Raw genomic sequence first — 93802 nt, forward strand, 5'->3', positions numbered from 1 at the left:
TTTTATCCTTTATGACTCAGTCCTTGGCGAAGTATAAGATTCCTAAATATGTAAAAATTTTACCTGCATTACCTCGTAATGGCACAGGTAAAATTGTGCGCAATGAACTACGTTTAGAAGATTGAGGCGCCTATGAATGATATTTTAAACTTTAAAAGTATAACTACATATCGCCTTAAATTGCCACTACAGTTTAACTTTAAAACTGCCAAAGGTGAAGTAAAAGAACGAGAAACGATCATCATTCGCATCGAGGATCAACAAGGGTATGTAGGTTATGGGGAATGCGTGGCTTTTACAGAGCCCTTTTATACAGCCGAGACGGTGGATACGTGTTGGCAAAAACTAGTAGATGATTATATCTTTAATTTGCGCATGATGCGGCCTAAGCCGCTTATGACCTATGTACGGCAGCTGCAATTCTGGCTAAATCGAGATCATATGCCTATGACCATTGCTGCTGTAGAAAATGCCCTTGTCAATCTTCATTGTGAAAGACTTGGTGTGAACTCTGTTTCCTATATTATGGGGCAGCCCTTACAAGATACCATTGAAAGTGGCGTTGTTATCGGTGATGTACCGATGAATCAATTGTTAGAACGGGTAGAAGGACATGTTGCAAACGGTTGTAAGCGCATTAAAATAAAGATAAACCCTACAGACGGCTATGAACGAATAAGTTTAATTCGTAAACACTATCCCCATTTAGTATTGGCGGCCGATGCAAACCAAAGCTATTCTTATGATGATATTGATAAGGTCTGTCAATTTAACGATTTGAAGTTAGCTTGTATAGAAGAGCCCTTTGCTATGACTACGCTTCAATCCTATAAGGAATGGAAGTGGGAACGCCTTAATAACGATGATTGGCATATTGAAACGCCTATCTGTTTAGATGAATCCATATTGGGCTATGACGACTTATCCTATGCTATTGAATATGGTTTGATTGACGTACTCAACATAAAAGTAGGCCGCATGGGTGGTCTCGTACCTACTAAAGCAGCTATTAATCTTTGTAGAGAATGCCGTATTCCGTATTGGGTGGGTAGCATGGTAGAGTCGGGCATTTCTAAAATGTTGCACGCTCAACTAGCGGCTCTAGGTGATTCCTATATGGCAGGAGACCTATCGGATTCTAATAGATACTTTGAACGAGACCTCATCTATCCTGACCTCACTTTTAAAAATGGTGTAATGCACGTACCTGATGGTGATGGGCTAGGTGTAACTGTTTTTGACGATAGATTAGAAGCGTATTGTATGGAGAAACGAACACTATGAATTTGATTGAAGCTTTACAAATTGAAAAGCCTCATATGACAAGTGATACTACATGTGTGGCAAAAATGAACTTAGGCGACTTTCACAAGCAACCGCAAGGTTACTTGAATGGAGGAGCGACCCTAGCCTTTGCAGAAATTGTAGCGGGAATGATGAGTAACGAACTCATTGGTGCTGATAAATTTGGTGTAGGTCAATCTATTACAGCTAACCACGTGCGCCCCGCACGATGTGAAGGCGCTTTAACAGCCCATGGTACACTATTAGTAAAAGGGAAAACCTCACATGTGTGGCGATTTGATATGAAGGATGATGCAGAACGACTCATCTCACAGGTGACCGTAACATTAGCCATTGTGGACTTTGATCGGTAATAGATAATAAGTAATAGGTAGTAGATAATAGATAACGATAAAAGGACAGTAAATACTATGTTAGTATCTACTGTCCTTTTTTAGGTTCTGTATAAGTTAATAATTGCTTATGGTTTATTACTTTTTACTAGCTATTTACGAGTTACTGTATATAGGTCTTCTATATCTGGAATATCATAAATAACCCAGGTGCCATCACCTAAATGACGCATCAAAACTCGTATATCTTTTGTCATATTCTTTTTGTTATTTTGTATTGTTACTGTTACGGTGGCTGTATCTCCATCGTCTTCAGATTTGATGTTTTTAACCTCTACATCATGCTCTTTGAAGAGGCGGCCATCTACAAGACGGTCGACCATGGACATGTTGTCATCACTTTGAGCCGTATTGTTAGTATCTGTAGTTGTTGGCTGAGATTTAAAGCTGTCAGGATCTTCAATATATTTTCGCATCACATCTTCGATTAAAGAAGGCCCAAATGTCTTAGCTGCTGCAATAGTAGCTTTACCAAATGGATTAGATGTATCTATATATTTGTTGCCTTCCCGTTCTAAGATATTTTTTACAATAGATTTTGTATCTATGTGGCGTAAAGCCTCATCGGCATCTTTATCTTGCACGGCTTGATGAATAATTTTTAGCGTATAGGCTGGTGTGTGGGGAATGTACCACATGAAATACCATGCTGCTGCTAAAGCACCTACAATAGCAATAATTAAGATAGTTATAAGTGATTTTGATTTCATTGTATTGCTCCAAAGTATTTTATATTACATTCTTATTATTTATATAATATATACTTATTTTATCATAGTCAAAGACGATTCACTATAACTATTAATTAGTAATACTTAAAACAGTAGAACTTTCAAATATATGTACTAATAAACTATAGAGAATATATATGCTATAAAGTGGATAAGATATATTATTGCTTTACCTAACTAAAGAATATATAATAAAAGTATCTTTCATGAAAATTTCATATAAAGAAGGGGAGACTATGGTTAGTAAAAAGGTGATTATCAAATCTTTAGTATGTACAGCATTGACATGTAGTTTTGCTACATGCGCATTAGCAGCAGATAAAGATAATGGAGAAAAAGTTCAATCAAGCTGGATGGATCGTACTGATATAGGGGTGGCAGTACAAGGTGCTCAAAAAGATACATATCATGAATACAAAATAAATCCAACGCCTTATCGAAATACAAGTAGTGCAATTACTCGTAGTGAACATAGCTCTACACAGGAGATGAAAAATTCTCAATATTTTATAGAAACAATACAACCAATTAAGTATTATGGTGAACATGCTAAATCAGTTCTGTTTATTCAAGGCCGTATAGAGGGTAATGGTGGGGAAAAAATCTCATCAGATGCATATTGGAACGGGGGAGAAAGTAGCTATATTGGTGATGATCCTAAGTATAAAGCTGCAGCTAGGCTTGCACAACAACCGTCCTATCTTGATAAGGGAGAGACTGTTCAACATGATTCACTAGGTGTAGTAGGAAGTATAGGAGCAGGATATAGGCGGCTTAGTAAGAATGAACACGCTTATGTGGGTATAAATACATTTTATGATTATGCTTTTAGGGATAAATTATCTCGAGTTGGTATCGGCTTAGAGTATGTTGCTGGTTTGAATAAAATTAGTGCTAATGTTTATCACGGGTTATCTGAGAAGAAAACAAAGCCTTATTATTTTGAAAACTCTCTTGTAATTGTACCAAGAGCTGATGAATTTCATTATCCTGAGGACGGATATCCAAATGGTTTTACTAAGATAAGATATGCCTATGAGAATGTATTAGATGGATATAATGTACGTTATACTAGAGATTATAAAAATGCTCGATGGATTTCTACATATGTAGAGGGTTACCATTGGAAGACAAAGAGTCCAAGCGAACATCCCGTTGATATGTTTTATCTTAACCAACATAAATGGAAGTCGATAAGTGGATTGAAATTAGGGGCTACGTTAAATATTACACCACATATTTCTATAGACCTTGGTTTTAATAAAAATAATATTAGCTCAGGTGAACCATATGTGTCTGTAATGTATACATTAGGTAAGTCTAGATATGCTTACTTAGGCGGTAAACATAGTGAAGATACTGTAAGTACAGCACGTTCAAAGATGCTAGATAAAGTTAAACGCCACGACATGGTTGTTGAATCATATAGTGAATATAATTATCGAGATACACCATGGGATCATTTATAATTAATATCGTATTAATTATGATGCTTTAAAATACTTAATAAGTTTAGATAAATTGGTATCTATCTATTATTTAGAATAGGTGGATACCAATTTTCTTTTATAGGCCTATGAAATATTGCGTATAGCTGAGTATTTTACATATAAACGACAAATCTATATGATTTTTAATAGATAGTTCCTAATTTCATATATTTTGGAAAAATTCATCAAAAAATTAGAAAAAAGTACTTGCATTAGTAGGTTACCTCATGTTAATATATACGAGTAGTCAACGAGAGTTGATACGCGGCCCCGTGGTGTAGCGGTTAACATGTCGCCCTGTCACGGCGAAGATCGTCAGTTCAAATCTGATCGGGGTCGCCATTTTTTTTTACAAAAAAACGTGCCTCGGTAGCTCAGTTGGTAGAGCAACGGACTGAAAATCCGTGTGTCGACAGTTCGATTCTGTCCTGAGGCACCATTTGTATTCCATGCGGTTGTGGTGGAATGGCAGACACGCCATCTTGAGGGGGTGGTGAGCGTACGCTCGTGAGGGTTCAAGTCCCTCCAACCGCACCAAGAAAAAAGGACCTACAGTTTACTGTAGGTCCTTTTTGCTATAACATTAAAAGTTGTAGATGTATATAGGAGAGAGAAATGAATAAGAAATATTTTGTGCTGATGATGCTTTCACTAGCATTATATAGTCAGTCTAGTTTTGCAGCAGAAGTAGTAGATAGTCAGAATCAAAATATAAGTATTGAACAAAAAAATAATACAAAGTTAAAACAGTTTGTACAAACAAAAGGCCCAGTAAAAGTAGATTTTGTTGAGGTTATTCCTGGTGCTTTTAAAGCTGTTATAAAAGATAAATCGATAGATACGAAGGCACTTTCAATGGGCGATGAAATTATATTAGAGCGGATGGAGAAGGAGCACGGTTCTCAACGATTAAAAACATCAGAAAAACCTGATTTTGGAAGTGAATATAAAACGTTTGATCCACTTTATAATGATAAGGATGAAACAGCACTAAAAGAAATTAAACACTATAATACTGAATCAACACGTAATGAAGGCTATTTTATTGGTGGTCGAGAAAAACCCTTACGCATTGTGAGCCCATATATGAAAAAGAATGGTAAAGGGGAAATTAAGCTAACGAATCACGTTAATACTAAAGATTATCGAACTCGTGCCGATCGGGATGCAGCAAATGAAAGGGAAATTCGAGAATATTTAGATAAAAATAAGGGAAAAGGACATGATCTATTTACGGCTAGATCTAAAGCTGAAATTAAAGAATCTTTGGAAAGTTTTTTTAAACCTATAGAATTGATTCAGTATCCTATCAATAATCCAAAGGATTATAAAAGGATGCCTATGATTCCAGGCTTCCCCAAAAATATGCCAAGTTTTGCAAAAAATATTCATATGCATAGTAATCCAGGCTTTTTACAAGGTAGGGCTTATGTACAATTTGCATTTGGAGGCACACCGGAACAATTAAAGCCATATATTGATGAAGCACTTTCAAATTCTAAATTAGTTGTTTTAAAAGCTGATATATCCAATGTGTATGTTAAACGATATATCGATTCGAATATGGCTTATGCAGATTCTCTATATGCATTAATTCCAAGGTCGATATTGACTGTAAAAAATACAACTGTGCCGATGGGTAAATTTATACAAGAGCGACAAGACCATCCAATTGATAAATCTGTAGATGAAATATATGAGTTGGAAAATCAAGTATTAGCAGAATTCAATAAGGTACAGATTGCAGATGAAGACAATAGTGCAAAGTATAAGAGATATTTTGAAACTCGTAAACGAATAGAAGATGCGCGAGACGCATTAAAGCCTAAACCGGATTATGAAAATAAGCGTTCTAAAGATAAAGTGTATCCAATTTATACTGAAAAGGAAAATCAAAAGCTTCAAAAACAATATTTGCATAGATTGTCATATAATGAAGATTCCATAGAAATACCAGACAATTATGTATTGTATGTATTTGATTTTGGCGGAAGTCGGAATCATCCATATTCTCTAGGTGCTGCAGTTAGTCCTGATAAAAACTACATAATATATTTCTGCCAACAAGGTTGATTATAAAACAATAAAAGGTAGCAACATATATGTTGCTACCTTTTTTGCTATATCCATCTAGGCAGAATTTCATATTATATGTACAATCATAGTAATTAATAATATATTGATTTTAGTATGAGAGAATTTTATGAAATTTAACTATGGCGAGACGCTGCGAATCCGAAATGAGTTATATACAATCCTAGGCAAAATTCGTTACATTGATACTCGTAGGAGAATTTGGCATAAGTATAAGCTGGTTAAGCATAAGAATAATGCTGAATTTTGGATCCGGTGGAATAAAAAACGTGGCGCATATCAGTTTACAAAGTTGTGCAGTAAAGCGATGCCATCTGATATGAACGTAGTACATCGTGGCTATCAGATGGTTATAGGTACAAGAGGGGATATAGATATAGATTTTGCGGATGTAGCTCGTTATGAAGAGTATGAAGATGCTAATGGCACTCATACATTTATTGTTGAAAAAGGGAGCCATACGACTGAGTATTCAAAAGGCGTTTATGTTGATAAGGAATATGTATCTATTGAAAGTGATGCAGAGATAACTAAGCCTATTCTAGATAAAATGGATACCATTAAGAAAATGAGGTTTATAGGCCCCATAATTTGGTTTCTGGCGAATTTACTAAACAATAAAAGGTAGTAACAATTTTTTGTTACTACCTTTTTGTTTGCTCTAGAATTTAGTTGTTAGCTTCAGCTGGTTGAAGTTGTTCGAGTTCTGCTTCTTTAGCATCCAATTCTTTTGCACCAAAGTGGGCAAGTACACAGAATGTAATACAAAGAATACATGCTACCATTAGGAGATAGAAACCTGCATTCCAACCGAATTTATCTGCTAAAACACCAAATAGTGTTGTACCAAGGTTGGCACCTACGATGTAACTCATAAAGCCACGAAGACCAACAGCAGAGCCTACAGCGAATGGAGGTACAATATCCATAGTTTGTACAGATGCTAAGAATTGAGGAATGTAGATTAAGCAACCTACGACAGCAGCAAAGAATGTAACCCATAAGAGGGATTCACTTTGCCAATAGCCAAAGATACAGAAGAAGATAATACTTACTGCAATGATTGCTGGAGGCATGCGATAACCTTTGAAGAATTTATCGGAAATGTAACCCGCAAAAATTGTAGAAGGAATTGCCGCCCACTCAAAGAATAAGAAAGCGATGGACATTTCAGCTTTAGAGAAGCCTTTTACTTGTAATAAGTAGATAGGCAACCATGTAAGCATACCAAAACGAATCATATAAACGAATGTATCAACTAGAGACACATACCAAGCATTTTTGTTTTTTAATACGTATTTTACAAAAATTTGTCGTGTACTTAGATGTGGTGCCTCAGAACTTCTATGTGTTTTATGAGATGTATCAGCAATGATTTCGCTAGTTGGTGGTAACCCTTCTCGTTCAGGACTTTCTTTGATCAAGAAGCAAATAATAACGGCTACAATAATTGCGATAATTGCAGGGATACCATAGCTACCTAATTGCCAGTGATCAGTTGTGGTGAAGTATAAGGCTGCAGCTACGATTGGTGCTACGATACCACCACCAAGGTTATGGGAGATATTCCAAATTGCCCCAAAGCGACCACGTTCTTGCTTTGGATACCATTTAGCAAGTGTGATGAAGGATGGGCCTACACCAAAGCCTTGGAAGAAACCGTTAAGAACTACTAATACTAAGAAGAAGGCTAGGCTGTCGGCAAAACTCATGAAGATATTGATAATTGCACAACAAATAAGGCCGAAAGCCATGAATTTTGCAGGGCTTGCTTTGTCAGCAAGACTACTCATGAAGCCTTTACTTAGACCGTAGGCGATAAGCATACCACTAGATAACAAACCGATTTCGGTTTTGCTCATGTGTAAGATATCTGATAAAAAATGAGTTGATAAGGCAAAGTTGTTACGAACAATATAGTATGCAGCGTAACCAATGAAAATACCAATTAAAGATTGGAATCTGTATTTATAGTATAGATTCATAATCATATTTTGTGGTACAGATGATTTTGCCTCTTTTGGTTGTAGAAATGAAAACATTATTATTACCTTTCTTTCTTAATAACCAAATTCCAGTGCACTGATAATACTACCACTTCTAGATGATTTATGTAAATGATTTATGGTACGAAAATAAGCGTTTATGTCATGAAATTTATTAATAATACAATTTATATAAATCTTTTGCAAGTATTTATTAGTAAAATGAAAAAGATAAAATTTTTCTAAAATATTGACAAAGTTATTTTATAATTGTATATTAAAGGCGACATACTGGCGTGTCGTTAAAGGGACTTAGAGAGAGTTAGCCAGACTGACATACGATATAGTTCGAGAGTAACTATATACATAAAAAGGCATGCCGCTGAGAGACGAGAGAAGGGTGGTGTGCCTTTTTTGTATGCCTAATTTCTGAAATATAAAATTTTATTAAAATAGTACTGTTGGTAAGTTTAAGGAATAGACTAAAATCTCCCTATGTAATACAATGTATTACATAGGGAGGTGCTTTATATGGCAAATATTTCAGTCCGTTTAAATGAACAAGAAGAAGAGTTATTTAAAACATATGCTGAGTTTATGGATGAAACACTTTCTACTCTCTTTAAGAAGGCTTTACTAGAAAAGATTGAAGATGAATTTGATCTTAAGGTAGGTCAAAAAGCATTAGCAGAATATAAGCAAGATCCTGTTACTTATTCTGTAGCGGAAATGCGTGCAAAATATGGCTTATAAACTGGAGTTTTCTAAACGGTTTGACAAGCAATTTTCTAAACTCGATAAATCAACGCAACGTTATCTCTTTAATTGGCTTATCAAGAATGTAGATAATGTAGAAAATCCTAGATATTCAGGAAAATCATTGACAGGCAATAAGACGGGGCTGTGGCGTTATCGCATTGGTAATTATAGAGTCATTGCTGATATTAATGATGATAGATGTATTATTTTAGCGTTAGAAGTTGGCCATCGAAAAGATATTTACAAATAGAGGATATACTATGAAATACTTACGTCGTGAACTTAATCAAGTAGAAAAAGAATATTTAAAACAATTTGGACAAGACTCTTTAAACCGTGTCGTTCTACACGATCCAAATACAAAGGATAAACAAGAGGTACAAGATACGATTGATATTCTAAAAGACGCTATGGCAAAGAACAAACCTCTAGAACAAGTTCCAGAGGATATGTGGCGCCTTATTGAGTTTTAAATTACTTAAGTAGCTATATAACATGTAGAGCAACTCTTTTATATAGTTTATTTAATGGAGATATGAATGAAGGTAAAAGGATTTATACTTGTTGTGACCGCATTGGTTACTAATATAGGAATAACAAATGCTCAGCAGTTATCCACTCCATCTGTAGGAACACCTTTGGGCACAAAGACTACTCAAGTTGATAGAACACAACCTCTAGAGGTTATGCCTTATATGGAAAGTAAAGTAATGGGTGAAACAGAATTATCTTATTCTGTTATGTCTCTTGCTAAAAAAACATATAACGAACAAATATTACAGCAGCGAGATGTAGAATCGCGTATGCACGCTCATATAGAGGAACATAATAGAAAAATAAGAAGTACGCCACAACGAGACTTAATTAAAAATCCTTATACACGAAAAGAAATTGAAAAACAAATTGTAGATGCTATTAATTTTAAGGAAAGCATTAAATATCCTGTTAATGATAAGGAATATTACAATCATATAGATGTAGATAAAGTGAATGATTTGTCTGGTTTTCCAAAGAAAATACCTTCTTTTGCTAAGCAAGTTGATATTCATTTAAAGCCACCTAAGGCGATTGAAGATGGTCGGTATGTCCAAGTTTCTTTCACAGGTAAACCATCAGAGCTAAAGCCTTATATTCAAGATGCTGAAAATCATGCTAAGGTTATTATTACTAAGGGTGAGGCTGAACGTGTTTCGATTAAACCGTACGAGGATGTTAAGACGAAATATAGAAAATACATGTCTACTATATTGCCAGAAGAATGGATTGAAGTAACGAATACATTCAATAATATGTATCAATATAAAGTGGCCTTAAACAATGAGAATATTAAGCGAAAGGTTGATCGTGAGCTCTCTAACCAAATGAACAATCAAATGGGGTTGGACTTAGAGCAAGATACTAGTCAATTAAGTTCTGATAAAGTGTTGTCTAATGATGAAAATAAGGCTTTACAGAAAAAATATTTAGGCTACTATTCGTTTAAGGAAGTAAAGCGACCATTTAACGCAGATTATACATTCTATATCTTTAAATTTGATTATTCATATAACATGTTTACTGTTGCAGGTATGGCCGTTAATCCAGAACAAACTAGAGTAATCTATTTTTTACATACAGCTAAATAAAAATAAAAGGCACATTGTTAAATGAATGACCTTCCTGATTTAAGGAGGTAGTTCAAAACAATGTGCCTTTTTGTTATAGGTTATAGAGTTCAGGTTTGCGATCTCTAAAGATATTAATTTTGTTACGGATATCTTCGACTACAGCGAGGTCGATGTCTACGGAAGCAATGCCTTCATTAGTGTCCATTTCGAGTAGGTTGGTACCCCATGGGTCATATACAGCAGAGTGACCTGTACTTTGAACGCGGCCCACTGTGCCACAGCCGTTTACGGCACATACGTATAATTGGTTTTCAATAGCTCGCACTTCATTGAGTACCTGCCAGTGACGTAAACGCATCGTAGGCCATTGAGCAGGCACAAATAATAATTCCGTGCCTGGCAATGCAGCCATTCTTATGAGCTCAGGGAAGCGGATGTCGTAACAGATGACGGTACTACAAGGAATTCCATCTAATTCAAAATGAGTTGTATGAGTACCACCAGCAAAGTATTTGTCTTCTTTGGCAGGGCTAAAGCCGTGCATCTTTGAATATTCTCCTACAAGTTTACCGCTTCGGTTGTAAACATAGGATGTATTAAATACGAGATTGTCTTTTGCAACTGCTACAGAACCGCCCACAATATTTACATTATGTTTTTTAGCGAATGCACTTAATAAGGCTTTTGTGCGGTCACCATTTGCATCAGCGATATTGATTAAATCTGTAGATGGATAAAAACCAGTGTTCCAGGTTTCCGGTAATACGATAATATCTGGATTTTCAGATAGGGATTGAGACAATAATTCTTGAACTCGATTGTAGTTATATTCTACGTCGTTTACGTGGACATCCATTTGTATGAGAGTAAGACGTTTTTTCATGGTAAATCCTCTGAGTATTAAAATAGTATAGTTTACGATATATAGTATATAATTAAAATATTAAAGCATTATTGAGCGTATTACAATATAACAATGGTAATAGTTTAAATGCTATTCTTTTGTGGGAATGGATAAAATGGAATTAGATAACACTAGATGTACAGGCAATCATTACCATAGGTATTCCAGATGAGCCTATGTATCCTAGACCTAGAAAATCACTTGATGAGGTACTAGTAAAGCGTTAGTTTTTTACTAATCTTCATAGAAATGTTATAATATTCTGTATATAATTGTGTTCTAATAGAGGAGGACCTATGAAACGGATTCCATTGGTAACACTATTAGTTGTCGCATTGACAATGGTTTTAGCAGGATGTGGACTGCTTTCACAAAAAACAGAGCCCACTAGTTCAGCGCCACCAGTAAAAGAAGTCAAAATGGTACATCCATCAGGTATTCCTGTTCTTATGTATCATAAAATTGGCGACGATAAAGATAATGATGCGGTTATTCGTGAGGATTTATTCAGAGAACAAATGAAGTTCCTCAAAGATAATGGCTATAATCCACTAACGATGGATCAACTATATGACTATGTCGTAAATGGTGCAGCAGTGCCTGAAAAACCTGTTGTATTAACCTTCGATGATGGCTATGCTGATACGTATTCTATCGTATATCCAATCATGAAAGAGTATGGTTTTGCAGCCACTGTGTTTATCAATCCTGGCGATGTAGGCACTCGGTTAACTTGGGATCAAATTCGTGAAATGCATAAGAATGGTATCACCATTTCTAATCACGGGTTCCAACATATCGAAATGGGCCAATTGTCTGAAGCTAAACAAATAGAAAATATTACAAAGGCTCAAGAAGCCCTCGCGAAAGAAGTAGGTATCAAGGATAATCCTTGGTTCTGCTATCCTTATGGAGATAAAAATGAATTCACCGATGCTGCCACTAAAAAAGCGGGCATTAAAATGAGTATGGCCATGAAATCTGGCTGGGTTCATACAGGTGATAATCCATATAACATTTTGCGTGTCTGGGTTGGTAATGCTGTTGATATCAAACATTTTGAAGAACGCATTAGCACTGAACATTTCACTGATTTATAAGGAGAAATACATTGTTCAAAAAGAATTGGGTAAAGTTCATCATCATGGTGTTCCTATTTACCGTTGTAACCTCACCATTCGTGGTGCTCTTTGGACCATTTAATAATGTAAAGCGCGCCGTTATTGGTGCCATATTGCAATCTCGCCATCCTCATTACATTACATGGCTATTCAGTGAAGATGAATTGCAATCTATTTTGGGCACGGTTGGTGTTGTTAAAAGCCAAGATTTGTTCAAGTTTAATGCTCGTGAAGATAAGAGTTTAAACCTTGAAAAAATTCAGTCTGCTCGTTATGTAGGCTATATTCTTGAAATTCCAGATCCTCGTCGTATTGAAGTCGGTACAGCTGCTAATATTCAAGAAAAAGGCGATACTACAAGTAATATTGCGAAGATGAATAATGCGGTAGCTGCTATCAATGGCGGTGGTTTCCACGATCCTAATGGTACTGGTACAGGCCGTTTGCCATATGGCTTTATCTTGCATGATGGTGAATATGTCATCGGTAAAGATGTAGGACCTGAGGAAGCGGTAGACTTTGTAGGCTTCTCTAAATCTGGTAACCTTATTGCAGGTAACTATGACAAAACACAACTTGGTGATATGAAAGCAATGGAAGGTATTACCTTTGGCCCACCTCTTATCGTAGATGGTAAGAAGATGATTACTGAAGGCGATGGCGGCTGGGGCGTAGGTCCACGTACTGCTATCGGTCAAAAGAAAGATGGTACAGTACTATTCCTCGTAATTGATGGTCGTCAACCAGGTTATTCTCTTGGCGCTACATTACGTGACGTACAAGATATTCTCTATGAAAAAGGTTGCTATATTGCAGCGAATTTAGATGGTGGTTCTAGTTCTACACTATACCTCAATGGTAAAGTAGTAAACAAACCAGCCGATTTGTTAGGGGAACGCATGATCCCAACGGCGTTTATCGTGAAATAGGAGGACACATGAAACCTTTTACGCGTGTACTGAGCGCCTTTGCGGTAGGTATTCTTCTGCAAGGTGGGGTGTACCTATACCTTGATCAATATATGTTTGCACCGACTACGGATTTTAATGTGGCTGGTGCTTCAAAGGATGATACTAAGAACTTTCCTGATGTAAAGGAAGGAACTAAATATGTATCTTATGACCGTCAGTTCATGGCGGTTGTTACTGAAAGCTCTTTAAAAATTTATAAGGCTAATGAAAGCAAGCCTACAACGATTGATTTGAAGGGCCGTTCTATTAGTTACTTCAGCTGGATGCCTGACCGTAACTATGCTATCATGGGGCTATATGATTCTAGAGAGGTTGTTATGGCTCGTCTCAATGCGGATGATCCTGAACATGAAGTAGATACTAAACTTGAAGATTTGCCTCGTAACAGTAAAATCGTAGATGCTGCGTATTCTGAAGCGACAAACGTTGTTTACATGAAGGTAAAGGTTCAAGAACACGCATATCGCATTTATCGTACTGATGCTAACTATGATACGCGTCGCGTTTATATGCAAGCTACAGATATTGGTCATATTGGCGTATTCTATGATGAAGATAGATTCTTCTATGATAATGCCAAGACTGGGGATATCTTCATGTTTAATGGTATTGAAGGTGGTTGGCGTGTTATCAACCCACCAGGACGATTCCGCTTAATCGGTGTTGATATGGATAAAACTATCTATATTGCTCGTGTTGATGAGGATAACAATGCCTTAACTGTTTACACTGGTAAACTCGGTGTAGGCTTCAAACCAGTTTATAAATACAATCATCCAACAACATTCAATGAATTAACATTGTCTGATGTAAAAACTATCATTAAGGATGGTAGTGACGAAACTACGAAGGTAACAGAAGATGATACATCTTCTAAATCTTCTAGTGATAGTAAAAAGAAATCTTAAGACAAAGCCTTTATAATGATTCATTATAAAGGCTTTATTCCTATACTAGTTTGTACTAAAAGGATATATATGAATATATTATTTGTACGACTCAGCTACATAGGCGATATACTACATGCTACACCTGCAGCACGCTGGATTAAAGAACACTATTCAGAGGCAAAGCTCCATTGGATTGTAACACCTAGTATGGTAGAACTTTTAAAGAACAATCCCTATGTAGATGAAATCATTCCATGGGAACGGGATGAATACGAAGCACATTCTAAAAAACTACATATTCCAACGATGTGGCGCATGTGGTGGGAACTTAGAGATAAGTTGGAACCATATAAATTTGATGTGGCTGTCGATGTACAAGGGCGACTCATAACAGGGCTCGTTTTATTAGCATCAGGTGCACCTATTCGCCTTGGCCTTGGTGGTACAAAAGAACTAAATTGGCTGTTTACAAACTACAAAGCAAAGCCAAGTACGGATCATGTTATCAAGCGATATATAGAGGTAGCAGAATTACTGAATACTGCCGTTACAGAGCATAGTGACCTAAATGTATCCAGTGCTGTTTCTGAGGATAATGTAAAACCTTGTATAACAAATGGGGTAACTGGTAAAAAGCTATACCACATGGACTTTTTTGTGCCACCTAATTTGCATGTTTGGGCAGAAGAACAGTGGAAATCAATTAGTTATGACACATTTTTGGAGCGTAGCGAAGTAGAAAAGCCACTACGCGTAGGTCTTGTGTTAGGCACGTCCTGGGCGACGAAAGAGTGGCCTCAAGAGAAATGGTATTCTCTTATTAAATCCCTTCAGTATCGAGCTAATTTTGTTTGTTTAGGTGGTCCAAAGGAGGCTACTCAATACAAACCATTGATGGATTCCTTAACAGTTGATGGCCTTGATAAAATTATGCTAAATATGCTGGGGAAAACTACACTTCAAGAGGTAGGGGCTTTAATTGAAAGTTGCGATGTAGTAGTGACTGCTGATACAGGATCATTACATATTGCATTGGCTTTAAATAAACCAGTAGTAGCATTATTTGGCCCTACGGATCCTAAACTGTGGGGTCCATTAACGGGAAACTTTAAGGTTCTTGTTAATGATGAGTTAGATTGCTTAGGTTGTCGTAAACGACGTTGTCCTAAGCCTGATCAATATTGTATGTCTGGTATTGACTCAGTACGCGTGAAAAAGGCGATTTTCGAATTGATAGGAGATAAACATGGCAAAGTTTAAAATTCAAAAAGGTTTATCCGATGCGGATATGATGAAAAACTTTAAAGATACTGAAAATTTTGAAGATACTATGCTAGATATGGAACGTTCTGCAAAGAAACCTGTAGTACATCAAAGTCCAAAACAAAAGGAAGATGCATTTTATCGTGAATTCCTTACAGATAAGGTAGAAACATTAATTGGTAAAATGTTGCTCGACATTAAGATGGAATACTTTAAAGAAGGGGAAGGGGACTTCTCTATCCAAGTAAAAAGAGATGGTAAAAATATTGTTCTTGAAACAGCACCTAAAAAGGTAAAACCTGAAAAATAATATGATAAAGAGCATTTAGTAAAAGAATCTACCTATAAAAGGTAGGTTCTTTTGTATATTTATAAAATGTAGAAATACGGGGGTTATTATCAATAAAATTGATAATGTTATAAATGTACCGATGATTGTCGAATTACTAGATTTATAAATACCGATATACTTTGAAAGCTGATAAATAATAACTAAAAATTATTACGAAATAATTTTTTGTTTCTCATTAAAAAGAGCAATTAATAAGAAGAGGATTTGATTAAAAATACACGTTAAACTCTAGCTTTTTAGCACTTTATTGTGAGTTCCATCACGAAAAAATCATAAAAGAATACATGAAATCATGAGTAAATTGCATAATGTGGTTGTTGACAAAGAATTCTATAAGTAGTCTAATATAAGTATGTCTTAACGATTTGTAGAGTATTTGCCTGTGTGAGCAAGTTCTACAAAAATCGTAAAAAAATAGGTATGAGATAGTTGTGTGGTGGATGTATAAAATTACATACACAAAACTATTTCGATTTGGAGGATTAACATGGCTAAAAAATTAAGAATCTGCGAAACCGTTCTTCGTGACGGTCATCAATCTATTTTGGCAACACGCATGCGTTATGAACAAATGGAACCAGTGCTTGGCCTTTTAGATGAAATTGGTTATGAAGCTCTTGAATGTTGGGGCGGCGCTACTTATGATAGCTGTCTTCGTTTCTTGAATGAAGATCCATGGGAACGCCTTCGCAAATTAAAAGCTAATGTAAAAAATACACCACTACAAATGTTACTTCGTGGCCAAAACTTGTTGGGCTACAAACATTACTCTGATGATGTAGTGGAAGCATTCTGTAAAGCTGCTGTAAAAAATGGTATTGACCGTATCCGTATTTTCGACGCATTGAACGACCCTCGTAACATGGAAGCTGCTATTAAATATTCCAAAAAAGCAGGCGCACACGTTCAATCCGCAATGGTATACACTATTTCTCCAGTTCATACAACTGAAAGCTTCTTGAAAGTAGCTGAAACATTGGTAGAAATGGGTACTGATTCCTTTTGTATCAAAGATATGTCCGGTTTGTTAGGACCTGCTGATGCATATGATTTGGTTTCCACATTCAAAAAACGTTTTGGTGAATTGCCAATCGACTTGCACAGCCATTTCACTTGCGGTCTTGCAAGCACTACATACTGGGAAGCTGCTAAAGCTGGCGTAGATATCATCGATACTGCTATCTCTCCATTCGCTCATGCAACTAGCCAACCAGCTACTGAAACTATGATCGAAATGTTCAAAGGTACTGAATGGGATCTTGGTCTTGACCTTGATAAATACATTCCATTAGTTGACCACTTCCGTAAAGTAAAACAACAAATCGCTGAAGAATTCAACTTGAAACCAGCTAGCGATGTAATCCCAGCTGTTCGTCGTTACCAAATTCCTGGCGGTATGTTGTCCAATACTCAAAACCAATTGAACGAAATGGGTATGGGCGATCGCTTCTTCGACGTTATGGATGAAAAGCCACGCGTTCGTGAAGACTTGGGTTACCCTCCATTGGTAACTCCAACATCCCAAATCGTTGGTACAATGGCTATGATGAACGTTATGATGGGCGACCGTTACAAAATGGTTCCTAACGAAGTTAAAGACCTTGTACGCGGTAAATATGGTGCGTTGCCTGGTAAAATTTCTGACGAAATTCGTCACACTATCATTGGTGATGAAGAACCAATCACTTGCCGTCCAGCAGATCTTATCGAACCTGAATTGGAAGGTTACCGTCAAGATTTAGCTTCCAAAGGCTACAATGGTATCACTGACGAAGACGTATTGACTTACGCTATGTTCCCAGAAGTTGCTATTAACTTCTTCGATGCAAATCGTCGTTAATCCAAATATTAAAAGAGGATTCCTTAGGAATCCTCTTTTTTTGTGTTAATAGTAATCATTTAATAGTCATCATAAGATTAGCGTAAGTAAATGATAGAAAGAAATTTATTTTTTCAGATATGACATTTTTATATTTAGAGATTTTATAAAAAATATAGAGATTATTATCCGGAGAGATATAAATACTTGTATTTTATGTCCAAAAAAATACTTGTAATACATTTGTGCGATCCACACGGATACGTGTAAATTATATTGAATGTTGGAGGATATTAGGTAAAATAAGGCTTTCCGTGGTTGTATACCAACTATTAATTATAAACTAATAATGAATAATAAATGAAAGCTATATTATTTTTTTGATTAATATACTTGCTTTAAGTATTAAAAATAGCGTAAACTATAAGAAGTATCTAATATTTATGATATTGAGGTAACCCTGTGAATTTACAAATACGGATTTGGATATCCAATGTTGTGCTCTTTGTAGTGCCTATTTTGATAGCAATTATCTTATTTTTGTTATACTTTACAGGTCTGCGCATATTGGCTAATGCCGGTTACTATTTGCGTATTGAGCAGGAACAACAGTTTAAAAGTGTCAGTCGAATCACTGAAACAATTACCTTTTATGGTTTAGAAAACAACTTAATAGATAGCTTAGTAAAGCCTAGCTATAGTCTACTTGATCCGAAGGAAGTATATGTAGAGGTACTAGATCAAGGTAATATGGTGTACAGCTATGGTAATCCTCAAATCTATAGTGCTTCTGCTATTGTTGGTCTTATTGATGTAAACCCTGAATTACAAGGTATTGTATATCAGTCCAATAATACGTTCGTATATGAAATGCGGAAATACGATGGGCGACATGCTTACGTATATCATATTGCTATAAAGCGCGCTACTCATGGTAGTGATAGCTTAATGGAAACAGTTTCCTTCTATATTATTGTAGTGGCTATATTACTCTTTATTGTTACGTTCTTTGCTATTAACCGATTTGTTACACGCTTTATCATGATTCATGTTAAGAATATGACAAAGTCCTTAGAAATGGCCAATCGCCAGATTGAAATGGAACAGGAGCAACAAAAAGAGTTACTAGCAGGGATATCCCATGATATTCGAACGCCGTTAACAGCTATTAAAGCGTACGCAGAAGGTGTTCGCGATGGTATAGCACCAACAGAAGAACAACAAAAACGCTACATGGGAATTATTTTAAAACGAGCTAATGATTTAGATTCGATGTTAGAGGAGTTATTCCTCATTACAACTTTAAATTATAAAAAAGAGTCCCGTCCATCTGAACGAATTGAACTCGGTCAATATGTACGTGATTTTGTAGAAGATCATTTGGCTCCTTATCAAACAAGAGGTCTAGAAATTAAATTCCGTATAGCAGCGGAAAATGCTTTCATTAATGCAAACCCACAATTGTTACAGCGGGTTTTACAAAATGTGTTGAACAATAGTGCTAAGTATAAAATATCCGATGTCGGTCATTGTGTTATTGATGTAACTAGTGATGATGATTTTGTATACTGTGTTATCAGTGATGATGGTCCAGGGGTACCACCAGAATCTTTAGAACGTCTAATGCGTCCATTCTACCGTGTAGATTCATCTCGTACGAACCCACAAGAAGGTAGTGGTCTGGGATTATCGATTATTCGTCGAATTATGGAAATCTTTGAAGGCCGAGTTGTGATTGAAAATGTAAGACCACATGGTCTACGTATTATATTAGAATTTCCTAAACAAGGAGAAGAATCATGAGTGAACATATCTTAATTATTGAAGACGATTTGGATATCGCCAATATTGAGCGTGATTATTTGATGGTGGCAGGTTATGATGTAACTATTATGACTAATGGTACTGAAGGTATTGAGGCTGCCTTAAATACTCCTGTAGACCTTATTATCCTTGATGTTATGTTGCCAGAAATGGATGGTTTTGAAGTTTGCCGCCAAATTCGAGACAAGGTTCGTGTACCAATTGTTATGGTAACAGCTCGACTTGATGATATTGATAAAATCCGTGGTCTAGGTGTAGGCGCTGATGACTACATTGAAAAACCATTCTCGCCATCTGTATTGATTGCAAAAATCAAAGCTATGTTAGCACAATATAAGCGTTTAACAGAGCGTGATGCTATGGAAACCAATGCGATTCAATCTGGAGAAATCCGTCTTGATCCTAAGATGATGAAAGTTTGGGTAAACGAAAAAGAAGTTCACCTTAAAAAGAAAGAATTCCAGTTATTAGAATTCTTAATGCGTAATCGTGATATCGTATTCAGTAAAGAAGAATTATACTCTCGCGTTTGGGGGTTAGATTCCTATGGTGATTATGCAACAGTAGCTGTACATATCAACCGTTTACGTGAAGAAATTGAAGATAATCCATCTGATAGTAAACACATTATTACAGTATGGGGCGTGGGTTATAAATTTGTTTGATAACTGAAAAGGATATTCATACTATATTCACGTTATTCGTGGCTGTTGATTAATTATGAATTTATAGAGGGTTATTATATAGATATAATCAAAGTTTTAACAATATTTTATAATGTTACTTTGATAATTTAGATATACAATGTATACTAATTCTAGTAAGGCTGAAGTTTGATTCCAGAAAAGTACAACTAAACTTCTCTCTCTTAATAAGTTCTCTCTCAAACTTTTCTGGGTCATATATACTCTCTCTCAACAGTCCTTACACTCTCAAACTATATGCATAAAGGGCATTCCTAGCGACGGCTAGCGAATGCCCTTTATGTTTTATATGGTACATTTTTATATAGATATGTCTTTATGTAATTTCTCTATAGTTGAATCGCCTTGAAATTAGATTTGCTCTTAACATATTACAAGATACATATTATTTATAGAAATTATATTTTTATAATAGATGTAATAAATTGTTATCTTGCAATGTGCTGTCTTGCGTACTATAATAGGTTCATCAAAAATTGATTTTATAAAATTGATTTTGGTGAAAGTAGATATATACTGCTATATTACATTGTTGTTACAGTGTGTATTCGATTGCGATTGGCAGTTTATATGATAAGAAATATAACACTAAGAAATCATTAAGAGATGATATAAGGAGATATGCATGAATTTTTCAAAATATAAGAAATCAATTATTGCCTGTGTGCTAGCTCTTAGTATTGGTGTAGGTGGTGGATACTATTTCTTTGGTAATCCTGTTACACATCAAACAACTGTGAAGGAGCAAACTAAACAAACGAAACCTATTACAGATACACGTAATACATACGTAGTTCAAGCGGCAAAAGAATCTGGCCCAGCTGTAGTGGGAATTACCACTCAAGTTTTCCAAAAGGATATTTTTAACCGTACCATCTATGCTGGAGAGGGTGTAGGCTCTGGTGTATTGATTGACAATGAAGGTCATATTGTAACAAATAACCACGTTGTAGCTGGAGCAAAGAATGGAGAAGTTACAGTATCTTTATCTGATGGTTCAACAGTAACAGGTACCGTAATCGGTACAGATGCTCAAACAGACTTAGCTGTTGTTAAAATCAATCCACCGAAGAATATTCAACCCATAAAAATTGGTGATTCTGATTCTTTACAAGTAGGAGAACCTGCTATTGCTATTGGTAATCCATTAGGTCTAGAGTTTAAAGGCTCTGTTACATCTGGTGTAATTAGTGCGTTAGCTCGTACTATTGATGATCAAGGACAACGCTTCCCCTTGATCCAAACCGATGCAGCTATCAATCCAGGTAACTCCGGTGGTGCTCTCATCAATGCGGATGGAGAGTTAATTGGCATTAATAGTTCTAAGATTTCTAAAGAAGGTGTGGAAGGTATGGGATTTGCCATTCCTATTAATTCCGCTATGACCGTTGTAGACTATATTATTAAAAATGGTAAGGTTGTACGCCCTTATATTGGTGTATGGGCTGTGGATCGTCAAACCGCAGCGCGTAACAATGTAAGTTATGAAGGGGAAGGTCTTCTTATTGTTCAACTTGATGCGAATGGTCCTGCTGCACAGGCTGGCTTAGTGGAAGGCGATACAATTGCTCAAGTTGATGGTAAAGATATTAGCACATTGTTAGAATTAAAAGAGCAAATTGACGCTAAGAGCCCTGGTGATACTGTTTTGGTATCTTATACTCATAATGGCAAAATGAAGAGCACACAGCTTAAATTAGGTCAAGCAACTTCAAAATAAATAGCTGATGTTAGAGTAAATAGATTATTTTAAAATCAATGAAAAATCCTCATCCGTTGGATGGGGATTTTTATGTTGTAGCCGAAGTATGTGCGATACATATAGGGTAACATTAGTAAAATTAGAAAAAAATTAAGATAGTTTTTGCCTTATAAAAGCAGATATTATCAGTGTTTATAGGTTGTTAAGATCGTGGGTTTATATTTTGTAAAATATATTTTTAACAAGGTACCTTGTAATACGAGGTACCTTGTGTTATTATGTATTTGTCAGTACATGATAGTGACCGTAAGAGAGCTTTCACATTGGCAGGTAGGCATAACCTAAAGGGAGGAACTATGCAAGTTCAATTAAAAAAAGGTGTTATGGATATGCTTGTGCTAGCATTATTAACACAAAGTGATCGCTATGGATATGAAATCGTAAGCACCATTTCCGAATATATTGAAATTTCGGAAGGAACGATATATCCATTATTTAATAGATTAAAGAAAGAAAAGTATGTTGAGACCTATTTGAAGGAGTCCTCTACAGGACCATCTCGAAAATATTATCACATCACGGCAGATGGCCGTACAGCATACAATCAGATGCGCCAAGAATGGGATGAATTTTCTGGTGTCATCAATATCCTGTTGAAAGGAGTCGACTATAATGGACAAAAATAGCTTTTTAGAAGCACTGCGCAATATATTCAAAAAGGCGCGCGTTGCTGATGTAGAGAGTATTATAGAGGTTTATGAAGAGCACTTTGCTGTAGGCTATGAAAAAGGTCTTACAGATAGTGAAATTATTAAATCTTTGGGAACTCCAGAGGAAATCTATACATCTTATGTAGATGCAGGCATTATTACAGATACATTAGGCCAAGATGGTGGTGACAGTAAATCTGTAAATATGCAAGAAATTTATGCTAGATTTGATGACTACAAAGAGCGTTTATTGCCGCAGTTACCAGGAATGGCTAAAAAAGCATCTAAAACCTTACTATCCATAGGTAGTGGTTTATCATATATTGTGGGGGTTCTTATATTTATTATTACGCCGGCATTCCTGTATTTATTAGGTAGCTCTTGGCAACCATTCGAGAATGTAACGGCATTTCCTGCATTATCATTGGTAACTTTAGTTGCACTTGGTGGTGTAGGTCTCTTTGGGGGCCTTACATGTATCTTTATTGGTATTGAACTTCGTGGTGTACGCGAACGTTATTTCAGCAATGTAGATTAAGGAGGACCTATGAGACGAATTATAATTGCTGCCATTCTAACTGTAATCAGTGCTGTAGGGGTAGGTACATCCTTTGCTGTAAATGATTTACCAAATTTTGGTGAATGGATGAAAACCAATGAACAACAGTTTAGAAAACCACATAGACATGATGGTTCTAATATGCATATGGACCAACATATGATGGATGGAAATAATCAAATGATGCCTCAAGATGGTATGGGGCCAAATAATGGTCAACATATGTACCAAAATTGTCAAAACCAAATGATACCTCAAGATGGTATGGGGCCAAATAATGGTCAACATATGTATCAAAATAGTCAAATGTCTCCGCAAGGTCAAATAGGGCAACAAGGTCAACCTGACCAAATGCCTCAAGGGGGACAACCAAATGGTAATGCGCCTCAACCACCTGTGGAACAAGGTGCACCACAGACTACTCAAAATCAATAGTATTTTATTGACTTTTTTCTCTCACAACACTTTTAGAGTGCGTGGTCATGAAAGTGCATTCATGGCCACCGTAGAGCCATACACTCTACGTGATACATTCGTATCAGAATCTCTCTCTTACACACAATAACTACACACAAACAAAAAGAGCTCCTCAGTGAAGGAGCTCTTTTTGTATCTGTTTATAATTTTATTTAATGTGTTTAGAACCACGTTCTGTCATAGCTACGCCATCTTTACAAAGAGGGCATTCTTCCTGTTTATATGTAGGAACTTCGAGGTTAAGCAATGCTTGTACTTTTTCGTGAGGTACGCCGAATTCTGCTTTACCACCAGAGCGGTTAACAAGCAAACCTACACCTACGATTTCACCACCGGCTTGGTTTACAACATTTACTACTTCTTGTACAGAACCACCAGTAGTTACGATGTCTTCAACGATAAGTACGCGTGTGCCTGGCTCAATTTTAAAGCCACGGCGCAATGTCATAACACCTTTTTCGCGTTCTGTGAAAATCGCACGTGTGCCAAGTGCTTTACCCACTTCGTGAGCTAGTAAGATGCCACCAGTCATAGGGCCAATAACAAGCTCAACGTTTTGATCACGGAAGCGTTCAGCTAATTCTTTACAAAGTGCTTCTGTATATTTTGGATGTTGTAATACATTGAATTTTTCAACGTACATTGGGCTGTGGAGTCCAGATGTCAAAAGGAAGTGACCTTCTAAAATAGCTTGAGTGTCGATCAATAATTGTTTTACTTCTTGTTCTGTCATCATTTGGATACATTCTCCATTTCTTCAATAATTAAACGAACTGCTTCACGAGGATTTTCAGCTTGTGTAATAGGACGGCCAATAACGAGGCGAGATGCGCCATCTTGTAATGCGCTAGCAGGAGTAGCAACGCGTTTTTGGTCGTCTGTTGTTGCAAAGGAAGGACGAATACCAGGTGTTACGATGAGGAAATCATCACCACATGCTTCACGGATCATCTTAGCTTCTAAGGCGGAGCATACAACGCCATCCATACCACATTCTTTAGCGAGCTTAGCAAGGCGAATTACTTGGTCGGAAATAGGTAGTTGGCCACCGATAGCAGTCCAAGATTCATCGTCGAAACTAGTTAGAGCAGTGATAGCCAATAATTTTGGTCGCTCAACGCCTAGTGTTTCACCGCTTTCACGAGCTGCCTCTACAGCGGCTTTCATCATGACAGGGCCACCTTGACCATGCAAAGTGATTAAACTAGCGCCGAGACGTGTTAAGGAAGAAACTCCATGGGCTACGGTGTTTGGAATGTCGTGCAATTTCAAATCAAGAAATATTTGTTTGTTTTGCTCTTGTAAAAAGCGAATTGTTTTTGCTCCTTCGGCGTAGAATAGCTCCATTCCGACCTTGTAAAAGCTAACCGAATCACCGAGGGATAATACGATTTCTTTTACAGCATCCATCGTGGATACGTCAAGGGCAACGATTAATCTGTCATCTGCCATGTTGCAACCTCCATACTACATATATATCTAAATAATTTTCACATACAGAGGGCCCATCTGTCAATTAAAATTGATGTGAAAGCGGTGACTATTAGTCACCCTTGAATAGTAGATTATAGACTGTTTCATGCTATAATAAATGGAGAAAATGAATATAATTCTTATATATAAATTTTGAAACATATAGATTTGAAAGGAGTCCTATGTTAGATTTTGTTGCATTAGACTTTGAAACAGCTAATAAATTTAAAAATAGTGCGTGCTCCTTGGCGGTTATTACCGTAAAGGATGGACAGATTATAAAAAAGGCATACAGCCTTATTAAACCACCATTTATGAGCTTCGATGATGAATGTATTGAAATTCATGGCATTCAACCAAAGGATGTTATCCACGAGAAAACATTTGATCAATTGTGGAATGCTATCTACGAAAATCACTTAAAAGGGAATATCATGGTAGCTCACAATGCAAAATTCGATATGAATGTATTGCGTGCTACACTGGATTACTATAAAATCCCTTGGCCTGATCTTGATTATGCATGTACGGTGAAACTTTCACGTGCAGTATGGCCAGATTTAGTAAACCATAAGCTAAATACGATGGCCGCATATATCGGGGTTGAGTTTAAACATCACTACGCATTAGATGATGCGGAAACATGTGCTAAGGTTGTATTAGAGGCGGCTAAAGCTAAGGGCGTTAATAGCTTGCCAGATTTATTGAAGGCTACAGGTGTACCACTAGAACCATTTATTGATGACAAAAATCGCGCTGCTCAAGAGGCTTTACATAAAGAACCTGAGCCAGAGCAAATGTCGTTCTTTTAGTAAGGAGAGACACTATGTTAGGTAAAGAATTATTATCTTATGTGGATCATACACTATTGCGTCCTACAGCTACATGGGATGATATTAAAGAAATTTGTGATGCTGGCGTAGCCTATAAAACAGCATCTGTATGTATTCCACCGGACTTTGTAGCTTCCGCCCATGAAGCGTACCCAGACCTTAATGTATGTACTGTTATTGGTTTTCCTTTAGGCTATGAAACGACAGAGGTTAAGGTGGCTGAAACAAAACAAGCCCTTGCAGAAGGGGCCTCTGAAATCGATATGGTCATAAACCTCGGCGATGTAAAGCAAGGCGATTTTGAGGCTGTAACGAATGAAATCGGGGCCCTTAAAGAGGCTTGTGGCGATAAAATCTTAAAGGTTATTATCGAAACTTGTTATCTTACCGACTCTGAAAAGGTGGCCCTCTGTAAATGTATCACCAATGGTGGGGCAGACTACATTAAAACTTCTACTGGTTTTGGTAGCGGTGGCGCTAGCCTTGAAGACATTCGTTTATTCAAGAAGCATATCGGTCCTAATGTAAAAATTAAGGCTGCCGGTGGTATTCGTTCTATCTCTGACATGAAAGCCTATATTGCAGAAGGTTGCAGCCGTATCGGCGCCAGTGCAGCAGTAGAACTACTTAAAGATCATTTAGACGAAGAAGTATAATAGAAAACCACCTAGGCCGTGCTTAGGTGGTTTCTTAGAATGGCGGTATAACCATGCGGATGTATGATATTATTCTAAAAAAACGGTCTAATTTACCCTTAACAGATGAGGAACTTCGTTTTCTTATCTCAGGCTATGTAAATGGGGACATCCCTGACTATCAAGTGAGTGCCTTATTGATGACCATTGTATTTAATGGGATGAATGCTCGTGAACTAGGCACATTGACTATGGCAATGGCACAATCGGGGCGCATGGTAGATTTGTCCAATATTGATGGGATAACAGTAGATAAGCATAGTACTGGTGGTGTAGGGGATAAGACAACTCTTATCATAGGACCCTTGGTAGCTGCTTGTGGAGGCAAGGTGGCGAAAATGTCTGGTCGTGGTTTAGGGCATACGGGCGGCACTATCGATAAGATGGAATCTATACCAAATTTACAGGTGTCACTAGACCAAGAAGCATTTATGAATCAAGTAAATCGAATCGGCCTTGCCGTTATCGGACAATCTGAAGGGCTGGCACCCGCAGATAAGAAACTATATGCTTTGCGTGATGTAACAGGCACCGTAGATAGTATCCCTCTAATTGCATCCTCTGTAATGAGTAAAAAATTAGCCTCTGGGGCACAAGCTATTTTATTGGATGTAAAGGTTGGTAGTGGCGCCTTTATGAAAACCATAGACGATGCTCGCGCATTGGCGAAAGCTATGGTAGATATTGGAACGGAAAATGGCCGCTCTGTTAAGGCTGTTTTAACCGATATGGACCGACCACTAGGTCACGCCATTGGTAATGCTTTGGAAATTCGTGAGGTTATTAACACCTTGAAAGGTCATGGCCCAGAGGATTTAACTCATGAATGTCTTATCATGGCAGCTCATATGCTCGTGTTGAGCCAAATTTGTGATTATGAAACTGCTCTCAGTCGCGTACAACAGGCCCTTAATTCGGGAGCCGCTCTTGAACGATTGCGCATGATGATCGATGCCCAAGGTGGAGATAGCCGTGTTCTTGATGATGAAAGTTTACTAGCCATCGGGAAATTCACTTATGATGTTACAGCGCCTCAAGACGGTTATATTACACACATGAATACAGAACAATGTGGTATTGCATCTGTTATGCTCGGGGCTGGTCGCACCGTTAAGGATGATCCTATCGATTATAGTGCAGGCATAGTAATGCACAAGAAAACCGATGATGCTGTTAGGGCTGGTGAAAGCATAGCTACCTTATATGCTTCTCATGAAAGTTTGCTCGTAAATGCGGCTAAAACATACTTAGAGGCAATTACTTTTGGTAAAATAGCACCAGTGGTGGTAGATACGATTCTTGATATGGTGGAATGAGGATATCCATATGATAGAAAAGGAAACTGATATGACGGAACAGGAAATTCAAAAGCTTATTGATCGTGCCATAGTAGCTCGTGAGAAAACCTATAGTCCCTATTCCCATTTTGGAGTGGGTGCAGCCCTTCTGTGTGAGGATGGGGCAATCTATGAAGGTTGCAATATAGAAAATGCATCTTATGGTTTAACTAACTGTGCAGAACGAACTGCTATATTTAAAGCCGTATCAGAAGGTCGTACAAAATTTAAGGCCCTCGCCGTAGTTGCTGATACGGAAGGCCCTTGTGCACCATGCGGTGCCTGTCGCCAAGTAATTTCTGAATTTGAAATACCACAGATTATCTTGGCTAATCTAAAAGGAAATTATAAAGTTGTTAGTCTTGATGAGTTATTACCATTTAGATTTGGTACGGACAGCTTATAGTAAAAAAGAGACCACCGATGTGGTCTCTTTTTTACTATAACTTAGAATGCAGGAACAATTGCACCTTGATATTTATCTTCAATGAATTTTTTGATTTCAGGGGTATGAAGAGCTTCCATCAATTTTTTGATGCGAGGATCGCTTTCATTGCCTTTAAGTACAGTTACGATGTTTACGTAAGGGGAATCTTTAGATTCGATTGCCAATGCATCTTTACTAGGGTTAAGACCCGCATTTAATGCATAGTTTGTGTTAATAGCTGCTAAAGCTACATCGTCAAGAGAACGAGGTATTTGAGCTGCTTCTAATTCAACAAATTGGTAACCATTAGGATTGGAAGTGATATCTTGAATTGTAGATAAGATATTGCTGGAGTCTTTCAATGTGATAAGACCTTCTTTTTGCAATAACAATAATGCACGACCACCGTTTGTAGGGTCATTAGGGATAGCGATTTTAGCGCCTTTAGGAAGATCTTTTAAATCTTTGATTTGACGGGAATATAAGCCCATTGGCTCAAGGTGAACACCACCAACAGATACTAATGGAAGGTTATGAGCTTTTGCGAACTCATCCATGTAAGGTACATGTTGGAAGAAGTTTGCATCGATTTCTTTATCACCCAAAGCAAGGTTTGGTGTGTTGTAATCAGTAAATTCTGTGATTTGTAAATCAATACCATCTTTTGCCAAGATAGGTTTAACTTGTTCCAAAATTTCTGCGTGAGGTACTGCTGTAGCACCAATTTTTAATACTTGTTTGCCGTTGTTAGCAGCTTGTTTGTTATTGTCATTACCGCAACCAGCGATCAATAAAGCACCGCCAAGGATTACAGTAGCTGCTAATGCTAAAAATTTTCTCATTAGACACACTCCTTTTACAATCATTTAATATAAAATATTACACTTATAGTACTAAATTATTTCCTATCTATCAAGAAGGAATTATTACGAGTTCTCCATAGCTTAAAGTTATACCAAAAAGAGATTTCCAAACTAGTATCTATAAATAGTTGATAGTGTTTGGAAATCTCTCTTTATTTTATGTAACTGTATTTAATGTATGTACGTATTGGTAAACACTTATTTGCTAATAATTGTATCTATGGTTCAACCTTATTTACCTATGATAAGTCCAATGGACCACATGATTTGGTAAATCATTGCGGCCCCTGCAGTGGTCCCCATTGCCTTGTCTAGTAGGAATTCATCTGTTTTAGTACTTAAGGTATGTACTGTTTTGAAAGCTAGTGGTGCTGCGAGAAAGGCGAAGAGGGAGAACCATGTCATGTGACCTACGATGATCCATGCAAGGATCCAAATGAAATTGAATAGGTAGGTGACGCTCATTAAACTGAGGGCACGTTCACGACCCAATACGATTGGTAATGTACGACGACCATGGCTTTCATCATTTCGAATATCACGAATGTTATTCGTGAGCATAATGGAACCAACGAGCAATGTAGATGGAATAGCAGGGATTAATAATGCTAAAGATAAGTCTCGCGTCCATGTGTAGCCTGTAATGAGGACGATGGCAAAACCCATAGCGATACCAGAGGAAATTTCACCAAATGGTGTGCGAGAAATTGGTTTTGGGCCACCAGAGTAGAGAAAACTGATGAGAATGCAAAGAAAACCAGCTGGAATATAGTACCAAGTGATAGTTGCCGATAGATAAAGACCGATGATAATAGGTACAACCATGAGTACCTTAATCATGGTAACGATGAGCTCTGGGGTAATGGCACCACGGGTGATAGAACCCGCATTGCCGACCTTCTGCCCCGCATCGAGACCAGATTTGAAATCTTTATATTCATTCCATAAGTTAGCAACAATTTGAGCTGTTACAACAGCTAAAAATATTAAAATCGTATGGAAAATGGCGAGACCTGTACCTTGTGCAGCCCCAAATGCGTAATAGCTAAAGGCAGCACCTAAAATAGTAGGCCCTAAAGCAGCCGCTAATGTACGAGGCCTAGTGAGTGGAATTATTTCTTGTATCATAATAAAAGCACACCAAGTGTGCACTCCTTTCTATTTCTCATACCATATGTTTACATATCTATTTAAGTATTGTATAGCAGAACTGATAGGTTGTAAATTACACTATACAGTTATACATCTCAATATAGTATAATAATTAGTATATGCAGTATAGATTATCTTTTTGATATCTTTATAGATGCAGTACAGGTTATGAATATAATCTGTATACATAGTGTATTGTTAAATCGTGAGGTGTCTTATGAGAGCTCTCAATAAAAAAATGATGACATTGGCTTGTGCGACGTGCTTAACTGTTGGCATGGGTGCAGTGGCATGTGCTGATACAGTAGATTTAGGATATGGCTTGTATGGCAATACGTCTCCTACGGTGAAAGCTGTAGAAGTTATGCGCGTTCCTACAGATGCAAAGCTACGTAATAATGAGCAAAGCCAAATAATTTCAGTGGCAAATAAAGCGGCTGTTGATGCTGTTAATACTAGTTTAAAATTACAAGCACCGGTACAGGTTGATCCTATGAAGGGCGATGTGTTAGATGGATTTTCCTACTATCAATTACAAGGGACGGACAAACAAGGTCACCATGTAGGGCAGTTAGTTGTTGTAGACTATTCTAAAAATGCTATAGATCAAGTGATTAATATGAATAAAACTATTTTAGAAAAGGTTCCAGACGCAGAAAAAGCTAAAATAAAAAGCTCTATCTCTAAATATGTAGATTCCTACTCTAAAGAGAAGGCTCAACAACAATTACAAGGTTTGAAGGGCAATACGATTGAAGGTGCTAAATTAGCGAAAGATTTGAAGATGCTAAATGACAAGTTACCTGCTCACATTATGGGGGTAGTTGATAAAATGCTTGCTACAGAAAAGAATTTATCTCCTAAAAGTAAAGAAGAGCTCCGTTCTTATGTAGACTTTATGGCAAAACAAGTGAGCCTAGATGCAACGCATGTGGCCTATAAACCTGTGCAAACACGCTATGGTACAGCTGTGACTGGTGATTTACGTGGTAGTCTTATATATGATGGCTTTAGAAACACCGACTCCTTAATTGGTTATGCTGTTCCTACCAATAAAGGTGTATCCTTACAGATTTTAATGTCTGATGATTCTAGCCATGATTATTGGGCTAATGAGTTGAATCATATGTATCAAACGCAATCTCTCAAGGGAGGTAAATAATATGAAATCGTTGAAAGTATTGGCTTGTGCAGCTTGCTTATTGGGAACTGTATCTAGTGTAGGTTTCGCTAAGGATGTACAAACCATTGCAGGTTCTATGGTAGTGCCTAACAATGTCAATGTTTTTTCTGCATCCAAAACAAATACACGTGATTTTGTAGAGAAGCAAATGAAACAAAATTCTTCAAAAAATATGGCCATGAATATGATGGCTGAAGATATTTTCAAAAACTTTGGCACTACTTTTGATGTATACCAATTGCAAGGGGCAGATAAAACAGGTCAAAAGGATGCATTCCTAGTAGCGCTAGATGTTAAAGAAATTGCGCAAAAAGTAGCTAAAGATAAGACAAATGATCCTATGTTTGTAGCTGCAATGGCAGCTCTAGATAAAGGTCAAATTGATCCTGTTACAGAGCAACTCATGCTAGGTGCCATTAACAAGCAAATTCCAACTACTACAACTGTAGTCCCTTTAAATGATCCGAAACGTTATGCTAATCTTAAGACTCGGTCAGGTGAACTGCTTATAAAACCTAGAACGCTTACCGTAGAAAATGCGGAACAAGTACATCCTGTGGCTGGTACAAAATATCAAACTTATGCAGCAAGTTCTCGCTTGTTATATGCGGATGGAAATGTACAAACTCCGCTTTATGCAAATACTGCATTTGTGTTAAAGCCAGGCAAACCGGTACTATACGTAGGTGTAACAACTGATGTACAACGGGATTATTTCAAAACGATATTTGACAACGCCTTCAAATCTATTAAATAATTTATGATAGATATGCTTTCACGAAGTATGTCATTTACAAGGTAATTACTAATGTGAGTATGGCGGCATTAGAATGATCTATATTATTTTCAATTATATTTTAAAGGAGAATTATTATGAACACAATTCACACAGACAAAGCTCCAGCAGCAGTAGGTCCTTACTCTCAAGCTAAAGTAGTACGCGGTTTATTATTCGCTTCTGGTCAAATTCCACTCGATCCTGCAACTGGTTCCATTGTTGCAAGTGGTATCGTAGAGCAAACTGAACAAGTATGTAAAAACATTGATGCTGTATTGGCTGCAGCAGGTTCTGACTTCTCTGAAGTTATTAAAACTACTTGTTTCTTGGCTGATATTGCTGACTTCAAAGCATTTAACGAAGTGTATGCTAAATATTTCACTTCTAAACCAGCTCGTTCTTGCGTAGCAGTAAAAGACCTTCCATTAGGTGCTTTGGTAGAAGTGGAAATTATTGCGGAAGTATAAGATGGATTATATTTCCTTATTACAATCAGAGATGCGTCCTGCCTTCGGGTGCACTGAGCCAATTGCATTGGCTTATGCGGCTGCGAAGGCAGTCTCTGTTTTAGATGAGTTTCCTAACCATATTCACGCACGATGCAGCGCGAATATTATAAAAAATGTAAAGTCCGTAGTCATTCCTAACTCTGGTGGTCGAAAAGGTCTTCAAGCTGCTACTACGCTTGGCGCCATCGTAGGTCACCCTGAGCGTGAGCTAGAGGTATTAGAATCTGCTACAGATGAAGATCGTAAATGGCTCGGCACATTATTAGATGCCAACTTCTGTACGGTCTCACTCGCTGAAGGTGTAGATAATCTTTATATCGAAATCACTGCTGAAACAGATGAACATACAGCAGTGGTTCGCATTGAAAACGACCATACAAATGTAACCTATGTTGCTGTAGATGGTGAGATTGTGTCTGAAACAATCAATGAAATTAAGAAGGTTGCAAAAACAGAATATGCTATGACCTTTGATAGCATTTACGAATTTTCTAAAACGGCAGATATTTCTGGCATCATTCCTCAAATCAAACAGCAAGTAGAATACAATACAGCTATTTCTCGAGAAGGTTTGTCTAACGATTATGGCTCCAATATTGGCCAGCTCTTGTTGTTGGATGAAGAAAATCCGTCTCTAGAAACGAAATGTAAGGCTCGTGCGGCAGCTGGATCCGATGCGCGTATGAGTGGGTGTCCATTGCCTGTTGTAATTTGCTCTGGCTCTGGTAACCAAGGCTTAACAGTATCGGTACCTATCATTACGACTGCCGAGGAACTTGGTAAAAGTGATGATGAACTTTATCGAGCGCTAGTCTTTGCTAACTTGTTAACACTATACGTTAAATCTGGCATTGGTAAATTGTCCGCATACTGCGGCGTTGTATCTGCTGGTGTTGTAAGTGTAGCAGGTATTGCCTTCTTGAAAGGTGATAGCAAGGATATCATTGAGAATACCTTAGTAAATGGTCTTGCCAGCTTATCCGGTATCGTTTGTGACGGAGCAAAACCATCCTGTGCAGGTAAAATTGCTATCTCCCTTGATGGCGCGTTCATGGGATATAAACAAGCACGCCTTAACAAGAACTACCAAAAAGGCGATGGCCTTGTAGCATACTCCGTTGACGAAACCATCCGCAGTATCGGTACTGTGGCTCAAGGTATGAAAGAAACGGACGTAGTTATCTTGAATGAAATGCTAAAACACTAATTTAGCTAAAAATATAAGCCCCCGTAAGGGGGCTTTTTTGTATATTAACTTGTATACTATGATATTATAATGTTGATTATATTTTTTATTATTCATAGGATATATAAATTAAATAAACATATAGATTACAATGTATGAAATATTGAGTGGATTATAGGTGCAACATTAATGGGATTAGGTATATTTACAATAATTTTTATTATTATGGCAATAACTACAGTGTTAGGCCCAGTCAAAATAAGTAGTAAATTTTTATTTTATATTGCACCAGTAATATTAATTGCTACATCATTGATTGAAATTTTATTGATAAACAATATTCAATATAGAAATGATTATAGAATTATAAATCTTTCTATAATGTTTGTAAGCTTTATGACTGTAGCATATATTAGGAGTAAACAACCTTTAAAGAAATAAAGTAGGTGTTTTGGTGTTTTTTATAAATTATATTTGGTACTTTATTCTTGTTATATCACTTATATTTGTAATAGTTGGTAGTGTCTATCAAATCAATGGTTGGAACTATAGGATACCGATGGGGCGTGGTGATTTTTTTAAGATCTATATTATTACCTATATAGGCATTATATTCAGTTTATTTTTAACTTATCGCTTGAAGATTAGTGTATATGACAGTAGCAACCTTTTATATGCTATTATAGTTTGCATTATAGGTGCTATAAGTATATCTCAATTCTTTTTGTGTGGAATGCGAAGAATTGTTGATTTGAAATGGTGCTCCCCTTTATTTTATCCTGTTGTATTTATATCGGGTCTTATATTATCTAAGTATATTCCTGATTTAATATCACTTATGATGCTAGTCCAGCTTTTGCTTTACTTCACACCAGGTAAAAGTGAGTAAGCTACTCGGTTTTATAATCTTGTATGAGGTAAATGATGACGGTTTTAATGTTTTTTGTGATATATTTTGGTTCAGTAGTTCTTTTATGTTCTTATAATTTTATTACATGTGGGAACTTCTGGAGAACGGATTATTCTGCATTAAATAGGAAGTGGTTTTTCTTCTATAGTCTCATTATAGAGAGTATTATCCTTATAGTGTTACCGCAGGTTAGGTATTTATTTAATGAACCTTATATAAACTCTATGTTAGGTACCATATTATTTGTACTTGTATTAATAGTTTGTAATATGGGTACGCAATATATTGGTATTAAGCGTTTGGTTGATATTGGAATTACGAATCCGAAATGGTATTTAGGGATTAATTTTCTTCTCTTAGGTTCTATATTACTTCCTGGAGAAATAAAAAGTATTATTGTACATTCAATTAATATGGTTGTATTAGTTATGCCACGTCAAACTATTAAAAATAATAAATCACATTGATTTAATGTAGATAGTATATGTATAAAACAAAAAGGGCTGTTTTACAGCCCTTTTTGTAGTTCTTGTCTATTGTAATTTTTTAGGATCTTTAAGTATCAATGATGCCCCAAGGCCCATTACGAGGAATGGCACGAGTGTCATCATAGCTACCGGTAAGGAGTAGGTATCTGCTAGGTTACCTACGACAGGAGCAATGACACCGCCGATGGTTTGGCTCACGCCAAGAGTGATACCCGATGCAAAGCCGATACTTTTGGCTAGATATGTTTGGCCTAGTACGATAACTGGGCTGTAGCTAATTGCTTTGGCAGCACCAATCATGAGTAGTAGCAAGTAGGCTATAGGCATCATGATGAGTGGTGAGAAGGTTGGAACCTCTGTTAATAGGAACATAGCGGGTAACCAAACTAATAGGGATAGTCTGATAATCTTGATAGGACCATATTTATCGCCCAATAGACCGCCAATATAGGTCATGAAGATGCCAATACTAAAGAATACAGTCAAGGCAAAGCTACCTTGTTCTGGGCTTGTACCGAGCTCACGAGTCCAGAAAATCGGAATAAACGCATTGATAACGCGGAAGTTTACTGATTGGCTCAAGATAATAATGAACAAGATGCCAAAGTATTTCCAGTAGTTCTTCAGCGGTTTCGACGCCACTGTTGGATTTTCAGTAGCTACTGCTTGGTCGATAGTACGTGCATGAGCTACGATATGAGGCATTAGTATGAACAATATAGTAAATATAATAATACCTACTACGGTGAAAGCTGCCAATCCATGAGGCCCAACTGTATAAGCAATGGCACCTGCAAAGAGTGGACCAAAGGCGAAGCCTGAGCTGCCGCCGATAGCAAAGGTGCCCATGGCCTTACCTTTCTTGCCACCACCGAGACGGTTCATAATCTTCGCACCTTCAGGATGGAAGATGGAAGATCCAACGCCAGCTAATGTGGCACAAACGAGGAGGCTTTCATAAGAGGTAACAAAGCCCATCATACCTGTACTACATGCAGATAATAAAACGCCGAAGGCAATGAGCCGCGGTTGATTGATCTTGTCCGAAATATAACCTAGTAAAGGCTGTAATAATGATGATAATGCTGTATTAGCTAAGATGAGAAAACCTGCTTGCTCTAAGCTCAGTCCATAGGTATAAATGAACAGAGGTAAGAGGGCAGGCAACACACTTTGACAGGAGTCGTTGATCATGTGACTCACTGTAATGAGATAAGGGTAATATTTTTTCATAGTAGTGTCCCCTTGAGTCTATTTAATAGCAGTAATTATATCTTGTGTATATTATAACTCATAAAGTTACTAAAGTATTGATAAATATAGATACAAAAAAGCGCTAACCATTAGTGATCTGTGCTTTTTGTTTACGCCAAATACTTTATAAATAGTGTTTATTTTGTACTAAAAAAAGGCCTAGTCATGACTAGGCCTTATATTGTATCTTATTTTAACACTATGTATAATGAACTTAAATGATATGGAAAGAGTGGTAAAATGTTATCTCTTATATTAATAAAACTAAATGAAGAAAAAGCTATATATGAGTTCCACCCTAACGCTAGTGCTGAGTATGGCATAATAGAATTAGATCGTAAAAGCAATGTGGCTATTGTTAAAGAACCATTGCAAGGTAGTGAGTGGCATACAGTACACGCTTTAAATAAATTGGAGGAATACGGAAGTTTAAACTCATTTCCTAAAGAAGAAAGATTATATTGGTATTAAGAGTTATGCAACATGTATAACTCTTTTTTATAAGCATTTTACGCCCTTTCATGTGTGATGATTGGGCACATTTTTATTGGTGTAAAATAAAACACCCTACTAATATAGCAAGGTGTAAGAGATGATTATATGATTTTGTAAAATGTCATGGGGCAATAAATGGGGCAAATACCACCATATAATAGAGAATGATTGATACACAAAATTCACTCAATAATATAAGAAAACCTAGATAACATCTGTATTATGTGTATCTAGGTGTATCTAGGTTTATCTATTGTATCTCTATCATTATCATTTAAAAGAATGGCAGAGGAGGAGGGATTTGAACCCCCGCGCCGGTTGCCCGACCTACCGCATTTCGAGTGCGGACCCTTCAGCCTCTTGGGTACTCCTCCGTGCTTTACGGCGCTCTTTAAAGAAGTCTTTCATAATTTGGCTACATTCATCACCAAGCACACCAGATGCTAGTTCTGGTTCATGATTTAAACCAGGATGAGAGAGCACATTGAATAGCGATTCCACGGCGCCTCCTTTGTAATCACTTGCACCATATACAACACGGTCTATACGACTGTTAATAATGGCTCCAGCGCACATCGGACACGGCTCTATCGTAACATACAGGGTACAACCAGTCAACCGCCAGCGCTTGAGAACATCGCATGCTTCGCGGATTACGAGGACCTCTGCATGGGCCGTTGCATCATGATCGAGTTCACGACGATTGTGATGGCGTGAAACAATGGTATTATCTTTTACGAGAATGGCACCGATAGGGATTTCTCCAAGTTCATAAGCCTTTCGTGCTTCTTCCATGGCAATGGCCATAAAATATTCGTCCCGTGTGCGTTCATCCATATTTTCAATGTCTGTAGGTGTAATGTCTTTTGTCATTGGCATGCCTCTTCATGTATAATATCTTACATAAAGTCTATCATAGTGTACGCAGTTATGCGAATAGATTATTTGGGGGAATTATGGACATTATTTGGTATATATTTGATATGATTGGCACCATTGCCTTTGCTGTATCCGGTGCACTCGTTGGGGTATCCCGGAAGATGGATATATTTGGTATGACTGTCCTTGCATTGGCTACTGCTATTGGTGGTGGTATTGTACGGGACGTGTTGCTCGGCTATTTTCCGCCGAATTCATTGCGAAATATAGTGTATGTTACCGTTGTTTTAGTGGTAACTGTTATCGTGTTCTTGATTTATAACAGCCGATATCGCAAGCATGCGATGGGACCTCGTAGTCGAGCTAGTTACTTGTTGGCCGATGCGTTAGGATTAGCATCATTTACCGTAACAGGTGCTTCGGCAGGTTTTAAACTCTATCCAGAGTTGCCTATCTTTATTGTGTTGCTCGGTACAATCACTGCTGTTGGTGGCGGTATTATCCGCGATATGTTGGCGCAACGCATCCCATCTGTTTTGAAAGAGGATGTATATGCCTTGCCTAGTATTATTGGAGGCATCGTTTATTATCTTATGGTTACATCGAGTTGGGACAATATGGCCGTATATGGTGCTTTCACAGTAGTACTCGTTATCCGTCTACTGGCCCTCAAGTACAATTGGAGTCTGCCTAAGGTAGGAAAAACCAAGCCGGTTGCGAAATAATAGTCAAATGATATAATTATACTATTGAGCATATGAACATTTCATAAAAGTGTCAGAAAAAGAGAGTATTATAAAACAGTTAATTTCGCGAGTCGGGAGTACTCGCTACACAGAAGGAGATTTGATTTATGACGAATAAATGGTTGAAAGTAGCACTTATGGCAGCAGCCATCGCTACTGGTACATCTATTAAAATTGATGCGGAAACCGTGTTGTATGTACCTCAAGATGATCGCCCTGTAAGCTTACAATATACTGTAGATACAGCTCGCGAAGCAGGTATGACTATATTGACACCACCTCAGAACTTGATTTCTGGTAAGAATTACCAAGGTCAAGCAGATCAAATCATGGCTTGGGTTGAACAAAATGCAGGTCGTGCTGATGTGATGGTATTGAGTACAGATACGCTTATTTATGGTGGTCTTGTAGACTCTCGTAAACACAACATTCCACTTACTACATTGGAAAGCCGTTTAAAACGTATTGAATCCTTAAAAGCTCGTAATAAAAAGGTGCGTATTTATGGTTTTGGCACTGTAATGCGTTCTCCACGTGCTAGTGGGGGCGGCACTGAACCAGCTTATTATGCGGAATACGGTCCTACTATCTTCCAAATTGCAGCATTGCAAGATAAATTAGACTCTGGCTCCTTAACACAAGAGGAAACTCAAAAATTGATGAGCTTACAAGCCTCTGTTCCTGTAGAATATTTACAAGACTGGTTTGACCGCCGTCAAAAAAATATGAAAATCAACAAAGAGTTGATCGACGAAACTCGTAGCGGTGTATTCGATTACTTTGCATTGGGCCATGATGATACATCTCAATTGTCCCAATCTGCATTAGAAGGTCGTTACTTAAGTAAATACTCTAAGGATATTCCTGCTGAGAAATATGGTAGCTTCCCTGGTGCCGACCAACTTGGGCTCTTGTTGATGGCTCGTTCTCGTACAGATGAAAGTACAGAAAAACCTACATTCTCTGTAATTTACCCACTCGGTGGTGGCGGCAAAACATTGCCAGGTTACGAAGACCAAACGATTGATAAAACAATTGCTCAACACGTTGAGGCCGTAGGTGGCACTATGGTGACACAAGGTAAACCAACTGTGTTGTTAGCAGTAAATACACCACTTACTACAAGCACTGGTGAATCTGAAAGCTTCGAGAACTTCCCGATGATTTCTAATTCTACAAATGCTTTTGTAGATCGAATTCAACAAGCTGTTGATTCTGGTGTAAACGTAAGCGTTGCTGATATTGCCTATAACAATGGTGCGGACAATACATTAGTATCTGCTATGTACAAACGTGATATGTTATACAAAATCGGTGCGTACAATGGTTGGAATACCGCAAGTAATACGGTAGGCTACGCCATTGCGCAAGGGGTATTGCTCAAAACTATGAGCCCAGAAGGTCACCGCAAAATGTTGACTCAACAATATTTGGATAACTGGGCGTACCAAGCAAATATCCGCAAAGATATTTACCGTATGCAAGACTCTATTCGCACAGATAATGTGCGTTATTCTGGTGAGTTAAATGAACGTCTTGAAAGCTACTTAGGCGAACGAATTCAAGACTTCGCTGAAAAATATCTCAAAATCGATCCTCGTACAGTAAAAGCTACATTCCCTTGGGGTCGTCTATTCGAAACAGATATCACTGTTTACGACAAACCAGTGGTACCTCTTGAAAAAGAATTGCGCTTGAAACGTGAAGCAGAAGCGAAAGCTAAAGCTGAGGCAGAAGCTAAGGCTAAGGCTGAAGAAGCAGCTAAAGCGAATGGTCAAGCTGCGCCAGTACAACCTGCTCAACCAGCAAAGACAACAGCTGCTCAAACTATATCATCTGTAATTCCAGTAGTTAAACAACCGGCTACAACATCTCAAGGTCCACGCCTTGTGCCAACACCTGCAGTTGTACCTGGTCAATAATGAATAGGGAATGGACATGAAAAAAGCATTTTTACCGGAAATTACATATATGCGTGGACTCTGTATGCTCGGTGTTATCGGCATTCATGTAGGTTCTTACGCATTACAAAATCCTTTTGTAAATTTAGAACTCATTAGCGTCTTAGAAATTCTATCACGCTTTGGAGTACCAGCATTTTTCTTCCTCTCTGCATTTGGATTGTTCTACCATACATCTGTAGAGGAACCATTCTCATATAAGGAATTTATGCACCGCCGTATTCAGGTGGTGCTATTTCCATATATTACGTGGTCCATATTTTATTTGCTCTACACAGGACTAACGGCGCATAATCTAGGGAATTTACATCCTGGACCATTGGCTGTAAATCTATTATTTGGTACGTCTATGTATCATTTATACTTTATGGTTATCCTCTTATGGTTCTACGTGATGATGCCGCTATGGCGAGCTATGGTGAAAGTCATCTTAAAACGCCCTGTATTTTGGATGGTTCTATTATTTATCATTCAAGTTGGCATCGATTATGTTTCGTCTTACATGCTCGGCCGGTGGGTAACAGAACACCTCAGCAATAATCCTGTCTTGAAATATCTCTTTGATATGAGACTTAATTATTGGGTTATCCATTATGTGTGGATATTCCTGTTGGGGGCTGTATGTGCTGAGCGCTATGAAACGGTATGCGAATACATGTGGCGCTATCGTTACTTATTAGGTGTTAGTGCGGTAGGCTCTATTTTGTTGATGCTTGGATCCTACTACTATGTCATGGATGTATGGCATTATACAGTGCTTGAAGCAATTTATACAGTTCATCAAATGAGCCCAATGGGTGTCCTCTATACTGGACTGGGAACACTATTTAGCCTGTTCTTATTCCAAACCTTACCAATGAATGCGACCATGGAGTCCACTTGGTCAGAAATAGGGGATAAGTCCTACGGTATTTATTTAGCACATCCATTCTGGTTGTTGATCATCTCTGGCGTGATGGCTAAATATAATCTCCTCTATACAGTGGTCAATGTACTTGCCATGTATGCTATGGCGCTAGGCCTGTCCTATTTGACTGCCGTGACATTAAACCATGTACCTAAACCATTACGTAAATTTATATTAGGACATTAATAATATACATCCGCTAGGATATAGTTTTTAACTATGGTATCCTAGCGGATTTTTGTATATCTAAGTTATATCTTTCACTAAGTAAAGTGTGAAAATTTGAAAGTAATTGTGATATAATAAGTCCATGATGATTACTACTTGATAGAGTAACGATATAGAAAAAGAGGTGCTCCTATGCAAGAATTAACATATTTTAATGGCGAGTTCGTTGAACCAGGTGCTAAAGTTATCAGTATTGATGACCGTGGTTATTTATTTGGTGACTCTGTATATGAAGTAGTACGTGTCGTAAAAGGCCGTTGCTTCGCATTGTCTTACCATCAAGATCGCTTGTATCGCTCTATGCGTGAAATGGATATTCCCGTAAAAATGACCCCAGATGATTTAACAGAATTGCACGAAATTTTAATCGAGCAAAGTGAAATCAAAGAGGGCTATATTTATTTGCAAATCTCTCGTGGTGTAGCGCCACGTCATCATGCATATGATCGTTCCAAACTAGAACCACAAATGCTCATGTCTATCCGCAATTTGGATATGGATGCAGTTAATAAATTGGGTGAAGGTGTAAAAGCGATTGCATTACCTGATGAGCGTTGGGACCATGTAGATGTTAAGACTACTAACTTGATTCCAAATATTTTGGCACAAACTAAAGCGGAGAAGAAATTTGCTTATACTGCCATGTTGTTCCGTGATGGCGTTTGTACAGAAGGTGCAACATCTAATGTATTTGCTGTCAAAGATGGTATCTTGTATACGCATCCAGCAGATAATCATATCTTAAAAGGTATTACGCGCCAAATGATTTTGACTCGCGTAGCACCATCTCTAGGTATTACTCTCATCGAAAAAGAATTCGATCGCGCCTTTGTAGATGATGCGGACGAATTATTCTTTACCGATACAATTGGTGGTGTCATCCCAATTACTAAGCTAGACAGAAATCCAGTATCTGGTGGTAAACCAGGTGCTATTACACTTCGTCTACGCGAAGCACTAGAAAAATTGATGGAAGAAGGTTTGCCTTAATAGGTAATCTACTTTCATTACATGGTAAACTTTTACCTTAAGAAAGGACATTATTTTGATTCAATTACAACACATTAGTAAAGTCTATGAAGGCGCTACTCGTGTGGAAGCCTTAAAAGATATTAGCCTTGATGTTAAAGAAGGTGAAATCTTTGGCATTATCGGTCAATCTGGGGCCGGTAAATCCACATTGATTCGATGCATCAACATGCTTGAAGCTCCTACATCTGGCTCTGTTATCGTCAATGGTACAGATTTAACAACACTTAGCAAATCCGATTTGCGTAAAGCACGCAAAGATATTGGTATGATTTTCCAACATTTTAACCTTTTATCCTCTCGTACAGTGTATGACAATGTGGCATTCCCGTTGGAATTACAAGGCTTGAGCAAATCTGAAATCAAGGAACGCATTACGCCAATCCTTGATATCGTAGGTCTTACTGAGCGTATGAACAACTATCCATCTCAATTGTCTGGTGGTCAAAAACAACGTGTTGGTATTGCTCGTGCCTTAGCGTCTAATCCAAAGGTTCTTCTTTGTGATGAAGCTACATCTGCTCTTGATCCGCAAACAACAGAATCCATTTTGAAATTGTTGAAAGATATCAACGAAAAAATGGGCCTTACTATCGTTCTCATCACTCATGAAATGCACGTAATCCGTGAAATTTGTGATCGTGTAGCGGTTATCGAAGGCGGTGTAATCCTCGAGGAAGGTAGCACTGTTGAAGTATTTACACATCCTCGTGAAAATACTACAAAAGAATTCATCAGCTCTGTTGTGAGTGATAACTTACCACCAGAAGCGTTAGAACATTTAGAATTGCATGATCAATGGATTGCCGGTACAGCTCCATTAGTACGCCTTAAATTCACAGGCCAATCTACAGATGAACCTGTAGTGGCAGGTCTCGTACGACGCTTTAACCTCGATGTAAGTATCCTCTTTGGTGGCATCGACTATATCCAAAATACATGCGTTGGTCGCCTTATCGTTATCTTGAATGGTGACCCAGAAAATGCACAAGAGGGCTTAGACTACATCAAAACATTACCAATTGAAAGCGAGGTGATCGGTTATGTCAGAGCAAATCATTAATCTTCTCATAACTGGTACCCTTGATACATTGCAAATGACCATTATTTCTACGGTCATGGCTATGTTACTTGGTATCCCTCTCGGTGTTATTTTGGTAGTAACCTCTAAGGGTCATATCTTAGAAAATGTAGCGCTTAATAAGGTGCTAGGTGCTATCGTCAATGCAACGCGTTCCGTACCATTTATCATTTTGATGGTAGCTATCATTCCATTCACTCGTATGGTGGCAGGCACATCTATTGGTACCACTGCAGCTTGTGTGCCTTTAACAATCGCTGCAATTCCATTCTTAGCACGTCTTGTAGAAACATCTATTAAAGATATTAACTTTGGCGTAATTGAAGCGGCCCAATCCATGGGTGCAAGTCCACTCCAAATCATTTGGAAAGTATTATTACCTGAAGCATTGCCTACGATTATCGATAACGTAACGGTTCTTATCGTTAACCTCATCAGTTACTCTGCAATGGCTGGTGCTATCGGTGGCGGGGGCCTTGGTGATATTGCTATCCGCTATGGTTACCAACGTTTCCAAGCTGATATTATGATTGCTACCATTATCATCTTGGTTATTTTGGTACAATTAGTCCAAATGATAGGCGATGCTTGGTCTAAAGCGATGAATAAGAAGTAGGAGGATCCTATGAGTATCAATGAGAAGTTGAGAAGTGAACAAAACGATGAGCTATTCACCGCTATATTAACGCTTGAAAATACTGAGGAGTGCTATGCATTCTTTGAAGATATCTGTACGATTAATGAATTGAAAGCTTTGTCTCAACGCTTACAAGTAGCAAAAATGCTACGTGCCGGTGATAGCTACGAAAAAATTGTAGAAGAAACAGGTGCGAGCACGGCTACTATTAGTCGTGTCAAACGATGCTTAGTCTATGGTGCTGATGGATATACATTAGCTTTAGATCGTCTAGGTGCAAAATAAAATAAACTAGCATGACAACGGTGGCCTTTTGGCTACCGTTGATGTGCTATCTACAGGAGGTTTATATGGAGTGGCTTATTGAGGTAACAGGTTTACCATTTGATATCCTAATTCTCGTTTTGCTCGCTGTAGCAGGTGCTTTTGCCGGCTTTGTAGACTCCATTGTGGGTGGTGGGGGCCTAATCTCTGTTCCTGCTATGCTATTAACGAACCTTCCGCCGAGTATGGCCTTAGGCAGTAATAAGCTGTCTAGTATATTTGGAGCTGGCAGTGCGTCGATTACATTCTTAAGAAATCACATGGTTGATTTTTCTCTAGTTCGTAAATTACTACCTTTTACATTTATAGGATCCATGATTGGTACCTTAGCAGTTGTATCATTGCCACCCTTGTATGTAAAGCCTATTATTATCGTCCTACTCGTTTGTGTCACACTTTTTGTGGTATTTAAAAAGGATTGGGGCGAAATAAACCGTACCTCAGCAGTAGCAGGAAAAGCATTGTATATTTGCATGGCTTTTGCTCTTGGCATTGGTGTTTATGATGGTTTTATTGGCCCTGGTACAGGTACATTTTTGATTATGGGCTTTATTTTTACTGGCTTTGATTTTCTGCATGCTTCTGCGAATGCAAAAATATTGAATTTTACCAGTAATTTAGCATCCTTAATCGTATTTTTCTGCTTAGGTCACGTTAATATTAAGTACGGCTTAGCTACAGGGGTAGGCCAAATTATAGGTGCTTACTTAGGATCTCATTTAGCTATTGCTAAGGGTTCGTCGTTGGTACGTGTTGTATTCTTGTCGGTAACGACAGTTATGTTGTTGAAATTAGTCTATGACTATGTTTCCACATTATAGGAGGGCAAGGTATGCCTCATAAAAGTGATGTACAAGTGGCATTGATTAGTGGTGGCACATCGGGCATCGGATTTGCTACGGCAAAATTGCTTCTTAAAGAAGGCTGGTGTGTTGTCATTAACGGTCGTGATGAAAAATCAGGACAAAAGGCTAAGATGAAATTGCGCCGCTATTCTTCAAGAGTGCAGTACATCCAAGGGGATGTATCGAAGATTGAAGATTGTCAGCGTATTGTAAAAGAAACCGTGAAATTATTTGGCGGTGTTTCTGCTCTCGTAACAGCAGCAGGCTATTATGAAGAAGAGCTTCTAGCAGATGTAACAGAAGCAGCCTTTGATGAAATGTTTGGCACCAATGTGAAAGGTACGGTTTTCTTGTGCCAAGCGGCATTGCCCTATTTGCGCGCTACAAAGGGCAGTATTGTAACGGTAGCTAGTGATGCAGGCTTACAAGGCAATGTGGCTTGCTCTGTATACGGTGCTTCAAAAGGTGCAGTAGTGAGTTTTACGAAATCACTATCCCTTGAAATGGCACCACATAATGTGCGCGTTAACTGTGTTTGTCCTGGGGATGTGGATACCTCTTTAGTAGATAAACAAATTGCAAATGCTCAGCAAAATGCAGAGGCTGCTAAGGCTGAAATGGGCCAACATTATCCCTTGGGACGCATTGGTCAACCTCATGAAATTGGAGAGGTTATTGTATTTTTATTGAGCAATAAAGCTTCCTTTGTAACGGGGGCAGCATGGACTATCGATGGTGGTCTCACTAGTTGGTAAGATAGAAAATATTGGAAGTTATTTTATTTTTTAAATCTATAGATAATTAGAAAAATTCATTTCACTTCTAGCAATAGAATGGTATAATAATACTAATAATATGACCTATAGTTGGTTCACAACAAAGGAGAATACTTATGGCAGAATATAATGGCGTAACACTTGAGCCACTTATGGATGGTTCTCAAGATCGTGACTATCAAGTTGAACAATTTATTTTCTGGGGTGCAGGTCGTGCAGCGGCATTGGCATTATCCCCTAAATTCAGCAGTGTTGCTTTGTGCGCCAATGCAACGTATATGGTAACTCGCATTGCACATCTTTATGAAGTAGAATTGCAATCTGGTGCCGTAGTGGGTCTAGTTGGTGGTCTTAGCACAGCTGTAGGTACAGCGGCTATTTCTCTTCTTGTTCCTCTAAAAGCAGTTCGCGTTCCTGTAGCAGTTGGTTTAACATATGCTATCGGTAAAATTGCTCACATTTGGATCCAAGATGGTATGCCTTCTGATATCGAACGTTATAAACCAATGGTTGCTGAATTCCTTGAAAGCGGTAAAGCTATAGCAGGTGACATCATCCGTGATGCAAGCGCTAGCATTCCTTTCACACAAGGTCAACGCGACGTTTGGGCTGGTATTGCTAATGAAACAGGTCTTGCTAAAGAAACTTTGAAACAAGTTTACGAAGAAAAAGTAACACCTGCTATCGATAAATGGAATACAGAAACAAAATATCAAATCCATGACAATGCAGCAGAAGTTGTGGCGAAAGTAACCGATGCGGCAAAAGAGAAAATTGATGTTGCTAAAGGAAATATTGATGTAGCTAAAGAATTAGCTAAAGGTGGCGTAGAAGTAGCTAAAGCTTCTGCACAAGCTGCAGTAGAAACTGCAAAAACTAAAGCTAATGATGCTGTTGAAACAGCAAAAGATGTTGCTACAAACACTGTTAATACAGCAAAAGATAAAATTGGTGGTTTGCGCAAATAGGCGCTAAAGGATTATGAAGATGAATCCATTGAAAATTATTAAATATGGTAAGTATTTTAACGAATCTAAATTCGCCGCTTTTTTAGGACGATATGGTAAGAAGCTTGCCTTTGTACAACGAGCAGTGACCTTGTTCCTTTGTATGCGTGACAAGGACACTCCAAAATATGTAAAAGCAGTCATTGCTGGTGCCTTAGGGTATCTTGTATTACCTATTGATATTGTACCGGATACAATTCCTGTATTAGGTTGGATAGATGATGTAGCAGTGCTTGGTCTTGCCTTCAAGGTTGCCAATCGTTACATTAAAACTCGTCATCAAGAAGAGGCAAAAAAATACTTCCCATTTGGTGGCAGTAACTAGCTTTTAACCATTAAGGCAGTTTGATCCGTTGCGATTAAACTGCCTTTATTTATTTGACACGCTAAAGTAATAGATATACAATGAAGGTTGTATTCTATGAAAAAAGAAGGATAAATATATGCATATTGCTTCAGTAAATGTACGCTTTTACGAAACCGATATGATGGGTATTGCGCACCATAGTAATCATTTTAGATGGTTTGAAATGGCACGCATTGAATTCCTTCGTCAAATCGGTGTAACCTTGTGGGATATGATGAATGAGGATATTGTATTTCCTATCATGAATGTATCTTGCAATTATAAAGAACCAGCAAATTTTGATGATGAACTTCACATCGAAACATATTTGGTTAAGATGACACGTGCTCAAATGATATTCCGTTATCGTATGCGCCGTGCCAGTGATGGTGCGCTCCTAGCTACGGGAGAGACTAAGAATGCATTTATGTCAAAATCAACAGGTAAAATTGTGCGATTAGACGATACTTTTTATCAGCCTATGTTAGCAGCTGTTGAGGAGATGCCTAATGAGTGATGTACAACAATTGCCTATCGGCGTGTTTGACTCCGGTGTAGGCGGGCTATCTGTTTTAAAGGTCTTACAAGAACAATTCCCTAACGAAGACTTCATCTATATTGGTGATAATGCGAATAACCCGGTGGGAAATCGTAGTGATGATGAAATTACTTATTTAGCTTGTCATATTGCAGAGGCTCTTGAAAAACAGCCTGTAAAATTGATGGTTATTGCTTGCAATACGTTTACTGTTGTAGCCCTTGATGCGGTACGTGAACGCGTGTCTGTACCCGTTATTGGAGTATCACAAGGCGTAAAAACAGCGATTAGTCAAAGCAAAAGCAAGACCATTGGTATCATGGCGACGGTAGCAACTGTGAATAGTCATATTCATAAACATGTAGCCCTTGAAGTTGATCATGAAGTGCTCGTATGGGAGCAACCATGTCCTGAATTGGCAGGCCTTATTGAGCAAGGTCATTTAGATGACCATTTTGTACGCGATGTATGTACTGAATATCTAGAGCCTTTATTGTCCCGAGAGATTGAGGTCGTAGTTTTGGGCTGTACTCATTTCCCATTTGTACAACCTTTGCTAGAGGAACTAACGTCAGGGCGCATTCAATTCATCGACCCTGCTTTTGAAACGAGTGAACTTGTTCGCCGCAGATTAGAGGGTAAAGATTTATTTAACCCTCAAAAAACGGCGGGTACTGTGTCATTGTATTTTACAAAGGATATTGAGCTTGGTGATAAGCTGAGCGCCTCTTTCCTTAATACAAGTCGTCGCAGCATTGAACATATTACATTATAAAGGAGATGCCCTATGTGGTTTTATAACATCCTAAGTGTAGTAATAGCTATTATTGTAGCTATTGCAGCTTTGTATTTATTATTCCGTTTGTTCGTATTGAAACAAGGTAATGAAAAGGTTATTTTATTGCCAAAACGTGCAACAAACTTCCAAGTATCTGACCGTAATTTTGAATCTATTACCTTGTTCTGTGATATTCCATTTGTGAACAAAGGACGTCAACTTGGTACAATTATGGACTTATTCCCACGTCCATTGTTGCCAGAGGAACATTTTGATGCTGTGAAAGTACATGCATGGGCTATGGACATTAATCGTCCTCGTCATGATGGTTATTTTGAAGCTGTTATCATCAAACCTCGCAAAGGTGGTACTATTCGTGTATTCGTTACCTTAACAGGCAAAAATGGCAATATTCGTGAAGATATTAAGGGCTTCCCTTATATGGACATCGATATTTACTACCAAATCGTAGGCCGTACAGATTATCATATCGATAAACAACGTATTCGTTTGACTGCTGAAGAAGTTCAAGCAGCATTGGTTCAATAAGGAGGCATAACAATGGCAGAATTAGAGTTAGTATGTGTGCCAACACGTATTCTTACAGATAATGATGACATCGTGGATGCTATCGTTGAATTTGGCGGTCATAATATTGGACCTGAAGATATCGTATGTGTAGCTGAATCTGTAGTAGCTATTACACAAGGTCGTTTTACACGTCCTGAAGAGCTAAATGTTTGCTGGCAAGCTCGTTTAATTAATCGCTTTATCCATCCAGATGGATCTATGGCATCCATTTATGGCATGCAATCCGCTATGAACCTAGATGGTAAATGGAAAGTATTGGGTGCCTTTATTTTAGGTGCTATTGCTAAGATTTTCCGCAAACCAGGTGTATTCTATGCAATTGCTCGTGCAGCATCTTTAACAGATGATGTAACTGGTACAATGCCTCCATTCGACAAGCACATCGTATTTGGTCCAAAGGATCCAGATAAAGTAGCTGAGAAAATCGTTTCTCGCACAGGCTGTTATGGCGCTGTTGTAGCTGATGTTAATGACTTGAAACGTTCTGCTGTGTTAGGTACAAGCCGTGGCATTGACGGTAATAAAATTGCACAATTGTTGATTGACAATCCATTTGGTAATGATAGCCAAATGACTCCGATTGTTATCATTAAAAATTACGCATCTGTATCTGGTAAATAACAGAAGGCTGTACTCATCACATAGAGATGGGTACAGCCTTTTTATATATTGTGAAAGTTAATAGTGGTTATATGCTAGGTAAAATAGAGTTTTTTACTTAATTTAGCATTTCTAAGTATCCTCTATTAATCTTGATAAGGAGGTTATATGTTACTAGGTTTAGACGTAGGTGGTACTTTTACAGATGCGGTCATCATCGATGGCCATCGTGTAGTAGCATCTGCTAAAAGACGGACTACCAAAGATAATTTAATGCAAGGCATAGGCGAGGCCCTTGATGCAATTCTCCAACATTTTGATACTACAAATATTGATCAAGTTACGCTGTCTACTACTGTGGTAACAAACACCATCGTGGAAGAGAAAGAGCAAGTGGTAGACCTGTTTGTAGTAACGGGACCTGGCCGAAATGTGGACGATATATTCCCTGTAAATCCTATCTATCTTCAAGGCTATACTGATCATAGAGGTATTGTGGTGGAACGTACACCTACAAATGCAGTTCGACATATAGCCGAAATGGTACAATCTCGCAGTGGCACAGATTTGGCTGCTGTATCTGCTAAATTTGGGGTACGGAATCCTCAAGAGGAATTATCTATAACAGAAGCATTGAAAGATAGATATAATACTATCTCTAATGGCAGCTTATTAAGCGGCTCTTTGAGTTTTCCACGTCGCACTATTAGCGCATATTTTAATAGCGCTGTAACACCGGTATTTACAGTATTTAAGAAGAATGTAGAAGATGCGTTAAGCGTGCGAAACATTAAGGCTCCACTTCATATATTAAAGGCCGATGGAGGTTCTTTACCTATGGAACATATGGTGAGTAGACCAGTAGAGACGGCTTTTACAGGACCTGCAGCAACCGTACTGGGCCTATCTGCTCTTGGAGCTATTGGGAATGAACATACAGTTGCGTTAGATATTGGCGGTACCACTACAGATATTTCTTTGTGGAAACAAGGCAGACCGTTGATGACTAAAAGTGGTGTATCTATTCGTGAATACCCAAGTGCGGTACGCTCCTTTGCCGTTACCTCTGTTGGTATTGGCGGTGAATCTGTCGTTCGCGTTGTAGATGGTGAAATTACTGTCGGACCTGAACGGGTGGGCCCATCGGTAGCATTAGGTGGGACAGAACCTACATTAGGGGATGCTCTCATTGTACTAGGTTATGCGTGCTATGGTAAGGTTGGATTAGCTGAACGAGCTATGGAGGTGTTGGCTAATAGACTAAGTGCTAGTACAAACGGAGATACAACTCAGACTCAACAACAATTAGCAGAGGATGTAACTGCTTCTGGCGTTGCTCAATCAATCGTAAATAAGGCGTTGCAAACAATTCAGCATGGCATAGATGAGGTGGTAAGGGCAGAAAACAAACGACCTATCTATGTAGTAGCGGATATTGTGAACCCCGATGTGTTTGTGCCTGCTCAAATCGTGGTAGTAGGTGGAACGGCGCCAAGCCTTGGACCTAGCATAGGTAAATATCTGGATTTACCGATTACCATACCAGAAAATGCGGCGGTGGCGAATGCTATCGGAGCAGCCCTAGCATTATCGACTATTGAACTCACTGTTCATGTCGATACAAAACGACGCTTACTCGTTATTCCTGAACTAGGGATTAAACAACAAACCTGTACGTTGAAGCGAGTAGAACAAGTGGTGGAACGAGCTAAAGAAGCTCTCAGTGAAGAAGCATTGCGTTTAGGTCTTGGTAAAGACCAAGATATAGAGGTCATTAGTGTGGAAGATTTCCCTGTTGTTGAGGGCTGGCAATCGATGGAACGATTAATCACTGTAAAAGTACAATTAGCAGCGGGGGTGAAACAGTATGTGGAATAAAGGCTTATCCTATCGTGAGCGTCATGGACTTATTAATATCCATAAAAATGTACGTAATAACTTAAATACCGACAAAAATACATCAAATCATAGTTTAGGGCTTGTATTTTTCCCTGCTTTCGACTGGAAGATTTCTGAAACCCATCCAGAACGACAAGAGCGATTGCTGTATACGCGTGATCAAATCGTTGAGGAAGGCTTATTAGATATACCTAATATTGTGGAATATAATCCTATCGTGGCCGATTGGGATACCATAGAGCGCGTTCATGTAGGCGCTCCTGACTTAGAGTCCTGGGTAACGGAAGCACATCGTGTGTCTGCAGGTGGGGCTATTGCCGCTGCTGATGCGGTTATGCGCGGAGAAGTAGATCGAGCCTTTGCCTTAGTAAGACCGCCAGGGCATCATGCGATGGCCATGGTTCATGGTATTCGTGGTTTCTGTACCATTAACATTGAAGCTGTCATGATTCAACATATGCGTCAAACCTATGGTATTAAACGGGTTGCTGTGGTGGATACAGATGTACATCATGGTGATGGCTCTCAAGATGTGTTCTACCATGATCCGGATACACTATACATTAGTTTCCACCAAGATGGACGGACCTTATATCCTGGCACAGGCTTTATGGATGAATTCGGTGGTCCACAGGCCATCGGTGGAAATATAGATATCCCATTGCCACCTGGGACTGGTGACGAAGGCTTGATGAAGGTTATGCGTGAGTTAGTATTGCCAATCCTAGAAGAATTCAATCCAGACATAGTTATTAATTCTGCAGGGCAAGATAATCACTTTAGCGATCCATTGGCTAATATGCAAGTAACCGCAAAGGGCTATGCTGAGCTTGTAGATTTATTGCAAGCAGATATAGCTGTCTTAGAAGGTGGTTACTCCGTACAAGAAGCATTGCCATATGTAAATACTGGTATTATTTTATCCATGGCAGGCCTTGATTACAGCAAGGTCGTCGAACCTGCCTTTGATCCTGTTAAATATAAGGAAAGCCAAAATGTAACTGCTTATATTGATGACCTTATCGCTAAGTGGAAGGTACAATGGGCTAACCGTCATAAGATGGCCGAAGAGGAACGTACCGGTATGGGCGATATATGGTCGAACCGCTACAATGTGTACTACGATGAAACAGGTGTACAAGAGGAACGCCTTGAAAAGGTGCGCATGTACGAAAATAAAGTTGGATGGCATAGCGTACTTTCACATGGTCAATATGGACCCTATGGGCCACAAAGTGTTTATGCCATATTCATTCCTTGGCAAGCTGATGAGGAAACTCGTCAAGATGCCATTACAGAGGCTAAACGGGCTAAAGCAGAAGGCGGTGCTAGCCGCTATGTTGTGGTAGACCCACTTGGCGATGGACAATACGAGGTATAGTGGTAGATTCTCAAAGTTGTGACTCCTGGTAATGAACCATACTGTGTTAGAATTGGTAACTATAATCTGATTCGTAGTGATAAAAAATAGTTAAATTGTGATATAATAAGAAAAGATAACGCCCCTTTGTGTAAGGGGCGTTCTAATGTTTAGATTTAGAATGGTGAGGTTCCTATGCGCAGCGATAATAGAACAGCAGGTCAATTGCGACCTATTAAAATAACACGGAATTTTACAGAGTATGCAGAAGGTTCTGTACTCATTGAGTGCGGCAAGACTAAGGTTATCTGTACAGCCACTGTGGAGGATTCTGTGCCACGCTGGCTCAAAGGTTCTGGCCAAGGTTGGGTAACTGCTGAATACTCCTTGTTGCCACGTTCTACGCAAACTCGCGTAAGCCGTGAGGCTGCAAAGGGTAAACAAACGGGCCGCACCGTAGAAATTCAACGCCTTATCGGTCGTGCTTTGCGCGCCGTTGTAGATCTTGAAGCATTAGGTGAACGTTCTATTACAATCGACTGCGATGTAATTCAAGCCGATGGCGGCACGCGTACAGCATCGATTACAGGTGCCTTTGTAGCCCTCGTTGATGCGGTGGACTTCACCTTTGGTGGCGCAGGTAAATTCCCGATTACTGACTTCTGCGCAGCTATTTCCGTAGGGATTGGCCCAGAAGGTCCTATTACGGATCTTTGCTACGAAGAGGATAGTGCAGCTATCGTTGACATGAACGTGGTGCGTACAGGCTCTGGCAATATGGTTGAGGTACAAGGTACTGGTGAACATGGTACCTTTAACCGTGATGAGCTCAATGCATTACTTGATTTAGCAGAGGCTGCTACAGATGAGCTCATGGCAAAACAACGTGAAGTACTTGGCACAACAGCAGATAAAGTAGGTAAGGTATATCCTACAGCTCCGGAGGTGTAAGGTGGAACAAATCGTATTAGCTACAGGCAATAAAGGGAAAATTCGTGAATTTTCTGAGGCTTTCTCTCATTTATCTATCGATTGTGTACCGGTAAAAGATGTAATTTCCATTGATGAACCAGAGGAAACGGGTACCACTTTTATGGAAAATGCTCTATTAAAGGCTCGCTACTACGCAAAGGCTACCAATCGTCCATGCCTTGCCGATGATTCTGGCATCACCGTAGATGCTCTTAATGGGGCACCAGGCGTATATTCTGCGCGTTATGCAGGTCATCATGGGGATGATCAAGCTAATAATGAAAAATTAATTCGCGAATTGCAAGGTAAAAGCGACCGCACAGGTCATTATGTATGTGCCTTAGCTCTCGTATATCCTGATGGCCGTGAAGTGACAGCTGAAGGCTATTGTGATGGACTTGTTCAAGATGAGCCAAAAGGGGATAATGGTTTTGGCTATGATCCATACTTTTATGTACCTGAATTTGAAAAGACAATGGCAGAACTTAGCATTGAAGAAAAGGAAACCATCAGCCATCGTGGCCGTGCTTTACGCAAATTAATTAACAAGCTTTAATATTTTCGAACTATATGGTATAGTTCATATAAATATGTAATATAATAGTATTAGAGAACTTATAAAATGAAACGAATTGGTATTTTAAGTGATACCCATGGGTATCTAGATGATATAGATCTTGTCTTGGAGGCTACAGCAGACCAAGAAATTGATATGTGGCTTCATGCTGGTGATTATGGTGATGATGCACGCTATATGCAGGAACATACTGATATTCCTGTGTATGCAGTGCGCGGTAATAATGACCGTGTACAGCCTCTTGAACCGAGAGAACAGTTGATTCCTCTAGAGGATACCTATATTTACATGACTCATGGTCATGAGGTATCATATTATAATCGCATACAAAAACTGATTGAGTTAGGCACTGATATGGGGGCGCGACTCATCGTGTCCGGTCATAGCCATCATCATGGTGAGGTTCGTGTTCGTGATGCGGTATTTGTGAATCCCGGCAGTATATCGTTGGCTCGCGACCGCTCTGGCGGTACATTTGCCATCGTTACCTACGATAATGGACAGTTTGATGTAGAGTTTGTGTATAAACAAGAAATTGTTTAGTTATATGGTGAAAGCTTATTCTGATACAGTTTGAAAAGCTTTCAGAAAAATAGTAAGTCTATGCATGGAAAGGGTTATGACATATCATGGATACACCAGTTAAAGCAAAGCCTAAAATGAAATTATATGGTTTTAATAATCTCACAAAGACATTGAGTTTTAATATTTATGATATTTGTTATACTCGTACAGAAGAAGAGAAAAAGCAATATATTCAGTACATTGATGAAGTATACAATGCAGATCGTTTAACAGCTATCTTAACAGAGGTTAGCCATATTATTGGTGCCAATATCCTTAATGTAGCGAAACAAGACTATGATCCACAAGGTGCATCTGTAACGATTTTGATTTCTGAAGAGGAAATTGAAAAAGAAGATGTAGTTATGCATCTCGATAAATCTCACCTTACTGTACATACATATCCTGAAAGCCATCCGCACAAAGGGATTAGTACATTCCGTGCCGACATTGAAGTGTCTACATGTGGTCAAATCTCTCCACTAAAAGCACTTAACTATTTAATTCAAAGCTTCGATTCCGATATTCTTACCATGGACTACCATGTACGTGGCTTTACACGTGACGTATCGGGTAAGAAAATTTATATCGATCATCGCATCAATTCGATCCAAAACTACATCAATGCGAAAACTCGCAACATGTACAACATGATTGATGTGAACGTATATCAAGAAAATATTTTCCACACAAAAATGATGTTAAAAGAATTTGATTTAGATAATTACCTATTTGGTATTACTGAATCTGAATTGAGCGAACGAGAAATCAAACAAATTAAACATCAATTAAAACAAGAAATGATGGAAATTTTCTATGGACGTAACTTGCCATCCGTAAAAGCATAAATAAAAATGTATATTTTGTATGCTCTTTGTCCTATTAGATAATGCGTATACAGTACCAAAGTAGATAAGCCATATATGGCTTATCTACTTTTTATTTAATTATCATTTTTATTACTAAATTAGATTAATTGAATTTAATTCTAAAATATTCGGAAAACTATATCGAAAAAACTTGAATTGTTATATATCATTTTGTATAATACAATTAGTTAAAGGTATTAATTACCGACTCAAAAGAGTCCGAGTTTATCCACAAAGGAGAATTATTATGGACGTACGTGAATTAGCTGTACAAAAAAAACGTGAATTAAAAGGTTTCCTTACTGTAGGAACTAAATATGAATTAAAAGACGCTCATGATTTATCTGTAGCTTACACACCAGGTGTAGCAGAACCATGCTTGCGTATTAAAGATAATGAAGCAGAATCCTTCGAATTAACTTGCCGTTCCAACATGGTTGCCGTTGTATCTGACGGTACTCGTGTACTTGGCCTTGGTGATATTGGCGCTGCAGCAGCATTGCCTGTAATGGAAGGTAAATCCTTATTGTTCAAAAAATTCGGTGATGTAGACTGCATTCCATTGGTTGTAGATACAAAAGATGCTGATACATTGATCAACACTGTAAAATTATTGCAAAAAAACTTTGCTGGCATTAACTTGGAAGATATTTCTTCTCCTAAATGCTATGAAATCGAAAACCGTTTGAAAGAAGAATTAGAAATCCCTGTATTCCATGATGACCAACACGGTACAGCTATCGCTTGCTTAGCTGGTGTTAAAGGTGCTCTTCGCCTTGTTAAAAAAGATTTAGCAACAGCTAAAATCGTTGTAAACGGTGCTGGTGCAGCTGGTGCTAACATTGCTCGCTTGTTATACCTTGCAGGCGCTCGTGATATTACATTATTAGTATCTTCTGGCGTATTGCATAAAGACTACAAACGTCTTGACTCCTTGCAAGCTGAATTGATCGACTTGCTTAAACTTGAAGAAAAACATGGCAACTTGGCTGAAAATGCTAAAGGTGCTGATATTCTTCTTGGTGTATCTGCAGCAGGTGTATTCACAAAAGAAATTTTGGAAAACTTGGCTGACGATGCAATCGTATTCGCAATGGCTAACCCTAACCCAGAAGCAACATATGCTGATATGAAAGCAGCTGGTATTCGCATCGCTGGTACTGGTCGTTCTGATGCTCCTAACCAAATCAACAACGTAGCAGTATTCCCTGGCGTATTCCGCGGTGCTATCGACGTACGTGCGGCTCAAATCACTGATGAAATGAAATTAGCTGCAGCTGATGCATTGGCTAACTTGATTCCTGACAGCGAATTGAACGAAGAAAACGTAATGCCATCCGTATTCGATCCTCGCGTAGCTCCAGCGGTTGCAAAAGCAGTTGCTGAAGTTGCTGTAAAACAAGGTATCGCTAAAAACCCTGGCGTAGTAGAAGACGGTAGCTACGAAGGTTGATTTTATAGCTAATCATTTGATTGCTTAATGGCTCAAAAGCTGTTTAAAACCTAAGTAAGATAATATAAACTATAATGACATGCACCTCGAAAGGGGTGCATGTTTTTATATGTACTAATAAAATTTAAAAAATTAATGAAGTTGTAAAAAAGTACTTGTCACTAATTTGTATCAATGATATAATAATTTTCGTTGCAGAGGGATACTCAACAGAGTAAAAACTCAGCAAGAGTAGTGGTTGACATCAACTACCAGGTTTGCTATAATTAGCAAGTAATTAATGACGGGGCATAGCGCAGTTTGGTAGCGCACCTGGCTTGGGACCAGGGGGTCGCAGGTTCGAATCCTGCTGCTCCGACCATTTTTTTATTTGCGGGTGTAGCTCAATGGTAGAGCCCCAGCCTTCCAAGCTGGTCGCGAGGGTTCGATTCCCTTCACCCGCTCCATTTTTTTTTGCCTTTTTTAGGGTAAACTGCAATAGAGCACAGTTGACGATACATAGTACATAATTTATACTATAATAGATAATTACATATATAGGTAATCCACATGGTTCAGTAGCTCAGTTGGATAGAGCAACGGCCTTCTAAGCCGTGGGTCGGGGGTTCGAATCCCTCCTGGATCACCAAAGAAATAAGCGGATAGCTCGTAATGAGCTATCCGCTTTTTTGCATTACAAATCTGTAGTTGTTCTGTAATATTTAAGATTTATCTGATCTTATAGTATTTTCTCGCAACCATTCCGCTAGTTCAGTATTTGTCATATTTCCTGCGGCCACATTGATAATTAGGTTTTCAACTTCTTGTTGTGAAGCGGGAATATCAAAACCATTGATAATAAGATACACATACATGCTGTGTAGTGCAGTTCGCTTATTGCCATCTGTAAAAGGATGATTATTGGCGATACCATAACATAATTGTGCTGCTTTGTCATAGAGAGATGGATATAAGTCGTTTCCCATAAATGTTTGAAATGGGGTATTTACAGCTGACGCTAAAAGATTCTTATCTCGTACTCCTGAGGAGAGAATAAAGGCTTTCTCTAATTGGTTATGGAACTCATAGATGTCTTGTATGGTGAATTGAATGTTAGGTGTGCTCATTTATTCTCCAATGCTTTATATAGTTTGTAATTACGTTCTAACACTTGTAGCGAAATGTCTTTTATCCGATTTTTTAATTCTTTATTAGTATCACTAGTCATGATGGGGGACTCTTGAGTTGTTTGGAGATTGCCGATTTTCGGATCTTTTAGTGTCATAGATCAAACTCCTTTACTATTTATTGACTTTTATATTTCTTATATATTTGACTTTTATATCTATTATATAGGGAATAAATCAATATAAACAATCTAATTTATAATAAAAAACTCAAAAGTTCAAATTTAATTATCTCCTGAAAACTCAGTATTTATCTATACTCTTGTTGTATAAATCAAATTAATCAAATAAAAAGTCAAAAAAAGTCAAAAATTTTATATTTGACCTATTGACTTTTTGACTTAATCAGATTATTATAATGACATAAGGTTGAAGAAACCTAGAAATAAAGCAAGAAATTAAACAGACTTAAAAAGTCAAACTGATATACTTGTAGTCAAAAAGTGAGGTAATTTATATGAACAACAACTTCAATAACTTTGGTAGCGATTTCGGTAGCATGAATGATTTGTTCAATCAATTGATGGGTAACATGGGTGGTTATTCCACAGAAAACCGTCGTTATAAAATTAATGGTCGTGAAGTGACTCCAGAAGAGTTTGCTTTCTATCGTCAAACTGGTCGTTTACCTTCTAATGAAGAAATGCAAGCTGCTCAAGCTGCACAACAAGGTAAAATGAAACAAGATGGTATCCTTGCCAAGTTAGGTACAAACTTAACTCAACAAGCTCGTGATGGTAAACTCGATCCTGTTATTGGTCGTAATAAAGAAATCCAAGAAACAGCAGAAATCTTAGCACGTCGTACTAAAAACAATCCTGTACTCGTAGGTGATGCTGGTGTTGGTAAAACAGCTGTCGTAGAAGGCTTGGCACAAGCAATTGTTAATGGCGATGTTCCTGCAGCTATTAAAAATAAAGAAATCATTTCCATCGATATTTCCGGTTTGGAAGCTGGTACTCAATACCGTGGTTCCTTCGAAGAAAATATCCAAAACCTTATCAAAGAGGTTAAGGCTGCTGGTAATATCATCTTGTTCTTCGACGAAATTCATCAAATCTTGGGCGCTGGTTCCACAGGTGATGGTCAAGGTTCTAAAGGTTTAGCAGATATCTTGAAACCTGCTTTGTCCCGTGGTGAAATGACTGTTATCGGTGCTACAACACAAGATGAATACCGTAACACAATCATGAAAAACGCAGCTCTTGCTCGTCGTTTCAATGAAGTTAAGGTCAATGCACCATCTCCAGAAGATACTTTCAAAATTTTACAAGGCATTCGTCCATTGTATGAAGCGCATCATAATATCGAATTGCCAGATGCCGTGTTGAAAGCAGCTGTAGATTATTCCGTACAATACATTCCTCAACGTAGCTTACCAGATAAAGCTATCGACTTGATCGATGTAACAGCAGCTCACTTGGCTTCCCAACATCCTGTAACTGATATTAAAACATTAGAAGCAGATATTGCAGAAGCTAAGGCAAAACAAGAAGAGTTTGCTCAAAAAGAAGATTACGAATCCGCTATTAATGAAAAAATGCGTATTCAAAAATTACAAGAAGAAATCGATAATCACACTGAAAACCAAAAGGTTGTGGCTCAAGTTAACGATGTAGCGGAAGCGGTTGAAAGAATGACTGGTATTCCTGTATCTCAAATGGGTGCATCCGATATTGAACGCTTGAAAGACATGAAATCTCGTTTACAAGCTCATGTAATCGGTCAAGATAAAGCAGTAGAAGCTGTATCTAAAGCAATCCGTCGTAACCGTGCTGGCTTTGACGAAGGTAACCGTCCAATCGGTAGCTTCTTATTCGTAGGTCCTACTGGTGTTGGTAAAACAGAATTGGCTAAGCAATTAGCACTTGATATGTTCGGTAACAAAGATGCTATCATCCGCTTGGATATGTCCGAATACAGTGATCGCACAGCCGTTTCTAAATTGATTGGTGCTACAGCTGGTTATGTTGGTTACGAAGATAACTCCAACACATTGACTGAACGTGTTCGTCGTAATCCTTACTCCATCGTATTGTTCGACGAAATCGAAAAAGCAGATCCTCAAGTTATTACATTGCTTCTTCAAGTGTTAGATGATGGTCGCTTAACAGACGGTCAAGGTAACACCGTAAACTTCAAAAATACTGTTATCATTGCTACATCTAATGCAGGCTTTGGTTATGGTCAAGACAAGGACGATGAAAACAAAGTAGATGTAATGGATCGTATCGCTCCATTCTTCCGTCCAGAATTCTTAAACCGTTTTAATGCAGTTATCGAATTCAATCAATTGAAAAAAGAAGATTTGAAACAAATCGTAGATTTAATGCTTGATCAAGTTAATAAAACTTTAGCTAAAAAAGAAATTACTCTTGATGTAACTGAAGCAGCTAAAGAATTGTTGATGGAACAAGGTTACGATAAAACTATGGGCGCTCGTCCATTACGTCGTGTTATCGAATCTGAAATCCGCGATAATGTAACTGACTTCTACTTGGATCACATCGATGCAAAACACTTGCTTGCTGATGTTGTAGATGGTCACATTGTAATTAGCGACAAAGATGCTGCTAATACATCTGATGATACATCTGCAGATGATAAAGCTGCAGACGACGGCAAACAAGATGATGATGCTGCATCCAAGGATAATAAATAATCGATAGGCTATCGACACTAACTAATGAATCCCTTACAACTCTCTCCATATATAAACTAATGATAGACCTATTGATACTGAGAGCACCCCACATAACGTGGGGTGCTTTTTTGTGTCTTAATATGCATTTTAACATGTGTATTAATAAAGAAATTTTGTATACATGATAAAAATCATTGCTAATATATCGATTTATTTAGTATAATCATATCTATAAATTCAATATTCTATAGAATTTAAAAAAGAGATGAAGAAAGGGAGGAGATTATTGATGTCACATTATGTAGATCTAAATAGTGATTTAGGTGAAAGTTTTGGCAACTACACATTAGGCATGGATGGTGAAGTGTTAAATCACGTCACAAGTGCTAATGTTGCCTGTGGATGGCATGCTGGGGATCCTCTCATTATGGATGCTACAGTTCGCATGTGCAAGGAAAAGGGCGTAGCCGTAGGGGCTCATCCTGGGTATCCTGATTTAATGGGCTTTGGTCGTCGAGCAATGGCAGTCAATCCTGCAGAGGCTAAAGCATATATGATATATCAAGTTGGTGCATTACAAGCCTTCTGTGATAGTTATGGTGTTACATTACAACATATGAAATTACACGGTGCTTTTTATAATACGGCCTGTGTAACTCCTAAATTGGCAGATGCTGTATTAGATGGCTTACAAGCGATAAACCCTAATATTGCAGCTATGGTGTTGAGCGGTAGCTATATTGCAAAAGAAGCAGAGCGTCGAGGCATTCCTGTAATTCAGGAGGTATTTGCTGATCGTGGTTATACTGATGAAGGTACATTGGTGCCTCGTACAGAACCTGGGGCTTTTATAAAAGATCCTCAAGAGGCTCTTGAACGAGTACTTATGATGGTTACAGAAGGCAAGGTTGTAACAAATACAGGTAACACTATCGACATTGTAGCTGATTCCGTATGCGTACACGGCGATAACCCAGAAGCGATAGCTTTCACAAATTACATCCGTGAAGGCCTTACAAAAGCGGGCGTTATAGTAGCTAATTTTCAGAACCGTAAATAGTAAAATAGCGATTAGAAAATAAGTGATACATAGAAAATACATAGCAAATACGTAATAAATAGTAAGTACATAATAGATAGTTAATAAGTAAATTATTGTGTGGAGGTTCTTATGAAACCAATTGCAGGTAAAGCGAGCTTATCTGTCCTCTTAGGGGCAGCTTTCTTGATGGCCACGTCCTCTATTGGGCCAGGCTTTATGTTACAAACGGCGGCATTTACAAATGACTTAAAAGCAGATTTTGCATTTGCCATCATTGTGTCTGTTATTTTTTCAATTATTGCACAGCTTAATGTGTGGACAATCATTGGCGTATCTAAAATGCGCGGTCAAGATATTGCCAATAAAGTATTGCCAGGTCTTGGCTACTTCGTAGCATTCTTAATTTCCCTTGGCGGTCTTGCTTTCAATATTGGTAATATTGGGGGCGCGTCTATGGGCCTAAATATTGTATTTGGTATTGATACAACGACTGCAGCGGGTATCAGTGGTATCTTGGGTATTCTATTGTTCGCATCTCCAAAAATGGGTGGTGTACTAGACAACACAGCTAAAATTCTTGGCACTGTTATGTTAGTATTGATTGGCTATGTAGCATTCTCTACAAATCCACCTGTGGCTGAAGCGGTTACTCATGCGGTGGCACCAACGCATTATCCATGGCTTGCTACCATAACTCTTATCGGTGGTACTGTAGGCGGTTATATTACATTTTCTGGTGGTCATCGTCTTATCGATGCTGGTATTACTGGTCAAGAGCACTTGAAAGATGTGCGCCGAGCAGCATTCATGGGTATGTCTGTAGATGCGGTAGTTCGTATATTACTATTCTTAGCGGTTCTTGGTGTTGTATCCATGGGCTTTGCGTTAGATCCTAAAGATCCAGCTGGTTCTGCATTCCTTTTAGGGGCTGGCGAAATCGGTCATAAATTATTCGGTATCGTATTCTTCTGTGCGGCCTTAACATCTGTAGTAGGTGCAGCGTATACATCTGTATCCTTCTTAAAAACATTGTTCAAAGTAGTAGAAAGAAATGAAAAATTGACTATTATGACATTTATCTTCGTTTCTACATGTATTTTGATCTTCATTGGTAAACCAGCATCCTTGTTGATTTTGGCTGGCTCCGTAAACGGCTTAATCTTGCCGATTACATTGGCAGTAATGCTCTTTGCTACTCATAAATCTGCAATCGTAGGAGACTACAAACATAATAAACTGTTATACTATACAGGATGGATTGTAGTACTTGTAACAGCTTATATCGGCGTTACATCCTTACAAGGCATTGCTAAATTACTTGGTTAATTTGATAATTATGAAAGTACCATTATTTTCGTTTGAAGGTAATGGTTCTTTCTGGTTTTAGGAAGGAGATACCTATGAAACCTATAATTTCACCTGTAGGGGATTGCGCTATCTCTATTGATTTTGGTCAAGTCATCGATCCAAAGATTAATCGACATATTCGTCAAACGATAGAGCGAATTCAAGAGCTAAATCTAGAGGGGATTATTGAATTAGTACCTACCTATTGTGCATTGCTTTTGCAATATGATGCTATGCTATACTCCTATGAAGAATTGTGTAACATCATTGAGCCTACATTGGAGCAGACTATAACAGATAATGCTAATGAACTTGTTACCGTCGTGGAAATTCCTACCGTGTACGGTGGTGAGTTTGGTCCAGACCTTGGTTTTGTAGCCTCTCATAATAATCTAACTGAAGATGAGGTTGTAGCCATTCATAGTGGTACAGATTACTTGGTATATATGCTTGGCTTCATTCCTGGGTTTACCTATTTGGGCGGCATGGATCCATGCATTGCAACGCCTCGTTTGTCCTCACCAAGAACATTGATACCTGCAGGTTCTGTAGGCATTGCAGGGGAACAAACTGGCACGTATCCATCCGACTCTCCAGGGGGCTGGCAAATCATTGGCCGTACACCGGTAACCATGTATGACATGTCCAAGAAACAAGCGGCGCTATTGAGTGCTGGCGACTATGTGCGCTATGTGCCGATAGATGAAGCGGAATATAATCGTATTAACGCATTGGGGGCGGACTATGCGCCATCCATGTATGAAGTAGAGGTAGGTGAGTTGCGTGGCTATTAATGAGTTTAATAAATTATCTATCTACGTAAATGCACCTGGCATGTACACTACCATTCAAGATAAAGGTCGCGTTGGGTTCCAACAATATGGTATGCCTGTAGCAGGTCCTATGGATAGTGAAAGCTATCTCTTGGGGCAAGCGCTGGTAGGTAATGTAGAAACGGTAGGTGCCTTAGAGTGCACATTACTGCCGCCTACACTCACCGTGAAAGGCACATGTATCGTTGCTTTCACAGGGGCCGACATGGAACCAACCATCAATAGTGTACGAGTACCGAGATATATTCCATTTGTATGTCACGACGGCGATGTCATTTCCGGTGGTTTTAGCCAATGTGGCGTGCGCATGTACATTTCTTTCTCTGGAGGTATCGACGTGCCAAGCATCAACGGCAGTGTATCGACCCATACAAAGGCGAAAATTGGGGGCCTTGAGGGGCGACCATTACAAAAGGGCGATGAACTTGGCATCAAAGCGTTTATCAGAGATGAAGTGCATGTCTGCGATTACCGTGGTGAAGGGCATACTCTATTCAATACCGCCTTATATAACCGTGGGGGCCGTGAATGTCATGAACCATTACGCGTTGTATTAGGTGATCAGGCAAAACATTTCACCGAGAAGGGAATCAAGACCTTTAGTGATAATATCTATACACTGACTGTAGAATGTGACCGTATGGGTTTCCGCTTAGATGGTCCTGAAATTGAACACGTAGACAGTGCAGATATTATTTCTGATGGTGCCGTATTTGGCTCTATCCAAGTGCCATCGAATGGACATCCCATTGTCCTCATGGCAGATCGCCAAACAACAGGGGGCTATACAAAAATAGGCACTATCATTACCGCAGACCTACCTCGGCTTAGCCAATTGCCGGTAGGGGATGGGATTAACTTTAATATCGTGTCTATTGATGAAGCGCAAGACATATACCGAGCGTATATAGAACGATTACAGAAGCGTATCGAATTAGCACATGAACAAAGTGCTTATATATTTAAATTAAATAATGTCATATAAAAAATAACGTCTAAAAGAGATTATTCTTTAGACGTTATTTTTGTTTTTGGCTGCTAATTTATCTCAATTTGACTGAAATTCTAATTTATAAAAATTTAATGAAATATAGTGCTGTAAAATAGGTGGGGTTATTAGAATGTAGCTATATAAGGCGTTTTGACAATTATTTTTATAATTTATCAATTATATTTATATGAGAAAAGTTAAAATGTGAGTTTAAATTCATCTTCTCTTCTAAATTATGGTATAAAATCACCCCAATTATTAGGTTTTGTTTTATAATGGGGTTAAAGAACTCCCATTATTGCTGTATTTGCAATGGGTATTCCAAAAATGAAATATTAGTGAAAAGGGGTTGCAAGCATATCGAAAAATTTGGTATACTAACTATATCGAAAAACTTGAAATTGAGATTATTTGTTATATAGAAGTTTGAGAGCTTTATAGTAGTTTAAAGGAGAAATGAATGAACAAGATTTTTAAAGTGGTTTGGAACAAATCCAAAAATTGCTACGTAGTAGTATCTGAATTCGCTAAAAACAATAGCGGTAAAAAGAAAATTGTTGTGGCTGGTATCTTTGCAGCATTAGCTATGACTAATGCTAATGTAGCATTGGCTGTAAACGAGGTGCCTACATCTACTGGTGGTGCATCTGTAGCTTTTGGTGATAGTGCTACTGTTACAGGTGCCAATGCAGTCGGTTTAGGTAACAGTGCTAGTGTTACAGGTGTAAATGCAGTTGCTTTAGGTACAAATGTAAAAGCTACTACTAGTGATGCTGTTGTAATTGGTACTGCTGCAAAAGCAGAGACTGCTGGTGGTGGGGTTGCTATTGGTCAAAATGCTTATTCAAAAGGTCTATATAGTAATACACCAAGTGTTGCTGTAGGTAAAAATTCCATAGCAAATGGTGGTACTGCGATTGCTATTGGTACTGGTGCGACGGTAAACGAAGCTGGTACTAATTTTTCACAAGGTATTGCCATTGGTGGTGGTGCATTACCGGGGCAAGGGGCTACCGTTATAGGTGACCAAAGTATTGCTATTGGTGGTAATACTAAAGCCATTGGTCACTCCTCAATTGTTATTGGCGGTGACGATGCTGATAGAATGACGAATACTAGAGCAGTTTATACCGATATTAATACAGGGAAAGCTAAAGTTGGGACCGTTTCTGCTGCTGTTAAAGATTTAACAGGATATGAAATTAAGTGGCGTGATTATAATAATGCTACAGCAGACCATATCGGTATCACAGTGGGTACTAAAGGGCAATCTGGTAATGCTGGTATTGCTATTGGTACTGGCGCTGACTCTAAAAACCGTATCGCTGGTGCTTTGACAGGTGTTAATACAAGTGGTGCTGATAATGACTCTGTAACAAATGCCATCGCTATTGGTACAGGCGCTAAAGCAAATCGTGATAACTCTGTCGCTTTAGGTGGCGGTTCTACTACAGATAAGGCAGGTACTAAACAATCTAGCTATACATTGTCAAATGGTATTACAGCAACATGGGCTGGTGGTGACAAAACGTTAGAAGGTGATGTTGTATCCTTCGGTGCTGAAGGCTATGAACGTCAGTTAAAAAACGTCGCTCCTGGTGAAGTAAGTGCTACTTCTACAGATGCCATCAACGGCTCTCAGTTAGCTGCTATCGTGGATCAAATTGCTTATAAATATGTATCTATTAAATCTACTGATACTCCAAATAAAGACAACACTGGTGCAAAAGCTAATAACGCTATTGCTATTGGTCCTAATGCATCTACAGATACGGCTGCAACAAGCTCTGTAGCTATTGGTGATGGTGCAAGTACAACAGGTCGATCTACAGTTGCATTGGGGTTATCAGCACAAGCTACATCGGCAAATGCTACAGCGTTAGGTGCTAACTCCATTGCGTCCGAGGATGATACTGTGGCAGTTGGTCATGGTGCTAAGGCAACAGATGGCAATGCCAGTGCTTTTGGGGCTGATGCGATAGCTTCCAATATTGAGTCTACCGCAATTGGTCATGGTACTGCTGCATCTGGTGCATCCTCTACTGCATTGGGATCCAGAGCAAAGGCCGCTGGAACTGCAGGTGTTGGTATCGGTATGTTAGCCAATGCAACTAAAGATTATAGTATTGCTATTGGCGGAGAAAGCTCTTCCACTGCAGATAACAGTATTGCTATTGGTAGAAAAAGCTCAGTATCAGAGAATGATGGTATTGCTATCGGTACTAGATCTAACGCAAGTGCAGCTAAATCGATTGCTATTGGTGATGGTGCTAGTGCTACAACTGCTGATGGTGTTGCAATAGGTTCTAAGTCTGTTGCTAGTACTGCAGCTGGTGTAGCAGGTTATAATGCTAATACTGGTCGTACTGATACATATGCTAACTTAACTGGTGCAACGTTAACATCTACATTGGGTGGCGTTGCTGTTGGTACAACAGGTCAAACTCGTCAAATTAACTATGTAGCTGCTGGTACGGCTGATACAGATGCAGTCAACGTAGCACAATTGAAGAGTGTAAACCTTGCTTTCACAGGTGACACTGGTTCTGGTGACGTAAACCTTGCTAACAGTAAATTAGCTGTAAATGGTGACGATACATATATTACAACTACAGCTAATGGTAAGAAAATTACTATTGCTGGTAAAAAACAAGATATTACTGTAACTAATGGTGTTGCTTCTGCAACTGCAGGCATGGCAGATGCTCAAAACGTAGCTGATGCAATTAATCAAGCAGTTGCTAATAGTTCTTCCAGTTGGAACTTATCTGCTAATGGTGAAGCGACAACAGCAACCGTTGAAAAAGGTAATAAAGTAGATTTCTCTGGCGATGATAATATTACAGTTGCTAGAAATGATAAAAATATCACTGTGTCCTTGAAGAAAGAGCTTACTGGCTTGAACAGTGCATCTTTCAACAATGCTGCAGGTAATCCAACTGTAAAAATTGATGGCGACAAAGGCATCAATGCAGGCGATATGAAAGTTACTAACGTAGCTGATGGTGTAGCAGATAAAGATGCTGTCAATGTATCTCAATTGAAGAAAACAGACGCTAAAGCAGAAGCTAACAAAACTGCAATTGCTCGTAAAATTTCCTTAGGTGGTAATAGTGGTTCTACTGCAGAGAAATCTTTGAGCGCAGGCGATGTAAAATTCAATGTTAAAGGTGCTAATGGTTTAACTACGGTTGCTTCTGGCGATGATGTAACTGTTAAACTTGATGATACTACTAAAGATAAAATCGATAACGCTGCTGACAAAGATTTGAGCAATTTGAATCCAGCAGGTGAGCAAAAGGTTAAAGATCTAGCTGCTTGGAAAGTGGTTGCTAACAGTGGTACTGCTGAAGATGTTAAAGGTGGCGACACTGTTAAGTTCATCGATGGTGATAACATCGAAATTACACAAGCTGGTAAAAACTTTACAATTGCCACAAAGAAAAACGTTACATTTGATAACATAACAGCTACGCAAGCAATTACAGCTCCAACTGTGAACGCTACAACAGGCGTAGTAACACCTCAAGTAACAGGCTTAACTAATAGAGACTGGACTCCAGGTCAAACAACACCTGTACCTGGTCGTGCGGCTACAGAAGATCAATTGAAACAAGTTGATAATCAAGTAGCTACTAATAAACAAAATATTGCTGATAATAAAACAGCAATCGATAAAAATACAACAGCAATCGCTCGTAAAATCTCCTTAGGTGGTAACACTGGTACTACGACTGAAAAATCTTTAAGCACAGCTGATGTGAAATTCAATATTAAGGGTGAAAACGGCCTTACTACTGAAGCTAAGGATGATAATGTAACAGTTAAACTTGATACAGCTACTAAAGATAAAATTGATAACGCTGCTGATAAAGACTTGAGTAATTTGAATCCAACAGGTGAGCAAAAAGTTAAAGATTTAGCTGCTTGGAAAGTAGTTGCTAATAATGGTACTGCTGAAGATGTTAAAGGTGGCGACACTGTTAAATACATTAATGGTGATAATATTCTCATTACTCAATCTGGTAAAGATTTCACATTCGCTACTAAGCCAGATGTAACATTCAATACGGTAACGGCTAACGACACTATTACAGCTCCAAAAGTTAAAGCTACAACTGGTGTGGAAACGCCTCAAGTAACTGGTTTAACTAATAAAACTTGGGATCCAAATAACATTACATCTGGTCGTGCAGCAACTGAAGATCAATTGAAAGCTGTTGACGATCAAGTTAAAGAAAACAAAGATAATATCACTCAAAATACTGGTGATATTGCAACAAATAAAACAAATATTGCTAAAAATGCCGGCGATATTGCTGATAACAAGCAAAAAATCGCAGATAATACAACAGCTATCAATAAAAATGCCGACGATATTGCTACAAATAAAGCTAATATTGATCAAAATACAACAGCTATTGCTCGTAAAATCTCCTTAGGCAGTGATGATGGTGATACAGATGAAAAATCTTTGAGCACAGGTGATGTGAAGTTCAATATTAAAGGTGAAAATGGCATTACTACTGCAGCTAATGGCGTAGATGTAACTGTTAAATTGGACGATGCTACAAAAGATAAAATCGATAATGCAGCAAATAAAGACTTGAGCAACTTGACTCCAGCTGGTGAACAACAAGTTAAAGATTTAGCAGCTTGGAATGTAGTAGCTAACAACGGTACTGCTGAAAAGGTTCAAGGTGGCGATACAGTTAAATTTATCGATGGTGATAATGTTTCCATTACACAAAATGGTAAAGAGTTCACTGTTGCCACAAAGAAAGATGTAACATTTGATAACGTTACAGCAAACCAAAAAATTACAGCTCCAGAAGTAAGTGGTTTAACAAATAAAACTTGGGTACCAGGCCAAACAACACCTGTATCTGGTCGTGCAGCCACTGAAGATCAATTGAAAGCAGTTGATGATCAAGTAGCAGCAAATAAAGCTAACATCACTAAGAATGCTGACGATATTAAAACTAACAAAGATAATATTGCGGCAAATAAAGAACAAATTGATAAAAATACAACAGCTATCGCTCGTAAGATTTCCTTAGGCAGTGATAATGGCGATACAGATAAAAAATCCTTGAGCACAGGTGATGTGAAATTCAATATCAAAGGTCAAAATGGTATCGTTACTGAAGCTAATGGTGAAGACGTAACTGTTAAATTGGACGATGATACTGCAAACAAAATCAACAATGCAGCAAATACTGATTTGAGCAACTTAACAGATGCTGGTAAACAACAAGTTAAAGATTTATCTGCATGGAATGTAGTGGCTAACAATGGTACAGCTGAAAAAGTTGAAGGTGGTAACACAGTTAAATTCATCGATGGTGATAACATCTCCATTACTCAAAATGGTAAAGACTTCACAATTGCTACTAAGAAAGATGTTACTTTCGATACTGTAACTGCAAATGATACAATTACAGCTCCAAAAGTAAAAGCAACTGATGGTGTAGAAACACCAGAAGTGACTGGTTTAACAAATAAAACTTGGGTTCCAGGTCAAACACAACCTGTATCTGGTCGTGCAGCAACTGAAGATCAATTGAAAGCCGTTGATGACCAAGTAGAAGCAAACAAAGCTAACATCACTAAAAATGCTGGTGATATTGCAGCAAACAAAGCTCAAATCGATAAAAACACAGAAGCTATCGGTCGTAAGATTTCCTTAGGTGGTAACACGGGTTCTACTGATGAAAAATCCTTGAGCACTGGTGATGTGAAATTCAACATCAAAGGCGAAAACGGTTTAACAACGGTAGCTAATGGTGAAGATGTAACTGTTAAAATCGATGATGCAACAAAAGCAAAAATCGATAATGCAGCAAATCAAGACTTGAGCAACTTAACACCTGCTGGTAAACAACAAGTTAAAGATCTATCTGCATGGAATGTAACTGCAGCTGGCGGTACTGTTGAAAAAGTACAAGGCGGCGATACTGTTAAATTCCAAGCCGGTGATAATCTTGAGGTTAAACAAGACGGTACTACTTTCACATATAGCCTAGCTAAAGACGTGAAAGGTCTTAACAGTGTAACTGTAGGTGATGAAAATGGTCCATCCACTAAGATTACTCCTGCTGGTACAACTGTAAAAGATGCAGCTGGTAACTCTACAACAGTTAACGGTGCAGGTATGACTATCACTCCTGCAAATGCAGCAGCTAGCCCTGTATCTCTTACTGTAAACGGCTTAAATAATGGTGGTAACCAAATTCATGGTGTAGCACCTGGTACAGCCGATACAGATGCAGTAAACGTTAGCCAATTGAAAGCAGCTAAAGCTGGTTTACAACAAGCTATTAACGATGTAGGCGTTGAAACACAACGTGTTGGTGCTCATGCGGCAGCTATGGCAGCGTTGAAACCAATCCAATACGATCCATTGGAACCAACACAAATCATGGCTGGTATTGGTAACTACCGTGGTGAAACAGCGGGTGCAATCGGTCTTGCCCATTACAAAACTGAAGATACAATGTTTAATATTGGTGTTACACTTGGTTCTAGCCATAACATGATTAATGCTGGTGTAACTCATAAATTTGGTGGTAGCCGTGATAGAAAAGATGCGATTCCAGAACGTTATAAAGCTGGTCCTATTAGCTCTATCTACGTAATGCAAGATGAAGTAAGTCACTTACGTAACCAAAATGAAGAGTACAAATCCAAGCTTGAACAACAACAATCTGAAATTGATGCGTTGAAAGCAGCAGTTAACCAATTGTTGGCAAATAAAGCATAATCATATTGTACATATAGTTAGAACTATGTATATCCCGTGAATGGATATGTAAAACTAGAAAGAGCCTTCCTCGAAAGAGGAGGCTCTTTTTAGTATGAAAACAAAAATAGTTTATTAAAGCTATATCTGTAAAATAAAATAGTCTGAAAATTCTAATTTAATAATTAATAAAACTGTCGATAAAACTGTATATAATGAATAATTTATGAATATTTTTAGACGATGATTAATTTTGTAATGAAATCTAATATTCTTTTTGTTCTCAATTAGAAGCATAAAAATTCATATAATATGCAATTTATTAAGGTGAATTATAAATGAATTATGATGATACTGCGTGTTTAAGCATACTCTATGCATAATTGAGATAATAGTAAATATCCAAAAATTACACTTTTAAATTGAGAAAATTAGATAAATTATGGTAGAATTAAAGATAGGTTTTTATAAATGTAAAGCTATGTAGCTTTCATTATTTCCAGACTGAGAGAAGTATGGAACATATAATTCATATAGTTGAGGGTTAGTAATTTAGAAGAGGAAAACATATGAATAAAATATTTAAAGTAATTTGGTCTAAGTCCAAACAGTGCTACGTTGTAGTATCTGAAATGGCAAAAAATAAAACAGGGAAAAAGAAAATTGTAGTAGCAAGTATCTTAGCTGCCTTGGCAATGCAAGTTGGTGTAGTTGATGTATCTGCAGCAGATAGATCAACTGGGACACTAGAAGGTGGTACTGTAGGCGTAACAGGCTTAACTAATGGCCTTGCCATCGGTAATGAAGCTCAATCTGGTAGCAATCAATCTATCGCTATTGGGTATAAAAGTAAAGCAACAGCACCAGAAGTAACTCCTGCTGCTTTACCTGCAACCGCAGTTGGTGCTGGTGCTAAGGCAAACGGTTATTCTACAGTTGCATTGGGGCTATCAGCTAAAGCAGAAGCTGATAGTGCTACAGCGTTAGGCTCTAAGACTAGTGCTACTGGTGATAGGTCTGTAGCTGTTGGTATTAGTGCTGAAGCTAAAGGTAGATATGCGAGTACTTTAGGTGCTGAGGCTAGCGCTGTTGGTAATGCCACAGCAGTAGGTGCTAAATCCGTTGCGTCCGAGGATGCTGCTGTGGCAGTTGGTTATGGTACTAAGGCAACAGGGAACTATGCTAGTGCTTTAGGTGCTGATGCCACTGCATCTAATAATGATGCCACTGCATTTGGCCATGGTACTGTTGCATCTGGTGGATCCTCTACTGCATTGGGATCTAGGGCAAAGGCTGGTGGAACTGCAGGTGTTGGTATCGGTATGTTAGCCAATGCGACTAATCAGTATGGTGTCGCTATTGGGGGCGAGAGCTCTTCAAGTGCAGATAACAGTATTGCCATCGGTAGAAAAAGTTCTGTCACAGGCGAGAGTGGTATAGCTATCGGTGCTTTTACCACTTCAAAAGGTGCAAATGGTGTTGCTGTTGGTACTAATGGAACTAAGTCTGATTTAGGCGGTGTCGCAGTTGGTCAAGCTGCTCAGTCGATTGCCTTTAACAGTGTTGCTGCTGGTATGAATGTAACTGCTAAAGGTGCTAACTCTGTGGCGTTAGGTGCTAGTGCTACAGCCAATGATGATGGAACTATTGCCATTGGTTCATATGGATCTACGCCAACGAAAGCTACAGGCAATAGAGCTCTTGCAATCGGCTCTGCTACGACAGCTAATGGTTTAGAATCAATTGCCATAGGTAGTCGCGTTAATTCCACATCTCAACATTCTATTGCTATTGGTACTAGAGCTAATGCAAGTGCAGTTAAATCTGTTGCTATTGGTCCTGATTCTAGCGTTACCGTTGATGGTGGTGTTGCCTTAGGGCGTGATTCCGTTGCTGATGTAGCAGGCGGTACTGCTAATAAGGGTTATAATCCTAATACAAACCGTACAGATGTTTATTCTGGTTTGAATGGCAATGTACTTACTAGTACAACAGGTGCCGTTTCTATTGGTAATGGTAGTACTGTAACACGTCAACTTACAGGCCTCGCAGCGGGTATAAGAGATACAGATGCAGTTAACGTAGCCCAATTAAAGAGTGTTAACCTTGCGTTCTCTGGTAATGTAAATACTGGCAATGTGAATATTGCAAATAGTACATTAGGTCTTAAGGGCGATAATACATATATTACAACATCTGCCAACGGTCAGAACCTTACAATTTCTGGTAAAACACAAAATATTGATGTCACAAATGGTCAAGCTTCTGCAAATGCTACAGGCATGGCTGACTCTAAGAATGTAGCAGATGCAATCAATAAAGCTATTTCTGCTAATGCATATCATTGGAAATTAGCTGCTGACAATACTTCTACAGCTCCTGAAGTAATCAATAAATCAGATACTGTAATCTTTGGTGGGGACAACAATATTACAGTAACTCGTAGTGGCAAAAAAATTACTACTTCTTTGAATAAGGCGATTACTGTAGATACTGTGAAAGCTAATAGATCTGTTACCGTTTCTTCTGGTGGTAATCAAATTACTCTAGATGGTTCAAACGGTGCTGTTTCAGGTAGATCTTTCACAGGCCAATCTTTTACAGCTGGCAATAATGTGTTAAGTAATACAACATTACAAATTGGTTCACCTACGGGTCCTAAAAATGTAACCATTACTGGTGATGGCTTAACGGCGAAAAATGGTACAAGAACTGTTAAGTTTGGTACCGACTCTATTAGTGCAGGGGGACAGCAAATTACAAATGTTTCTAGCGGTGGTAATATAGGTACTAATGCAGCAAACATTACAGATGTAAAGAATGCTGTAGATGCTGTTACATTAAAACTAGATACAAATTCTAAAGCTGGTACTGTTAAGCTTAGTGAAAGTCCACTTAAAGTAATCGGTGCTAATGGTATTAGAACTGATTTAGTTGGTACAAATAATGGCACTCTTGTGGTTGGCCTAGATAGCAATACTGCAAATGCTACGACTAAAGGTATTGGCTTAACTGGTGATACTGGTACTACAGGCTTAAAATATTTAAAAGATGGCGATGCAACATTCAAAGTATATGGCGATAGTAATTTAGTTACTACAAAGGCCTCTACTACAGGTGTTCAAGTATCTGTTGATCCAGCTAAGGTTAAGGATTTAGCTGTAGCTGCTGTAACGGTAAGTAAAGCTACACCAGCGGATAATCCTATTACTGTAACACCAACAGCAGGTACTAATTCTAAAGATTATGCTATTGGTATCGATACTACGAAGTTAGCTAATCAAACACAATTAACATACAAAGCTAATGGTGCCAATGCAAATAAAGTATCCCTTGCAAATGGTTTAAACTTTACAGATGGTACTTTTACAAAAGCTACGGTAGGTACAAATGGTAATGTAACTATTTCTACTGCTACTGAAACTATTACAAATGATGCTGATGGTAAAGCTAAAGTAAATAGCCCTACAGATGGTTTAGCGACTGCTAAAAATGTAGCGGACTCTATCAATAAAGCTGTAGATGGTTTGTCTCAAAATCTTACTGTTTCTGATGGTGCTACAGATGGTACTGTAAATCTTAAGAATCAAAAACTTACTGTTTCCGGTACAAATGGTGTAACTACAACTGTAAATGGCCAAACTGTTACAGTAGGTCTTGATGCAACTACAAAAACTAAAGTAGATAATGCGTCCACAGCAGTAGCTCGTAACATCTCTCTTGGTGCAGATAGCGGCACAGCATCTAGCCAATCCTTAAAAGATGGTGATGTGGCATTCAATGTGAAAGGTGCGACAGGTGACTTAGTATCTACGAAGATGAATGGTAACACTGTTGAAATTTCAACTAAGCGTGCGGCAATTACTAGTGATGCTAATACAGGCGCAGCATCTGTAACAGGCGATGATGGCTTAGCAACATCTAAAAATGTAGCCGATGCTATCAATAAAGCAGCTGATGCAGCTAAAGCTGGTGCGGCATGGAATCTTACAACAAATTCCAGCACAACTGATAAAACATCTGTTCAAGGTGGGGACACAGTAGATCTTATCAATGGTGATAATATTTTAATCACTCAAGATGGCACAGATAAAAAGAAAATCACTGTAGCTACGAAGAAAGATCTTACAGTAGATTCCATTACAGCTGGCAATACAGTAATGAACACATCTGGTTTAACAAATGGTACGACTGCTATTACAGGTACTGGCATTACAACAGATAAAGTAACTGTAGGGGGTATCTCCATTGATAAAACTGATGGTATCAACGGTGGTAACAAAACAATTACTAATGTTGCTAGTGGTGGTACAACTGATTCCAATGCAGCAAATATTGGTGATGTAAAGCAAGCTGTTGCTAACTTGTCTCAAAACCTAAATATTACAGATGGTACAAATAACGGTACTATTGATCTTAAAAACCAAAAACTTAATGTAGCTGGTACAAATGGTGTAACTGCAACTGTAAATGGTCAAACTATTACAGTTGGTTTAGATGCAGATACTAAAACTAAAGTTGATAATTCTTCTAATGCAGTAGCTCGTAATATTTCCCTTGGTGCAGATAGTGGTACACCATCTAGTCAATCTTTAAAAGATGGCGATGTAGCGTTTAATGTAAAAGCTGCGACTGGTGATTTCATTTCTACAAAGATGAATGGCGATACTGTAGAAGTTTCTACAAAACGTTCTACTATTAACAGTGATGCTGCAGGTACTGCCTCTGTTACCGGTGATGATGGTTTAGCAACTGCTAAGAACGTGGCCGATGCTATTAACAAAGCGGCTAGCCAAGCTAAAGATGGTGCAGCATGGAAACTATCTGCTAATGGTGATACACCGACTACTGTAGCCGGTGGCGACACTGTAGACTTTACTGGTGATAACAATATTACAGTTACACAAACTGGTAAAAATATTGCTACTACGTTAAATAAAAATCTTACAGATCTGAGTTCCATATCTCTTACTAATCCAAGAGGAGAAACAATTTCCTTAGATGGTAGTACTGGTATCATCAAAGCCTATAGAGCTGAGTTTAAAGATAATGTAGGTGCTGGATCTTCTATTGATAGTGATCGATTGCGATTTACGAATGGTGCAACTGGTGCTAATGAGGCCCAAACGTATGTTGGTTTAGATACTGTATCAGTTCAAGCAGGTCCTAATAATAGTGCACTTACATCTCGTGATCTTACTTTCACTGATGAGAATAAAAATACTTCCTATCAAACTGCACAAGGTATTGTACTCCAATCTGCAGCAGGTAAAGAGGTTCAATTTACTCTTGATGAAATCAACGCTGGTGGCAACAAAATTAAAGAGGTTGCAGAAGGTACAGATGATACTGATGCGGTAAATGTAAAACAGTTGAAAGATACTGTAGCAAGCCAAACGTTAACATACCGTGCTAATACTGCAGCTGATACAGATGCTAAGTCCGTTAAATTATCTAAAGGCTTAGACTTTGTAGATGGCACAATGACAAAAGCTACTGTAGATAATGATGGTAAGGTAACATTTGATATTAATGATGATACTAAGACCAAGATCAATGATGCTGCAGCGGCTGTGAGCCGTAAAGTGTCCCTTGGTGCAGATAGTGGCACAACCTCTAGCCAATCTTTAAAAGATGGTGATGTAGCATTCAATGTAAAAGGTGCTACTGGTGATTTCATTTCTACGAAGATGAATGGTGATACTTTAGAGGTGTCTACAAAACGTGCTACTATCGATAGCAATGCCACTACAGGTGCAGCATCTGTAACAGGTGATGATGGCTTAGCAACAGCTAAAAATGTAGCAGATGCTATTAATAAGGCTGCTAAAGCAAGCACTGATGCTATTAACTTGAAATTTGCTGGCGATACTAATACATCTGCCGGTATAGTAAATCTTAAAGATGATACATTGGGCATCAAAGGTGACGGTAAATACGTAACTACAGATGCAGATGGTAAAAACTTAACTGTAAAAGTATCCGAAGCAGAGGTTAAGAAATCTGCGGTAAGTGCAGTTACAGTAAGTACTGATACAACTGATGCGGATAATCCGTTGACTGTTACAGGAACGCCAAGTGCAGATGGTACAACTAAGGATTACAAGGTAACTATTGATGGCGCTAAAGTTGCTACGAAGACTAAATTGTCTTATAAAGCAAATGATGGTACTGCAAAACAAGTATCCTTAGCAGATGGCTTGAACTTTAAAGATGGCACGTTAACAACTGCTACTATTGATGATGTAGGCGTTGTTAAATATGATGTAAAAACAGCGGCTATTACAGCTGGTACAGATGGCACTATTACAGGCCCTGCTACTGATGGTGTGGCAACAGCTAAGAATGTAGCAGATGCTATTAATGCCTCTAAAAAAGCATCTAAAACAGAAATTACTGCTAATGATGATGAAGCGGCTAACGCAACAACTGGCAATGTAAAATTAACATCTACAACTGCTGCAGATGGTCATACAGTATATAATGTAAAACTTAATGATACATTGACATTTGGTACTGGTGCTAATGCCATTGTTATTGATGGTACAGCTGGTAAGGCTACTATTGGTAGTGCAGCTATCGATGGTGTAAATAATACAATTACAACAGGTGGTAATAAGGCGGTAACTTTAGATGGTACTACTGGTACTATTACAGGTAAAGCTGCTAATATCGGTGGCGTTACAGTAGATGGTACAAATAACCATGTAACAGGACTCGCTAATACGACTTGGGATGGTAATGCTGTATCTGGCCGTGCTGCTACCGAGGATCAATTGAAAGTAGTAGCTGATGCCGCAGCTAACCAAACATGGCAAATTACAGCAGACAAAGATGCTGCTACATCTGGTAAACAAACTGGTACTAAATCAGATGCCAAAGTAGGTAAAGATGCAAAGGTTAAGATGATTGCTGGTGAAAATATCACCATCAACCAAAATGAGCGTGACTTCACATATTCTTTGAATAAAGACCTTGTGAACATGAACTCTGCAAGCTTCAACGGTACTGGTAATAATACAACTGTTATCAATGGTGATTCCATTACACAAACTGCTGGTACTCAAACAAATACATCTACTGCAGCTGGTAACACAGTAGCAGATGGCACTAAGTCTACCGCAACAACTGCAGATGGTACTAAGATTACAGATGGTACAAAAACAAATACTTCTACAGCAGATAGTACAGTTATCGATGATGGCAATGGTAATAACACAGCTCTTACTAAAGATGGTGTAACTATTACTGCAGCTGGTAAAAATCCTGTATCCTTAACTAAAGATGGCCTCAATAATGGTGGCAATAAGATTTCTAATATTGCAGATGGTACAGATGACACAGATGCTGTCAATGTACGTCAATTAGAGGCTAAGTCTAAGGCGTCTAAAACAGAATTGACTGCTAATGGTGGTGAAAGTGCTGGTAGTACTACAGGCAATATTGTATTGACTAAAACAACTGCCGCTGATGGACATATTATTTACGATAACAAGTTGAATGATAAGGTTACATTGGGTACAGATCCAACTAAGGCAGTTACTGTAGATGGTACAACTGGCACAATCAAGGCTGGTGATGGTGCTAATGCAGTTGCTATCGATGGCAAAAATGGTTCTGTAAAAGCTGGCGATAAGATTGCTCTTGATGGTAAGGATGGCAAGGCTACAATTGGTACTGTAGGTATCGATGGTAAAGATGGCATCATTACTACAGGTGGAAATAACCCTGTTGCTGTAAATGGCAAAGATGGTGTTGTTACAGGATTAACTAATAAAACTTGGGATCCAAATAACATTGAGTCTGGCCGTGCTGCTACGGAAAATCAAGTTAAATCTGCCGTTGAAAATGCTGGCTGGAATGCAACTATTGGTACAGAAGGCTCTGGGATTAACAGCACACCAACTGCAACAGCTGAAAAAGTAAAAACTGATGAAACAGTTACTTTCAAAGCGGGCAATAATATGATGGTTAGCCAAGCAGGTAAAACAATTAGTTATGCAGTAAATCCTGAACTCAAGGATATGAAGTCTGCTACATTTAAAGATGCAGCAGGTAACACAACTGTTACAGATGGTAATGGCATAACAATTACACCAGGCAGTGCAAATCCTAATAATCCAAATGCAGGCACTATTTCCTTGACTAAGGATGGCCTTAATAATGGTAATAACCAACTTAAAGGTATTGCACCTGGTACAGATGATACTGATGCTGTTAATGTTAGTCAGTTGAAAGCATCTAATGCTAGAATCGGCGATGCTATTGGTCAAGTAGCAGGTGAGGTACAACGCGTAGGTGCGCATGCAGCAGCAATGGCAGCGTTGAAACCAATCCAATATGACCCATTGGAACCAACTCAAGTGATGGCTGGTGTTGGTAACTATCGCGGTGAAACAGCAGCGGCCTTAGGTCTTGCACATTATACAAATGAAGATACAATGTTCAATGTTGGCGTATCTCTTGGTGCAAACCGCAATATGGTCAATGCAGGTGTAACTCACAAATTTGGCTCTAGCCCAGAAAAGAAAAATATTCCTGATCGTTACAAAGCAGGCCCTATTAGCTCTGTGTATGTAATGCAAGATGAAGTATCTAGTCTCAAAAAAGAAAATAGTGAACAAAAAACTGTTATCGCAGATCAAGCGGCTCGTCTCAATACGTTGGAAGCTGAAAATGAGCGTCAACGTCAAGAACTAGCTGAAACTAAACAAGGCTTAGAAGACTTGCGTGCAGCAGTTAGTCAATTGTTGGCATCCAAAGGTTGATAATTGATAATTAATTTCGTATGATAGACTGATATAATATTTTCTGAAAATTAAAAGAACCTCTTATATGTTGGAATACCTGGTAGGGTATATTCAGACGCTATAAGAGGTTCTTTTGCGATTTTGATATAGATTATTAAATATAATTATAATATATGAATGACTTTTCATATATTCTTGTGATATAATACAGAAGATATTGGGGCTAATAGATAGCTCAATCTTATACGATCTTGCATGAATAGGAGTTACTATGTTAGACCGCATACAACGATGGTTGTCCATTGATGCAATGTTGCCCGCTACAGAACGATTAGGTCCTGTAGGTACAACAAAGCAGATGTATGGCAATTATTTGAAAATAGCTTGGCCTGCTACATTACAAGGTTTGATGCTGCAGTTTATGACAGCTATTGATTTAGCCATGGTAGGGGCCCTCGGTGCCTCCGCACTTGCCTCAGTTGGTATTATGGGGCAGCCAGAGATGGTGATGCTCATATTCTGTCGTGCCTTGTCGATTGCGGTAACGGCTATTATAGCTCGCCGCCACGGTGAAAGTGAAGTTGATGGTATGAATGCCGTTCTTAAGCAATCCATACTCTTGAATTTCTTGATTTATGTACCTTTATTGGCAATATGTTTCTTTAATTTAGAGCATATCTTACGCTTTACAGGTGCCGAAGACGGCTATATAGAAACGGCTGTCTGGTATGGCCGTTTTGTTGTCATTAGTCTAATATTCCAATCTTTTAGTCAAATTGTAGGGGCCGCTCTTATTGGGTATGGTAATACCAAGGTTATTTTTAAGTCCAATGTAGTAGGTAATATTTTAAATACTATAATGAACTTCTTCTTGATTTATGGTATTGGTTTCTTTCCTGAACTCGGTGTCATGGGCGCTGGTGTTTCGACAATGATTAGTAGTGCTGTTATTGCTATATTATTACTGCGTACGATTTCACAACATACTACTACAGGATTAACGTTGCGACATCCTTCAAAGTGGAAGTTTGAACGAACCGTTTTGCACACTATGTTCCACGTAGGTGGTAGTTCATTAGGGGAACAGTTCTTTGAACGATTTGGTATGTATACGTACACAATGATCGTTGCGTCCTTAGGGGCGGTACCATTAGCAGCACACTATGTGTGTATGAATTTGATGGATATATTCTATTACTTTGCTATGGGACTTGGCTTTGCAGGGGCCTCTCATACGGGGCAAAACCTTGGACATAAGCGACCAGATATTGCGAATATGTATGGTAAAATTGGTGCTCGTATTGGTCTCGTAGTAGGTCTCGTAAGTGCACTCATATTTATTGGCCCTGGTGATTTATTGGTACAGTTATATACACGTGAAAGTGAAGTCGTTACGTTAGCTGGTGCCTTAATGGGGATTATGGCTATTGCTGCATTCCCTCAAGCATTGCAGCAAGTTTACTCTGGGGTGCTAAAAGGGGCAGGAGATACATATTATATTATGAAATATTCCCTTGTTAGTGTAGCTATTATTCGGCCTATCATTACATACCTATTGTGTATTACATTAGGTTTAGGGCTTTTAGGCGCATGGTTATCCTTGTGCTTTGACCAGTCCTTACGATTATGTTGCTCCTATTTCCGATTTGTTCGAGGTACATGGCAGCATAAAATTGTTTAATCTTACTGATTAGTATTCAAAATATTAATTTTGAATATCATTTATGCGATGGATTTTCATATAAAATCTAAAGTTTAAATTATTCGATATATAGCTTTAATATAGATAGAATCTACAATGTTTTATTTAAGATTACTAGCTATATTGAAAAAAATAGAATAATTTATGAAAAGTTTATGAAAAACTTCTTGCCTATTCAATTTGTTTGATGTACAATACGAAATGTGGAAAAAATGACACATTGGGGAATGTGTTATCGGACCTGAAATCCATGATTTCGTGTATATATGTAAGGGATATATATAAGAAACAAGTAAAAACCGCCTTAGTTTTACTAAGGCGGTTTTTACTTTTATAAATGGTTTTGTTCAAGCCAAGCAATACATGCTGCTTTTCCTGCAGCTGGTAATTCTTGGCGTAGCTGCTTAGCCTCTTCTCTGAGTCTAGAAATATCGATACCTGCGTTAGAAAGCTCTGCACAATGGCCCACAAGCCAACTTTCAATGAATGCAGGATCAGCCTCCATATGAAATTGAAGGCCTAGAATGTGAGTGCCTACGGAGAATGCTTGATTTTTGCATAGTTCTGTTTTAGCAAGTCTCACAGCACCTTTAGGGATTTCAAATTCATCGCCATGCCAGTGAAGAACCGGTACATTGCCTAGTAATGCCAATGGGGAGGAGGCGCCTTCAGGAGTATATTCTAACGGACCAAAGCCAATTTCTTTTTTCCCATGCTTCATAGGACCTACGTGACCTCCCATAATACGGGATATGAGTTGGGCACCTAAACAGATGCCAAGTAATGGCTTTTTACTATTTATACGATCTGTAATAAATTTGATTTCATCAGTTAAGAATGGGTAGAGCTGTTCGTCATATGCGCCAATAGGGGCTCCACAGACGATGACTAAATCAGCTTCTGTCGCATCATAGTGTTCAAAGTTGACAAGGGGCGCTTCAATGTATGTTAGCTCAAATCCTCGATTTATTAAGACGGACTCTAAAATACCGGCATTTTCAAAGTTAATATGACGTACAATATAAGCTGTTTTACTCATGGTTCCTCCTATATAGCTCCTTATAACTATATATACTTCTATATAACTGTACATACTTCTATAACTGCACATACAATAGTAATTTCTACAAAATATAATAACAGTATAGCATATTCTATAGAATTTAATGTGTGAGAAACGTCATGATATATAATTAGGGGATACAGAATAATATTTTGTAAAATTATATCGAAAAAAAGTCGTTGATATAATTTAGAAAATATTTATACTAATGAGAGTAACATGAATACCCTTAAGAGAGGGAACGCATGCCTTTTGAGTTCATGAAGGTATCCATCGGCGTATGGCTCTTCATCGTTGCTCCTTTAGTAGGTGGTGTGATTGCAGCCGTATTTCATCGTGCATGGTTTTCTGTAAAAGAAGACTAATTTAATATAAAACTAATTTAAAAGGAAACGCCTACATTATATACTGTAGGCGTTTTCCTTTATCCTGTTAATCTTAAAGATACTTTAATATAAATCTAAGATATATCTTAAAAGGATAAAGCATAAATTTATCAATCTTATGATTAGACATAGTATATTCCTAGAATATAACGATAGTAGTGGTTATGAAGTTAAAATATATAACATCTACATATAGATATATTTCGAAATTCTCATGGTAAATTCATAAAAGATATTGAAATTTATCGAAAAGTTGTGTAAAATGAAAGTATATTATTACCAAGGCCCTGTGTATTGTTATGGGCTTTTATTGGAGGGAATTATAATGAACAAAAGATTATTAGCTTTATTGGCAGTTGCTGCTGTAGGCGTATCTGTAGCAGGTGCAACTCCACAAACTCAATTCAACAAAGGTGAGTTCCAAGTTGATCTTGGTGCAGCTCATTCTAAAGCAAAAACTGAACACTTCAATGCTGATGCAAAATGGAACTTTGATGGTGGTTTGACTTATGCTTTGTCTGATAAAACTGCTATTCAATATGGTTACCATGGTTTGAACGACAAATTGGGCGGCATTGGTTATAGCGACAAAATGCACGAAGTAAACTTGGTTCAATCTTTGAATAAAAACTTCGCTGTATATGGTGGTTATGCTCACATCTCTGGCGATGACTTCGCTAAAGCTAACAACATTGCACAAGCAGGTGTAATTGGTAAAGCTAACCTTGGCTCTAAAGTAGAAGTGTATGGTAAAGCTGGTGTAGGTACTAAGAAAACTTCCACTTGGGAAGCTGGTTTAGGTTACAAAGTGAATGAAGATTTGGATATCAACGCTGGTTACCGTTATATCAATACAAAACATGCAGATAAGGAAAATATCTCCTTCCAAGGTCCTGTAGTTGGCTTGTCCTACCGCTTTGGTGGTCACAAAACAGTAGCTCCTGTAGCAACTCCAGCTCCAGCTCCTGTATACACTCCAGCTCCAGCTCCTGTAGTAGAAGCTCCTGTATACAAAACTCCTAAATTGGATTACTATGTACAATCCATCTACTTCGATTCCGACCAAGATGTAGCTCGTGCAGACCAATATCCAAACTTGACAGCTGCTGTAAACGCTGCTAACCAATACTCTCAAGATCAAATCAAATTGTTGGGTAATGCTGATACTGACGCAACTCCTCAATACAATGTTGGCTTGTCCGAACGCCGCGTACAATACGTAGCTCAATACTTAGTAAACAACGGCGTATCTGCTGATCGTTTCATCGGTATCGCTAATGGCGACACTAAACCAGTGGCAACTAACTCCACTGCAGCTGGTAAAGCTGAAAACCGTCGTGTAGACGTTTACATTCACCGCTAATCTTCAATCTAATTTAGATTAGACATATAATAAGTCCACCTTCTATCATGCTCTCGTGTTCATCGGGGGACCGAGCATGTGATAAGGTGGACTTTTGTGTTATACTAAACTTGCATACAATCGTAGGTCATACAATGTTCATTAAGTTTTGGTAATGTATGCATTGTGAGTATAGTAAAGTAGGTTATATATGAAACGATTTAAATATTACAAACCGCTTATAGGGGCCATTATATTGGCTGGCGTTATGATCATGATGGCGCTCCGTATCAGCGATATAGCCAATGCTATTGATGCCGTCGTTACTGCTTTTGTTCCACTTATAGTAGGTGCTTGTATCGCATTTGTCCTCGATATTCTCGTTGTACGTTATGAACGCTGGCTGTGGCCTAAGAGTAAAACTGGTTGGAAAGATAAAATTAGACGACCTTTAAGTCTTGTATTATCCTTTGTTACTATCAGTGCTATCGTATATTTCATTGCTCGCATGGCGATTCCACAATTGATTCATTCCATGTCGATTATCGTAGCTTCTTCGCCGCAGTTGTATACAGATTTCCAAACATGGATGCAACACTTTACAGAAACCATTCCAATGGCCTCCAATCAAACACTTATGGATACCTTGAGTGGTGAAAGTGTTGTTAAATATACTCGCGAGTGGGGCACAAAGGGTGGTACATACCTAGTTAATGCGATGGGGACCGCCTTATCTTGGACTTTGAATATAGGTTTAGGTTTAATCTTTGCCATTTATATGTTGCTCGATAAAGAGCGACTTATGATGCAAGGTAAACGAATCCTAAAAGCCTATGCATCTGATGAGTGGGTTAACCGTGTTAGTTATGTCACACGCGTAGCTGTTCAAACGTTCAGTAACTTCTTTGTAGGCCAGTTTATAGATGCCTTGATTTTAGGTATTATGGTGGGCATTTCATTGTGGGCATTTAACATCGAATATGCTACTACGATTGCCTGTGTTATTGGTCTTACTGCATTAGTTCCATTGTTAGGTATTTATGTAGGGGGCGTTATAGGCGCAGTTATCTTACTTACTGTTAGTCCTATGGATGCATTAATCTATGTGATTATATTAGAGGTTCTTCATCAAATTGAAAGTAACTTTATTTATCCCAAGATTGTAGGTAATTCCGTTGGCTTACCTGGTTTGTGGGTGTTTGCGGCCGTTATCGTAGGTGGTAGTTTAATGGGGGTCACTGGTATGTTGATTGGCGTACCTTTGGTGGCAACATGTTACAAATTGCTTATGACTGATGTAAACGATCGACTTGCATCGAATGAAGGTTTATAGTATATTGTCTAAATAATATATCTATTTATGTATGTTTTGTGTGCTGTTGCGTATAGCACAAAATTATAGTAATTCTAGTATACGGATGGCTTTTACCATAGGTGAAAGCATTGTATATAGTAGGAGGATATGTAATGAATAAAAAGTTGATTTCTATGGCATTAACTGGTGTATTGGCAGTTGGCGTATTGTCCGTTGCTACACCTAGTGTGGCAGATGCACGTAAAACAAAACCAGAAACAAGTACTGATATTTCTGTACAACGTGCACCAGGGGAATCCATGGTTATGACTATGAGTAAAATTGGTACTATTTTCCAAAACCGTTTTCCTAATGCAGCACTTCATTCTGTAGAGCTTAACTCTAATGATTTGAACTATGGTTACAAAGTAGTAGGCTATAGTAAATATCATCAATATAAGATGAAAATCGACGTTATCACTGGTAATACTTCTGATATGGATGAAGGTGGCAAACCTAAGAAAGTTATCGGTGAAATCTTCAATAAAGATAAAGTCATCGAAGCAGCTCAAGCTGAGCGCGTTGCAAAACAACAACTTGGTGCTGATGCAGTTGTAAAAGGCTGGAAAATCGAAGCTCATGAAGGTAAGATTCTATACTATATGACAATGCATCAAGATGGTAAAAAGACTGTAGTTACTGTAGATGCTGAAACAGGGGCTTATGTAGGTCAATCTAAATCTAGTAAATTACCTCCTGAACCAGATCAAGGTTTCGACGGTCGTAAAACAAATATTATTTGGGATAACACCATTGATATGGGTCGTTAATCTATTTAGCGATATTATAAATAAAGAGCTGAAGATAAAATCTTCAGCTCTTTTATTTATATAATGGTTATATATTTATTATTGCCAACGGTGTTCGTAGTATGCTTGTGTCCACATAATAACCTCGATTAAGGACGGATGTGGGCTCATAGTTTCACCTACAGTGATAACGGATTTAGGATCCATTTCACGAGTAATACCTTTTTCACGTAAGCGTTTAGTACGTTCAGAAGCGATTTCTTCATTAATTGCTGTTAATGGAGTTACACCACTGTTCATAAGGTTTACATATGGTTGGAAGAGGATAGACGCTTGAGGACCTGTTACGTGCATACCAAGGATGTGATTAGTATCTTTGTCTACCACGATTTTAACAAAGCCGTCATTTACATCGCCAGGGTTGATACCCATTGCATAGCCTTTAGCTGTGGAGGAGTAGTAGTTTTTGCCTACACCTACATTATAACCAGCTTTGATAGCTTCTGCTTCAGTAAGACCTACGCTACCAATTTCAGGGTAGGAGAAGGTAACCTTTGGCAATGTATCATAACGTGCCCAACGGAAATCTTCTTCGTTTTTAGCAAAGTATAGATTGTGGGCAATAATATCAGCTTCATAGTTCGCACGATGACGAAATGCTGGTTCACCATTTACATCGCCTAAGGCATAGATGCCATCAACAGATGTTTCGAGGAACTCGTTTGTTTTAATCCAGCCCTTTGGCCATGTTTCAATACCTGTATTTTCGAGGTGGAGCTCTTCTACAGCAGGACGAATGCCAGCTGCTACGAGGATTTCTTCTACCTTAGTTTCTGTAACTTCACCAGTGCTACGATCTTTAGTGACTACAACTTTAAGACCATCTTCTTGACGGATTTCAACAGTGTCTTGGTTTAAGATTACATTAATACCACGAGCTCGGTAGTTTTGAAGAAGATGTTCGGACATCTCTTCGTCTTCTTTAGGTACTAAACGTACATTATGTTGAAGAATTGTTACCTCTGTGCCAGCGGATGCAAATACGTGACCGAATTCAACACCGATTGGACCTGCACCGAGTACAGCAAGGGATTTGTATGGTTGTTTAGGGAATTTATCGCCAAAGAGACTTTCACTAGTAAGGAAACCTGCCTCTTGAAGGCCTGGTACATTCGGTACATTACTATAACCGCCAGTACCTAGGATAATTGTTGGTGCTGTGATTTCTACAATGCTAGAACCATCGTTAAGGTGGATGTTCATAACCTTATCGGACACAAAACTTGCAGCACCGCGATATACATCTACGTTGTCATAAGCGTTATAGTAATCATAGATGCCTGCATTCTTGTCAATCATATGCCATGTACGTTTAGCTACAGTGTCCCAATCCATAGTTGCATCGCCAACATTGACGCCTATTTTTTTGAACTCTTCTACCTCTTGAATGGCATTAGCTGCTGTAACCATTACTTTCGTAGGAATACAACCGCGATTTAGGCATGTGCCACCGAATTTACCTTTTTCTATGATGGCCACTTTAAGGCCTTTTTTTAGCGCAGCGTCAGCTACGATGGTTGCACCACCTGTACCAACCACAATAATATCGTATTGTTTCATGTTGATTCCTTTCTATTGATATCTGTTAATAGTTATTATTAACTCCATTATAACACTATATTGAAGAAAATCAATATAGGCGATTGTAATTAATATAAACGTATATGATTAATATTGATACCTATGTTGATTTATAAAGTATGTTCTTTATATTATACAATGAATATATTTATAAGTCGTATAGTAATCTAGTAATTATGGACCTTTTAATACAAAAAAACGGTCCCGAAGGACCGTCTTTGGTATGATTGTAAAATTATATTTAATTCCAGTTTTCGTGATAGCCACGTTTCGCATAATCTGCAGTAGCAGTGAAGAGAATATCTGTACTGGAGTTAAGTGCTGTTTCAGTGGAGTCTTGTAAAACGCCAATGATGAAGCCTACACCTACAACTTGCATTGCGATGTCATTGGAGATACCAAATAGAGAACAAGCAAGAGGAATTAGAAGTAGGGAACCACCAGCAACGCCAGAAGCACCACAAGCACCGATAGTAGCAATAACAGATAAGAGAATTGCTGTAGGGATATCTACAACGATTCCAAGAGTATGGGCAGCAGCTAATGTCATGATTGTAATTGTGATCGCTGCACCACCCATGTTGATTGTTGCACCCAATGGAATGGATACGGAATACATATCAGGGTTAAGTTTTAAACGTTTCGCTAAATCGAGGTTAACAGGGATGTTTGCAGCAGAGCTACGAGTAAAGAACGCATAGATTGCAGATTCACGTAAACATTTGAAAACCAATGGATATGGATTACGGCGAAGATATACAAAAGATAGAAGTGGGTTTACTACTAATGCTACGAAAATCATAGAACCAAGTAGTAATACGAGTAATTGGAAATAACCAATTAAAGCTTCAATACCGTTAGTAGCAATAGAGTCAGCTACGAGACCCATGATACCAAGAGGAGCAAAGCGGATAATCCAACCTACTACAGTTGTAATAGCTTGAGCGATAGACTCCATTACTTCCTTAGTATTCATTGGTGCATGGCGTAAAGCGCCACCAATGATAAGTGCCCAGCCTAAAATACCGATATAGTTAGCAGTCATCAAGGCTTTTACTGGATTATCAACAATATTTTTTAAAAGTGTTTTCATTACCTCTACGATACCTTGTGGTGGAGCTGCATCGGCTGCACTAGCTGCAAGGTGTAATGTAGTAGGGAACATAAAGCTTACGACTACAGCAAGTGCTGCAGAAAGGAATGTACCTAATAAATATAATGTGATTACAGAGCCCATCCCTGTTTTTTGGCCAGAACGGTGTTTACTGATGGCTGCAATTACAAGAAAGAATACGAGAATTGGTGCAATCCCTTTTAAAGCACCAACAAAGAGAACGCCTAATAAAGCTAATTCATTTGCCACATCTGGCACGTATAGAGCTGTCAAAATACCAATAATCAAACCTATGATAATTTGTTGGATTAGACTGACTCTATTGATTGTTTTTACAAATCGATTCATAGTACACTCCAATACTTAATAAAAACTAATAAAAGACCATGGAAAAGATATCTTTTCGTCATGGACATATGTCATTATACAACGAACACAGGATGGTGGCAATAGATAATATCATAGTCATTTATATATAGTTAAATTAGATCTACTGTGATTGATAACGATATTTATTTTGTAATATACTAATTTTAACAGTAGTGAATATATGGTTTTAACTAAATATGTGCTTATTACATAATTACTATATATAGTATATATAATAGGATTCTTTTGATAGGGGGCATAGTATGATATACTATGCGAGTAAAGAGTTTGAATATAGTTCTTGATTAGTGAAAGGACCATAATGAATACTAAAGAATTTAAAACGTATGCCGATAAAGAGCAATTTGTACAAGGTGTTTTTTCTAATATTGCAAAAAACTATGATTTAATGAATACAGTCTTAAGCTTTGGACAAGATTATTTTTGGCGCAAATTCTCTGTAAAAGCAATGAATATTGGTCCTCACCAACGTGTGCTTGATGTAGCATGTGGTACCTGTGTGTTTACAAAGGAAGCGTTACGTCAAGAACCAACATTAAAAGTAGAGGCTTTGGACTTTAATAGTGAGATGCTTGATCAAGGTCGTGTACGCATTGAAGATGCTGGTTTAATAGATCAAGTTAATCTTGTTCAAGGTGATGCGATGGCATTACCATATGCAGATAACACATTTGATGCTGCTATGAGCGGATTTGCAATGCGTAATGTGCCAGATATTAAACAAGTGTTATCTGAAATGCAACGTGTTGTAAAGCCAGGTGGGAAAGTAGTTGTGTTAGAACTCGCAAAGCCAAGCATGTTTGGTTTTAAACAGTTATATAATTTCTACTTCTCCTATATATTACCTATTATAGGTAAGTTAAGTAAGGATAATTCCTCTTATGCATGGTTGCCAGAATCCTTACGCAGATATCCTCATCAAAGCGAGATTCTTGAAATCTGGAAATCGTTAGGATATGAAAATGCCACCTATCATGAATTGACAGGCGGCATTGTAGCGGTCCACGAAGGTGTGGTACCAGAAAATTCTATTGTAAATAATAAGTAATATTAGCGTCTTGAGAAACTACTAATGATCCTTTTTCAACAGGAGTAGCAGTTTCGAGAGACGCTTTTAACATTACGGCGTTACGATAGGAACCGGAGTCCATAGAGCTTGTTTGTGGTGTGCTAATAGAAACAGTTTTTACAGGGCCTAAAGTACGACCAAGGGCTGCAGCAATAACCTCAGCTTTATGACGACCGTCTTGAATTGCTTCGGTAGTTAAAGAATCAGATAGTTGTTGAGATACATCATTTTGGAATGAAAGGTTGTTGATATCGTTGGCGCCAGCGCTAACAGCAGCGTCAACAGCCTTTCCTACATTATCGAGATTGTTGATTTTTACAGTCACACGATTTGCTACACTATAACCAGTGTTGATTCGTTTGCCATCTTGATAATCACTTGTAGGGTTAATAGAAATATTAGATGTGTAAATATCTTTTTTGTCGATACCTAAATGACCTAACTTGCTGATTAAATCACTCATGATGCGATCGTTATTAGATTTTGCAGCATTGATATTAGTGTTTTCACTAGTAATACCAAGTGTTAAAATCGCATAGTTAGGTGCTACAGAACGAGAGGCTTCGCCTGTAATTTGAATTTCAGAGGTATCAAATGTACCTTGTGGTGCAGCAAAGGCTGCAGTGGCCATAGTTGCACATACCGCAGCAATAGCAACTGTTTTGGATAATAAACGTTTGGATAATTTCATACTCAATCTCCTCACACTATTATAGTATTATTTATAAATACTATAATATAGAACTAATTCGTAATATAGAATCACATCAGAATATAGAAGTGAATAAGCGGAAAAGTCTATATTACAGCTACATTATACATAATTGGTTGTATAAAATCAATCTTTTGGTTTTGGAATGTAAAATGAACCTGTAATGAAAGTTGTGTGAAATTGAGAATTAGGGGTTGCCATTATATTTTGGTTATACTATAATATGCATACAGTCGTTCGAGCGACTGTTTCTTAATGAGTGTAGTAATGCACTTAGAGGTTCAAAAGAACTTCAAAAAAGATTATAAAATGTGTTGACATGAAAATGTTCACATGTTATTATAATCAAGTCGTCAGATGGCGCTTCACTGAAGCGTGAAACTGATAACAGATCTTTGAAAACTGAACAATGATAGGTAATCAATCAATACGATTGAACATATGCCAGAGTGCGGGTTTTGACAAAGTCAAAACCAACCATAATTCAAAGTTACTTAAATGTAACGACAACAAATAATGAGCTATTCAAATAGCTTCAAGATATCTTGGAGAGTTT

The 93802-nt window shown here is 38.3% G+C and carries 80 protein-coding genes, 7 tRNA genes and 1 rRNA gene (2 of these 88 running past the window's edge); 72 read left to right on the forward strand and 16 right to left on the reverse strand.

Annotation, left to right across the window (positions count from 1 at the left end; genetic code table 11):
- The 3 genes in view from menE to EL171_RS01770 are tightly spaced (at most 7 nt apart) and all read left to right on the forward strand, a layout consistent with a single transcriptional unit that may run on beyond the window.
- On the forward strand, window positions 1–125 hold the end of the coding sequence (gene menE, locus EL171_RS01760) for an o-succinylbenzoate--CoA ligase (protein WP_005387886.1). Its footprint begins 1261 nt before the window's first position; only the last 125 of its 1386 coding nucleotides appear in the window; its start codon lies beyond the left edge, outside the window; it ends in the stop codon at window positions 123–125.
- A 7-nt stretch (window positions 126–132) separates the two neighbouring features.
- Window positions 133–1284, forward strand: a complete 1152-nt coding sequence (menC, locus tag EL171_RS01765; RefSeq protein ID WP_005387887.1) for an o-succinylbenzoate synthase — start codon at window positions 133–135, stop codon at window positions 1282–1284.
- The gene (locus EL171_RS01770; protein WP_005387889.1) at window positions 1281–1658 is read left to right on the forward strand and encodes a PaaI family thioesterase; all 378 of its coding nucleotides are present in this window, start codon (window positions 1281–1283) and stop codon (window positions 1656–1658) included. Before menC ends, EL171_RS01770 begins: the two co-directional genes overlap by 4 nt.
- 131 nt (window positions 1659–1789) lie before the next feature.
- Here the strand turns inward: EL171_RS01770 and EL171_RS01775 are convergent, their stop codons facing one another.
- Window positions 1790–2407 (reverse strand): hypothetical protein, encoded by a 618-nt coding sequence (locus tag EL171_RS01775; RefSeq protein WP_005387896.1) that lies wholly within the window; start codon window positions 2405–2407, stop codon window positions 1790–1792.
- 257 nt (window positions 2408–2664) lie between these two features.
- Between EL171_RS01775 and EL171_RS01780 the strand changes: the two genes are divergently transcribed.
- The 6 genes from EL171_RS01780 (at window position 2665) to EL171_RS01805 (ending at window position 6640) form a co-directional block, all read left to right on the forward strand.
- Window positions 2665–3897: an inverse autotransporter beta domain-containing protein gene (locus tag EL171_RS01780; RefSeq protein WP_039969600.1), complete on the forward strand. Its 1233-nt coding sequence runs from the start codon at window positions 2665–2667 to the stop codon at window positions 3895–3897.
- Between the two features lie 287 nt (window positions 3898–4184).
- Window positions 4185–4260, forward strand: a tRNA-Asp gene (locus EL171_RS01785).
- A 21-nt stretch (window positions 4261–4281) separates the two neighbouring features.
- Window positions 4282–4357, forward strand: a tRNA-Phe gene (locus EL171_RS01790).
- A 12-nt stretch (window positions 4358–4369) separates the two neighbouring features.
- Window positions 4370–4455, forward strand: a tRNA-Leu gene (locus tag EL171_RS01795).
- Window positions 4456–4533: 78 nt separating this feature from the next.
- On the forward strand, window positions 4534–5991 hold the full coding sequence (locus EL171_RS01800; RefSeq protein ID WP_005387899.1) for a hypothetical protein: 1458 nt from the start codon (window positions 4534–4536) through the stop codon (window positions 5989–5991).
- 130 nt (window positions 5992–6121) lie between these two features.
- Window positions 6122–6640 carry a hypothetical protein gene (locus EL171_RS01805; RefSeq protein ID WP_005387901.1) on the forward strand — a complete coding sequence of 173 codons (519 nt, stop codon included), beginning with the start codon at window positions 6122–6124 and terminating at the stop codon, window positions 6638–6640.
- Window positions 6641–6680: 40 nt separating this feature from the next.
- Here the strand turns inward: EL171_RS01805 and pgtP are convergent, their stop codons facing one another.
- Complete coding sequence (gene pgtP / locus EL171_RS01810; RefSeq protein ID WP_005387903.1) at window positions 6681–8054, reverse strand: phosphoglycerate transporter PgtP; 1374 nt, start codon at window positions 8052–8054, stop codon at window positions 6681–6683.
- Window positions 8055–8528: 474 nt separating this feature from the next.
- Here pgtP and relB point away from each other — a divergent pair, with 474 nt between their 5' ends.
- From relB to EL171_RS01830, 4 genes are all read left to right on the forward strand, one after another.
- Window positions 8529–8750: a type II toxin-antitoxin system RelB family antitoxin gene (gene relB, locus EL171_RS01815; protein ID WP_005387906.1), complete on the forward strand. Its 222-nt coding sequence runs from the start codon at window positions 8529–8531 to the stop codon at window positions 8748–8750.
- Window positions 8740–9006, forward strand: coding sequence for a type II toxin-antitoxin system RelE family toxin (locus tag EL171_RS01820; protein WP_005387908.1), 267 nt, complete (start codon window positions 8740–8742; stop codon window positions 9004–9006). Before relB ends, EL171_RS01820 begins: the two co-directional genes overlap by 11 nt.
- Before the next feature lie 10 nt (window positions 9007–9016).
- On the forward strand, window positions 9017–9229 hold the full coding sequence (locus EL171_RS01825) for a hypothetical protein (RefSeq protein ID WP_005387910.1): 213 nt from the start codon (window positions 9017–9019) through the stop codon (window positions 9227–9229).
- 66 nt (window positions 9230–9295) lie between these two features.
- Window positions 9296–10381, forward strand: coding sequence for a hypothetical protein (locus tag EL171_RS01830; protein ID WP_005387912.1), 1086 nt, complete (start codon window positions 9296–9298; stop codon window positions 10379–10381).
- 73 nt (window positions 10382–10454) lie between these two features.
- On the opposite strand, the gene EL171_RS01835 is transcribed toward EL171_RS01830, so the two are convergent.
- A complete protein-coding gene (locus tag EL171_RS01835; RefSeq protein ID WP_005387914.1) occupies window positions 10455–11246 on the reverse strand; it encodes a carbon-nitrogen family hydrolase in 792 nt (263 codons plus the stop codon).
- A 317-nt stretch (window positions 11247–11563) separates the two neighbouring features.
- Here EL171_RS01835 and EL171_RS01845 point away from each other — a divergent pair, with 317 nt between their 5' ends.
- The 12 genes from EL171_RS01845 to EL171_RS01900 all read left to right on the forward strand — a co-directional run bounded on the left by EL171_RS01845 (window position 11564) and on the right by EL171_RS01900 (window position 23617).
- A complete protein-coding gene (locus tag EL171_RS01845) occupies window positions 11564–12367 on the forward strand; it encodes a polysaccharide deacetylase family protein (protein WP_005387916.1) in 804 nt (267 codons plus the stop codon).
- Between the two features lie 11 nt (window positions 12368–12378).
- Complete coding sequence (locus EL171_RS01850; RefSeq protein ID WP_039969603.1) at window positions 12379–13317, forward strand: phosphodiester glycosidase family protein; 939 nt, start codon at window positions 12379–12381, stop codon at window positions 13315–13317.
- An 8-nt stretch (window positions 13318–13325) separates the two neighbouring features.
- Entirely contained in the window at window positions 13326–14267 is a 942-nt protein-coding gene (locus EL171_RS01855; protein ID WP_005387918.1) for a hypothetical protein, read from the forward strand.
- A gap of 69 nt (window positions 14268–14336) precedes the next feature.
- Window positions 14337–15509: a glycosyltransferase family 9 protein gene (locus EL171_RS01860; RefSeq protein WP_039969605.1), complete on the forward strand. Its 1173-nt coding sequence runs from the start codon at window positions 14337–14339 to the stop codon at window positions 15507–15509.
- Window positions 15496–15822: a hypothetical protein gene (locus tag EL171_RS01865; protein WP_005387920.1), complete on the forward strand. Its 327-nt coding sequence runs from the start codon at window positions 15496–15498 to the stop codon at window positions 15820–15822. The genes EL171_RS01860 and EL171_RS01865 overlap by 14 nt, the downstream gene beginning before the upstream one ends.
- A gap of 529 nt (window positions 15823–16351) precedes the next feature.
- Window positions 16352–17704 (forward strand): pyruvate carboxylase subunit B, encoded by a 1353-nt coding sequence (locus tag EL171_RS01870; RefSeq protein WP_126413434.1) that lies wholly within the window; start codon window positions 16352–16354, stop codon window positions 17702–17704.
- 441 nt (window positions 17705–18145) lie between these two features.
- Window positions 18146–19486: a sensor histidine kinase gene (locus EL171_RS01875; protein ID WP_005387922.1), complete on the forward strand. Its 1341-nt coding sequence runs from the start codon at window positions 18146–18148 to the stop codon at window positions 19484–19486.
- Entirely contained in the window at window positions 19483–20172 is a 690-nt protein-coding gene (locus EL171_RS01880; RefSeq protein WP_005387927.1) for a response regulator transcription factor, read from the forward strand. Before EL171_RS01875 ends, EL171_RS01880 begins: the two co-directional genes overlap by 4 nt.
- A gap of 664 nt (window positions 20173–20836) precedes the next feature.
- Window positions 20837–21931: a S1C family serine protease gene (locus EL171_RS01885; protein ID WP_005387929.1), complete on the forward strand. Its 1095-nt coding sequence runs from the start codon at window positions 20837–20839 to the stop codon at window positions 21929–21931.
- 338 nt (window positions 21932–22269) lie between these two features.
- Entirely contained in the window at window positions 22270–22599 is a 330-nt protein-coding gene (locus EL171_RS01890; RefSeq protein WP_039969609.1) for a PadR family transcriptional regulator, read from the forward strand.
- Entirely contained in the window at window positions 22586–23161 is a 576-nt protein-coding gene (locus EL171_RS01895; protein WP_005387932.1) for a DUF1700 domain-containing protein, read from the forward strand. The genes EL171_RS01890 and EL171_RS01895 overlap by 14 nt, the downstream gene beginning before the upstream one ends.
- A gap of 9 nt (window positions 23162–23170) precedes the next feature.
- Window positions 23171–23617, forward strand: coding sequence for a hypothetical protein (locus tag EL171_RS01900; RefSeq protein WP_005387933.1), 447 nt, complete (start codon window positions 23171–23173; stop codon window positions 23615–23617).
- A gap of 190 nt (window positions 23618–23807) precedes the next feature.
- On the opposite strand, the gene pyrE is transcribed toward EL171_RS01900, so the two are convergent.
- Window positions 23808–24395: an orotate phosphoribosyltransferase gene (pyrE, locus tag EL171_RS01905; protein ID WP_005387934.1), complete on the reverse strand. Its 588-nt coding sequence runs from the start codon at window positions 24393–24395 to the stop codon at window positions 23808–23810.
- On the reverse strand, window positions 24392–25111 hold the full coding sequence (gene pyrF, locus EL171_RS01910; protein ID WP_005387935.1) for an orotidine-5'-phosphate decarboxylase: 720 nt from the start codon (window positions 25109–25111) through the stop codon (window positions 24392–24394). Before pyrF ends, pyrE begins: the two co-directional genes overlap by 4 nt.
- Before the next feature lie 203 nt (window positions 25112–25314).
- Between pyrF and EL171_RS01915 the strand changes: the two genes are divergently transcribed.
- Genes EL171_RS01915 through EL171_RS01930 form a run of 4 tightly spaced genes read left to right on the forward strand, consistent with a single transcriptional unit; the run spans window position 25315 to window position 28403 of the window.
- The gene (locus EL171_RS01915) at window positions 25315–25944 is read left to right on the forward strand and encodes a 3'-5' exonuclease (protein ID WP_005387936.1); all 630 of its coding nucleotides are present in this window, start codon (window positions 25315–25317) and stop codon (window positions 25942–25944) included.
- A 14-nt stretch (window positions 25945–25958) separates the two neighbouring features.
- Window positions 25959–26621 carry a deoxyribose-phosphate aldolase gene (deoC, locus tag EL171_RS01920; RefSeq protein ID WP_005387937.1) on the forward strand — a complete coding sequence of 221 codons (663 nt, stop codon included), beginning with the start codon at window positions 25959–25961 and terminating at the stop codon, window positions 26619–26621.
- 53 nt (window positions 26622–26674) lie between these two features.
- Window positions 26675–27976 (forward strand): pyrimidine-nucleoside phosphorylase, encoded by a 1302-nt coding sequence (locus EL171_RS01925; protein ID WP_005387938.1) that lies wholly within the window; start codon window positions 26675–26677, stop codon window positions 27974–27976.
- A gap of 31 nt (window positions 27977–28007) precedes the next feature.
- The gene (locus EL171_RS01930) at window positions 28008–28403 is read left to right on the forward strand and encodes a cytidine deaminase (protein ID WP_039969672.1); all 396 of its coding nucleotides are present in this window, start codon (window positions 28008–28010) and stop codon (window positions 28401–28403) included.
- 41 nt (window positions 28404–28444) lie between these two features.
- Here the strand turns inward: EL171_RS01930 and EL171_RS01935 are convergent, their stop codons facing one another.
- The gene (locus EL171_RS01935) at window positions 28445–29266 is read right to left on the reverse strand and encodes a MetQ/NlpA family ABC transporter substrate-binding protein (RefSeq protein ID WP_039969612.1); all 822 of its coding nucleotides are present in this window, start codon (window positions 29264–29266) and stop codon (window positions 28445–28447) included.
- Between the two features lie 252 nt (window positions 29267–29518).
- Window positions 29519–30415, reverse strand: a complete 897-nt coding sequence (gene menA, locus EL171_RS01940; protein ID WP_005387943.1) for a 1,4-dihydroxy-2-naphthoate octaprenyltransferase — start codon at window positions 30413–30415, stop codon at window positions 29519–29521.
- Between the two features lie 241 nt (window positions 30416–30656).
- Here menA and EL171_RS01945 point away from each other — a divergent pair, with 241 nt between their 5' ends.
- The 4 genes from EL171_RS01945 (at window position 30657) to EL171_RS01960 (ending at window position 34116) form a co-directional block, all read left to right on the forward strand.
- The gene (locus tag EL171_RS01945; protein ID WP_005387945.1) at window positions 30657–31601 is read left to right on the forward strand and encodes a hypothetical protein; all 945 of its coding nucleotides are present in this window, start codon (window positions 30657–30659) and stop codon (window positions 31599–31601) included.
- Between the two features lies 1 nt (window position 31602).
- Complete coding sequence (locus EL171_RS01950; protein WP_005387947.1) at window positions 31603–32379, forward strand: hypothetical protein; 777 nt, start codon at window positions 31603–31605, stop codon at window positions 32377–32379.
- A 116-nt stretch (window positions 32380–32495) separates the two neighbouring features.
- Window positions 32496–32867 (forward strand): RidA family protein, encoded by a 372-nt coding sequence (locus EL171_RS01955; protein ID WP_005387948.1) that lies wholly within the window; start codon window positions 32496–32498, stop codon window positions 32865–32867.
- A 1-nt stretch (window position 32868) separates the two neighbouring features.
- Window positions 32869–34116, forward strand: a complete 1248-nt coding sequence (locus tag EL171_RS01960) for an L-cysteine desulfidase family protein (RefSeq protein ID WP_005387949.1) — start codon at window positions 32869–32871, stop codon at window positions 34114–34116.
- A gap of 1422 nt (window positions 34117–35538) precedes the next feature.
- Here EL171_RS01960 and EL171_RS01970 read toward each other — a convergent pair.
- Window positions 35539–36726 (reverse strand): MFS transporter, encoded by a 1188-nt coding sequence (locus tag EL171_RS01970; RefSeq protein ID WP_005387958.1) that lies wholly within the window; start codon window positions 36724–36726, stop codon window positions 35539–35541.
- A gap of 261 nt (window positions 36727–36987) precedes the next feature.
- Here EL171_RS01970 and EL171_RS01975 point away from each other — a divergent pair, with 261 nt between their 5' ends.
- A complete protein-coding gene (locus tag EL171_RS01975) occupies window positions 36988–37218 on the forward strand; it encodes a hypothetical protein (RefSeq protein ID WP_005387959.1) in 231 nt (76 codons plus the stop codon).
- A gap of 307 nt (window positions 37219–37525) precedes the next feature.
- Here the strand turns inward: EL171_RS01975 and EL171_RS01980 are convergent.
- Both EL171_RS01980 and tadA read right to left on the reverse strand, forming a co-directional pair.
- Window positions 37526–37616 (reverse strand) — tRNA-Ser (locus tag EL171_RS01980).
- Complete coding sequence (gene tadA / locus EL171_RS01985) at window positions 37570–38115, reverse strand: tRNA adenosine(34) deaminase TadA (protein ID WP_197718130.1); 546 nt, start codon at window positions 38113–38115, stop codon at window positions 37570–37572. The genes EL171_RS01980 and tadA overlap by 47 nt, the downstream gene beginning before the upstream one ends.
- An 83-nt stretch (window positions 38116–38198) precedes the next feature.
- On the opposite strand from tadA, the gene EL171_RS01990 reads away from it, so the two are divergent.
- The 25 genes from EL171_RS01990 to EL171_RS02110 all read left to right on the forward strand — a co-directional run bounded on the left by EL171_RS01990 (window position 38199) and on the right by EL171_RS02110 (window position 58837).
- Window positions 38199–38846, forward strand: a complete 648-nt coding sequence (locus EL171_RS01990) for a trimeric intracellular cation channel family protein (protein WP_039969616.1) — start codon at window positions 38199–38201, stop codon at window positions 38844–38846.
- Between the two features lie 128 nt (window positions 38847–38974).
- Window positions 38975–40789: a DUF4127 family protein gene (locus EL171_RS01995; protein WP_005387961.1), complete on the forward strand. Its 1815-nt coding sequence runs from the start codon at window positions 38975–38977 to the stop codon at window positions 40787–40789.
- 10 nt (window positions 40790–40799) lie between these two features.
- Window positions 40800–41921: an acyltransferase gene (locus EL171_RS02000; protein WP_005387962.1), complete on the forward strand. Its 1122-nt coding sequence runs from the start codon at window positions 40800–40802 to the stop codon at window positions 41919–41921.
- A gap of 174 nt (window positions 41922–42095) precedes the next feature.
- A complete protein-coding gene (locus tag EL171_RS02005; RefSeq protein ID WP_005387963.1) occupies window positions 42096–42953 on the forward strand; it encodes an aminotransferase class IV in 858 nt (285 codons plus the stop codon).
- Between the two features lie 55 nt (window positions 42954–43008).
- Window positions 43009–44055 carry a methionine ABC transporter ATP-binding protein gene (locus tag EL171_RS02010; protein ID WP_005387964.1) on the forward strand — a complete coding sequence of 349 codons (1047 nt, stop codon included), beginning with the start codon at window positions 43009–43011 and terminating at the stop codon, window positions 44053–44055.
- Window positions 44036–44689: a methionine ABC transporter permease gene (locus tag EL171_RS02015; protein ID WP_005387966.1), complete on the forward strand. Its 654-nt coding sequence runs from the start codon at window positions 44036–44038 to the stop codon at window positions 44687–44689. Before EL171_RS02010 ends, EL171_RS02015 begins: the two co-directional genes overlap by 20 nt.
- Before the next feature lie 9 nt (window positions 44690–44698).
- Window positions 44699–44995, forward strand: coding sequence for a YerC/YecD family TrpR-related protein (locus EL171_RS02020; protein WP_005387967.1), 297 nt, complete (start codon window positions 44699–44701; stop codon window positions 44993–44995).
- Window positions 44996–45060: 65 nt separating this feature from the next.
- Entirely contained in the window at window positions 45061–45855 is a 795-nt protein-coding gene (locus EL171_RS02025; RefSeq protein WP_039969619.1) for a TSUP family transporter, read from the forward strand.
- Between the two features lie 11 nt (window positions 45856–45866).
- A complete protein-coding gene (locus EL171_RS02030) occupies window positions 45867–46634 on the forward strand; it encodes an SDR family NAD(P)-dependent oxidoreductase (protein ID WP_005387970.1) in 768 nt (255 codons plus the stop codon).
- 137 nt (window positions 46635–46771) lie between these two features.
- On the forward strand, window positions 46772–47623 hold the full coding sequence (locus EL171_RS02035) for a hypothetical protein (RefSeq protein ID WP_005387972.1): 852 nt from the start codon (window positions 46772–46774) through the stop codon (window positions 47621–47623).
- A 19-nt stretch (window positions 47624–47642) separates the two neighbouring features.
- On the forward strand, window positions 47643–47987 hold the full coding sequence (locus EL171_RS02040) for a YkvA family protein (protein WP_024066183.1): 345 nt from the start codon (window positions 47643–47645) through the stop codon (window positions 47985–47987).
- 118 nt (window positions 47988–48105) lie between these two features.
- On the forward strand, window positions 48106–48525 hold the full coding sequence (locus tag EL171_RS02045) for an acyl-CoA thioesterase (RefSeq protein ID WP_005387975.1): 420 nt from the start codon (window positions 48106–48108) through the stop codon (window positions 48523–48525).
- Window positions 48518–49321 carry a glutamate racemase gene (murI, locus tag EL171_RS02050; RefSeq protein WP_005387977.1) on the forward strand — a complete coding sequence of 268 codons (804 nt, stop codon included), beginning with the start codon at window positions 48518–48520 and terminating at the stop codon, window positions 49319–49321. The genes EL171_RS02045 and murI overlap by 8 nt, the downstream gene beginning before the upstream one ends.
- A gap of 12 nt (window positions 49322–49333) precedes the next feature.
- The gene (locus EL171_RS02055; RefSeq protein WP_005387979.1) at window positions 49334–49873 is read left to right on the forward strand and encodes a hypothetical protein; all 540 of its coding nucleotides are present in this window, start codon (window positions 49334–49336) and stop codon (window positions 49871–49873) included.
- 12 nt (window positions 49874–49885) lie between these two features.
- On the forward strand, window positions 49886–50536 hold the full coding sequence (locus EL171_RS02060) for a coenzyme F420-0:L-glutamate ligase (RefSeq protein ID WP_005387981.1): 651 nt from the start codon (window positions 49886–49888) through the stop codon (window positions 50534–50536).
- Between the two features lie 147 nt (window positions 50537–50683).
- Window positions 50684–52393, forward strand: a complete 1710-nt coding sequence (locus EL171_RS02065) for a hydantoinase/oxoprolinase family protein (protein WP_005387983.1) — start codon at window positions 50684–50686, stop codon at window positions 52391–52393.
- Window positions 52383–53795, forward strand: coding sequence for a histone deacetylase family protein (locus tag EL171_RS02070; protein WP_005387985.1), 1413 nt, complete (start codon window positions 52383–52385; stop codon window positions 53793–53795). The genes EL171_RS02065 and EL171_RS02070 overlap by 11 nt, the downstream gene beginning before the upstream one ends.
- A gap of 174 nt (window positions 53796–53969) precedes the next feature.
- Window positions 53970–54725, forward strand: a complete 756-nt coding sequence (gene rph / locus EL171_RS02075) for a ribonuclease PH (RefSeq protein WP_005387986.1) — start codon at window positions 53970–53972, stop codon at window positions 54723–54725.
- Window position 54726: 1 nt separating this feature from the next.
- A complete protein-coding gene (locus tag EL171_RS02080) occupies window positions 54727–55302 on the forward strand; it encodes an XTP/dITP diphosphatase (protein WP_005387987.1) in 576 nt (191 codons plus the stop codon).
- A 66-nt stretch (window positions 55303–55368) separates the two neighbouring features.
- Window positions 55369–55866, forward strand: coding sequence for a metallophosphoesterase family protein (locus tag EL171_RS02085; protein ID WP_005387989.1), 498 nt, complete (start codon window positions 55369–55371; stop codon window positions 55864–55866).
- 86 nt (window positions 55867–55952) lie between these two features.
- Window positions 55953–56735 carry an adenosylmethionine decarboxylase gene (speD, locus tag EL171_RS02090; RefSeq protein WP_005387992.1) on the forward strand — a complete coding sequence of 261 codons (783 nt, stop codon included), beginning with the start codon at window positions 55953–55955 and terminating at the stop codon, window positions 56733–56735.
- A gap of 268 nt (window positions 56736–57003) precedes the next feature.
- Complete coding sequence (locus EL171_RS02095) at window positions 57004–58209, forward strand: NAD(P)-dependent malic enzyme (protein WP_005387994.1); 1206 nt, start codon at window positions 57004–57006, stop codon at window positions 58207–58209.
- A 284-nt stretch (window positions 58210–58493) separates the two neighbouring features.
- Window positions 58494–58570 (forward strand) — tRNA-Pro (locus EL171_RS02100).
- An 11-nt stretch (window positions 58571–58581) separates the two neighbouring features.
- Window positions 58582–58655, forward strand: a tRNA-Gly gene (locus tag EL171_RS02105).
- Window positions 58656–58760: 105 nt separating this feature from the next.
- A tRNA-Arg gene (locus EL171_RS02110) sits at window positions 58761–58837 on the forward strand.
- 73 nt (window positions 58838–58910) lie between these two features.
- Here EL171_RS02110 and EL171_RS02115 read toward each other — a convergent pair.
- Both EL171_RS02115 and EL171_RS09905 read right to left on the reverse strand, forming a co-directional pair.
- Window positions 58911–59315: a type II toxin-antitoxin system death-on-curing family toxin gene (locus EL171_RS02115; RefSeq protein WP_005387996.1), complete on the reverse strand. Its 405-nt coding sequence runs from the start codon at window positions 59313–59315 to the stop codon at window positions 58911–58913.
- The gene (locus EL171_RS09905) at window positions 59312–59473 is read right to left on the reverse strand and encodes a hypothetical protein (protein ID WP_005387998.1); all 162 of its coding nucleotides are present in this window, start codon (window positions 59471–59473) and stop codon (window positions 59312–59314) included. Before EL171_RS09905 ends, EL171_RS02115 begins: the two co-directional genes overlap by 4 nt.
- A 359-nt stretch (window positions 59474–59832) precedes the next feature.
- On the opposite strand from EL171_RS09905, the gene EL171_RS02120 reads away from it, so the two are divergent.
- From EL171_RS02120 to EL171_RS02155, 8 genes are all read left to right on the forward strand, one after another.
- Window positions 59833–62037: an ATP-dependent Clp protease ATP-binding subunit gene (locus EL171_RS02120; RefSeq protein WP_005387999.1), complete on the forward strand. Its 2205-nt coding sequence runs from the start codon at window positions 59833–59835 to the stop codon at window positions 62035–62037.
- 271 nt (window positions 62038–62308) lie between these two features.
- Window positions 62309–63079, forward strand: coding sequence for a LamB/YcsF family protein (locus tag EL171_RS02125; RefSeq protein WP_039969624.1), 771 nt, complete (start codon window positions 62309–62311; stop codon window positions 63077–63079).
- A gap of 111 nt (window positions 63080–63190) precedes the next feature.
- Window positions 63191–64387, forward strand: coding sequence for an NRAMP family divalent metal transporter (locus tag EL171_RS02130; RefSeq protein ID WP_039969626.1), 1197 nt, complete (start codon window positions 63191–63193; stop codon window positions 64385–64387).
- A gap of 74 nt (window positions 64388–64461) precedes the next feature.
- Window positions 64462–65202, forward strand: coding sequence for a 5-oxoprolinase subunit PxpB (pxpB, locus tag EL171_RS02135; RefSeq protein ID WP_039969629.1), 741 nt, complete (start codon window positions 64462–64464; stop codon window positions 65200–65202).
- 40 nt (window positions 65203–65242) lie between these two features.
- Complete coding sequence (locus tag EL171_RS02140; protein ID WP_422822134.1) at window positions 65243–66226, forward strand: 5-oxoprolinase subunit C family protein; 984 nt, start codon at window positions 65243–65245, stop codon at window positions 66224–66226.
- Window positions 66227–66692: 466 nt separating this feature from the next.
- Entirely contained in the window at window positions 66693–72995 is a 6303-nt protein-coding gene (locus EL171_RS02145) for an ESPR-type extended signal peptide-containing protein (RefSeq protein WP_005388012.1), read from the forward strand.
- A 548-nt stretch (window positions 72996–73543) separates the two neighbouring features.
- A complete protein-coding gene (locus EL171_RS02150; RefSeq protein WP_005388014.1) occupies window positions 73544–81742 on the forward strand; it encodes a YadA-like family protein in 8199 nt (2732 codons plus the stop codon).
- Between the two features lie 253 nt (window positions 81743–81995).
- Window positions 81996–83405, forward strand: coding sequence for an MATE family efflux transporter (locus tag EL171_RS02155; RefSeq protein WP_005388015.1), 1410 nt, complete (start codon window positions 81996–81998; stop codon window positions 83403–83405).
- 352 nt (window positions 83406–83757) lie between these two features.
- Here EL171_RS02155 and EL171_RS02160 read toward each other — a convergent pair whose 3' ends face one another.
- Complete coding sequence (locus tag EL171_RS02160) at window positions 83758–84465, reverse strand: glutamine amidotransferase (RefSeq protein WP_039969634.1); 708 nt, start codon at window positions 84463–84465, stop codon at window positions 83758–83760.
- 735 nt (window positions 84466–85200) lie between these two features.
- Between EL171_RS02160 and EL171_RS02165 the strand changes: the two genes are divergently transcribed.
- The 3 genes from EL171_RS02165 (at window position 85201) to EL171_RS02175 (ending at window position 88341) form a co-directional block, all read left to right on the forward strand.
- A complete protein-coding gene (locus tag EL171_RS02165) occupies window positions 85201–86238 on the forward strand; it encodes an OmpA family protein (RefSeq protein ID WP_039969636.1) in 1038 nt (345 codons plus the stop codon).
- A 190-nt stretch (window positions 86239–86428) separates the two neighbouring features.
- Window positions 86429–87550 carry an AI-2E family transporter gene (locus EL171_RS02170; RefSeq protein ID WP_005388029.1) on the forward strand — a complete coding sequence of 374 codons (1122 nt, stop codon included), beginning with the start codon at window positions 86429–86431 and terminating at the stop codon, window positions 87548–87550.
- A gap of 134 nt (window positions 87551–87684) precedes the next feature.
- Entirely contained in the window at window positions 87685–88341 is a 657-nt protein-coding gene (locus tag EL171_RS02175; protein ID WP_024065438.1) for a hypothetical protein, read from the forward strand.
- Window positions 88342–88419: 78 nt separating this feature from the next.
- Here the strand turns inward: EL171_RS02175 and EL171_RS02180 are convergent, their stop codons facing one another.
- Both EL171_RS02180 and sstT read right to left on the reverse strand, forming a co-directional pair.
- Entirely contained in the window at window positions 88420–89940 is a 1521-nt protein-coding gene (locus tag EL171_RS02180; RefSeq protein ID WP_005388033.1) for a dihydrolipoyl dehydrogenase family protein, read from the reverse strand.
- Window positions 89941–90202: 262 nt separating this feature from the next.
- Window positions 90203–91423: a serine/threonine transporter SstT gene (gene sstT, locus EL171_RS02185; protein WP_005388034.1), complete on the reverse strand. Its 1221-nt coding sequence runs from the start codon at window positions 91421–91423 to the stop codon at window positions 90203–90205.
- 343 nt (window positions 91424–91766) lie between these two features.
- Here sstT and EL171_RS02190 point away from each other — a divergent pair, with 343 nt between their 5' ends.
- On the forward strand, window positions 91767–92513 hold the full coding sequence (locus EL171_RS02190) for a ubiquinone/menaquinone biosynthesis methyltransferase (RefSeq protein ID WP_005388035.1): 747 nt from the start codon (window positions 91767–91769) through the stop codon (window positions 92511–92513).
- Here the strand turns inward: EL171_RS02190 and EL171_RS02195 are convergent.
- The gene (locus EL171_RS02195; protein WP_005388036.1) at window positions 92494–93225 is read right to left on the reverse strand and encodes an SIMPL domain-containing protein; all 732 of its coding nucleotides are present in this window, start codon (window positions 93223–93225) and stop codon (window positions 92494–92496) included. The genes EL171_RS02190 and EL171_RS02195 overlap by 20 nt on opposite strands.
- Window positions 93226–93788: 563 nt before the next feature.
- Between EL171_RS02195 and EL171_RS02200 the strand changes: the two genes are divergently transcribed.
- Window positions 93789–93802, forward strand: a 16S ribosomal RNA gene (locus EL171_RS02200); it runs 1549 nt beyond the window's last position.

Origin of the sequence: Veillonella dispar (assembly GCF_900637515.1) — a bacterium.
In the GTDB taxonomy this organism is placed as follows: Bacteria; Bacillota; Negativicutes; order Veillonellales; family Veillonellaceae; genus Veillonella; species Veillonella dispar.

What these genes read in the sequence shown, in the direction of transcription:
- EL171_RS02145 (WP_005388012.1), top strand. Translation starts at nt 66,693, where the DNA reads ATGAACAAGATTTTTAAAGTGGTTTGGAACAAATCCAAAAATTGCTAC.
- sstT (WP_005388034.1), bottom strand. Translation starts at nt 91,423, where the DNA reads ATGAATCGATTTGTAAAAACAATCAATAGAGTCAGTCTAATCCAACAA.
- deoC (WP_005387937.1), top strand. Translation starts at nt 25,959, where the DNA reads ATGTTAGGTAAAGAATTATTATCTTATGTGGATCATACACTATTGCGT.
- EL171_RS02165 (WP_039969636.1), top strand. Translation starts at nt 85,201, where the DNA reads ATGAACAAAAGATTATTAGCTTTATTGGCAGTTGCTGCTGTAGGCGTA.
- EL171_RS02195 (WP_005388036.1), bottom strand. Translation starts at nt 93,225, where the DNA reads ATGAAATTATCCAAACGTTTATTATCCAAAACAGTTGCTATTGCTGCG.
- EL171_RS02025 (WP_039969619.1), top strand. Translation starts at nt 45,061, where the DNA reads ATGGAGTGGCTTATTGAGGTAACAGGTTTACCATTTGATATCCTAATT.
- EL171_RS02150 (WP_005388014.1), top strand. Translation starts at nt 73,544, where the DNA reads ATGAATAAAATATTTAAAGTAATTTGGTCTAAGTCCAAACAGTGCTAC.
- EL171_RS01960 (WP_005387949.1), top strand. Translation starts at nt 32,869, where the DNA reads ATGGATTATATTTCCTTATTACAATCAGAGATGCGTCCTGCCTTCGGG.
- EL171_RS01830 (WP_005387912.1), top strand. Translation starts at nt 9,296, where the DNA reads ATGAAGGTAAAAGGATTTATACTTGTTGTGACCGCATTGGTTACTAAT.
- EL171_RS02015 (WP_005387966.1), top strand. Translation starts at nt 44,036, where the DNA reads ATGTCAGAGCAAATCATTAATCTTCTCATAACTGGTACCCTTGATACA.
- EL171_RS02000 (WP_005387962.1), top strand. Translation starts at nt 40,800, where the DNA reads ATGGACATGAAAAAAGCATTTTTACCGGAAATTACATATATGCGTGGA.
- EL171_RS02130 (WP_039969626.1), top strand. Translation starts at nt 63,191, where the DNA reads ATGAAACCAATTGCAGGTAAAGCGAGCTTATCTGTCCTCTTAGGGGCA.
- EL171_RS01900 (WP_005387933.1), top strand. Translation starts at nt 23,171, where the DNA reads ATGAGACGAATTATAATTGCTGCCATTCTAACTGTAATCAGTGCTGTA.
- EL171_RS02120 (WP_005387999.1), top strand. Translation starts at nt 59,833, where the DNA reads ATGAACAACAACTTCAATAACTTTGGTAGCGATTTCGGTAGCATGAAT.
- EL171_RS01945 (WP_005387945.1), top strand. Translation starts at nt 30,657, where the DNA reads ATGAGAGCTCTCAATAAAAAAATGATGACATTGGCTTGTGCGACGTGC.
- EL171_RS02005 (WP_005387963.1), top strand. Translation starts at nt 42,096, where the DNA reads ATGCAAGAATTAACATATTTTAATGGCGAGTTCGTTGAACCAGGTGCT.
- EL171_RS01860 (WP_039969605.1), top strand. Translation starts at nt 14,337, where the DNA reads ATGAATATATTATTTGTACGACTCAGCTACATAGGCGATATACTACAT.
- EL171_RS02055 (WP_005387979.1), top strand. Translation starts at nt 49,334, where the DNA reads ATGTGGTTTTATAACATCCTAAGTGTAGTAATAGCTATTATTGTAGCT.
- EL171_RS02180 (WP_005388033.1), bottom strand. Translation starts at nt 89,940, where the DNA reads ATGAAACAATACGATATTATTGTGGTTGGTACAGGTGGTGCAACCATC.
- EL171_RS01770 (WP_005387889.1), top strand. Translation starts at nt 1,281, where the DNA reads ATGAATTTGATTGAAGCTTTACAAATTGAAAAGCCTCATATGACAAGT.
- EL171_RS01950 (WP_005387947.1), top strand. Translation starts at nt 31,603, where the DNA reads ATGAAATCGTTGAAAGTATTGGCTTGTGCAGCTTGCTTATTGGGAACT.
- murI (WP_005387977.1), top strand. Translation starts at nt 48,518, where the DNA reads ATGAGTGATGTACAACAATTGCCTATCGGCGTGTTTGACTCCGGTGTA.
- EL171_RS01780 (WP_039969600.1), top strand. Translation starts at nt 2,665, where the DNA reads ATGGTTAGTAAAAAGGTGATTATCAAATCTTTAGTATGTACAGCATTG.
- EL171_RS01935 (WP_039969612.1), bottom strand. Translation starts at nt 29,266, where the DNA reads ATGAGAAAATTTTTAGCATTAGCAGCTACTGTAATCCTTGGCGGTGCT.
- EL171_RS01975 (WP_005387959.1), top strand. Translation starts at nt 36,988, where the DNA reads ATGTTATCTCTTATATTAATAAAACTAAATGAAGAAAAAGCTATATAT.
- relB (WP_005387906.1), top strand. Translation starts at nt 8,529, where the DNA reads ATGGCAAATATTTCAGTCCGTTTAAATGAACAAGAAGAAGAGTTATTT.
- EL171_RS01835 (WP_005387914.1), bottom strand. Translation starts at nt 11,246, where the DNA reads ATGAAAAAACGTCTTACTCTCATACAAATGGATGTCCACGTAAACGAC.
- EL171_RS01890 (WP_039969609.1), top strand. Translation starts at nt 22,270, where the DNA reads ATGCAAGTTCAATTAAAAAAAGGTGTTATGGATATGCTTGTGCTAGCA.
- menC (WP_005387887.1), top strand. Translation starts at nt 133, where the DNA reads ATGAATGATATTTTAAACTTTAAAAGTATAACTACATATCGCCTTAAA.
- EL171_RS02060 (WP_005387981.1), top strand. Translation starts at nt 49,886, where the DNA reads ATGGCAGAATTAGAGTTAGTATGTGTGCCAACACGTATTCTTACAGAT.
- pyrF (WP_005387935.1), bottom strand. Translation starts at nt 25,111, where the DNA reads ATGGCAGATGACAGATTAATCGTTGCCCTTGACGTATCCACGATGGAT.
- EL171_RS02085 (WP_005387989.1), top strand. Translation starts at nt 55,369, where the DNA reads ATGAAACGAATTGGTATTTTAAGTGATACCCATGGGTATCTAGATGAT.
- EL171_RS01915 (WP_005387936.1), top strand. Translation starts at nt 25,315, where the DNA reads ATGTTAGATTTTGTTGCATTAGACTTTGAAACAGCTAATAAATTTAAA.
- speD (WP_005387992.1), top strand. Translation starts at nt 55,953, where the DNA reads ATGGATACACCAGTTAAAGCAAAGCCTAAAATGAAATTATATGGTTTT.
- EL171_RS02170 (WP_005388029.1), top strand. Translation starts at nt 86,429, where the DNA reads ATGAAACGATTTAAATATTACAAACCGCTTATAGGGGCCATTATATTG.
- EL171_RS02035 (WP_005387972.1), top strand. Translation starts at nt 46,772, where the DNA reads ATGGCAGAATATAATGGCGTAACACTTGAGCCACTTATGGATGGTTCT.
- EL171_RS09905 (WP_005387998.1), bottom strand. Translation starts at nt 59,473, where the DNA reads ATGACACTAAAAGATCCGAAAATCGGCAATCTCCAAACAACTCAAGAG.
- EL171_RS01880 (WP_005387927.1), top strand. Translation starts at nt 19,483, where the DNA reads ATGAGTGAACATATCTTAATTATTGAAGACGATTTGGATATCGCCAAT.
- EL171_RS01805 (WP_005387901.1), top strand. Translation starts at nt 6,122, where the DNA reads ATGAAATTTAACTATGGCGAGACGCTGCGAATCCGAAATGAGTTATAT.
- EL171_RS02040 (WP_024066183.1), top strand. Translation starts at nt 47,643, where the DNA reads ATGAATCCATTGAAAATTATTAAATATGGTAAGTATTTTAACGAATCT.
- pxpB (WP_039969629.1), top strand. Translation starts at nt 64,462, where the DNA reads ATGAAACCTATAATTTCACCTGTAGGGGATTGCGCTATCTCTATTGAT.
- pgtP (WP_005387903.1), bottom strand. Translation starts at nt 8,054, where the DNA reads ATGTTTTCATTTCTACAACCAAAAGAGGCAAAATCATCTGTACCACAA.
- EL171_RS01895 (WP_005387932.1), top strand. Translation starts at nt 22,586, where the DNA reads ATGGACAAAAATAGCTTTTTAGAAGCACTGCGCAATATATTCAAAAAG.
- EL171_RS02155 (WP_005388015.1), top strand. Translation starts at nt 81,996, where the DNA reads ATGTTAGACCGCATACAACGATGGTTGTCCATTGATGCAATGTTGCCC.
- EL171_RS01855 (WP_005387918.1), top strand. Translation starts at nt 13,326, where the DNA reads ATGAAACCTTTTACGCGTGTACTGAGCGCCTTTGCGGTAGGTATTCTT.
- EL171_RS01845 (WP_005387916.1), top strand. Translation starts at nt 11,564, where the DNA reads ATGAAACGGATTCCATTGGTAACACTATTAGTTGTCGCATTGACAATG.
- EL171_RS02175 (WP_024065438.1), top strand. Translation starts at nt 87,685, where the DNA reads ATGAATAAAAAGTTGATTTCTATGGCATTAACTGGTGTATTGGCAGTT.
- EL171_RS01990 (WP_039969616.1), top strand. Translation starts at nt 38,199, where the DNA reads ATGGACATTATTTGGTATATATTTGATATGATTGGCACCATTGCCTTT.
- EL171_RS01930 (WP_039969672.1), top strand. Translation starts at nt 28,008, where the DNA reads ATGACGGAACAGGAAATTCAAAAGCTTATTGATCGTGCCATAGTAGCT.
- EL171_RS01825 (WP_005387910.1), top strand. Translation starts at nt 9,017, where the DNA reads ATGAAATACTTACGTCGTGAACTTAATCAAGTAGAAAAAGAATATTTA.
- EL171_RS02030 (WP_005387970.1), top strand. Translation starts at nt 45,867, where the DNA reads ATGCCTCATAAAAGTGATGTACAAGTGGCATTGATTAGTGGTGGCACA.
- menA (WP_005387943.1), bottom strand. Translation starts at nt 30,415, where the DNA reads ATGATACAAGAAATAATTCCACTCACTAGGCCTCGTACATTAGCGGCT.
- EL171_RS01955 (WP_005387948.1), top strand. Translation starts at nt 32,496, where the DNA reads ATGAACACAATTCACACAGACAAAGCTCCAGCAGCAGTAGGTCCTTAC.
- EL171_RS01870 (WP_126413434.1), top strand. Translation starts at nt 16,352, where the DNA reads ATGGCTAAAAAATTAAGAATCTGCGAAACCGTTCTTCGTGACGGTCAT.
- EL171_RS02160 (WP_039969634.1), bottom strand. Translation starts at nt 84,465, where the DNA reads ATGAGTAAAACAGCTTATATTGTACGTCATATTAACTTTGAAAATGCC.
- pyrE (WP_005387934.1), bottom strand. Translation starts at nt 24,395, where the DNA reads ATGATGACAGAACAAGAAGTAAAACAATTATTGATCGACACTCAAGCT.
- EL171_RS02070 (WP_005387985.1), top strand. Translation starts at nt 52,383, where the DNA reads ATGTGGAATAAAGGCTTATCCTATCGTGAGCGTCATGGACTTATTAAT.
- tadA (WP_197718130.1), bottom strand. Translation starts at nt 38,115, where the DNA reads ATGACAAAAGACATTACACCTACAGACATTGAAAATATGGATGAACGC.
- EL171_RS02190 (WP_005388035.1), top strand. Translation starts at nt 91,767, where the DNA reads ATGAATACTAAAGAATTTAAAACGTATGCCGATAAAGAGCAATTTGTA.
- EL171_RS01995 (WP_005387961.1), top strand. Translation starts at nt 38,975, where the DNA reads ATGACGAATAAATGGTTGAAAGTAGCACTTATGGCAGCAGCCATCGCT.
- EL171_RS01800 (WP_005387899.1), top strand. Translation starts at nt 4,534, where the DNA reads ATGAATAAGAAATATTTTGTGCTGATGATGCTTTCACTAGCATTATAT.
- EL171_RS01885 (WP_005387929.1), top strand. Translation starts at nt 20,837, where the DNA reads ATGAATTTTTCAAAATATAAGAAATCAATTATTGCCTGTGTGCTAGCT.
- EL171_RS02065 (WP_005387983.1), top strand. Translation starts at nt 50,684, where the DNA reads ATGTTACTAGGTTTAGACGTAGGTGGTACTTTTACAGATGCGGTCATC.
- EL171_RS02095 (WP_005387994.1), top strand. Translation starts at nt 57,004, where the DNA reads ATGGACGTACGTGAATTAGCTGTACAAAAAAAACGTGAATTAAAAGGT.
- EL171_RS01925 (WP_005387938.1), top strand. Translation starts at nt 26,675, where the DNA reads ATGCGGATGTATGATATTATTCTAAAAAAACGGTCTAATTTACCCTTA.
- EL171_RS01865 (WP_005387920.1), top strand. Translation starts at nt 15,496, where the DNA reads ATGGCAAAGTTTAAAATTCAAAAAGGTTTATCCGATGCGGATATGATG.
- EL171_RS01775 (WP_005387896.1), bottom strand. Translation starts at nt 2,407, where the DNA reads ATGAAATCAAAATCACTTATAACTATCTTAATTATTGCTATTGTAGGT.
- EL171_RS02045 (WP_005387975.1), top strand. Translation starts at nt 48,106, where the DNA reads ATGCATATTGCTTCAGTAAATGTACGCTTTTACGAAACCGATATGATG.
- EL171_RS02140 (WP_422822134.1), top strand. Translation starts at nt 65,243, where the DNA reads ATGTACACTACCATTCAAGATAAAGGTCGCGTTGGGTTCCAACAATAT.
- rph (WP_005387986.1), top strand. Translation starts at nt 53,970, where the DNA reads ATGCGCAGCGATAATAGAACAGCAGGTCAATTGCGACCTATTAAAATA.
- EL171_RS01820 (WP_005387908.1), top strand. Translation starts at nt 8,740, where the DNA reads ATGGCTTATAAACTGGAGTTTTCTAAACGGTTTGACAAGCAATTTTCT.
- EL171_RS02125 (WP_039969624.1), top strand. Translation starts at nt 62,309, where the DNA reads ATGTCACATTATGTAGATCTAAATAGTGATTTAGGTGAAAGTTTTGGC.
- EL171_RS02020 (WP_005387967.1), top strand. Translation starts at nt 44,699, where the DNA reads ATGAGTATCAATGAGAAGTTGAGAAGTGAACAAAACGATGAGCTATTC.
- EL171_RS02115 (WP_005387996.1), bottom strand. Translation starts at nt 59,315, where the DNA reads ATGAGCACACCTAACATTCAATTCACCATACAAGACATCTATGAGTTC.
- EL171_RS01970 (WP_005387958.1), bottom strand. Translation starts at nt 36,726, where the DNA reads ATGAAAAAATATTACCCTTATCTCATTACAGTGAGTCACATGATCAAC.